Source organism: Promicromonospora sp. AC04 (genome assembly GCF_003058225.1).
Taxonomy (GTDB): domain Bacteria; phylum Actinomycetota; class Actinomycetes; order Actinomycetales; family Cellulomonadaceae; genus Promicromonospora.
Genome location: NZ_QBUG01000008.1, coordinates 227,744 through 337,600, shown reverse-complemented (window position 1 = coordinate 337,600; position 109,857 = coordinate 227,744). Strand labels below are relative to the sequence as shown.

Annotated in this window: 87 protein-coding genes and 1 pseudogene; 38 read left to right on the top strand and 50 right to left on the bottom strand. The window is 72.1% G+C overall.

Translation table 11 applies throughout. The annotated features are described in order from the left end of the window. Nucleotides 1-489 precede the first annotated feature (489 nt). Nucleotides 490-1,491 (top strand): helix-turn-helix transcriptional regulator, encoded by a 1,002-nt coding sequence (locus C8K30_RS21530; RefSeq protein WP_158281087.1) that lies wholly within the window; start codon nt 490-492, stop codon nt 1,489-1,491. A gap of 421 nt (nt 1,492-1,912) precedes the next feature. Continuing rightward, entirely contained in the window at nt 1,913-6,652 is a 4,740-nt protein-coding gene (locus C8K30_RS21525; protein WP_108494929.1) for a S8 family serine peptidase, read from the top strand. 186 nt (nt 6,653-6,838) lie between these two features. Here C8K30_RS21525 and C8K30_RS21520 read toward each other — a convergent pair whose 3' ends face one another. Further along, nucleotides 6,839-7,654: a TIGR03619 family F420-dependent LLM class oxidoreductase gene (locus C8K30_RS21520; RefSeq protein ID WP_108494928.1), complete on the bottom strand. Its 816-nt coding sequence runs from the start codon at nt 7,652-7,654 to the stop codon at nt 6,839-6,841. 92 nt (nt 7,655-7,746) lie between these two features. Here C8K30_RS21520 and C8K30_RS21515 point away from each other — a divergent pair, with 92 nt between their 5' ends. Beyond that, complete coding sequence (locus C8K30_RS21515; protein WP_108494927.1) at nt 7,747-8,679, top strand: tetratricopeptide repeat protein; 933 nt, start codon at nt 7,747-7,749, stop codon at nt 8,677-8,679. Nucleotides 8,680-8,730: 51 nt separating this feature from the next. Next, nucleotides 8,731-9,201, top strand: coding sequence for a hypothetical protein (locus tag C8K30_RS21510; protein WP_146197552.1), 471 nt, complete (start codon nt 8,731-8,733; stop codon nt 9,199-9,201). A gap of 219 nt (nt 9,202-9,420) precedes the next feature. Here C8K30_RS21510 and C8K30_RS30450 read toward each other — a convergent pair whose 3' ends face one another. The 3 genes from C8K30_RS30450 to C8K30_RS21495 form a co-directional block, all read right to left on the bottom strand. After that, on the bottom strand, nt 9,421-9,630 hold the full coding sequence (locus C8K30_RS30450; RefSeq protein ID WP_132235378.1) for a hypothetical protein: 210 nt from the start codon (nt 9,628-9,630) through the stop codon (nt 9,421-9,423). A 253-nt stretch (nt 9,631-9,883) separates the two neighbouring features. Further along, nucleotides 9,884-16,165 carry a polymorphic toxin-type HINT domain-containing protein gene (locus C8K30_RS21500; protein WP_233257339.1) on the bottom strand — a complete coding sequence of 2,094 codons (6,282 nt, stop codon included), beginning with the start codon at nt 16,163-16,165 and terminating at the stop codon, nt 9,884-9,886. Between the two features lie 219 nt (nt 16,166-16,384). Beyond that, the gene (locus C8K30_RS21495; RefSeq protein WP_158281086.1) at nt 16,385-17,011 is read right to left on the bottom strand and encodes a TetR family transcriptional regulator; all 627 of its coding nucleotides are present in this window, start codon (nt 17,009-17,011) and stop codon (nt 16,385-16,387) included. Between the two features lie 107 nt (nt 17,012-17,118). Between C8K30_RS21495 and C8K30_RS21490 the strand changes: the two genes are divergently transcribed. Next, nucleotides 17,119-17,964 carry an SDR family NAD(P)-dependent oxidoreductase gene (locus C8K30_RS21490; RefSeq protein WP_108494923.1) on the top strand — a complete coding sequence of 282 codons (846 nt, stop codon included), beginning with the start codon at nt 17,119-17,121 and terminating at the stop codon, nt 17,962-17,964. Here the strand turns inward: C8K30_RS21490 and C8K30_RS21485 are convergent. Both C8K30_RS21485 and C8K30_RS21480 read right to left on the bottom strand, forming a co-directional pair. Next, nucleotides 17,951-18,370, bottom strand: a complete 420-nt coding sequence (locus tag C8K30_RS21485) for an ACT domain-containing protein (RefSeq protein ID WP_108494922.1) — start codon at nt 18,368-18,370, stop codon at nt 17,951-17,953. The genes C8K30_RS21490 and C8K30_RS21485 overlap by 14 nt on opposite strands. Further along, nucleotides 18,367-18,825 (bottom strand): OsmC family protein, encoded by a 459-nt coding sequence (locus C8K30_RS21480; RefSeq protein ID WP_108494921.1) that lies wholly within the window; start codon nt 18,823-18,825, stop codon nt 18,367-18,369. Before C8K30_RS21480 ends, C8K30_RS21485 begins: the two co-directional genes overlap by 4 nt. Nucleotides 18,826-18,889: 64 nt before the next feature. On the opposite strand from C8K30_RS21480, the gene C8K30_RS21475 reads away from it, so the two are divergent. Next, on the top strand, nt 18,890-19,591 hold the full coding sequence (locus tag C8K30_RS21475) for a helix-turn-helix transcriptional regulator (RefSeq protein WP_233257338.1): 702 nt from the start codon (nt 18,890-18,892) through the stop codon (nt 19,589-19,591). Nucleotides 19,592-19,693: 102 nt separating this feature from the next. Here C8K30_RS21475 and C8K30_RS21470 read toward each other — a convergent pair whose 3' ends face one another. The 3 genes from C8K30_RS21470 to C8K30_RS21460 are packed head-to-tail and all read right to left on the bottom strand — an operon-like array spanning nt 19,694 to nt 21,529. After that, nucleotides 19,694-20,518, bottom strand: coding sequence for a hypothetical protein (locus C8K30_RS21470; RefSeq protein WP_146197551.1), 825 nt, complete (start codon nt 20,516-20,518; stop codon nt 19,694-19,696). A 45-nt stretch (nt 20,519-20,563) separates the two neighbouring features. After that, a complete protein-coding gene (locus C8K30_RS21465; RefSeq protein WP_108494918.1) occupies nt 20,564-21,013 on the bottom strand; it encodes a DUF6196 family protein in 450 nt (149 codons plus the stop codon). Between the two features lie 39 nt (nt 21,014-21,052). Beyond that, nucleotides 21,053-21,529, bottom strand: coding sequence for a helix-turn-helix domain-containing protein (locus C8K30_RS21460; protein ID WP_255415765.1), 477 nt, complete (start codon nt 21,527-21,529; stop codon nt 21,053-21,055). Nucleotides 21,530-21,620: 91 nt separating this feature from the next. Here C8K30_RS21460 and C8K30_RS21455 point away from each other — a divergent pair, with 91 nt between their 5' ends. Continuing rightward, the gene (locus tag C8K30_RS21455) at nt 21,621-22,478 is read left to right on the top strand and encodes an SDR family oxidoreductase (protein ID WP_108494917.1); all 858 of its coding nucleotides are present in this window, start codon (nt 21,621-21,623) and stop codon (nt 22,476-22,478) included. Nucleotides 22,479-22,641: 163 nt separating this feature from the next. Beyond that, nucleotides 22,642-23,655 carry a zinc-dependent alcohol dehydrogenase family protein gene (locus tag C8K30_RS21450; protein ID WP_108494916.1) on the top strand — a complete coding sequence of 338 codons (1,014 nt, stop codon included), beginning with the start codon at nt 22,642-22,644 and terminating at the stop codon, nt 23,653-23,655. 102 nt (nt 23,656-23,757) lie between these two features. Here C8K30_RS21450 and C8K30_RS21445 read toward each other — a convergent pair whose 3' ends face one another. The 7 genes from C8K30_RS21445 to C8K30_RS21415 form a co-directional block, all read right to left on the bottom strand. Further along, the gene (locus C8K30_RS21445) at nt 23,758-25,275 is read right to left on the bottom strand and encodes a HAMP domain-containing sensor histidine kinase (RefSeq protein WP_158281085.1); all 1,518 of its coding nucleotides are present in this window, start codon (nt 25,273-25,275) and stop codon (nt 23,758-23,760) included. Continuing rightward, complete coding sequence (locus C8K30_RS21440) at nt 25,272-25,973, bottom strand: response regulator transcription factor (protein ID WP_108494971.1); 702 nt, start codon at nt 25,971-25,973, stop codon at nt 25,272-25,274. The genes C8K30_RS21445 and C8K30_RS21440 overlap by 4 nt, the downstream gene beginning before the upstream one ends. 20 nt (nt 25,974-25,993) lie before the next feature. Continuing rightward, nucleotides 25,994-27,490, bottom strand: coding sequence for a HupE/UreJ family protein (locus tag C8K30_RS21435; protein ID WP_108494914.1), 1,497 nt, complete (start codon nt 27,488-27,490; stop codon nt 25,994-25,996). Nucleotides 27,491-27,513: 23 nt separating this feature from the next. After that, nucleotides 27,514-28,152 carry a hypothetical protein gene (locus C8K30_RS21430; protein WP_108494913.1) on the bottom strand — a complete coding sequence of 213 codons (639 nt, stop codon included), beginning with the start codon at nt 28,150-28,152 and terminating at the stop codon, nt 27,514-27,516. Between the two features lie 88 nt (nt 28,153-28,240). Further along, complete coding sequence (locus tag C8K30_RS21425) at nt 28,241-29,809, bottom strand: PepSY domain-containing protein (RefSeq protein WP_108494912.1); 1,569 nt, start codon at nt 29,807-29,809, stop codon at nt 28,241-28,243. A gap of 104 nt (nt 29,810-29,913) precedes the next feature. Beyond that, nucleotides 29,914-30,708 carry a hypothetical protein gene (locus C8K30_RS31360; RefSeq protein ID WP_233257337.1) on the bottom strand — a complete coding sequence of 265 codons (795 nt, stop codon included), beginning with the start codon at nt 30,706-30,708 and terminating at the stop codon, nt 29,914-29,916. Between the two features lie 18 nt (nt 30,709-30,726). Further along, nucleotides 30,727-31,428, bottom strand: coding sequence for a FadR/GntR family transcriptional regulator (locus C8K30_RS21415; protein ID WP_108494911.1), 702 nt, complete (start codon nt 31,426-31,428; stop codon nt 30,727-30,729). 100 nt (nt 31,429-31,528) lie between these two features. On the opposite strand from C8K30_RS21415, the gene C8K30_RS21410 reads away from it, so the two are divergent. After that, nucleotides 31,529-32,191 carry a gluconokinase gene (locus tag C8K30_RS21410; RefSeq protein ID WP_369940726.1) on the top strand — a complete coding sequence of 221 codons (663 nt, stop codon included), beginning with the start codon at nt 31,529-31,531 and terminating at the stop codon, nt 32,189-32,191. Further along, nucleotides 32,191-33,762, top strand: a complete 1,572-nt coding sequence (locus C8K30_RS21405; RefSeq protein WP_108494910.1) for an SLC13 family permease — start codon at nt 32,191-32,193, stop codon at nt 33,760-33,762. Before C8K30_RS21410 ends, C8K30_RS21405 begins: the two co-directional genes overlap by 1 nt. 273 nt (nt 33,763-34,035) lie before the next feature. On the opposite strand, the gene C8K30_RS21400 is transcribed toward C8K30_RS21405, so the two are convergent. The 9 genes from C8K30_RS21400 to C8K30_RS21360 all read right to left on the bottom strand — a co-directional run bounded on the left by C8K30_RS21400 (nt 34,036) and on the right by C8K30_RS21360 (nt 49,293). Further along, the gene (locus tag C8K30_RS21400) at nt 34,036-35,145 is read right to left on the bottom strand and encodes a hypothetical protein (RefSeq protein ID WP_146197550.1); all 1,110 of its coding nucleotides are present in this window, start codon (nt 35,143-35,145) and stop codon (nt 34,036-34,038) included. Nucleotides 35,146-35,239: 94 nt separating this feature from the next. Then, nucleotides 35,240-36,211, bottom strand: coding sequence for an alpha/beta hydrolase (locus tag C8K30_RS21395; protein ID WP_108494908.1), 972 nt, complete (start codon nt 36,209-36,211; stop codon nt 35,240-35,242). A gap of 353 nt (nt 36,212-36,564) precedes the next feature. Then, nucleotides 36,565-40,323, bottom strand: coding sequence for a LamG-like jellyroll fold domain-containing protein (locus C8K30_RS21390; protein WP_108494907.1), 3,759 nt, complete (start codon nt 40,321-40,323; stop codon nt 36,565-36,567). Nucleotides 40,324-40,557: 234 nt separating this feature from the next. Then, nucleotides 40,558-42,813 (bottom strand): TIM-barrel domain-containing protein, encoded by a 2,256-nt coding sequence (locus C8K30_RS21385; protein ID WP_108494906.1) that lies wholly within the window; start codon nt 42,811-42,813, stop codon nt 40,558-40,560. Then, nucleotides 42,810-44,948: a glycoside hydrolase family 127 protein gene (locus C8K30_RS21380; protein WP_108494905.1), complete on the bottom strand. Its 2,139-nt coding sequence runs from the start codon at nt 44,946-44,948 to the stop codon at nt 42,810-42,812. Before C8K30_RS21380 ends, C8K30_RS21385 begins: the two co-directional genes overlap by 4 nt. A gap of 12 nt (nt 44,949-44,960) precedes the next feature. Then, nucleotides 44,961-45,794, bottom strand: coding sequence for a carbohydrate ABC transporter permease (locus tag C8K30_RS21375; RefSeq protein ID WP_158281084.1), 834 nt, complete (start codon nt 45,792-45,794; stop codon nt 44,961-44,963). Beyond that, nucleotides 45,791-46,762 carry a carbohydrate ABC transporter permease gene (locus tag C8K30_RS21370; protein ID WP_233257336.1) on the bottom strand — a complete coding sequence of 324 codons (972 nt, stop codon included), beginning with the start codon at nt 46,760-46,762 and terminating at the stop codon, nt 45,791-45,793. Before C8K30_RS21370 ends, C8K30_RS21375 begins: the two co-directional genes overlap by 4 nt. A 127-nt stretch (nt 46,763-46,889) precedes the next feature. Further along, a complete protein-coding gene (locus C8K30_RS21365; RefSeq protein ID WP_108494904.1) occupies nt 46,890-48,182 on the bottom strand; it encodes an extracellular solute-binding protein in 1,293 nt (430 codons plus the stop codon). Nucleotides 48,183-48,270: 88 nt separating this feature from the next. Then, complete coding sequence (locus C8K30_RS21360) at nt 48,271-49,293, bottom strand: LacI family DNA-binding transcriptional regulator (RefSeq protein ID WP_108494903.1); 1,023 nt, start codon at nt 49,291-49,293, stop codon at nt 48,271-48,273. 241 nt (nt 49,294-49,534) lie between these two features. On the opposite strand from C8K30_RS21360, the gene C8K30_RS21355 reads away from it, so the two are divergent. Further along, nucleotides 49,535-51,283, top strand: a complete 1,749-nt coding sequence (locus tag C8K30_RS21355; RefSeq protein WP_108494902.1) for a CBM35 domain-containing protein — start codon at nt 49,535-49,537, stop codon at nt 51,281-51,283. 93 nt (nt 51,284-51,376) lie between these two features. Here the strand turns inward: C8K30_RS21355 and C8K30_RS21350 are convergent, their stop codons facing one another. Beyond that, a complete protein-coding gene (locus tag C8K30_RS21350) occupies nt 51,377-51,748 on the bottom strand; it encodes a hypothetical protein (protein WP_108494901.1) in 372 nt (123 codons plus the stop codon). A gap of 38 nt (nt 51,749-51,786) precedes the next feature. On the opposite strand from C8K30_RS21350, the gene C8K30_RS21345 reads away from it, so the two are divergent. Continuing rightward, nucleotides 51,787-52,377 carry a TetR/AcrR family transcriptional regulator gene (locus C8K30_RS21345; RefSeq protein ID WP_369940753.1) on the top strand — a complete coding sequence of 197 codons (591 nt, stop codon included), beginning with the start codon at nt 51,787-51,789 and terminating at the stop codon, nt 52,375-52,377. Between the two features lie 99 nt (nt 52,378-52,476). Here the strand turns inward: C8K30_RS21345 and C8K30_RS21340 are convergent, their stop codons facing one another. After that, on the bottom strand, nt 52,477-53,307 hold the full coding sequence (locus tag C8K30_RS21340) for an enoyl-CoA hydratase/isomerase family protein (protein ID WP_108494899.1): 831 nt from the start codon (nt 53,305-53,307) through the stop codon (nt 52,477-52,479). A gap of 200 nt (nt 53,308-53,507) precedes the next feature. On the opposite strand from C8K30_RS21340, the gene C8K30_RS21335 reads away from it, so the two are divergent. From C8K30_RS21335 to C8K30_RS21325, 3 genes are all read left to right on the top strand, one after another. Next, entirely contained in the window at nt 53,508-54,539 is a 1,032-nt protein-coding gene (locus tag C8K30_RS21335; RefSeq protein ID WP_108494898.1) for a LacI family DNA-binding transcriptional regulator, read from the top strand. A 60-nt stretch (nt 54,540-54,599) separates the two neighbouring features. After that, the gene (locus tag C8K30_RS21330; protein ID WP_108494897.1) at nt 54,600-57,131 is read left to right on the top strand and encodes a beta-galactosidase; all 2,532 of its coding nucleotides are present in this window, start codon (nt 54,600-54,602) and stop codon (nt 57,129-57,131) included. A gap of 253 nt (nt 57,132-57,384) precedes the next feature. Next, on the top strand, nt 57,385-58,368 hold the full coding sequence (locus C8K30_RS21325) for a helix-turn-helix domain-containing protein (protein ID WP_108494896.1): 984 nt from the start codon (nt 57,385-57,387) through the stop codon (nt 58,366-58,368). A 109-nt stretch (nt 58,369-58,477) separates the two neighbouring features. Here the strand turns inward: C8K30_RS21325 and C8K30_RS21320 are convergent, their stop codons facing one another. After that, entirely contained in the window at nt 58,478-58,696 is a 219-nt protein-coding gene (locus C8K30_RS21320) for a hypothetical protein (RefSeq protein WP_108494895.1), read from the bottom strand. Nucleotides 58,697-59,009: 313 nt separating this feature from the next. Here C8K30_RS21320 and C8K30_RS31355 point away from each other — a divergent pair, with 313 nt between their 5' ends. Further along, entirely contained in the window at nt 59,010-60,728 is a 1,719-nt protein-coding gene (locus C8K30_RS31355; protein ID WP_233257334.1) for an HNH endonuclease signature motif containing protein, read from the top strand. A 70-nt stretch (nt 60,729-60,798) separates the two neighbouring features. Here the strand turns inward: C8K30_RS31355 and C8K30_RS21305 are convergent, their stop codons facing one another. From C8K30_RS21305 to C8K30_RS21235, 14 genes are all read right to left on the bottom strand, one after another. Continuing rightward, nucleotides 60,799-61,581, bottom strand: coding sequence for an FAD-binding oxidoreductase (locus tag C8K30_RS21305; RefSeq protein WP_369940750.1), 783 nt, complete (start codon nt 61,579-61,581; stop codon nt 60,799-60,801). A 344-nt stretch (nt 61,582-61,925) separates the two neighbouring features. Further along, nucleotides 61,926-62,588, bottom strand: a complete 663-nt coding sequence (locus C8K30_RS21300) for a sulfite oxidase-like oxidoreductase (protein WP_233257333.1) — start codon at nt 62,586-62,588, stop codon at nt 61,926-61,928. Between the two features lie 129 nt (nt 62,589-62,717). Next, nucleotides 62,718-63,521, bottom strand: a complete 804-nt coding sequence (locus C8K30_RS21295) for a DUF1963 domain-containing protein (protein ID WP_108494892.1) — start codon at nt 63,519-63,521, stop codon at nt 62,718-62,720. A 237-nt stretch (nt 63,522-63,758) separates the two neighbouring features. Continuing rightward, nucleotides 63,759-64,154: a 4-carboxymuconolactone decarboxylase gene (gene pcaC / locus C8K30_RS21290; protein ID WP_199230624.1), complete on the bottom strand. Its 396-nt coding sequence runs from the start codon at nt 64,152-64,154 to the stop codon at nt 63,759-63,761. 179 nt (nt 64,155-64,333) lie between these two features. Beyond that, on the bottom strand, nt 64,334-65,251 hold the full coding sequence (locus tag C8K30_RS21285; RefSeq protein WP_108494891.1) for an alpha/beta fold hydrolase: 918 nt from the start codon (nt 65,249-65,251) through the stop codon (nt 64,334-64,336). Continuing rightward, nucleotides 65,248-66,561, bottom strand: a complete 1,314-nt coding sequence (locus C8K30_RS21280; RefSeq protein ID WP_108494890.1) for a lyase family protein — start codon at nt 66,559-66,561, stop codon at nt 65,248-65,250. Before C8K30_RS21280 ends, C8K30_RS21285 begins: the two co-directional genes overlap by 4 nt. Beyond that, on the bottom strand, nt 66,554-67,318 hold the full coding sequence (pcaG, locus tag C8K30_RS21275) for a protocatechuate 3,4-dioxygenase subunit alpha (protein ID WP_108494889.1): 765 nt from the start codon (nt 67,316-67,318) through the stop codon (nt 66,554-66,556). Before pcaG ends, C8K30_RS21280 begins: the two co-directional genes overlap by 8 nt. Further along, nucleotides 67,311-68,141: a protocatechuate 3,4-dioxygenase subunit beta gene (gene pcaH, locus C8K30_RS21270; protein WP_108494965.1), complete on the bottom strand. Its 831-nt coding sequence runs from the start codon at nt 68,139-68,141 to the stop codon at nt 67,311-67,313. Before pcaH ends, pcaG begins: the two co-directional genes overlap by 8 nt. Nucleotides 68,142-68,143: 2 nt before the next feature. Then, nucleotides 68,144-69,499 carry an FAD-dependent monooxygenase gene (locus C8K30_RS21265; protein ID WP_369940708.1) on the bottom strand — a complete coding sequence of 452 codons (1,356 nt, stop codon included), beginning with the start codon at nt 69,497-69,499 and terminating at the stop codon, nt 68,144-68,146. Between the two features lie 127 nt (nt 69,500-69,626). Then, nucleotides 69,627-70,493, bottom strand: coding sequence for an IclR family transcriptional regulator C-terminal domain-containing protein (locus C8K30_RS31350; protein WP_233257347.1), 867 nt, complete (start codon nt 70,491-70,493; stop codon nt 69,627-69,629). 109 nt (nt 70,494-70,602) lie between these two features. Then, on the bottom strand, nt 70,603-71,469 hold the full coding sequence (locus tag C8K30_RS21250) for an ABC transporter ATP-binding protein (protein ID WP_108494887.1): 867 nt from the start codon (nt 71,467-71,469) through the stop codon (nt 70,603-70,605). Nucleotide 71,470: 1 nt separating this feature from the next. Continuing rightward, nucleotides 71,471-72,457: an ABC transporter permease gene (locus C8K30_RS21245; RefSeq protein WP_108494886.1), complete on the bottom strand. Its 987-nt coding sequence runs from the start codon at nt 72,455-72,457 to the stop codon at nt 71,471-71,473. Beyond that, a complete protein-coding gene (locus C8K30_RS21240) occupies nt 72,454-73,473 on the bottom strand; it encodes an ABC transporter permease (RefSeq protein WP_233257332.1) in 1,020 nt (339 codons plus the stop codon). Before C8K30_RS21240 ends, C8K30_RS21245 begins: the two co-directional genes overlap by 4 nt. 20 nt (nt 73,474-73,493) lie before the next feature. After that, entirely contained in the window at nt 73,494-74,504 is a 1,011-nt protein-coding gene (locus tag C8K30_RS21235; protein WP_233257331.1) for an ABC transporter substrate-binding protein, read from the bottom strand. 227 nt (nt 74,505-74,731) lie between these two features. Between C8K30_RS21235 and C8K30_RS21230 the strand changes: the two genes are divergently transcribed. Beyond that, nucleotides 74,732-75,622 (top strand): NPP1 family protein, encoded by an 891-nt coding sequence (locus C8K30_RS21230; RefSeq protein WP_108494963.1) that lies wholly within the window; start codon nt 74,732-74,734, stop codon nt 75,620-75,622. A gap of 717 nt (nt 75,623-76,339) precedes the next feature. On the opposite strand, the gene C8K30_RS21225 is transcribed toward C8K30_RS21230, so the two are convergent. Then, complete coding sequence (locus C8K30_RS21225) at nt 76,340-77,167, bottom strand: helix-turn-helix transcriptional regulator (RefSeq protein WP_108494884.1); 828 nt, start codon at nt 77,165-77,167, stop codon at nt 76,340-76,342. A 219-nt stretch (nt 77,168-77,386) separates the two neighbouring features. Further along, entirely contained in the window at nt 77,387-78,556 is a 1,170-nt protein-coding gene (locus tag C8K30_RS21220; protein WP_369940701.1) for an SDR family oxidoreductase, read from the bottom strand. A gap of 256 nt (nt 78,557-78,812) precedes the next feature. Here C8K30_RS21220 and C8K30_RS21210 point away from each other — a divergent pair, with 256 nt between their 5' ends. Both C8K30_RS21210 and C8K30_RS21205 read left to right on the top strand, forming a co-directional pair. Beyond that, complete coding sequence (locus C8K30_RS21210; RefSeq protein WP_108494883.1) at nt 78,813-80,189, top strand: NAD(P)/FAD-dependent oxidoreductase; 1,377 nt, start codon at nt 78,813-78,815, stop codon at nt 80,187-80,189. Then, entirely contained in the window at nt 80,179-81,741 is a 1,563-nt protein-coding gene (locus C8K30_RS21205; RefSeq protein WP_233257330.1) for a cytochrome b N-terminal domain-containing protein, read from the top strand. Before C8K30_RS21210 ends, C8K30_RS21205 begins: the two co-directional genes overlap by 11 nt. Nucleotides 81,742-81,915: 174 nt before the next feature. Here C8K30_RS21205 and C8K30_RS21200 read toward each other — a convergent pair whose 3' ends face one another. Together C8K30_RS21200 and C8K30_RS21195 are read right to left on the bottom strand one after the other, a co-directional pair. Further along, nucleotides 81,916-82,101, bottom strand: coding sequence for a hypothetical protein (locus tag C8K30_RS21200; protein WP_108494881.1), 186 nt, complete (start codon nt 82,099-82,101; stop codon nt 81,916-81,918). Between the two features lie 166 nt (nt 82,102-82,267). Continuing rightward, nucleotides 82,268-83,104 (bottom strand): phosphotransferase, encoded by an 837-nt coding sequence (locus C8K30_RS21195; RefSeq protein WP_108494880.1) that lies wholly within the window; start codon nt 83,102-83,104, stop codon nt 82,268-82,270. 216 nt (nt 83,105-83,320) lie between these two features. On the opposite strand from C8K30_RS21195, the gene C8K30_RS21190 reads away from it, so the two are divergent. Then, nucleotides 83,321-84,415 carry a type I restriction endonuclease gene (locus C8K30_RS21190; protein WP_108494879.1) on the top strand — a complete coding sequence of 365 codons (1,095 nt, stop codon included), beginning with the start codon at nt 83,321-83,323 and terminating at the stop codon, nt 84,413-84,415. A 108-nt stretch (nt 84,416-84,523) separates the two neighbouring features. On the opposite strand, the pseudogene C8K30_RS31835 reads toward C8K30_RS21190, so the two are convergent. Further along, nucleotides 84,524-84,700: pseudogene (locus tag C8K30_RS31835) on the bottom strand (hypothetical protein); the annotation flags it as partial. On the opposite strand from C8K30_RS31835, the gene C8K30_RS30445 reads away from it, so the two are divergent. From C8K30_RS30445 to C8K30_RS21140, 11 genes are all read left to right on the top strand, one after another. Continuing rightward, nucleotides 84,699-84,947: a hypothetical protein gene (locus C8K30_RS30445; RefSeq protein WP_146197549.1), complete on the top strand. Its 249-nt coding sequence runs from the start codon at nt 84,699-84,701 to the stop codon at nt 84,945-84,947. The pseudogene C8K30_RS31835 and the gene C8K30_RS30445 sit on opposite strands and share 2 nt — an antisense overlap. A gap of 123 nt (nt 84,948-85,070) precedes the next feature. Continuing rightward, nucleotides 85,071-86,267: a hemin ABC transporter substrate-binding protein gene (locus C8K30_RS21185; RefSeq protein ID WP_108494878.1), complete on the top strand. Its 1,197-nt coding sequence runs from the start codon at nt 85,071-85,073 to the stop codon at nt 86,265-86,267. A gap of 224 nt (nt 86,268-86,491) precedes the next feature. Continuing rightward, nucleotides 86,492-87,511, top strand: coding sequence for an iron ABC transporter permease (locus tag C8K30_RS21180; protein ID WP_108494961.1), 1,020 nt, complete (start codon nt 86,492-86,494; stop codon nt 87,509-87,511). Nucleotides 87,512-87,618: 107 nt separating this feature from the next. Beyond that, entirely contained in the window at nt 87,619-88,683 is a 1,065-nt protein-coding gene (locus C8K30_RS30440) for an ATP-binding cassette domain-containing protein (protein ID WP_233257345.1), read from the top strand. Next, on the top strand, nt 88,680-89,930 hold the full coding sequence (locus tag C8K30_RS30765; RefSeq protein WP_158281082.1) for a hypothetical protein: 1,251 nt from the start codon (nt 88,680-88,682) through the stop codon (nt 89,928-89,930). Before C8K30_RS30440 ends, C8K30_RS30765 begins: the two co-directional genes overlap by 4 nt. Beyond that, a complete protein-coding gene (locus C8K30_RS21165; RefSeq protein WP_108494877.1) occupies nt 89,927-91,333 on the top strand; it encodes a hypothetical protein in 1,407 nt (468 codons plus the stop codon). Before C8K30_RS30765 ends, C8K30_RS21165 begins: the two co-directional genes overlap by 4 nt. 43 nt (nt 91,334-91,376) lie before the next feature. After that, entirely contained in the window at nt 91,377-92,615 is a 1,239-nt protein-coding gene (locus C8K30_RS21160; RefSeq protein ID WP_108494876.1) for an HtaA domain-containing protein, read from the top strand. A 163-nt stretch (nt 92,616-92,778) separates the two neighbouring features. Continuing rightward, nucleotides 92,779-93,756 carry a WxL protein peptidoglycan domain-containing protein gene (locus tag C8K30_RS21155; RefSeq protein ID WP_233257329.1) on the top strand — a complete coding sequence of 326 codons (978 nt, stop codon included), beginning with the start codon at nt 92,779-92,781 and terminating at the stop codon, nt 93,754-93,756. Nucleotides 93,757-94,118: 362 nt separating this feature from the next. Further along, on the top strand, nt 94,119-94,646 hold the full coding sequence (locus C8K30_RS21150; RefSeq protein WP_108494875.1) for a hypothetical protein: 528 nt from the start codon (nt 94,119-94,121) through the stop codon (nt 94,644-94,646). A 346-nt stretch (nt 94,647-94,992) separates the two neighbouring features. Then, nucleotides 94,993-95,364 (top strand): YidH family protein, encoded by a 372-nt coding sequence (locus C8K30_RS21145; protein ID WP_108494874.1) that lies wholly within the window; start codon nt 94,993-94,995, stop codon nt 95,362-95,364. Then, nucleotides 95,361-95,705 (top strand): DUF202 domain-containing protein, encoded by a 345-nt coding sequence (locus C8K30_RS21140; RefSeq protein ID WP_108494873.1) that lies wholly within the window; start codon nt 95,361-95,363, stop codon nt 95,703-95,705. Before C8K30_RS21145 ends, C8K30_RS21140 begins: the two co-directional genes overlap by 4 nt. 34 nt (nt 95,706-95,739) lie before the next feature. Here the strand turns inward: C8K30_RS21140 and C8K30_RS21135 are convergent, their stop codons facing one another. Beyond that, complete coding sequence (locus C8K30_RS21135; protein WP_108494872.1) at nt 95,740-96,171, bottom strand: nuclear transport factor 2 family protein; 432 nt, start codon at nt 96,169-96,171, stop codon at nt 95,740-95,742. 250 nt (nt 96,172-96,421) lie between these two features. On the opposite strand from C8K30_RS21135, the gene C8K30_RS21130 reads away from it, so the two are divergent. From C8K30_RS21130 to C8K30_RS21120, 3 genes are all read left to right on the top strand, one after another. Next, nucleotides 96,422-97,753 carry an ABC transporter substrate-binding protein gene (locus C8K30_RS21130; RefSeq protein ID WP_108494871.1) on the top strand — a complete coding sequence of 444 codons (1,332 nt, stop codon included), beginning with the start codon at nt 96,422-96,424 and terminating at the stop codon, nt 97,751-97,753. Nucleotides 97,754-97,843: 90 nt separating this feature from the next. Then, nucleotides 97,844-98,926, top strand: a complete 1,083-nt coding sequence (locus tag C8K30_RS21125; RefSeq protein ID WP_108494870.1) for a carbohydrate ABC transporter permease — start codon at nt 97,844-97,846, stop codon at nt 98,924-98,926. Continuing rightward, nucleotides 98,923-99,849: a carbohydrate ABC transporter permease gene (locus C8K30_RS21120; protein WP_108494869.1), complete on the top strand. Its 927-nt coding sequence runs from the start codon at nt 98,923-98,925 to the stop codon at nt 99,847-99,849. The genes C8K30_RS21125 and C8K30_RS21120 overlap by 4 nt, the downstream gene beginning before the upstream one ends. Here C8K30_RS21120 and C8K30_RS21115 read toward each other — a convergent pair. Next, nucleotides 99,839-102,043 carry a DUF2264 domain-containing protein gene (locus tag C8K30_RS21115; protein ID WP_108494868.1) on the bottom strand — a complete coding sequence of 735 codons (2,205 nt, stop codon included), beginning with the start codon at nt 102,041-102,043 and terminating at the stop codon, nt 99,839-99,841. The two genes, C8K30_RS21120 and C8K30_RS21115, sit on opposite strands and share 11 nt — an antisense overlap. A 169-nt stretch (nt 102,044-102,212) precedes the next feature. Between C8K30_RS21115 and C8K30_RS21110 the strand changes: the two genes are divergently transcribed. From C8K30_RS21110 to C8K30_RS21095, 4 genes are all read left to right on the top strand, one after another. Continuing rightward, nucleotides 102,213-103,313 (top strand): LacI family DNA-binding transcriptional regulator, encoded by a 1,101-nt coding sequence (locus C8K30_RS21110; RefSeq protein WP_108494867.1) that lies wholly within the window; start codon nt 102,213-102,215, stop codon nt 103,311-103,313. A gap of 80 nt (nt 103,314-103,393) precedes the next feature. Continuing rightward, the gene (locus tag C8K30_RS21105; protein WP_108494866.1) at nt 103,394-104,404 is read left to right on the top strand and encodes a hydroxyacid dehydrogenase; all 1,011 of its coding nucleotides are present in this window, start codon (nt 103,394-103,396) and stop codon (nt 104,402-104,404) included. A 70-nt stretch (nt 104,405-104,474) separates the two neighbouring features. Continuing rightward, nucleotides 104,475-106,805, top strand: coding sequence for a glycoside hydrolase family 9 protein (locus tag C8K30_RS21100; RefSeq protein WP_108494865.1), 2,331 nt, complete (start codon nt 104,475-104,477; stop codon nt 106,803-106,805). A 157-nt stretch (nt 106,806-106,962) separates the two neighbouring features. Continuing rightward, on the top strand, nt 106,963-107,781 hold the full coding sequence (locus C8K30_RS21095; RefSeq protein ID WP_108494864.1) for an FHA domain-containing protein: 819 nt from the start codon (nt 106,963-106,965) through the stop codon (nt 107,779-107,781). A 6-nt stretch (nt 107,782-107,787) separates the two neighbouring features. On the opposite strand, the gene C8K30_RS21090 is transcribed toward C8K30_RS21095, so the two are convergent. Further along, a complete protein-coding gene (locus C8K30_RS21090) occupies nt 107,788-109,728 on the bottom strand; it encodes a serine/threonine-protein kinase (protein WP_233257328.1) in 1,941 nt (646 codons plus the stop codon). Nucleotides 109,729-109,857 lie beyond the last annotated feature (129 nt).

Genomic DNA, 109,857 nt, shown 5'->3' with positions numbered 1-109,857 from the left:
CCCGCGGCCACCACATCCGACTACCCCAAGCCATCGACACCCCACCACCGACCGACGCCGAAGCCGCCTAACCCCGCCGGGCCCGCCTGACCGGCCGGGCCCGCCTGACCGGCAGGCCCGACAGGCCAAGCAGGCCAAGCAGGCCAAGCAGGCCAAGCAGGCCAAGCAGACTGACCTGACCGACAGCCGAACCTGACTGGCAAGCCAACGGACCGGGCAAGCCAGCAGACCCGGTCACCTGCCGGGCCGGCCACCTGCCGGGCCGGCCCCAGCGGAGGACTGCAAAGCATGCCCGGTCCGCCTTGGCGCGGGCTGAGTGGTAATCGTGGCGGCGCACGGGCGACGGGCAACGGGCAACAGACCGGACCCGAACACCGTCGCGACCCGACCGCCTGGGCGGTCAGCATGCCCCTCCGGACCGTCCTCGACGGCCCCACCGAGGTCAACAACCCGAGTTTGATCTTCTCCAATGCCCTTACGCTGGCGGCTATGGCACCGGATCCCGACCTCGATGCGGGCAGCGGCTTCGACGCCGTAGGCATCGACGACGACACCCGCCTGGTCTACCGGTACGTGCTCGCCCAGGGCACGGTCCGGGTGGAGGACGTCGTCCAGGACGTGCCGCTCGAGCGGACCGACACCGCCGCCATGCTGGCGCGACTGCGGGCCGCCGGGCTCATCAACCGCACGAGCGGCAGCGAGGGCGAGTACACGGCGGTGGACCCCCGGATCGCGCTGCGCGCGCTGGCCGAGCGGACCGAGGCGCACCTCGACCGCATCCGCGCGGCGATCCCGGACCTGGCCGACCTGTTCGAGCAGACCGCCGACACCAGCGAGTCCGGCGGGGGCGTCCACGTGCTCGACGACCCGGCGCTCATCGGCGCCTGGTACACGCGCCTCGAGCACGAGGTGACCGGAGAGTTCATGGCGTTCGACCGGCCGCCGTACGTCCTGGCCGGCGAGAACCCCGTCGAGCCGCTCGTGCTGGAGCGCGGCGTGCTGTGGCGGGCCGTCTACGCCGCCGAGGTCCTGGAGCGGCCGGGCGCCTGGGCAGAGATCCGCTACGCGGCGGCCGCCGGCGAGCAGGCTCGGATCGCGCGGTCGCTGCCCACCAAGCTCGCTATAGCCGACCGGCGGACGGCGCTGGTCAGCTCCACCCTGGACGCCCATCGGCCGACGGCGGTGGTCATCGAGGGCGGCCCGCTCGTCGACCTCCTGTGCGTCGCCTTCGAAGCGGTGTGGGCCGACTCGGTCGAGGTGCCCGCGGCCGACAGCCTGGAGGACGCCGCTCCCCTGGACCGCGGCCCGGGCACGGACGACCGGGCGCTGCTCGCCCTCCTCGGCTCCGGCGCGAAGGACGAGACCATCGCGCGTGAGCTCGGGCTGTCCGAGCGGACGCTGCGGCGGCGCAGCGCGGACCTGCTCCGCCGCCTGGGCGCGGCCAACCGGTTCCAGGCGGGCGTCCAAGCGGTCCGCCGCGGCTGGATCTGACGGACGGCCAGATCTGACGCGCAGCCGGATCTGAGGCGCAGCCGGATCTGACGGGCAGCCGACCGGCCCGATCCGATCCGAGTCCGAGTCCGAGTCCGAGTCCGAGTCCGAGTCCGAGTCCGAGTCCGAGTCGAGCCGGGCCGGGCCTAGCCGAGCCGGGCCGGGCCTAGCCGAGCCGGGCCGGGCGGAGCCGAGCCGGGCGGAGCCGAGCCGGGCGGAGCCGAGCCGGGCGGAGCCGAGCCGGGCGGAGCCGGGCCTAGCCCCCAGGGACGCTTTTCACCCGCCGCTCCGCCAATTTCACCCCGCGAGCAGCCTCCCACATGACAGCCGTGTAAACACTTGCGGCCGGTACCGGCCAGTGGCCGCAACCGGCCAATACCACCATTGCCCATCCGGTCCGACGGCGGATAGACAACCCCTCATGCAACCTCTGTCCTCCGGCCGCCGCTGGGGTGCCCTCGTCACGAGCACCCTCGTCTCAGCCTCCGTGATCCTGTCTCCGGGCGCCGCCGTCGCTGCCCCGGACCCCGTACCCGACCCTGACCCCGTACGGGTCATCATCGAGCTCGACTCCCCCACCGCCGCCGACGTCGTCGGCGAGGAGGAGGTCGCCGCCGCACGCACCGCAACCGGACCCGGCGCCGCGAGGGCGCGCAGCGCCTTCGCCGCCGACTACCGGGCGGCCGTCGACACGGTCGAGGAGGCGCAGGGCGGCGTCACCTCCTGGATCGTCCGCCAGGGCGTGCCCCTCGACGACGCCGAGTCCGTCACGGGCCTGCTCTCCGCAGTGGTCGCCACCGTCGACGCCGACGACCTGGCCACCGTGCGCTCCGCCCCCGGCGTCGCGCGGGTCACCGAGGACGCGCCCGCGCGGATCCTCGGCGAGGCGAACATCCCCGCGACCGGCGCCCCGCAGGTGTGGGAGCGCACCGACGACGCCGGCGTGCCCGTCAAGGGCGACGGTCGCACCGTGGCGATCATCGACACCGGCATCGACTACACGCTCGACGACCTCGGCGGCGGCTTCGGCCCGGGCCACCGCGTGGCCGACGGCTACGACTTCGTCAACGACGACGCCGACCCCATGGACGACCACATGCACGGCACCCACGTCGCGGGGATCGTCGGCGCGGGCGGTGCCAACCTCACCGGCATGGCGCCCGACGTCACGCTCACCGCGTGGAAGGCCATGGACGCGAACGGCGGCGGCACCACCGAGGACCTGCTGCTCGCGCTCGAGGCCGCGACGAACCCGCTGGGCGACTACCCGGCCGACGTCGTGAACATGAGCCTCGGTACGCCCGGCGACGGGACCGACCCGCTGGGCCGCGCCTCCACCGCCGCCACCCAGCAGGGCGTGGTGGTCGTGGCCGCCGCCGGCAACTCCGGGCCCTACGCCCAGAGCGTGAGCTCGCCCGCCGCCGCCGAGGGCGTCATCGCCGTCGGCGCCGACACGACCGGCGTCGCCGACCCGACGCTGACGCTCGACCCGGCCCGGCACGGTGACGAGCCCCGCCCGCTGGACGTCACGCGCTTCCCGCTGTCGGCCAACCCGCCCGCCGAGGGCATCACGGCGCGCCTGGTCGACGTCGGCGACGGCTTCGACGAGGAGGACTACGAGAAGGCGGGCGACGTGCGCGGCGCCATCGTCGTCCTGCAGAGCATGGTGGCCACCCAGCTCGGGCAGGTCCAGGGCCCGCACCTGGCCCAGGCCCTCATGGCGGAGGAGCACGGCGCCGTCGGCGCCCTGCTGTACACGCCGAGCCCCACCGACCCCGCGGGCGACGACGGCGCGGGCCCGCAGGGCGCCGCCAACATCCTCGCCGGCGGCGGCTTCGACCTGCGCCGCGAGAGCCTGGTCATGATGAACATCAGCTCGGCCCAGTACCAGACGTTCAAGTCGGAGGTCCTGGCCGGCACCGTGAGCGGCACCGTCGGCTCGATCGACAAGACGGACACCATCACGAGCTTCAGCTCGCGCGGCCCGAGCGACGCGATGACGCTCAAGCCGGAGATCGTGGCGCCCGGCTACGAGATCATGTCCGACATCCCGGCGGAGTTCGGCGTGGACGGCGACCAGTACCGGATGTCGGGCACCTCGATGGCAGCGCCGCACGTCGCGGGCGCGGCGGCCCTCCTGGCCCAGGCGCGCCCCGAGCTGACCGGCGCACAGCTCCGCGCGTCCCTGATCGGCAGCGCGCAGGAGCTGGAGTCCGATGACGACGGCCTGTCGCCGTCGGGCCAGGGCGCGGGCAAGCTCGACGTCGCCGCCGCCGTCGACCAGCGGGTGACCGCCTCCCCCGACGCCGTCTCCCTGGGGCTGGCCGACATGGGGCCGGAACCGGCCCGCACGCGCACCGTCGTGCTGCGCAACTCCGGTGACCGGGCGGTGACCGTCAGGCTCTCCGTCGAGGAGGCCGAGGGCAGCACCGGCGACGCCGAGCTGTCGACGCGGCGCCTGAGGATTCCCGCCGGCCGGGCCGCCTCGGTCGACCTCACGGTCACCCCCGAGCCCGGCGCCGTCGACGCCGAGACCTCGGGCGTGCTGGTCGGCACGGTGTCGGGCGGCGGCAGCTCGGACGGTGCTAGCTCGGACGGTGCTAGCTCAGCCGGCAGCAGCGTGCGCGTGCCGTACGCGGCCTACGTGCGACCGCTGCAGGTCCAGGCCTCGCCGTCGCTGGCCACCGGCGAGACCGAGGTCTTCGTCCACGCGCCCATGGCGCCCGAGGCGACCCCGACCGTGCGCGCGACGGCCCCCTCCGGGGCCAAGTACACCGCGGCGCTCACCGCCGTCGGCACGAGCCCCGGCTGGTACCGCGGCACGGTGCCGCTCGACGAGCCCGGCACCTACCGGCTCGACGCCAAGGCCACCGTCGCCGGACGCACCCTGACCGGCGCCGGCGGCGTGCAGTCCGAGGGCGCCGACCAGCCGGGTGAGTGGGAGCAGGTCGGCCTGTCGGGCGCGGCCCGGGTGCTGGCCACGTCGCCCACCACGCCGGGCACCGGCCTCGCGATGACCGCCACCGGCGTCCACCCGTTCGTCACCACCGACTACGGCGACACGTGGCAGCGAGTGCGCAGCATGCCCGTCGCCGACGGCTGGGGCATCCCCGTTGCCGACACGGCGACGCCCGGCGGGTTCTACGTCGCCCTCAACGGCGCGTCCGGCCGGGTGGTCCTCGATCCCAGCTACCAGGGCCGCATAGTGCACACCGCGGACGCCGGGGCCACCTGGACCGTCCTGCCGTTCCCGGACGTCGCGGTCCGCGACCTCGTCGCCCACGGCGACGCCCTGGCCGCGGTCACCGACGACGGCCTCTACCTCAGCCAGGACGCCGGGCAGCGGTGGCGCCGCGTCGCCCCCGCCTGGGACGGCCTCGTGTCCGGCACGGCCTTCGCCGGCGACGACCTCCTGATCGCCACCTACGACGGCATCTACCGGATCGCCGACGTCCTGACCGGCGGCAGCGAGGTCACCCAGCCCTACGTCACCGCCGACTACCGCGACCGGCCTCAGGGCGTCGTCGCCGACGGGTCGACGGCGGTCACCGTCCGCGGCGACGGCGTCTCGCTGACCTCGGCCGACGGCGGCGTCACCTGGACCGAGGGCGCCGACACCGGCCAGTCCTACGTCACCGTCACCACGCTGACCGACGGCACCGTGTACGCCTCGGGCCTGTCCTCCTACAGCACGAGCGCCGACGGCGGCGCGACGTGGGAGACCGACCCGCTGCCCGTTCACGGGCCGCTCGCCACCGACGTCGACCACTGGCCCGGCACCCCCGCGGGACAGGTGGTCATGGCGATGGAGGGCGCCGGGTACTACGCCACCGACGACGGCGAGGTGTGGACCAAGACCGGCGTGTCCGGCAGCGACGTCGCCGACGTGCAGGCCGGCACCGACGCCGACGGCGAGCCCGTGCTCCGGGCCGTCGACTTCGAGGGCCTGCACCAGCAGCCGCTCGCCGACCTGGACCCGGACGCACAGGACTGGGGCTCGATCGGTCATGAGGGCTGGATCGGCTTCCAGCTCACGGAGGTGACCCAGTCGCCGCTGGGCGACCGCGACGTCTGGGCGGTCGGCAGCAACGCGATCGGCAGCGGCCGGATCGTCACCGGGACCGCCGGGACCACCGACGCCGACCTCACCCGGGTGGGCCCGACCGGGGGCTTCAGCCCGACGGCGCTCGCCGTGTCCCCGCACGAGGGGCCGGTGCGCGGGAAGGACACCGTGGCCGTGGGCTTCACGTCGCTCGTCGACACGGGCCTGATGGTGTCGCGCGACGGGTTCGACACGTGGACCAGCTACGCCCACGGGATCCTGATCCAGCAGATAGTCGTGGACCCGGCCGACGACCGGCGGCTGTGGCTGGCCACGTCGTCCGGCCTGTACCGGTCGGACGACCTGGGGAAGACGATCACCCGCCTGACCGACGCCGAGGCGCGGTCCGTATGGGTCGACCCCGAGGACACCGACCACGTGGTGGTCGGCGAGCGGCCGGGCATCCGGGTGAGCACGGACGGCGGGGAGACCTTCACGGCCGCCGTCGTGCCGAACACGTCCGCGGCGGTGGACACCTTCGTGGCAGTCGAGGTGCCGGACGGCCCGGCCGCCGGGACACGGCTCCTCGTCGCGGGCGCGGCGCGGTGGAGGCCGTACGGCCTCGCGGCCAACGGCGCCGGGGTCTTCGTCTCGGCCGACGGCGGTGCCACGTGGGAGTCGGCGTCGGGCGGCCTGTCGGCCATGTCGGTCCGCTCCCTGACCGTGAGCCCCGACGGCGCCTGGGTCTACGCGGGTGCGGACGAAGGCGGCGTGCACCGCACCGCCGTCGGCGCGCTCGTGCCGGACGACCTGCTGCCCGCCGCCACCAGCACGCGGATCAAGGCCCCGGCCTCGGTGCGCCCCCTGGAGCCGTTCACGGTGAAGGTGACGGTGTCCGCGGAGGACGCCACGCCGTCGGGTCGGGTGACCATCACCGTCGGTCGCGAGGACGACCGGCACCCGTACGAGCGGACGGTGCGGCTGCGGAACGGCCGCGCCGAGGTACTGGTGCCTCCGCTCGTCCGGCCCGGTGACTACACGGTGACGGCGGCCTACGAGGGGACCGAGGACTTCGCCGGCTCGGAGGCGACCGCGGACCTGGAGGTGAAGCGCCGGTAGCACGCCTCTCGCCGGACCAGAACCGGGGCGAGATGGAACCAGGGCGGAAGCCGGGGTTCTATCTCGCCCCGGTTCTATCGCGGCCTGGGTCCAACTCGGCCCGGCTCCAGCCCGGCCCAGCTCCAGCCCAGCTCCAGCCCGGCCCAGTTCTATCTCGGCAGGCCTGGCTCCGGCACCCGCCAGTGCCTAGCGGTCGGCCATCGCGTTGACCAGCGCCGTCATGCGCTCGGCAGTGCCCTCGTGCTCGCCGAAGTGGACCGCGAGCTGGGCGGCCCCGGCCTCGCGGTAGGCGACGACGTCGTCGGCGACCTGCTCGACCGGCGTGCTCCCGCCCCAGCCGATCCGCAGGGCGGGTTGGACGTCGCGTTCACCGGCCAGCTCGGCAAGCGCCCGGACGCGCTCGGCGAAGGCGCCGGGGTCCGCGGGGATGCCCTGCCAGACGTCGCCGTAGCGGGCGGCCCGGCGGAGCGCGGCGTTGCTGTTCCCGCCGACCATGATCGGCACCCGCCCGTCGGGCACCGGCGCGAACACGCCCTCCTCGTAGGAGAACCGCCTGGCCCGGTACGGCGCCGCGCCGCCCGAGAACAGGTGCTCGAGCAGCGCGAGCGCATCGTCCGTGACGGCGCCGCGATGCGGGTGGTCCGCGCCCACGGCGTCGAACTCCGGCACGTTCCAGCCGACCCCGACGCCGAGGACCACCCGGCCGCCGGAGAGCTGGTGCAGGGTCGCGACCTGCTTGGCGAGCACGAACGGGTCGCGCAGCGGTACGACCAGCACCGACGTACCGAAACGCAGCCGCTCCGTGACCGCGGCCAGGTGCCCGATCGTCACCAGCGGCTCGTACACGCCACCGAACGCGGACCCGTACTCGCCGGGCGGCAGGACGTGGTCGGGCAGCCACGCCGTCGTGTAGCCGAGGTCCTCCGCCGTCCGCGCCAGGTCGACGAGCGTCCGCACCGGCATGGTCGGCGACTCGTCCGGCAGCACTACCTGCAGCTCCATGCCTGACCGAACCGGCGCCCCGCCGTACTCATTCCCGGCACCCGAGGGCGGCATCGTCGGGCACGAGCCGCACCCACTATGCTCCGGCGTTAATGAACAGCGCATTCGAGACGAACAGCGCATTGGACCTGGATGCGGCCCGCAGGGACGCGAGCTCGCACCTTCAGTACTACTGGGAGGCCGCCGAATACGACTCCGTCGAGGAGCTGGAGGACGACGAAGAGGAGATCCGGGCGGCCTATGCCGCCATCCAGGCGGTCGTTCCGGACGACGCCACCAGCGCCGTCGGCCTGACACTCTTGGAGCTCGGCACGCTGCGAGCACATCTGAACGACGAGGTCGGCACGGGCGAGGATCATTTCGAGCACCAGTACGCACCGCCCGCCGGGCTGGACGAGGACGACCAGCTGGGCCGCGACCTGGCGGCCAGGGTCGCACGGGCCGCGGAGCGCGCGCTCGCCCTGCAGAGCGTCTCCAACCTCGTGTGGTTCTCGCGCGCGTGCGCCCTGCACTGGCTGGGCGAGCCTGACGCCGCGGCGGAGGCCTATGGGGAAGCGCTCCGCCTCGATCCTTACGACGACATCGCGAGGGCCCGAGTCGAACAGCTGCGGGACGTCGAGCTCCCCGAGCCGCCGGGCGGGCTCGTCACCCACCATCCCCACGGCTTCTATGTCCTCGAGATGACCCACCTCGTCGGGCACAGCGGGAGCACCAAGGGCTGGGTCTGGCTGCTCACCGATCCGTCCTCCGTCCGCAGCGCCGCCGACGACTACCTCGACGAGTGGCTGGCCCATCGCGGCGCGAGCCTGGACGACGAGTGCGGCGTGTGGACGCACCTTCCCGGCATCGGGCGCGAGGAATCCGGGCTACGTGAGGCGGTTCGCCGGGCCGCTGACGAACGCGCGTCCATCGATTGGTCACTCGTGCCGTTGCCTGACCTCGGCCACGATGCGCTGCCAGTCGGTCAGCCGGTCCGATGGCTCGGCGAGCTGCACTTCTTCGGCGCAACCGAGCACGACGACTGACGGCTCGGCGCGGACTTCTCAACGACGACCCGGCATGGTTGGCTTCGGCCCGTGGAAATCATCGTGACCAGCGTCGTCGCCGTCGTCGGAACACTGCTCGGTTCGCTGGCGACGCACTACTTCCAGCGACGGAACCGGGCGGACGCCGAGCGCTTCGCGCGCAACGAGCGGCTGCGCCAGGAGCGGGTCAGCGCGTACACGACGTTCGGCGGGGCGCTCGTAAATCTGCGCCGCGCCCAGATCGACCGCTGGTTCGCGGAGCACGCGCAGCGCGGTGGAGACCCCGAGTCGCTCCGCTACGAGACCTACCGGTTGCGAACGAGCGCACTCGAGGCGCTCTTCCGGGTCCAGCTCGTGACGGAGTCCAAGGAGCTGATCGCGCTGGGCCAGCAGGCGATCGACGACGTCGACCTCCTGTCGTCGGACCTCCCGGAGGAGGAGCTCTCGCACGCGCGCGACGTGGCCAAGACGAGCATCTTCGGTTTCGTGGAAGCGGCGCGCAAGCACGTCGACGTCGCCTGACGGTCGGATCGCGCCGAGGCAGCCGGAGCAATGCCGTGGTGCCCGTGCGGTAGGGTCCCTGGCCGTGACTGGGGACAGCGGCGTCGATGCCCGATCAGCCAAGAGATCGGCCAAGACAGGACGGCTCCTGGCGGAGCTCGCCGGAGAGGCAGAGACCGTCTCGGCGGACTCCGAGGCCTGGACGGCACGGCGAGGTGGCCCAGCGCGCGAACCGCAGAGCTACTCGTCCTCCTGTTCGGACACAGCCTCGACTTCTATGGGCTCCTCGGTACCGAGGTAGACCGTGAACCCCGCCTCATCGTCACCCTCGTAGGCGACGTCGACCGCCCCGACCACCAGGTCCGGACGGGGCAGGATTCCGTACTCGAACACAGGGTCATAGCCGATGACGGCGCGCACCCGGGCGACGAGCGGCGGAATCCCGATCATGCAGCTGCTCCCGACCGCGAGCGTCGCCGGCTCTGGTTCGATCCGCCACGGAGTGTTCCGCCATGCGTACGCGGTCGGATCCACCGGAAACTCGGCTGTCCCGGGCCACGGATGTGGTGAGACCGGATCACTCCGGTTCCAGGGCCAGTCGATGACGATCCGGCCGGGGCGTGTCCCCACCACCCGGGCATCCGCCGGCTCCGCCGATATCCGGATCGTCATCCCGGGCGCAAGCGAACCTTCTCGCACCTGCTCACCATCCCTCGTGCCAGAAATAGGAGAACGGGGTCTTGTCCGCGAGCCCCCCGAGGGTTCCACCAAACTGCATCCCCGGACCGTTCAGCTGCGGGAAACAAGTATCCCTGCAGATGTTGCGGTTGACCCCGCCGAAACCCACCACTTCGTCCGGGCCCAGCGCGCCCAAGATGGTCTCCTCCGCGTGACCCGCCCCTCCCACAAACGTCTCACCTGGCCGAAGCGTCCCAGGAGGAAGCTGGCCTGTGCCGTTGATCGCCACGCGAGTCGACCACACCCTCGTACTCGTATTGAACACGCCCAGGACCGCCGTGGTCCCGGCCACGTCCGCGTTCGGATAGTCGTTCCGGCTCGCGTTGATCTCAAAAGCCCGGTTCTGGGCAAGTTGTGCGTCTGCCTCGGTCGGGCCGCAGTTGTGGACCAGTACGGCCGCATCACCGGCACCCACGTAGTACGTCGGGTCACGGTCCACCGCGAGGTTGTGCACCACCGCGCGCTTGTGCTCGACCTCGACGCCCGCCACTTGAACCCACGTGCCGGCGCTCGTCTTGAGCCAGTCACCGGACCGAAGGTCGATCGCATCGACCCAGATGCCCTTGTCGGGACTCCAGAACGGGTGCTCGTCCGTGGCAACGACCTTCTGCTTGTCGCCGTCGTTGTCCCGGATCGTCACCGTGACCAGGGTCTTCTCACCCGTGCCGGTGATGGACGCGGTGACCAGGCGGGCGCCCGATCGGTCGCCGGTCTTCTCGTCCCCTGCGAGCACTTCGTCACCAGGTTCAAGATCTTCGATCCGCTTTCGACTCCCGTCTGCCAGCAGAACGAGAGTGCCGGGCAAGAAGCTGTTACACGTGTCCCCCTTGCCCGTTGTGTCAGCCTTCTTCTTGGCGGCGTCAGCTCTCGCCTTTTCCTTCGCTTCTGCCGCCAGCCTCTTGATCTTGGCGGCCGCCGCGGCCTTCGCCTTGGCCGCCTTCTCGGCAGCTGCCCGCGCGGCTTTTGCGGCCGCGGCCTTCGCGGCCTCCGCCGCTTGTTTCGCCTTCTTGGCGCCGGAGAGGATCTGCTTGGCCCACTTCAGCTCGCCGGAGAAGGCCATCACGGCCTTGCCGGCCTTGTAGATGGCCTCGCCGATCTTCGCGGCCTTGAAGATCTTGCCCCAGGGCAGCGCACCGACCACCAACATCACGCACGCACCGAGGTCGCCACCGAGGCAGTTCATGAGGTCAGTGATCCCCAAGAACTCCATGAGGATCTGTCCGCCGGCCTCCAGGATCACGTCCAGCATCGACTTCGACTCGAGCTGCTGCGCCTTCGCGACATCCTCGGCGCTCGGGCCTTCCACCTCCGCGCCCGGATCGTTCGGGTTGGAGGTGGTGCCACCGCCGGTAGGCCCGGCCTCTTCCATCTCGCCCGTCGGGTCGGTGTAGACCATCGGGTTGCCACCGGCATACGTGTACGGCGACGAGCCCATCGGCTGGGCCCCGGCCGGGTCCACCGACGAGAACCGCCCTGTACCCGGGTCATAGTTCCGCGCCCGCATGGCGTAGTTGCCCTCACCCGTGGTCGGGTCGAGGTACGCGCCGGCGAACCGCATCGGGTTCTTCAGCTCGGTCGCCGGTTCGGCATCCTCGGATGCCACATCGTCCGACGCCTCAGCGCCACCCGCGCTCTCCGCTGCCGCACCCCCGGCTTCCTCGGCAACGGCCGCCGCCAGCGTCGTCCCCTGCCGCGGGTTCCCGAACGGGTCGTAGTCGTACCCCTCCTCGACCTGCCCGTCCGGCGACAGCATGTTCGCCACGCCGCCCAGCCAGTCGTGGGTGTACGCGTGCGCCCCGCCCTGCGCCTCCAGCAGTGCCAGCGGCTCGTCCGTCGGCCCGTAGGTGAACGCCTGCCGGCTGGTCACCATCCCGTTCACGTCGGTCACCGTGTCGACGGCGATGTTCTCCAGCGAACCGTTGACGTCCCACGACCAGTGCCGCGTCTTCGCGCCGTTCCCCACCCCCGTGATGGCGTCCAGGCGCATCCGCGTCGCGTCGTACGTGTACCGGGTCAGGACGCCGCCGACCGTCGCCTCGGCCAGCGTGTTGTCCAGGTTGTACTTGAGCCGGTCGTCGCCCGCGCGCGTCTGGTTGCCGCGCACGTCGTACTCGTACTCCTTGCGCTCGACGCCCTCCTTGCCGACCGTGAGCTCCCTGGTCAGCTGGCTCGCGTCGTCGTACGAGTACCGCGTCACGTCGTGGCCCGCCGAGCCCGACCGCTTCTGCTCGGTCCGGTTGCCGAGCAGGTCGTACTCGTAGGAGATCCGGCCCGCGGCCTTGCTCCCCCGGTCGCACTCGTGCGCCGCGTAGCAGGCGTCCGTCACCCGGTTCGCGCCGTCGTACGCGTAGGCGACCCCCTCCGTGACGCCGCCGCGCGTGGTCATCACCTGGGTCGGGTTGCCGACCTCGTCGAGCGTCAGGTCGAACGCGGACACCGGGTCCTGCACGCCGTCCACCGGTTCCCCGGTGCGCTCCGTGCCGATCGAGGTGAGCCGGCCCGCGTCGTCGTACTCCCGCTTCTCGCTCAGGCCCGTGGCGGCCGGCAGCGTGGTCGCCGTCCGGCGCCCGGCGACGTCGTACGCGTACTCCCAGCGCGCGCTGCTGGCGCCCATCGACCCGGCGGACGCCGTCGTGGAGGCGAGCCGCGAGTCGTCGTCGTACGTCGAGGTGATCTTCGTGCCGTCGGGGTAGGTCCGCGCGGTGATGTTGCCGCGCTGGTCGTACCCGTAGGTGAAGGTCTCGGCGTCCTGGTTCGCCTCCTCGCGGACCACCTTCGTGATCTGGTCCTCGTCGTCGTACGTCACCGTGCGCACGCCCAGCGGGTCGCCGTACGACGTCGTCCGGTCCTTGGCGTCGTAGCCGTAGGTGTACTCCGGACCGGCGGACCCGACCTGCTGGCTGGTCAGGCGGCTGCGCAGGTCGTACACCGAGGAGATGGTGCGCTCGGCCCGCTCCGCCTCCGTCAGGTCGTCCAGGTCCTCGTGCCGGTCGGTCGTGATGCTCGAGACCGCGTTCGACTCGGCGTCGAACCTCGTGTGCGTGGTCCGGCCGAGCTGGTCGGTGCTGATCACGGGGCGACCCGCGTCGTCGTAGGTGACGCTCGCGCGCCCGCCCTGCGGGTCGCGGACGCCAACCACACGCCCGTCCCGGTCGTACGAGAGCACCGTCGCGAAGGCCTGCGAGACAGGCGGCAGCTTCGGCGCGTCCGGTTGTCTGACATGGCTGACCTGACCGTCGTCGCGGTAGGCGTAGTAGGTGGTCCCGCCACGCGCGTCCGTGATCTCGGTGGGCCGGTTGGTCGCGTCGTACGCGGTCGACGTCGTATTGCCGAGCGGGTCGATCTCCCGGACCCGGTTCCCCGCCAGGTCGTACTCGTACCGCGTGGTGAACCGCGCCTTGTCGGCGCCCGCGACGTTGCCGCGCGGCTCCGTCACCGCGGCGAGCAGGCCGTCGTCCGTGTACGCGTACGTGGTGATGCCGCCGGTCGGCGAGATCTCCTTGATCTTGTTGCCCGCGGCGTCGAACTCCGTGCGGGTGGTCTTGTTGCCCGCGTCCGTCCGCTCCGTCTGCCGGCCGTTCTTGTCGTACGCCATCTTGGTGGTACGGCCCTTGGTGTCCGTTACCGAGTCGACCTGACCGGTGTTGCTCCGCTCGAAGCTGGAGGTCTTGTTCAGCTCGTTGATCGACGCCGTCGTGCGGTCCAGCGCGTCGACCTTGATGTCCCGGTCCGTGTGCCCGCCGCCCGGGTACGGCATGCGCATCCGGATCGGGTTGTCGTTCGCGTCGTAGAAGTACTCGGTGGTGAAGTCGGCTTTGTTCGCGCCCGGCACGTTGCCGCGCGGCGAGGTCACCGTCTTGACCAGGCCCTTCGCGTCGTACGTGTACGACGTCGTCAGGTCGTCGCCCTTCATCCGCACGCTCTCGGACTCGCGCCGTCCGGCGTCCGTGTACCCGAAGGTCACCACCCGGCCGCCGCCCTCGACCCGCGACTGCAGGCCGTTGTCGAGGTACGTCGTCCTGGTGACGACGCCCTCGGGCGTGATCTCCTCGGCGAGCCGGCCGACGTCGTCGTACACGGTGCGCCAGCCGCGGTGCTTGCCGGGCTCCTCGACCTCGACCACACGGTCCTGCTCGTCGTACTTCGTCTCGGTCGTGTAGTGCCGCCGCTGGCGCGGGTCGGCGGTCCCGCGCGGGTCTGTCTGCGCGACCTGCCGGCCGGTCTTGTCGTAGAAGCTCTCGGTGCGGCGCCCCTCCGGCGAGACGACGGCGAACAGCAGCCCGGCGTTCTCCTCGCCGTCCGGCAGGTACTCGTACCGCGTGACCTTGTCCCGCTGGTCGGTGGTGGAGGTGCGCAGGCCGCGGTCGTCGTAGACGTGCCTGACGTCGTTGCCCTCGGCGTCGACGCTGCGGACCAGCTCGTTGAACTCGTTGTACGTGTTCTTCCAGACGTTCCCGTTGGCGTCCGTGTACTCGATCGGGTTGTTCCGGTCGTCGTACTTCGCCTTCTCGTCGAAGCCCTGCGGCGCCACCGCCTGGGTCGGGTTGCCTTGCGCGTCGAACCGCACCACGTGCTGGAACTGGTTCCCGTTGACCACGAGGTTGCGGTCCAGGCGCCGGTTGTAGCGGTGGTTGTCGGCGTCGCCGGTGCTGCGCTGGCTGTAGAGCAGCACGTTGCCGCGGTAGCCGTCGTAGACCGAGATGTCGTCCGCGTCGGTGGTGCGCGCCTCCTGCTTCCCGGCGTCCCACGCGAAGGACATCTCGGCGCCGACGCCGTCGCGCTGCGTGACCACGCGGCCGCCGATGCCGTACTCGTTGTGCACGGCGACGACCTCGTGCGGGTCGATCACCTGGGCGAGTCGGCCCTCGGCGTCGTACCGGTACTGCCACAGGTTCCCGCGCGCGTCCTTGACCTTGGTGAGCAGGCCGTCGGTGTACTCGAAGCGCACCTGGCGGCGGTCCGGGAGGGCGAGCTTCTTGATCAGCCCGTCCTCGAGGTAGGCGACGGCCGTACGCCCCGAGGCGTCGGTGATCCTGATCTCGTCGCGGTCCTCGTCCCTGCCGCCCCCATCGCCTCGGTCATCGGCCTCGACGTAGGCCAGGCGGACGCCGTCGTCGCGCGGGCTGAGCACGGCGTCGAGCCGGCCGGCCGCCCCGAACCTGTAGGTCACCTGGCTCGGCGTGACCAGCTCCCAGCCGTCGCCGTCCCGCCTCAGGTTCGAGCGCACGCCCGGCGGGCGGGTGTATCCGTCGCCGTCCGGGGTGTAGACCGCCTCGGCGCCGTCCTCGGCGCGCACGATGACGCCGTCGTCCGTCTGCGTGACGCGCATGTCGTACGACCACGCCCAGCCGACGCCGAGCGGGCCCTGCCGGTTGTTCGCCGAGGAGTAGGTGCGCGCGCTCGCGAACGGGATCCCGAACGAGGCCATCTGCATGTCGCGCTCGACCCGCACGAACGCGCCGGTGCCCGTGTTGACGCCCACGCCCCGCTGCGCCTGCCCGACGGCGGTCGGCGCCAGCGCGTTCTCGCACCCGCAGCCCGCCGCCTGGTCGTCCGGGATCCTGGGCGGCAGGATCGTCGCGCGCGGCCGGGACGCGCCCGAGGGCTCCGAGACGACCTCGTCGCCACCCGGCAGCACGGCGGCCACCGTCACGAAGTAGCGCTTGTCCGGGTCGAGCTCCCAGCCGTCGTCGCGCCCGAAGGAACGGCAGAAGTCCGCGTCGCCGCAGAACCGCGGACCCTCCAGCTCCGCGCGGGTCAGCCGCACCGACTCCTGCTCGGTCTGGTCGTCCCCCTCGTACAGCCGCACGACGGCGGCGGTCCAGTCCGGATCGACGTCGCCCTCGTCGAAGTAGAGGACCAGGGAGGTGTCGCCGAGCAGGAAGCCCGGGCGCAGGTCGATGCCGGCGAAGCCGGCGGCCGCCTCCAACGCGCGGGTCTCGGACGTGAGGGTGCGCCACTCGCTCGCGGCGACCTCGGCGGGCTCGCCGCCGGCCGGCACGGCCTCCGGGACCACCGGCGGGCGCTCGTCCTCCGCGTAGGCGGTGGAGCGCCGCACCCCGTCCGGCATCGGCCGGTCGGCGGGCCCTTCGCCCGCCGTGGCCTGCGGGACCGAGGCCGCCTCGGCGGGCTCGTACGGCGCCACCGCGATCAGCAGCGATGCCGAGAACCCGACGGCTATCGCGACCGCCAGCCAGCGCCGTTCCAGCCAGGTGATCGCAAGGTGGTGCGCACGTGCTTCGGACATCGCCAACCCCCGTGTTGGTGTGTTTCCTGAGCAGTTACCCGACAACGAGTGTGATCAGACTGGACGGGGTCCGACAACTGGTTTATCCCGCATTACCGATACGTATGCATTTAGGGGGCGGTAATTGCGCAGGTCAGAGCCCCGCGAGCCCAGCGGAAAACTGGGCGAAATCAGCGCGGCCGGGGTCGCCCTGACATCGCGCGGTGCGCGTTGCGCGCCTCAGTCGCGGGGCACGACGGCGGCCATGGCCCGGTCGATCATGACGCCGAACTTCTCCTTGGCGCCGCCGGCGAACCACGCGTGCTGGGCGGCCACGAGGCACCCGAATGCCGCGCCGACGACGGCACGCGGAGTGGGGTCGTCGTCGGCCCACGGGGTGCCTGTGGTCTCAGCCCGCTCGCGCACGACCAGCTCGGCCGCGCCCTGCATCCGCTCGAGCTTCTCCAGGTAGCGCCCGAGGAGGTCGGGCGTGCCGAAGATGATGCGCTGCATGGGCTCCGCGAACTCGACCTTCCATACGTCGTCGAAGTGCGCGACGAGCAGGTCGAACGAGTGCCGCAGGGAGGTCCAGAGCGGCTCGTCGCCGGGCCGCGAGCGCAGCGCGGCGAGCAGGTCGTCGGCCACGAGGTCCAGCTTGCCGAGGACGATGTCCTCCCGGGTCGCGAAGTACCGGTAGAGGGTTCGGCGGGACATGCCGACGGCCTCGGCGATGTGCCCGATGGTCGTGGCCTCGTACCCGCGCTCGACGAAGAGCCGCTCTGCGGCTTCGGTGATCTCCTTCTGGATCGCTCGCCGCGTGCGTTCCCTGAGTCCGGTGCGTGCCTGGTTCGTGCGTTGGTGGTTCATGCGCTGGTGGTTCATGCGTGCCTGTCCGCGATCCGGTCCATGGTGCGACGAGGTTACACGACGCGCCGTTGTTGACACACTGTGCCACACGTTGCATTCTGTGTCACATGGACACCCCTTCGCCCAAGACCATCGTCATCACCGGCGCCAGCGACGGGATCGGCGCGGCCGCGGCCCGCGCCCTCGCCGCGGCCGGCCACCGCGTCGCCGTCGTCGGACGCTCACCGGAGAAGACCGAGAAGGTCGCCCGCGAGCTGTCCGCGGACCACTTCGTAGCCGACTTCACCAGCCTCGCCGACGTGCGCCGCCTGGCCGCCGAGCTCGACGAGGCCTACCCGCGGATCGACGTCCTGGCCAACAACGCCGGGGGCATCCTCGGTGACCGCACCAAGACCGTCGACGGTTTCGAGCGGACGGTGCAGGTCAACCACCTGGCACCCTTCCTGCTCACCAGCCTGCTGCTGGACAAGCTGCTGGCGAGCCGCGCCGCGGCCATCCAGACGTCGAGCGCGGGGGCGCGGCTCTTCGGCAGGCTCGACGTGGACGACCTCGACCACGACCGGGACTTCACGCCGCACCTCGCCTACGGCACGGCCAAGCTCGAGAACATCCTGTTCACCGTCGAGCTGCACCGCCGCTTCCACGACCAGGGCCTGTCGGCGGCGGCCTTCCACCCCGGCGGCGTCGCGACGAACTTCGGCGCCGAGAGCACCAGCTTCTTCCGGCCGCTCTACCAGAGCCGGATCGGCAAGCTGGTCCTGACAACGCCCGAGAGGGGCGCCGCGCAGCTGGTCCGGTTCGCGCAGACGGAACCGGGCGTCGACTGGCAGTCGGGCGCATACTACGAGGGCGGCCGCATCGCCCGCCGCGTCAACCCCCAGGCGCGCGACGCCGACCTCGCGCGCCGCCTCTGGGAGCGCTCGGCGGAGCTGGTCGGCGTCACTGCGCGCTGAGCCGGCGACTCCCCCAGCTCGCGACGATCTCCCGGCAGGCCGCGACGTCGTCGTCGGCGACGAGCAGCACCAGGTTGCCCACGTGGTCGCTGTACTGGACCAGCACGTTCACCCCGGCGTCGCCCAGCCGCCGCGCCAGCGCGCCGAGCTGGCCCGGTGTCTCCTGGTCCAGCCGGGTCAGGATCACATCGCGCACGGCGGCCGGACCGAGGCCGGCCGCGGTGACCGCCTGGAGCGCGCGGGCGCCGTCGTCGACGAGGTAGTGCGCCACGGCGCGGCCCTGATGGGTGAACACGCCGCCGCCCTCCAGGCTCACGCCGGCCTCGCCCAGGGCCTGCCCCAGGTCCGCCAGGGCGCCGGGGCGGTCGGGCAGAGTGATCTCGAGATCCTGCATGGTGGCGCTCATCCGAACGTCACCGCGGTGGTGACCTCGACGGGCACGGACAGCGAGTTCGCGACGTAGCAGCTGCGGTGGGCCTGTTCGGCCAGCTCCTGTACCAGGCCCTCGTCGGTCCCGGCGGCGACCTGGACGGTCACGGCCAGGCGGATCGCGGTGAGGCGAGCGGGCGACGCCGTCAGGTCCAGGTGGCTGGTGGCCTCGTCGTCGTAGGCCAGCACGTCCGTCCCGGCGCGGGCGGCGGCGCCGAGGAACGACAGCATCTGGCACGACGCCGCCGCCATGACCACAAGCTGCTCGGGGTTGAGCCGGTCGGGGTCGCCACGGAAGCCCGAGTCCGCGCTCAGCTCGACCACGGCGGTCGCGGGCGGCGCGACGGCGACGTGGTCGCGCGAGTAGGAGCGGACGCCGGCGCCGGTGGAACCGGCCCAGTGCAGCCGGGTGACATAGGGGTAGGAGGTCATGGCTGGACCGTAGGCCCGGGACGCTTCGGTGGACGCCGAAATGTCCCCGCCGTACGGTCGGTCGATGAGCCGGGACCGAGACTTCACCGCCGTGGGCAGGGCGCTGTCCACCCCGGCCCGCTCCACGTTCCTGAACCTGCTCATGGACGGCACCAGCCGCCCCGCGGGCGAGCTGGCGCTGGCCGCCGGGGTGAGCGCGTCGACGGCGTCGGAGCACCTGACCGTCCTGGTCGACGCCGGCCTCGTGACCTGCCGGGCCACCGGCCGGCACCGCTACTACTCCCTCGCGGGCCAGGAGGTCGCCACCGCGCTGGAGTCCCTCGGCATGCTCGCCGACGCCGCGCCCGTCTCGGGCTACCGGCGGAGCCGCCGGGCCGAGTACCTGGCCGCCGCGCGGTTCTGCTACGACCACCTCGCGGGACGCCTCGGCATCAGCCTCACGGACGCCTGGGTCCACGCAGGATGGCTCGCCGGCCGCGACGAGCTCGCCCTCACCGACGCCGGCGCCGTCGGCCTACGCGAGCTGGGCGTGGACGTCGACGGCGCCGTCACCGCCCGGCGCGCCACGACGCGCGCGTGCCTGGACTGGACCGAGCGCCGACCGCACCTGGCGGGTGCGCTCGGCTCCGCCGTCGGGACGCGGTTCCTCGACGCCGGATGGGTGACCCGGCACCGGTCCGGCCGAGGCCTGGACGTCACCGAGGCAGGGCGCGAGCTCGTCCGCGAGGCGTGGGGTATCAACCTGGCCGACGCCGGCGCCGCGTGAACTAGCGCTAGGTGAACCGGCGCACGGCGAACCGACGCACGGGAAGACGACGCTCGGGAAGCCGGAGCAGGTCGCCCGTCACTCCCGCCGTCACACCCGCCGTCACTCCGCCAGGCGCGCCCCGCGCCCGGCGCCGCCGCTCCACTGCCGGCGGAACCAGCCCTCCCACGTGTGCCCGCCGAACCGCTCGCCCGCTGCGACGAACTTCTCGAACGAGTGGTAACCCGCGGGCAGCCGCACGCGCCACAGCACGGGCGGCATACCCGGCGTCGGCGCGGGGTCCTTGGCGCGGTAGCGCAGCAGGCGCGGCAGCTCGCCCAGCTCCTCCTCGCGCATCGGCACGATCTCCAGGGCGATGCCCCGCTTGTCGGTCACCCGCAGGACGGCGTAGATCTTGTCCTTGAGCCAGCCGCTCACCTTGGCCTTCAGGTGGTCGACGGGCCCGCCGATGGTCGGCAGCTCCGGCGGCGTCTCGTACGACAGGCCGACCCGCGCCGCCTGGGTCCACCGGATCAGGTCCCACGACCTGCCGTGCCAGAACCAGATGCCCGCGACGTCGATCACGATGCCGCGCGGCCGCGTCACCCGCATGTAGCTGCCGAGGAACAGCAGGCACAGCCCGCCGAACAACAGCCCGAAGAAGCCTGCGATCCCCTTGGCCGCGGGGTCCGGGTCGGTCACGACCGCCTGGACGCACGCCCACGCCAGCGGCCCGGTCAGCACGATGCCGACCAGGAGCGTGATCGCGCCGACCCGCCCGAGGTCCAGCCGGTGCGCGTCCGGGGAGAAGACCGGCTCGGCGCCCGACGTCGGGCCGCCCTGCGCACCATTGCCCTGCGCACCACTGCCTTGCGCACCACTGCCCTGCGCGGCGCCACCATGCGTGGCGCCGCCTGGCGCCTCGCCCATCATGTCCTGGTTTGTCACCCGGGCGATCGTAGCGCCCGGACCGGTCGTGCGGGCGCCGAAGGCTCAGGTCGCGACAGCCCTCGACCGCAGCCGCTCGACCACGGCGACGGCCTCGTCCAGCAGGCTGTCCGGGCAGCCCCAGTAGTCGAAGATCCCGCCGCGCGACGTGTTGCTGCCGCAGACGACGAACACGCCGGTGCCGAGCTCGTGCTTCAGGTGCGAGGCGAGCCACCCGACGAACCCGCTGTTGTCGGCGGCGTGCGGAAAGTGGAACGAGAACAGCCCGAACCGTTCGGCCGCTGCGCTTCGCGCCGTATCCGTCGGCGCGGGAACGAGGCTGCTCCACACGTCCTCGTCCCGCACGACAGCCAGCACCTCGGCGGTCAGTATCGGCGGGACGGCTGATTCTTCGAACTGCCAGAATCCGTCATGGACCACGAACTCGGCCTCGGAGATGACCTCGACCAGCCGTGCCTCGATCTGCTCGGCGCTCTCGGTACTGATGCTCACCATGTGCGGAGGCTAGGCCCCAGAAAGCACGTCGTCGAGGCTTTAGGCGCGGTGCCCGTCCGACCCCGCCGGCGCTTCCCCGAGGGCGCCCTCGGCAGCCGTGGCCTCGAGGAGGTCGGCGAGAGCGCGCAGCTTCTCCGCGACGCGCTCGCCGAGCGGCGTCAGGCCGTACTCCACGCGCGGCGGGATCGTGGTGACGACGTCGCGCGTGACCATGCCGTCCCGTTCGAGCGCCTGCAGCGTCTGGGACAGCATCTTCTCGCTCACACCCTCGACGCGTCGGCGCAGCGCGTTGAACCGATAGCTGCCCTCCCCCAGCGCGAGCAGGGCGAGCGAGGCCCACTTGGACGTGACGACGTCGAAGGCGGCCCGTGACGTGCACCCGCGCGCGAAGACGTCCGCCACCAGCTCCTGCGAGGGCCCGTCGGCCGGGTCGTCGGCCGGCGCGTCGGATTCCGGATCGGCGGATCCCAGCGCGTCGGATTCCAGGTCGGCTGACTCCAGGTCGGTGATGCTCACGGAACCAGAGTACCGCGCACTCTCGGAATGTGGTGTACTTTCGATTCGTTAGTGCTACCCACTGGCAACTGCCCAAGCAATGGAGAGTGTTATGACCACCTACGCCGTCACCGGGGCCACCGGCCAGCTCGGCCGAATCGTCGTCGAGGAGCTCCTGTCCCGCGGTGTCCCCGCCTCGGATCTCGTAGCTATCGTCCGCACGCCCAGCAAGGCCGCCGACCTCGCCGAGCGCGGCGTGCAGGTCCGCGAGGGCGACTACGACCGCCCCGAGACGCTGCCCGCAGCCCTGGCCGGGGTGGACCGCCTGCTGCTGGTCTCCGGCAGCGAGCCGGGCGGGCGCGTCGCCCAGCACACCGCGGTGATCGACGCCGCCAAGGCCGCGGGCGTGGAGCGCATCGCCTACACGGGCATCCTCAAGGCGGGCAACACCTCCAACCCGCTCGCCGGTGAGCACGAGGCCACAGAGGAGGCGCTGCGCGCGTCCGGGATCCCGGTCACCATCCTGCGCAACGGCTGGTACATCGAGAACTACACCCAGCAGCTCGGCCAGTACCTCGAGCGGGGCGAGATCGTCGGCGCCACCGCAGGCGGCAAGGTTTCGGCTGCGGCACGCGCCGACTTCGCCGTCGCAGCCGCGGCGGCGCTTCTCACCGACGACGGCGCCGAGGTCGTCCACGAGCTCGGCGGGTCCGCGTTCGACTTCGACGAGCTCGCTGCGACGATCAGCGACGTCACCGGCACCAAGGTGGCGTACCGCGACCTCTCCGTCCCGGAGTTCGAGGTCGAGCTGCAGCAGGTCGGCCTCGACGCCGGCACGGCCGGTTTCGTCGCCGGGATCGACGCCGCTATCGCCGCCGGCGACCTGGAGACCGACAGCGACGACCTGGCCGGCCTCCTGGGCCGTCCCGCCACCCCGCTCGCCGACGTCGTCCGCTCCGCCCACGCCTGACCGGCTCGCCGGGCTGACTGTCGCTCAGCATGCGGTTACTGCGGGATGGACGCCAGTTTCTGGCAGTAACCGCATGCTGAACCACTCTCAGTACCTGGGGCCGCATCTAGACAGGTAACAGTGGGGCCTCCCTCATCGCGGCGGCGCGTGTTGAATGGGGACCATGCGAGGAGCAATCATTCATGGAACCGGGGACGTCCGCTTCGAGGAGCGGGCCGACCCCGTCATCGTGGAGCCCACGGACGCGGTCATCCGGACCGTCGCCGCCTGCGTGTGCGGCTCGGACCTGTGGCGCTACCGCGGCATCCAGGAGGTCAAGCGGCCGACGCCGATCGGCCACGAGTACGTCGGCGTCGTCGAGCAGGTCGGCGCCGCCGTCACCACCGTCAAGCCGGGCGACTTCGTCGTCGGCGGCTTCCTGCACAGCGACAACACCTGCCCGGTGTGCCGCAAGGGCATGCACGCCAACTGCCAGCACGGGGGCGGCTTCGACGGCTGCCAGGCCGAGAAGATCCGCATCCCGAACGCCGACGGCACGCTGCTCGCCACGCCCGGCGAGCCGGACGCCGACCTGATCCCGAGCATCCTGAGCCTCTCCGACGTGATGTGCACCGGCTGGCACGCGGCGGTCTCCGCCGGCGTCGGGCCGGGTTCGAGCGTCGTGGTGGTGGGCGACGGCGCCGTCGGGCTGAGCGGCGTCCTCGCCGCGGCCGAGCTCGGCGCCACGACGATCATCGCCATGAGCCGGCACCAGTCCCGCCAGAAGGTGGCCCAGGAGTTCGGCGCGACCCATATCGTCGCGGAGCGCGGCGAGGAGGGCCTCGCCAAGGTCCTGGCGCTGACCGAGGGCATCGGCGCCGACGCGGTGCTGGAGTGCGTAGGCACCGAGGAGGCCCGGGCCCAGTCGGTGCAGGTCGCGCGGCCCGGCGGCATGATCGGCCTCGTCGGCGTCCCGCACGGCGACCTGCCCACCGACGCGGTGTTCTGGGGCAACAAGGGCGTCCGCGGCGGCCCCGCGCCGGTCCGCGCCTACCTGCCGCACCTGCTGGACCTGGTGTGGAAGCGCGAGATCGACCCGGGCAAGGTCTTCGACCTCACGCTCCCGCTCGCGGAGGTGGCCGAGGCCTACCGCGCCATGGACGAGCGGCGCGCGATCAAGGTGCTGCTGCAGGCCTGAGCAGCAGAGCCGAGGGTCAGGGAGCCTCGGCCACGGAGCGCAGGTGTGACCCCCACGGCGACAGGGGACCTGGTCCCGCCGGGTGGCCCGCCGGGTGGTCGGTCATGACGCGGTCCCGAGGACCAGCCGCACGACCGACCACCCGCCCTCGGAGCGGACCGAGAGGCCCCCGCGGGTCGCCTCCGCGCACGCACGGGCGATGTCGAGGCCCAGGCCCGTGGACCCCCGGTCGCTCCGCCCGCGCTCGAGCGCCGCGGCCGGGACGCCGGGTCCCTGGTCCTTTACGTCCACGACCACGGCGTCCGCCAACCCGGCGTCGGCCAGCCCGGCGTCGGCCAGCCCGGCGTCGGCCCCGCGAGTGACCTCGACCGCGACCGGCGTGCCCTCGGGTGTATGCGCCACCGCGTTCTCCAGCAGGGCGTCGAGGGCCGCCGCCAGGTCCTCGGCGGCGCAGGCAACCAGGTGCTCGCCGGGCGGGGCCGAGAACGTCGTCGCACGGCCCTGGTCCTCGAGCAGCGCCGACCAGAAACCGAACCGCTCGCGGGCGACGCCGACGACGTCGCACCGCGGCGCCGCACCCTCGCGCTGCGGCCGGCGGGCCGCCCGGATCACCGAGGTCAGCGTGCGCTGCAGGTGGGCGACGTGATCCTCCAGCTCGGCCTTGGCCGGCGAGTCGGGCAGCGCCTCGACGTCGAGCCGGATCGCCGTGAGCGGGGTGCGCAGGCGGTGGGAGAGGTCCGCCGCCGTCTCGCGCTCGAGCTGCAGCAGCCCCTCGATGCGCGCCGCGAGCCCGTTGAGGGCTCCGCCGACCCGGCGGACCTCGGGTGGCCCGTCGTCGGGCACCCGCGCGTCGAGGTCCCCGCGCGCGAGCCGATCGGCCGTGGCGGCCACCGCGGCGAGCGGACGAACGACCCGGCGGGCAAGAAGCACGGCGGCCACCACGACGACGGCGAGCACCCCGAGCGCTGCTGCCCCGACGGCACCGAGCCGCGAGAGGGTCTGGGCGTTCTCGGCGCCGTCGGGCACGAACGCGCACACCGTGACGTCGCCCGACGTCGCCTGCGCCTCGACCGTCACGAGCCGGCCACCGGCCACGTCCTCCGGGGCGTTGCCGGGTGCTCCACCCGGCCCGGGGACGGTCGCGTCCTGCGTGTCGTCCGACACCGTGTCGTCCGACGCTGTGCTGTCCGATGCCGTGCTGTCCGACGCCGTGTCGTCCGACGCCGTGCTGTCCGACGCCGTGTCGTCCGACGCCGTGCTGTCCGACGCCGTGCTGTCCGACGCCGCGCAGTCCGCGTTGTCGGCGCCGACCTCGTCGCCGTCGGGCAGGACGACCGTCACCTGCACGTCGCCCTCGTTTATGCTCGCCACGACGGTCTCGAGCTCGTCCGTGCCATCGGCGCCATCCGTGCCATCCGTGCTGCCCGTGCCATCCGTGCTGCCCGAGCGGCCCGCCGCGGTGTCAGCGACGGACCGCGCGGTGAGCTCGGCGGCCCTGTCGACGTCCTCGCGTGCATCCTGCGCCACGATCAGGGTCACGGGCACCGCCAGCAGGACCAGTACCGCGACGGCGGCGCCCACGCCCAGCGCGAGGATCCGGGTGAGCAGGCTAGGGCTCACGGCCGGCGTCTCGCCGGGTCGACCAGCTTCACTCCGACACCCCTGACGCTGTGCAGGTACCGCGGATCGGCCGCGGTCTCGCCGAGCTTGCGGCGCAGCCAGGACAGGTGGACGTCGACCGTCCGGTCGGCGCCACCCCACGGCAGCTGCCACACCTCGGCGAGCAGCTGCCGCTTGCTCACGACGTCGCCCGCCCGCGTGGCGAGCGCGAGCAGCAGGTCGAACTCCTTGCGGTTCAGGTCCAGCTCGCGGCCGGCGAGCGACACCGAGCGGGCGGGCGGGTCGATCACGAGCTCACCCACCACCACCCGCCGGTCCGCCTCCGGCTCCCCCGCCGCCGCGCTGCGCCTCAGGACCGCGCGGACGCGCGCCAGCGCCTGCGCCGCCGAGAACGGTTTGACGAGGTAGTCGTCCGCGCCCGCGTCGAGGAGCCGGACGACGTCCGCGTCGTCGTCCCGGGCCGTCGCGATGACCACCGGGACGTCGCTCGTGGCCCGGATCATGGTCAGCACGTCGGCTCCGTCGAGGTCGGGCAGGCCGAGGTCGAGCATCACCGCGTCCGGCCGGTGGGCGGCGAGCGCCTTGATGGCTTCGACGGCGGTCCCGACGACGGTGACCGTGGCGCCCTGCTCGGTCAGCCCGCGAGTCAAGGTCGACCGGATGGCCGGATCGTCCTCGACCAGGAGGATCGTTGGCATGTCCGCAGGGTAACCGCTGCTCATGCCCGACTCCCTGTCGTACTCCCTGTCGTACTCCCTGTCGTACTCCCTGTCGTACTCCCGGCCGCACTCCCGGCCGCACTCCCGGCCGCACTCCCGGCGGCACGCCCTTCCGCACTCCCGGCCGCACGCCCGGCCGCACTCCCGGCCGCACGCCCTTCCGCACTCCCGGCCGCACGCCCTTCCGCACTCCCGGCCGCACTCCCTACCTGCCGGCGCGACCATTCGTGCAGGAGCGCGACGGTCGCGAGGGTGGCGAGCCCGACGACGACCACCCACGGGTGCGCCACGGCGGCATCCTCCAGGCCCGCGAACGGGTTGGCCAGCACCCCCAGGCGGTCGAGCGCCCATCCGGTCGCGGCCGCGAGCGCGACGCCCGCACCGACGAGCCGGACGGGTGTGAACCACCGGGTGCGGGACAGGGCGTAGAGCGCCGGGAAGGTCAGCGCGATCGTGACGAGCTGTGCCAGCTCGATCCCGACGTTGAAGGCCAGCAACGCCGTCAGCGACGTCGTGCCCTCGAGGCCCAGGTCGGTGAGGATTCCGGCGAAGGCCAGTCCGTGGATGAGCCCGAACACGGCCGCGATGATCGTCTCCCCGCGCCGCACGAGCGGACGGAACGCGTGCACGGCGGCCACGGCCACGGACACGGCGATGAGGACCTCGACGGGTGCGCTCGGGACCGAGACCCAGCCGAGCGCGGCGGCGATCAGCGTGAGCGAGTGGCCCACGGTGAATGCCGTGGCGATCCGCACCACCGAACCGAGCGCGGCGCCGGGGCGTTTGCCCGCGACCCACCGCCGCCCGGCGACCAGCAGCGGCGCGGGCAGCAGGAGCGCCAGCAGGAAGAGCAGGTGGTCGGCGCCCTCCAGCACGTGGTGGAAGCCGTAGCCGATCATGTCGAACGCGCCCGTGGACGTGCTCTCCGTCGCGGTCGTGACGGCGTCGCCCACGGTGACCGACCCGTCCGACGCGTCGATGGTTCCGGCGAGGTAGATGTCGCCGTCGGCCTCAGTGACGACGACGGTCGCTTCGTGCCCGTCGACGTCGGCCACCACACCGTCGAATCCGAACGTGAAGTCCGCTGTGTCGGCGCCGGCCGGGTCGAGCGTGGCCTCGGCGCTCAGGACGTCGACGCCCTCGATCGACTCGATGGTGAGATCGCCGAACGACTCGGCCCACTCCGCGCCGTCGGCGCCCGTCACGGTCAGGTGCTCGGCGAGGTAGGCGGTGATCTCGTCGGCGGAGCCCTCCAGCGAGCCGGGATCGGACGCGAGGTCCGTCCCCAGTGCCTCGTCGAGCGCGACGAGCGGGACGTCGATCGATGCCGTGACGGCGTCCTCGGCGACGACGACGCTCACCGCCGTGCTGTCGACCGAGTGGGCGCTGGCGGGCGTGGCGAACAGCGTGGCCAGCCCGAGGAGTGTGGCCGGCCCGAGAGCCGCCACCGTCAGCACGGCGGCGGCCCGTCGGGGGAGACTGGTGAGCCGGTTCATGATCGGTCCTCCGGTCGGCCCGGTCAGCCCTCGTAGTTGACGCGCTCGGTGAACGCCTCTTCGAGCTGCTCGGTGTAGTCGGCGGCCTGGTCCTCGGTGATGATGCCGTCGGCGAGCGCCTGGTCGATGACCGGCTGGAAGTCGGCCACGAGTGCATCGATGAGCGTCTGCGGGTCGATGCCGAGCTCGGTCGCTACCGTTGCCAGGTTCTGCCCGGCGTCCATGCGCACGTGCAGCTCGTCGTGGGTGATGCCGAGCACCTCGTCGAGGACGGTCTCGATCGGCTGGTGGCCGCGGTGGATGCCGAGGCCGGCGTCGCCCAGGGCCGTCTCGATCAGCGAGTCGAGGTCGTCGGTCGAGGTCGCGGTGGTCGTCGCGTCGGCGCCGCCGGGGCCGCCCTCGCCACCGGCGGGGGCCCCGGCCGGCGCCTCGCCGGCGGCCGCCTCGCCTGTGGCCTCCTCGGTCGCGTCGGTCGCGTCGGTCTCGGTCTCCGTGTCGGTCTCGGTCTCCGTGTCGGTGTCCGTCTCGGTAGCGGTGTCGGACGCCGTGCTCTCCGTCGTCGTCGAGGTCTCGCTGCTGCCCTCGGCCACGAGAGCCGAGCACGCGGTGAGGGGAAGGAGCAGGCTGAGGGAGGCGATGGCGATGGCCTTGCGGATCTTCATGAGGTCTCCTCGGAGGTGGTGTCTTGCTGGTGACACCACCTTCGAGGCGGACGGCTCAGCGGCACCGCAACGTTCCCTCAAATCGCGGCTAAATGATGCTGGGAAGCTCCCGGGCCCCGCCGGTACGCGGCCGGCGGGCGCGAGCGACGCCGATGAGCATGTCGACGACGACGAATGCGGCGAGCGTCCAGCCCACCAGCGGCAGCCACGAGCCGATCGCCATGGCCCCGGCGAGCACGGCGGCGATGCCCCACCACGGCGCTCCGCGCAGCACGCCGCGCCGGGGTGGGGTACCGGCCAGGGCGCGGGGCTCGCGGGTGGGGCGCCGCTTCCACCACATGAGGTAGCCGAGCACGACCATCCCCGCGATCCCGCCCGCGACCAGGAACAGGACGATCTGGTTGGGCAGCCCGAACAGGGAGCCCATGTGGGCGTCGATACCCCAGCGGGTGAGCTTCGCGGCGAGCGGGAACTCCGCGAAGTCGGTGCGGTCGACCACCCGCAGGGTATCGCCGTCGATGGCCACCGCGTCGACCTCGGTCGGGTAGCTGCGCTGGATCTCCTGCACCACCCATGCGGTGCCGGGCTCCGCCGGCGGCGTGATCTCGACGAGGCCGGTATTGACGTTGGCGCGCTGCGCCGTGGCGAGAACGGCGTCGAACCGTTCGGCCCAGGCAGCCGGGTCCGCCGCTCCCCCGGCCGGTGCACCAGATCCGTGGTGGGCATGCTCGCCGACGGCGGCGGCCGCGCCTGGAGCGTCGGCGTCCCCGCCGTCGGCCCCTGCGCTCGGCGATCCCGCACCGGCAGATCCAGCGAGGCTCGGGTCGACGGCGGGCGTCTCCCAGTCGAGCGCCGCGCGCAGGTCACCCACCCTGTCCCCGGCGTACTGCGACCAGCTGATACCCGTCGCCGAGAGGAACACCGCGCCGAGGAACACCCAGATGCCGACCGAGGTGTGCCAGGTGAACAGCCGCCGGTACCCGCTGCCGTTCCGGCCCGGCCGCACCAGGTCCCTCATCATGGAGCTCTTGGTACGGGCCCTCCGGATGCGGCGAACCCAGAGGCCTAGGCCGGCGAGGGCGACGATGGTGAGCCACGACGCGGCGAGCTCGCTGTAGACGCGGCCGACGTCCCCCAGATGCAGATCGCCGTGCAGGTTGGAGACCCAGTTGCGGAGCGGGAGCGCTCCGCTGGTGCCGTACACGGTCAGGTCGCCGCGGACCTCACCGGTGCCCGGGTCGACGAACACCGCGCGGGACTCGCCGTCGCCGAGGCCCTCCCCGGTGAACATGATCCGGGTCGTGTCGCCCGGTTCGGGCGCGGGGCGTACGGCCGACGGCGTCGCGCCGCCGTCGCCGATGTAGTTCTGGGCGATCGCCGTCTGCTCGGCGAGGGTCAGCTGCGTGCCCGTTGCGGGGACGTGCAGCTCGTGCCGGTAGAGGACCTGCTCGATCGCCGGGGTGAGGGCATAGAGGGCGCCGCTGATCGCGGCCGCGAGGATGAACGGGCCGACGAGGATGCCCGCGTAGAAGTGCAGCCGCAGGAGCAGCTGTCCGAACCAGCCGGAACGCCGGTCAGGTCCGGGGTGGTTCCGGTGCTGAAGCTGCTGGTGGTGCTCGCGCTCGCTTGCGGGCGCGGCAACAAGGGTGTTGGTCATGTATGGGTTGCTTTCGGGTCGTCAGGGCAGCACCGATGCCGCCGGCCCGGGCGCGTCCGGGCAGGACGGCGGGCACGGCGGAGCCGGTGGGTGGATGAGATAGGTCAGGCCGCGTACGCGCGGGGCGGCCCGCGACGCCGCAACGGCGACCTCTCGAGACGAGACGAGAAGGAACCCGTGAACCGGTCGAGCGCCGGAACGCGCACGAGGGGACAGGGCAGGACGACGCTCGCAGGGATCGCGAAGCGGCGGCGCAGCCACTCGGCCAGCTGCCCGGCGAGCTCGCGTAGACGGAGCAGCACACGCTCGCCGCTGTACAGGGCGGCGACCGTCGCCGCCACGGCGACACCGTGCCAGAGCCACATCGCCGGGCCCGCCTGGAGCATCTCCGCCAGGCTCGTCGAAGACCCTGCCGACAGCCCTGCCGACAGCCCTGCCAGCAGCCCTGCCGACAACCCGTCCGACAACCCGTCCGACAACCCGTCCGACATTCCTGCCGACGATCCCGCAGGTGACCCCGCCGAGAGCCGCGCGAACGGCGACACCGTCGCCGGGCCGCCCGGCACGCCGTGGCCCAGGTGCGCGCCCGCAGCCCCGGCCCCGGCCCCGGTCCCGGTCCCGGTCCCGGTCCCGCCCCCGGCCGCCGCCGGCGTGCCCAGCACGAACAGCGCGTGGAACAGGACCTGGCTCAGCGCGACGGACACCGCCGTCCGCCACAGCGACAGGCGGCGGCCGGCGAGCACCGTGCACACGGCCAGCGACAGCGCCAACGGGACGACGATGCCCAGCCACCCGGGGACCGCACCGCCTCCGGCGACGTGGGTCAGCAGCGCGGCCGACGTCGCCACCGATGCCGCGACGGGACCCCGCGCGTTGCGGGGGCGTCGGGACGGGTGCACGCCCCATTCATACCGGAGCTACCCCTGCTCGCGCCCGTCGAGCGCCCCGCGCACCTCGCGCACTATGCGCGCCATCGCCTCCTCGGCGGCGTCCGCGTCGCCCGTGGCGACCGCCCGCGCGACCGCCTCGTGCGCGTCGAGAGCCTCCGGCACGGGGTGGGCAGGCATGAGGCCGAGGTGGATGCGCCCGGAGATGACGACGGCGACGACGTCGGCGAGCGCGCTGAACAGCTCGTTCCCGCTGGACCGCAGGAGGAGCTCGTGCATCCGGATGTCGAGCGCCAGGAACTCCTCGCGGTCGCCCTCGCCCGCCTCGCCCAGCTTGCGCAGCCGGCGTGCGGTCGCGACCAGCTCGTCGCGGACGGCCGCCGTCGCGCCCCGCGCGGCGCCGGCCGCGGCGAGCGGCTCGACCGCCTGGCGCAGCTCGGTCAGCGAGCGCAGCTGCGAGGTGCGCCCGGGACCGTCCAGCCGCCACGCGATAACCCGGGGATCGAGCACGTTCCACGCCGCGTGGGGAAGCACGACGATCCCGACGCGCGGGCCGGAGCGGACCAACCCGAGCCCTTCGAGCAGGCGCATCGCCTCGCGCGCGACGGTGCGGGACACGCCGAACTCGGTTCCGATCCCGTCGAGCGTCAGCACCGCCCCGGCGGGCAGCTCGCCGCCGGTGATGCGTCGGCCCAGGGCCTCGAGAACGGGGCTGTGCAGCACTGGGGGCATCCTCCTAGCGTAGTTTGCGCCGTTGTCACCAGTTGATCGGCGCACTATTGGTGACATTAATCACGCCGTAATGGTGTCATCAATGGGTGAGGATGGGTACATGGACGCAGACGTCACCGAGACAGAGATGTTCTCGACCCAGACAAGCAGCAGCGGGACAGGCAGCAGCGGGACGGACCGCAGACCCCGGGCGATCGTCGTGATGGGCGTGGCCGGGTCGGGCAAGACGACGGTCGCCGCCCTCCTGGCCGGCCGGCTCGGCGCATCGTTCGCCGAGGGCGACGACTTCCACTCGCCGGCGAACGTCGCCAAGATGGCCGCCGGCCACCCGCTGGACGACGAGGACCGCTGGCCGTGGCTGCGCGGGATCCGGGACTGGTTCGCCAAGGAGCTCAACGAGGGGCGCAGCGCGGTGGTGCCGTGCAGCGCGCTCCGGCACAGCTACCGCGACCTGCTGGAGACGGCGGGCGACGTGCGGTTCGTGCATCTCACCGGCTCCTACGACCTGCTGCGCGAGCGCATCCAGGGCCGCGCCGGGCACTTCATGAAGCCGGAGATGCTCGACAGCCAGCTCGCCGCTCTGGAGCCGCTGGAGGACGACGAGCCCGGGTTCGCCGTCGACATCACGCCGCGGCCGGACCAGATAGTCGACGAGATCCTGCACCGGCTCGACGAGCCTGCCGGCACGAACCTGACCAGTGCCAACCCGACCGGCGCCGCCGTGACCAAGACCGAGCCCACCACAGAGCCTGAGGACCACTGATGCTCCACGCCACCAGCCTGCTCGCCCAGGGCGCCGCCGCCGCGGCCGCCCTCCCCCAGGCGGCCGCCGACCCCGGCCCGACCGCCTCCACCCCGCAGCTCGTCCTCGCGGCGATCATCGGTATCGCCGTCATCGTCGGGCTCATCGTGTGGCTCAAGATGCACCCGTTCCTGGCGCTCGTGCTCGGGTCCGGCGTGCTCGCGATCGTGGCCGGGACCGGCCTCACCGACGCGTTCACCAGCTTCTCCACGGGCCTCGGCACCACCGTCGCGGGCGTCGGCGTGCTCATCGCGCTCGGCGCGATCATCGGCAAGCTGCTCATCGACTCCGGCGGCGCCGACAGCATCGTCGACACCATCCTCGACAAGACTCCGGCGAAGCGACTGCCCTGGGCCATGGCGCTCATCGCGTTCGTGGTCGGCATCCCCCTGTTCTTCGAGGTCGGCGTCGTCCTGCTGATCCCGGTCGTGATGATCGTCGCGCGGCGCATGCGCGTGAACCCGATCCTGGTCGGCATCCCGGCGCTCGCGGGCCTCTCCGCGCTGCACGGCCTGGTCCCGCCGCACCCGGGGCCGCTGCTCGCCATCGACGCCCTCGGCGCCGACCTGGGCCTCACGCTCGGGCTCGGGCTCCTGGTCGCGATCCCGACGGTGATCGTCGCCGGCCCGCTGCTCGCTATCCCGCTCACCCGCTGGGTGCGGCTCGAGCCGCCCGTCACCGTCCTGGGCATGTCCGACGGCGGTGCGGGTACCCCGGCCGACGGCGGCACCGCACCGAACGGCACTGCACCCAACGGCACCACACCGAACGGCACTGCAGTGAACGGCACCGCACCGAACGGCACCACGCCGAACGCGACGGCCACGGCGACCGTCACCGCGCCGTCCGCCACAGCCGGGCTGCGCAAGCCCTCGTTCGGTGTCTCGGTCCTGGTCGTGCTGCTCCCGGTGATCCTGATGCTGGCGCGGTCCGTGATCGAGATCGCCGGCGCGACCGAGACCGGCTACGGAACCGTGCTGGAGTTCCTCGGCACGCCGCTGGTCGCGCTGCTCATCACGTCGCTGGTCGCGCTGGTCGCCTTCGGCTCCGCCGTCGGCCGCACGCGCCAGCAGATCGGCGACCTGGTCGGCTCCTCCTTCGCGCCGATCGCCGGGATCCTGCTCATCGTCGGCGCCGGCGGCGGCTTCAAGCAGACGCTCGTGGACTCCGGCGTCGGCGAGGTCATCGCGTCCGGCATCGCCGACGCCGGCATCACGCCGCTGCTCGCCGGCTGGATGGTGGCCGCGCTCATCCGGATCGCCACCGGGTCGGCCACCGTTGCGACGATCACTGCCGCGGGCATCATGGCGCCCCTGGCCGTGGGCCTCGAGCCCACCCACGCCGCGCTGCTCGTGCTCGCGATCGGCGCGGGGTCGGTGTTCCTCTCCCACGTGAACGACGCCGGGTTCTGGCTCGTCAAGGAGTACTTCGGCATGACCGTCGGCCAGACGTTCAAGACCTGGTCGCTGATGGAGTCGGTGCTCTCCGTGGTGGCCCTGGTCGTGGTCCTGGTCCTGGGAGCCTTCGTCTAGTAGGTCTTCGACCAGGAACGCCATACCCACCCGAGGGGGTAACGCTGAGCGAGCACTGCTCGCTCGGCGTTACCCCCTCAGCGCTACCCCCTCGGCGTCACCGGGTCGTCGTCACCAGGTGATGCGCGAGTCCGCCTTCGGCCCCCGGAAGACCCACTCCTGAGTCTGGTTCAGCAGGCTCGAGAGCGCCATGATGCAGCGGTTCATGGACTCCTGGAGCCTGCTGAACGAACCTCAGCAGCGGCCGCTCCGGCGGTCGGCTGCGCAGGCAGGTCAGTGGTTCTCGACCAGGCGCAGGAGGAGGCGGGCGAGCTGGAACCGCGCCCGGCCGTGCAGGGACCGCGGGTCGTAGCCGAGCTCGGTCGTCAGGGTGTCGTGGCGTGCCTGGAGCGTCGAGTGGTGCATGCCGAGCGACGTCGCGGCCGCGCGCACACTCTCCGAGCCGGCGAGCTCGTCGAGCACCGCGCGGGTCCGGGCGTCGAGCCGCGCGAGCGCGACGACGTCCGGCTGCTGCGCGGCGACGGGTTCGAGCGCGCTGACGGCGGCGAGGACTACGCCGAGGTCGGCAGCGTCTATGACGGCTTCGCTCCCGGAGCTTCTCCCGGTATGGCTCCGAGCATCGCTCCCGGCACTTCCGGGACTGCGCCCGGCGCCGCTCCCCGGACTGCACCCGACGCCGCTCCCCGGACTGCGCTTGGCGCCGCTCCCAGGACTGGGCTTGGGCAGCAGCCGGAGGGCGAGGACCGCCGTCCGGAAGGACTCCGGAAGCTGGTCCGCGCGGCGCGGGACGCCCACTCCGGCGGGGCCGGGGACCGTCGCCCCCTGGCCGAGCACCACCGCGCGCACCAGACCGTAGGGGGTCGCCACGACCGTCGACAGGGCGCCGTCCACGTCGTGCGACGGCGGGAGCGCCGCGATGCGAACCTCTCGCGCTGGATCGAGCCGGAGCCGCGACAGCGCGACCAGGCGCTCGTCCGCGTCCCGGGTGGCATCGATGGCCGTCTCGAGCGAGCTTCCCGGTTCGCCGGGACGACGCGACCCGACGAGGTCGGCGGCGAGCGCCAGTCTCTCGATGACCATGTCGTCGTTCGCGTGCGGGGAGCCCTCGCGCTCGAGCCAGACGCTTCGGTCGTCCTTCGAGCGGGACGGCCAGTGCGGCTGGACCTGCACGGTCTCGGTCCGGCGGTCGCCGTCGGGCCCCATGCGGTACGTCCGCCGGCCGTCGGTCGCGCCGGCGACCGTGCCGCTGAGCACCGCCGCCCCGCGCAGCAGCGCCTGAAGCCCGGCGCCGCCCGCGACGAGCACATCGAAGTACGCCACGACCTTGAGGGTCTCGCTGGCTTCGGGGTCCAGTGCGGTCAGGCGGCCCACGAGTTCTTGCATGTTCGCTCCATCGCGCGTGTGCCCCCAACACTAGCCGGACGGCGCCGCGGCCCGGGCGCCTGATGCCGGGCCGCGGAGGCACCACGCAGCTCGGTCAGACGCCGAGGGTGCGCGCCACCCAGGAGTCGCGCGCCGCGCGCATCGACTTGGCCAGGACGGTGTGCGGCGCCATCATGTCGAAGCCGTGGAACCCGCCGGGCCACACGTGCAGCTCGGCCTGCACGCCCGCATGCCACAACGCCGTGGCGTAGGCGACGTCCTCGTCGCGGAAGACCTCGGCGCTCCCGCAGTCGATGAAGGCCGGCGGCAGGCCGGACAGGTCGGTCGCACGCGCCGGGGCGGCGTAGACCGAGACGTCGTCGGTCCCCCGGCGGTCGCCGAGGAGTGCCGACCACCCGGTGACGTTCGAGCTGCGGTCCCACACCCCCACCCCGTCGATCTGGACCGTGGAGACCGTCTGGTCGCGGTCGTCGAGCATGGGGTAGATCAGGACCTGCCCCGCGAGGGCCGGGCCGCCCTCGTCGCGGGCGAGCAGCGCGGTCCCGGCGGCGAGGCCGCCCCCTGCGCTCGCGCCGGCGATGATGAGGCGATCGGGGTCGATGCCCAGCTCCTCGGCGTGCTCGGCCGTCCACACGAGGCCCGCGTAGCAGTCCCGCACGGGGTACGGGTCGGGGAACTCGGGCGCGAGGCGATACTCCACGGTGACGACCACCGCGTCGAAGTCCGTGATCCAGCCCAGGAGCTGGTCCAGCCCGGTGAACCGGTCCCCCATGATCATCCCGCCGCCATGGGTGTGGAAGACGCCCGGTCCGACGCCGGTCCGTCCCTGGCGGCTCAGCACGCTCACCTCGATCTCGTCGCCGGCGTGCCCGGGGACGGTGACGTCCCGGCGCTCGACCCCCGCCTCCGCCAGCACGTCGTCCACGTTCGTGTCGAACACGGACCTACCTTGGCGGAGCAGCGGGATCATCTCGGGCGTGATCGTGGGCGGCAGCTGGTCGGCGAACAGCGCGAGCGTGGCCTCGAGCTCGGGGTCGAAGGGCGGCCTCTTCACGGTCTCGGCCATGAGAACTCCTTTGTTCTGCGGTGAACTGTCCTGAACTGTCCTGAACTGTCCTGAGGTGAACGGTCCGGCGGTGATCTTGTCCTGCGGTGATCTCGTCCTGCGGTGATCTTGTCCTGCGGTGCGGTACAGGATCAGTCTCGGCCCCGGGTCCTTGAAGAACATCCGCCGAACGAGGCGCTCTTGGTGCCGCGCACCCGCCATCCGGCGGGGCGGCCCTCGGCGATGAGCGCGGGTGACCCTGGGCGGCCGCCCCAGCCCGTGACGCACGGTGAGGGCGGGGTTCTTGTCGGGTCGACGACCGTTGTAACGACCGCTGTCCCGACAAGAACCCCGCCCTCACCGTTCAGCCCTGGTCAGTCGCCGGCGACCGCCTTGGTCCGGAGCCGCGCCGCGAGCGGCGACACCGTGATCCGGTCGACGACCGGCGCCCAGCGCGACCGCAGCGGGAAGTCGGGCCAGACGTCCGAGGCGTAGGTGGTGCCGTCGAAGTTCGGCGCCTCCTGCGAGCTCAGGGTGATGGTGTTCGCCCCCTCGTCGAGGTCGAGCACGACGGTCTTCTCCCAGAAGTTGTTCTCGTGGAACGAGTGGGGGAAGAGCACCGGCAACGACGCGCCGCCGTTCACCGAGATGTCCGCCCGCCGGGCGATCGGGTCGGGGTTGTAGTGCGACGCGGGCGACTGCTCCGGGTTGGAGTACCGCAGGACGACGGCGTGCGGGCCGGCCCGGTCGGCGTCGACCCGGAACGTCAGGGTGCTGTGGTTGCCCGGCTCGCCGCCGACGTCGGTCACGGCCTGGCCGCCCTCGGCCAGCGACAGCTCGGACACCGTCGCGGAGCCGGCGAGCTCGGCGTCCTCGGCCTGGTACCGCGTGGCCGCGAGCGCCCCGGTCCCCGCTGTCGTCGTCAGCCGGTCGACGACGATGCCGCCTGCGCCGCCCGTCACGACCACCTTGTTCACGCCGCCGGACAGGTGTGCGGCCACCCTCTGGTCCTGCGTGGGCCGGCCCTGCTCAGACCGGCCGGGCCTGTACCGGCCCTGCGTGAGGTCGAGGACGGCGCGGCCGTTGACCGAAAGGGTCCCGCTGCCGTAGCGCCGGCCGGCGCCGAGGACGTCCGCGCTGAGTGTCGCCTCGCCGTCGTCCGCCCCGTAGACCCAGAACGTGGCGGTCTCGCCCTCGGCCAGCTCGACGCCGCCGGCGCCGGACACCTCGGCCGGGTCGACGCCGCGCGGCGCGTCGTACAGCGCGCTCCCGCCGTCGAGCGTCGCGAGCTCGGCCTCGTACACGGACGTCTCGGCGTCCGGGCCGGGCAGGGCCAGGGTGATGCGGTCGAGGATCGTGTCGCCCCGGGTCACGCCGCTGCCGTCGAGGCTCCGCGCCGCGAGCGAGATCGTGTGCGTGCCCGCCGTGAGGTCCACGGTGGTGTCGGCGTGGTCCCAGACCACCCACTTGTAGCCGAGCGGCAGGTGGAGCTCCTGCTCGGCGGCGCCGTCGACCCGCAGGAACACGTTGGTCGGGCCCTGCTCCGCCACCCTGTCGAAGGTGTTGAGGCTGTTGGCGAAGACGGACAGGTCGTAGGTGCCGTCCTCGGGCACCGTGACCTCGAAGTCGAGGACGCCGTCCGAGCCGGTGCGCAGGCCGCCGACGTCGTACCCGCCGGAGGTGTAGAACTTGCCGACGTCCGACGGCGAGCCCTCCGGGCCGTTCAGGCTGTAGCCCGAGCCGGTGTAGGTGGCGTCCTCCGCCTCGTAGCTGCCCTCCCAGGAGGTCGGTGCCGTGCTCGTGGTCTCGCCGACGCCCGCGGGCGTCACGACGATCTCGTACGCCGACGACTCGCGCAGCAGCGGCAGCGACGCACCGTCGAAGTCGACGACTACCTTTCCGTCGGTCACCGGCACGGTGGTCTCGGTGAGGTGGCGCGGCTGGGCGGAGTCCCCGAGCTGGCCGGTCCAGGGGATCTCGCGCACCGTGACGCGCACGTCGTCGCCGAACACCGCGCCGGGTACGTTCACCAGCTCGACCGGCGCGGCGCCGTCGGCCCCGCCGACGATGGTGCGCGAGATCGCGCGGTCGGCGTCCAGGGTGGAGACGCCCTGCAGCGTGTAGTTCTCGCCCGGGAACGGCGGCGTCACCTCGACGGTGTGCCCGCTCATCTGGGCGTACGCGTTGAACAGCCACCACTGCCCGTTGCCGCGGTCGGACTGCACGGCGGAGTCGGACAGGTTCCCGTCGATGTTCCAGTACGCGATGTCGGCGTCGACCTTGGAGTCCTCGATGGCCGAGATCCACTGGATCATCTGGCCGGGAACCGAGGTGTGGTAGTTGAACGCATACTCGTTGATGTTGATCGGCAGGTTGGTGCCCGCCAGCTCGGTGCCGGCGAAGACCTCGGCCTCCCAGCCGCGGTACGTCGCGACCGACTCGCGGATCTTCTCCGGGTGGGACAGCTCGTGCCAGGTGATGACGTCCGGGACGGTCCCGGCCTCGACAGTGTGCTCGAGGAAGCCCTTGACCTGGCCGAACAGGATGCTGGTGTTCGGGCCCGCGATGCGCGCCTGCGGCATCTTGTCCTTGATGACGGCGTGGACCCGGTCCCAGGCGGCGAAGTAGTCCGTCGGGTCGTCGAGCCACGACGTGCCGTCGTAGCTCCACCGGCCGGTCCCGAACATGTTGCCCTCTGGCTCGTTGAACGGGACGAAGACGACGTTGTCCTGGTACTCCGCCGGGAGCTCGAGCACCTGGTCGACCTGGGTCGCGATCTTGTCCACGAAGGTGTCGAGCTTCTCCTCGGGGGTGGCGCCCGGCCACTCGTACGGGAAGCCGCGGTGGATGTCGGTCATGTAGATGTAGACGTCGCCGTCGGTGGCGTCGGCGAGCGGCCGGACGACCTCCAGCGCGTCGGCACCGGGATGCTGGGGCCCGTCCTGCGCCTTGGTCGAGACGGTCCGGATCCCCATCCCCTCGATGAGGTTGTCGCTCGGCAGCCCGTCGCCGTACAGCCCGTACAGCGTGCCGGACGCCCCGCCGTGGAACGTCCCGGTCGCCGATCCGAGGTCGACCCGCAGCTCGCCCCGGTGCACGGTGACGGTTGCGGTCACCGGCAGCCCTGCCGCCTCACCCGCGACCGTGAACTCCCCCGGCTGCGCGTACTGCGCCGGGTCGATCTCGTCCCAGGTCACCGGCACGTCGCGGTCGTAGCCGTCCGTGAAGGAGGCACGCACCGCCCCGGGCAGGTCAGGAGCGGCCGCGACGATCGTGCGGACGTCGAAGCTGTCCGCCGTCAGCTCCACCAGGCCGGGGGCCTCGCCCGCGAGCTCGGCCACCTGCTCGGCGCTCAGCGTGGCCCGGTACAGGCGGAAGTCGTCGATCGCGCCGTCGAGGAGCGGGTCCGGGTAGAAGGACTTCCCGAGGTAGCCGGCGGACTGCGCGGTGGAGGTGAGCAGGTCGGCGGCCGCCACGGTGGACCGCGCCGAGCCGACGGCGACGCCGTCGAGGTAGGTGGTGACCTGGTCCGTCGCGGTGTCGAGCGTGACCGTGTACGTCACCCAGTCGTCGGCGCGCAGGGGGCCGTACCCGGCGACCTGGGCCTCGCCCCCGCCTCCGTTGGTCGTCAGGGCGGTGCGGAACCTGCCGTCGCCGTTCGACGGCGTCGCGAACAGGTAGCGCGTGGTGTCCGTGCCGAGGTCGAAGATCCGCTGCCACGCCCCGCCCGCGCCGTCCCAGCGCACGCGCGCCGAGACCGTGAGGTCGGTGGCGCCCGCGAGGGCCGGGCGCGGGATCGTCACGTAGCCGCCGCCCGACCCGCCGGGCAGGTCGAGCGCCGTGCCGCCGCCCTCGGCGTCGACCAGGCTCGTTGTGCCGGAGATCGCACCGTCCAGCCCGTTGCCCGACGAGTCGGGGACGACGTCGCCGGTGACGTCGTCCATCGTGTAGTGCAGGTCGGGGGCGGGGAGCTCCTGGGCCGTGGCCGGGGCGGCCACCGCCGCGCCAACCGTGCCACCGGCGAGCGCCAGGGTCGCGAGCGCCGCGACGGCGGCGCGCCGCGAGTGCGGCGACAACGGTCTGCGCCAGCTCTGTGCCCACGTCAGTGGGCGTGCTGAAGGGGTAGTGCTCATCGTTGAGTGCCTTCCTTCTCATCGTGGGGTGGAACATGGATCGTGGATCGAGCGAACCGGTTCGACGACGCGCAGCAGTACAGCCCTCGCGCCGAGGTCGGCAGTCCCCTGCGAGGTCGGCAGTCCCCTGCGAGGTCGGCAGTTCGCATCGAGATCGGTCCAGTGCTGAGCCGATCTCGATGCAAAGTGCCGACTCTGTGCGGCAAACTGCCGACCGGGGCTCGCCGGGCGCATCTAGGCCGGCCCTCCTGTGGCCGGCCCTGTGGTGGCCAGCCCTGCTGCGGCCAGCCCTGCTGTGGCCGGCCCTTTGGTAGCCGGCCCTGTGGTGGTTGGTCCTGCGGTGGGTTCACCCGGCGCGACCCGCCCCGTCGTGCGGCCGACCACGTGCGGCTGGGCGCCGTCGCGCAGGAACACGGGCACGACGTCGAGGGGGGCGGCCGCGCGAATGGTGGTGCCGCCGTCGTGCACCTCGCCCGTGGCGGCGTCGGTCCAGCGCGCGCCCGCGGGCAGGTAGACGTCGCGTTCGCGGACGCCGGCCGCCAGGACGGGCGCGACGAGGATGTCGGGGCCGAGCAGGAACTGGTCGTCGACTTCCCACGCGCGGGGGTCGCCGGGGAAGTCGTGGAACAGGCCGCGCATCACGGGCTGGCCGTCGGTGTGCGCGGCGCGCATGACGTCGCGCACGTAGTCACGCAGGGACTCGCGCAGGTGGACGTAGCGCTCCAGGACTCCGTACACCGCCTCGCCGAAGCTCCACAGCTCGTTGGGGCCGCCCGAGGCCAGGCGCGGCGAGCCGTCCGCCGCGACGACGTCCTCGCGCGGCAGCCGGTCGCCGTGCAGCCGCATGACCGGGCTGAACGCGCCGAGCTGGAACCACCGCACGAGCAGCTCGTGGAACGCCGGGTCGGTGCTGTCGCCCCGGTGGAAGCCGCCGATGTCGGTGGTGAACCACGGGATCCCCGCGACGCCCATGTGGATGCCAGCGGTGACCTGCCGCGCCATGTCCTCGAACGTCGAGGAGATGTCGCCCGACCAGACCAGCGCGCCGTAGCGCTGGCTCCCGGCCCAGGCGCAGCGGACCAGGTTGACGACGTCGTCCTCTCCGTCGGCGCGCTGGCCCTCGTAGAAGGCACGCGCGAACGCCTGCGGGTAGACGTTGCCCACCCGCAGCGCCGGGCCGAGGTGGTACCGGAACGCGTCGTAGTCGTAGACGCCGTACTCCGGCTCGGCCTCGTCCAGCCAGAACGTGCGGATCCCGTGCGCGCCGTAGTTACGCCGGCAGGTCTCCCACAGCCAGCGCCGCGTCTCGGGGTTGGTCACGTCGAGGAAGGTGCTCGGGCCCTGGAACGCCATCTGCACGTCGAGCCCGCGGTCGGCGCGCACCAGCAGGTTGTTCCGGCGCAGGTACGAGTCGTTCTCCGACTCGAGCGAGACCTGGGGCCAGACCGAGACCATGAGCTCGACGCCGAGCTCGCCCAGCTCGGCGACCATCGCCGCAGGGTCGGGCCAGAACTCGTCCTCGAACCGGTAGTCGCCCATCTTGGGCCAGTGGAAGAAGTCCGCGACGATGACGTCGAGCGGCAGCCCCCGACGGCGGTGCTCGCGCGCCACCTCCAGGAGCTGCTCCTGGTTCCAGTACCGCAGCTTGCACTGCCAGAACCCGAGCCCGCGCTCGGGCATCATCGGGGCGTGGCCGGTCGCGTCGGCGTAGGCGCGCGAGATCTGCGCGGGCGTGCGCCCGGCCGTCACCCAGTAGTCGAGCTGCCGCGTGGACTCCGCGTGCCACTCGGTGCGGTTGCGCGCGAACGTCGCGCGGCCGATCGCCGGGTCGTGCCACAGGAACCCGTACCCGCCGCTCGACATCACGAACGGGACGCTCGCCTGGGAGTTGCGGTGCGCCAGCTCGAACGTGGAACCCTTCAGGTCCAGCACGTGCTGCTGGTACTGCCCCATCCCGTACAGCTTCTCGTCCGGGTCGGACTCGAACGACGCCGTGAGCGTGTGCCCGTCGTCCCCGAGCCGCGGGCGGAAGTTCCGGGCGCGCAGCTGGAGGGAGCCGCCGCGGTCGAGCTCGCGCAGCAGCAGTCGACCGTCGGCGTCGTAGAAGGCCAGCTCGCAGTGCGACACCTCGTAGCCCACCGACTCGTACAACCCGGACGAGGTGGTGAGCTCCACCCGGATCCCGCCGTTGACGAGGGTCGCGCCGTCGGCACGGACCTCGACGCGCGCGCCCTCATGTGCCCCGGTGGCGGACGGCAGCAGCGCCCAGTCCGGGTCCTCGACGTCGCCCAGGATCGTCGCGCGCACCCGGACGCTGTCGCGGCCCCACGGCTCGACGACAACCGTCTCGCCGCCGCCCCGCCAGGTCAGGCGGGCGCCGTCGGCGCGGACTGGCAGGCCGACCTGGTTCGAGCCGGCCTGGTTCGAGCCGGCCTGGTTCGAACCGGCCTGGGCCAGGTCTGTCGGGTTCTGATCTGCGTGGCCAGTCATCGGGACTCCTCGCGGGAGGTCGTGGGGATGAACACGCGCATGGTCGACGGGCCGCGCTCCGCCCAGCGGTGATAGGGCACGAGCGGCAGGTCCAGCCCGGCCGGGCCGCCGACGTCGGCGGGTCCTGCGTCGCCCGGACCGCCCGGTCGCGCGACGGCGAACGGCGGCGTTCCCGCCCCGCCATCGGGCAACGGGACGGCGAGCGCACGAACGACGGCGCCGTCGCCGTGCGCCCGCGGCTCGACACCGGGGTCGAGCCGCACCTGGTCGAGCACGACCCCGTCGGGCAGGTCCACCGACTCCAGCGCCAGCACGAGCGGGCCGCGCTCGACCGCGACGGTGCCGCGCACGGCGTCGACCCGCGGGTCGGGCCAGGTCAGGCGCGGGCCGACGGGCAGGTCGAGCGTCACCACGTCACCCGCCGCCAGTGCCTGCTCCGGACCCGAACCCGAACCGAGGGGACCGCGTACCGGCCGACTGACTCGCCGTACCTGGCCCGGCGAGTCAGTCGGCTGGTCGGACTGCGGCACTGACTCGGCCCAGCCCGGCCCGACGGCGCGGGTGGAGCCGTCCGGGCCGGTGAGCGTGGCGCCGTCGGCCCAGTGCGGGACGCGTAGGCGCAGGGTCACGGGCCACGCCGGGACCTCGGTGACCTCGACCCGGACCCGGCCGTCGTGCGGATAGTCGGTGGTGATCCGCAACGCGAGCACTCTGCCGTCATCGAGGCCGTCGTCGAGGCCGTCGTCGAGCACGATCCGGAGGTCTCCCGCGGCGTACTGGGCAAGGGTCACGACGGTTCCGCCGTCGGGCGCCTCCTCGACCAGCGCCGCGTACGCCTGCCACGAGGCGAGCGTGCGCGCGACGTTGGTGGGGCAGCACGACACGTCGAACCACGGCGCCCGCACGCCGCCCTCGGCGCGGGGGTTGACGGCGTCGGGCCGCACGTCCGCGCCGGGCTCGCGCTGCTGCAGCGGGTTGGCGTAGAAGAACGCGCGCCCGTCCGCACGCGGCGAGGTGGCCACCACGTTGTACAGGGTGCGCTCGATGAGGTCGGCGTAGCGCACCTCGCCCGTGGCGAGCAGCAGGCGCCACGAGACCATGACGGAGGCCACGCCGGCGCACGTCTCGCAGTAGGCACGGTCGGGCGGCAGCTCCCAGTCGTCCCCGAAGCCCTCGTCCTGGTGCCGCGAGCCCATGCCGCCGGTGAGGTAGGTACGCCGCTCCACGGAGCGCGTCCACTGCCGCTCGACGGCGGCGCGGAGGCCGTCGTCGTGCGTGTCCACCGCGACGTCGACCGCCCCGGCCGCGAGGTACAGCGCGCGGACCGCGTGCCCGCGCCATACGTCGGCGTCGCGCACCGGCACGTCGTCCTGGAAGTACGCGGGGCTGAGCAGCGCCGGCGGCGCCAGGGTGCCGCGGCCGCGCCGCTCGATGAAGAGCCGCGCCTGCTCGGTGTACCGCGGCTCGTCGAGCGCGCGGCCGAGCTCGGCGAGGCCGACCTCGATCTCGGGGTGCCCGCAGATGCCCACCTGCCCGTCGCTGCCCCGGCCGTCGGCGCCGAACTCGCGGCACACGTGGTCGGCGGCGCGGCGGGCGACCTCGACCAGGGCGCCGTCCCCGACCGTCCGTACGCGCGCCACCGCGGCCTGCAGCAGGTGGCCGGTGACGTACAGCTCGTGGCCGGACGAGAGGTCGGTGTACCGGCCCGGCTGCCCGGCGTGCCCGAAGCACGTGTTCAGGTAGCCGTCGTCGTCCTGCGCGGCGGAGACCCGGTCGACCACCTTGCCGAGCAACGCGTCGGTCGCGGGGTCGCCGGTGCGGCCGTACTCCCAGGCCAGCGCCTCCAGCAGCTTGTAGACCTCGGAGTCGGAGAACTGCCAGCCCGGCCGGTCCCCGCCCGTGGTGCCCTCGGCGACCCGGTCGAAGTTGCCCAGCCAGCCGAGCTGCTCCATCCAGTCGAGGCAGTGCCGCAGCGTGGCGCGGGCGTTCGTCTCCTGGAGCGCGCCCCAGACGCCGCCGTCGAGCCGCAGCTCGCCGACGCCGAGCCCGCGGCGCGGGCCGGCCGGGGCGACGGGACGCGCCCGCGCCTCCCGGTGCGGGGACGCGGTGGTGGGCGTCGAGGGTTGGTGTGTCACAAAGCTCCTTCGTCAGTCCTTGACAGCGCCGGCCGTGACGCCCGCCGCCACGTAGCGCTGCGCCACGACCAGCAGGATCGCCGCCGGCACGGACGCCACGACGGCGGTGGCCATGATGGCGTTCCACTGCGTCGTGTTGTTGCCGATGTAGTTGTAGATGCCGAGCGTGATCGGGATGAGCTCGCCGTTGCGGTTGAGCGTGGAGGCGAAGATGAAGTCCGACCACGCCCACAGGAACGCGAACAGCGCGACCGTGAGCGTCGAGTTGCGGCTCACCGGCAGCACTATCGAGCGGAACGTGCGCCACGCCCCCGCGCCGTCGACCCGGGCCGCCTGCAGCAGCTCGCGCGGGATGCCTGCCATGAACGCGCTGTACAGCAGGACGCCGAACGGCACGGCGACCGTCGAGTCGGCCACGATCAGTCCGCCGACGGTGTTGAGCAGGCCGAGGCTGTTGTAGACCGCGTAGAAGCCCATCGCCATGACGACGGCGGGGATCATCTGCGCCACCAGCAGCAGGAAGTTCAGGGTGCGCCCGCCGCGGAGGTTCAGCAGCGCGAGCGCGTACCCGGCCGGCGCGGCGATCACGATCGTCAGCGCAACGCAGCCGAGCCCCACCAGCAGGCTCGTCCCGAGGGCCGGGAGCTGATCGCCGAACACCGCCGTGTATCCCTCGAACGTCGGGTTCCAGGGGAACCAGTGCGGCGGGTCGGCGCGCAGGTCGCTGGTCTGCGTGAGCGAGACGTTCACCATCCAGTAGACCGGGAACAGCATGAACGCGGTGAAGCCGACGCCGAGAGCGGTCTTCCACCAGGGCTTTCTCATCGGCCGGCGGCTGCTGGTCATGACTCCTCCTGACGGCGCTGGAGCTGAAGGTGCAGGAACCCGAAGACGAGCGCGATGACGATCAGCACGTTGCCGACCGCCGCGGCGGGCGAGAAGTCCGGCTGGCCGGTCCCGAAGGCCTCCCGGTAGGACCAGATCGCGAGCGTCGTCGACGCGTTTCCCGGCCCGCCCGTCGTCATGATCCAGATGACGTCCACGACCTTGAGCGTGTAGATCAGCCCGAGCAGGAGCGTGATCGCCGACACCGGGCGCAGCAGCGGGAACGTGATGCTCCAGAACTGCCGCCAGGCGCCCGCGCCGTCGAGCGACGCGGCCTCGTAGACCTCCCCGGGGATGTTCTGCAGCCCCGAGTAGAGGATCACCAGGTTGAACGGGATGCCGAGCCAGATGTTGGCGATGGTCACCGACAGCAGCGCGGTGTCGGGCGACGTCAGCCAGTTGATCTGCTCGACGCCGAACGCGCCCAGCACCGAGTTCACGATGCCGTTGTCGCTGTTCAGCATCCACGCCCACGTGGAGGCCGACACGATCAGCGGCAGCAGCCACGGCACGAGGAACATCGCGCGGAGGGCGCCGGACAGCCGGAACCCGGACCGGAAGAAGACCGCCAGCGCCAGGCCGATGGCGTACTGGAACACTATCGAGACGACGGTGAAGACCGCGGTGTTCCACAGCGCCGCCGGGAACGCGGCCGAGGTGAACACCTCGGCGTACTTCTCGAACCCGACGAACTCGGCGTTCCCCTGGACGAACGCCCGGATCGTGTAGTCGTGGACGCTGAGGTCGATGTTGCGCCACAGGGGGTAGGCGTAGAAGAGGATCAGGTACACGAGCAGCGGCGCGGCAAAGCCGGCGGCGGCCCACTGGGAGGCCGCCGGGCCGCGGCGCCGCCGCGGTGCCGCCGGCAGCCGGCCCGCCCCGGGCCCCACGCCCGGTGGCGCGCCCGCCGTGGCCTCGGTGGTGATCATCACGAAATTCCTTAGTCGGTCTAGCGGTCGATTGGTGCTGTCCACCCCGCCTGGGCTGAGTGCTGGATCTTCGCCCTTCGACGGGCAGTTTCAGGGCGAAGATCCAGCACTCAAGGCAGCTGGGTGGTCAGCTGAGCCCGGCCTCGGCGTCGGCCTGGGCCGTCTTGAGCGCCTCCTGCGGCGTGGCCGCGCCGGACAGCGCGTTCTGCACGGCGGTCCACAGCGCCTCGGAGATCACCGGGTAGTCGGCGCCGAGGTCGTCGCTCGTGCGGCCCTTCGCGTTGCGCACGGCCTCGACCCACGGCTCGAGGTCCGGCTTCTCCTCCAGCAGCGCGGCCTGCCCGTCCGCCGTCGGCGGGATGTAGTACGCGAACGTGTTCGCCGTCTCGACGAAGCCCTCCGGCGTCGTCATGCACTCGACGATCTGCCGGGTGACGTCGTAGCGCGCGGTGTCCTCCTGGACGGGCGCCAGGATGAACTCGCCGCCCGTCGGTGCCGGCGCGACGCCGCCGTCGCGCCCCGGGAGCTGGATGGTGCCGGCCTCGAAGTCGGCCCCGGCGGCGCTGTCGACCTGCCAGGTGCCGTTCACGGCGAAGCCGAAGTCCCCGGTGAGGAACTCCTCCCACGTCGTGTTCTGGGAGTTGTTGATCACCGAGTTGGGGGCGTAGCCGTCGTCGAGCCAGCCCTTCCACAGCTCGAGCGCCGCGACCGCCTCAGGCGAGTCCAGGTCGCGCAGGTCCGCGCCCGCGCCCCAGAACCACGGCAGGAACTGGAACGAGCCCTCCTCGGTGCCGATGCCGGCGAAGGTGATGCCCTTGTGCCCGCCGTCGGTGACCGCCTTGAGGGCCGCCGTCAGCGAGTCCCAGTCGGTGATCGACGCCGGGTCGACGTCCGCGTCCTTCAGGACGTCCGCGTTGTAGTAGAGCGACAGCGTGTTGGCGCCGATCGGGATCCCGTACGTCTCACCGCCGACGACGCCTGCCGCGAGCAGGTTCTCGTCGACGCCGGAGATGTCCAGGCCGAGCTCGTCGACGGTGGTGAGCATGCCGGTGTCCGCGAGCGTGGAGACCGCCGGGTTGTCGAGCAGGATGACGTCGGGGGACGTGCTCTCCTGCGCGGCGAGCAGCGCCTGGTTGGTGAGCGCCGTCGTGTCGTAGGCGGTGCGCTCGATGGTGACGCCGGCCTCCTCGCCGCAGGCCTGGACGCGGCCCGCCCAGTCCGACGCGTCGTCGTGCTGGGGGTACGGGTCCCACCAGGTGTACGTGGTGTCGTCGCCGCCCGCCTCGCCGCCTGCGGCGGCGGAGCCGCCGGACGAGCAGGCGCCGAGCACGCCGACCAGGGCGAGCGCGGCGACCGCGGCGAGGGTGGTGGCGGGCTTGCGCCGTGTGTGCGGTCGGGCGTGCTGCACGGTGTGGTGCATGGTTCCTCCTTGAACGGGTCCGGCCCGACGGCGTCGTCGGCCGGGTGATGGTGCTGGTGCTGGGGAGTGGTGCTGGGGAGTGGTGCGCTCAGGCCGTCCGCGGCGCGCCGGTGCTGCCGCGGTCGACCAGCTCTGGGGTCACGAAGCGCACGACGTGCGGCTCGTCGGCTGCCACGTCGCCCTCGATGCGGCGCACGAGCTGGCGCACGGCCATCCGGCCGAGCCGGTCCGGGGCGCTCTCGATCGAGGAGTAGGGCAGGGAGAAGGTGCGGGCGAACTCGTCCGAGTACCGCCCGACGACGGACAGGTCGCTCGGCGCCGTCAGCCCGCGCTCGTGCAGCACGGTCGGCAGGGCGGCCGCCGCGGCCTCGTTGTTGATCAGCAGCCCGGTGACGCCGGGGTGCGCGTCGAGCAGGGCGTTCAGGTCCTGGCCGACGTCGGGCTGGTGCGACGAGCCCGAGATGGTGTGCAGCGTGATCCCGCGGGCGCGCGCCGCCTCGACGGCGGCGTTCTGCAGGCGCCACACGTACGCGCCGCCGCGCTCGGTCACGTGCTCCGGCTGCGACACGAGGGCCACCTCGCGGTGCCCGAGGCGGTGGAGGTGGTCCACCATCAGGCGGCCCGCCTCCTCGAAGTCGAGGTCGAAGACGTCGACGCCCGTGCAGTCGGCGGGCAGCCCGACGAGCGCGCCCGGCTGGCCCGCGGCCCGCAGGATCGGCAGGCGCTCGTCCCGTTCGGCCACGTTGAGCAGCACGACGCCGTCGACCATCCGCGAGTCCGTGATACGGCGCAGGGCGCGCGTGCCGTCCGCCTCGGTGACCAGCAGGATGTCGTAGCCGAGCTCGCGCGCCGTGTTGGAGACGCCCAGCATGTACTGGAGCATCGCCGGCGCGAACTCGTCGTCGAGGAACTGGGCGAGCAGCCCGATCACCATCGTCTGCGACGTGGCAAGGGCGCGCGCCCCCGCGTTCGGCGTGTAGCCGAGCTCCCGGACGGCGTCCTCGACGCGACGGCGAACCTCGGCCGAGATCGCCCGCTTGCCCGACAGCGCGTACGACGCCGTGCTGCGCGACACCCCCGCCGCCTGGGCGACATCCCCGATGGTGGCCACTCCGCCTCCTGAAGTTTCTCAGCCGCGGTTGCTGCTCTGCCCCGCGGCCTGGGTTCGCTTCCGTTGCGAACCGGTTCGACTCTAGCCACAGCGATCGCGGGACCGCAAGAACGAATTTTTGGGACCCTTGCGGCGAACGGCGTTCGAAACTAGCGTCATGACTGGTGAAACGTCGAACCGGTTCGCCGGTACGGTCGCAAGCTGATCCCGATCTCATCCGCTATCTCAATGAGGAGATGCCATGAAACAAGCCCTTCCGAAGCACGCCCTGTCCCGACGCGCCCCGTCCCGACGCGCCCTGTCCCGCATCAGCGTCCTCGCCCTCGTCCTGGGTGCCACGCTGGTCTCCCCCGCCGGACCGGCCCAGGCTGCCGGCAACACCCTCACCGTCGACGTCGGCACCGTGGTGCGGCCCGTGACCCAGGTCGCGTCCGGCGGCCTCTACGGCGTCGGCTCGGACACCAAGCCCACCACCGCCCAGCTCCTGCCCCTGAACCCCAGCGGGTTCACGCAGCCCGCGCCGGGCACCACCCACCTGGGCAACGGCGCCACCGAACCCTGCTGCGACTCGCTCGACGTCGCGGACAACATCACGCGCGCCGGCGCGCAGCAGCTCATCCGGATGCCGGACATCTACCCGTCGTTCCCGTACCAGTGGCAGGGCTGGCCGGACTGGGAGCAGAAGGTCCGGACCATGGTCCAGGACCGCCTCGCGGCCACGTCGACGACGAACATCCGCGGCTGGGAGCTGTGGAACGAGCCCGACTGGACGTGGAACACCTCGGCGGCCGGGTCGTTCAACGCCGGCTGGACGCGCACGTTCAACCTCGTCCGGTCGCTCGACCCGGTGACGCCCATCGTCGGGCCCAGCGACTCGTACTACAGCCACGACCGGATGGTGTCGTTCCTGACGAACGCGCGGGACACCGGCACGCTGCCCGACGTCATCGTCTGGCACGAGCTGACCGACATGGACTGGAACCAGTTCGACGACCACGTGGCCGACTACCGGGCCATCGAGAGCTCCCTCGGCATCAGCCCCCGCCCCATCGCGATCAACGAGTACAACTCGCTGAACCAGATGGACATCCCGAGCGTGGCCGTGCACTGGATCTCGGTGCTGGAGCGGCACGGCGCGCGGGAGGCGCACCGCGCGTACTGGTTCGAGGCGGGCACGTTCGACGGCCTGTTCACCACCGGCGGCCAGCCGACCGCCTCGTACTGGGCCTACCGCTGGTACGGCGCCATGGCGGGCAACGTGGTGCGGACGACGCCGCAGAGCTGGCTCGACGGCGTCGCGGCGTACGACTCGAGCCGCAAGATCGTCAACGTCGTCCTCGGCGGCGACAGCGGGAACAACAGCGTGCGGGTCAACGGGCTGGGCTCGTTCGGCTCGTCGGTCCAGGTGACCGTGAACGCGGTCCCCGGCAGCGGGCGGAACACCCACGTGGCCGCCCCGACGGTGCTGTCGAGCTCGACCATGACCGTCTCGAACGGCACGGTCACCGTCCCGGTGAACGGGATGACGGCGGAGGGCGCCTACCAGGTGGTCGTCACTCCGGCCGGCGGCCCGACGTCGAGCTGGCAGCAGGTCTACGAGGCCGAGAACGCGAACGTCGTCAACGCCCAGACGCGCGCCTCCTCGGCGGCGTCGAACGGCTCGTACGTCGGCGGCATCGACGGGACGGCCGACATGCGCTCGCAGAGCTTCGTGGACTTCACGGTGAACGTGCCGACGGCCCGCACCTACACGATGGCCGTCCGGTACGCGAACGGCACCGGGGCGACGTCGACCCACGGGCTGGCCTACAACGGCGGCGCCTGGTCCACCGTGTCCTATCCGCCGACGTCGGGCTGGGGCCAGTTCGCGACGGCGAACGTGACGGTCTCGCTCCGGGCCGGCTACAACGTGATCCGGCTGGCGAAGGGCTCGCCGAACTTCTCGGGCGGTACGGGCTACGCGGAGCTGGACAGCATCACGCTGTCGTAGCCCGGCCTCGGGACGAGGACTGGGCCCCTGACTCGACGTACCTGGTACGCCGAGTCAGGGGCGCAGTCCTGCCGGCCGACCATCAGCCCGGCTTCACGATGTGCGACCGAACTGGTGGATGCGTCGCACCCGTCCGTCGTCGGCGACCTCACCGACCAGGATCCACTCGATCGCCGTGTGCCCGAGCTTGCGGTGCTCCGTGCTGAGGCAACAACGTGCAGCGAACCGGTGGCCGTCGACAAGCAGATCGTCGATCCGCATCTGGACGGCGGTGACGTTCTTACGGGCGGGGCCCGCGTGCGCGACCAGGTGGTCGCGGGTGAGCGCCGTGCCGTCGGTCACCCAGACGGCGTCGTCGGTCACGGTGCGATCCACTATCTGCTCTGGGTCGTCGTCGGAGAGGGCCATGTCGCGGGTGTAGTCGATCAGGAGGCGGCGCGCCGCCAGCTCAGTTATCTCTGACATGGCTGTCATGATTAGCGGGCCTGTTAAAGTTGTCAACCGTGTCAGAGATAAGACGGCGCCGTCAGCGGATAGAGGTCCCACGCAATCGCGCCGCCCTGGTGTCGGCAGCCGTCCGGGTGCTTGCCGAGCGTCCTGAGGCGAGCATGGCGGAGATCGCGTCCGCGGCCGGCGTGGCGCGACAAACCGCGTACGTCCACTTCGGCACCCGCGAGGCACTCCTGACGGCGGTGCGCGACGAGCTGGGCCGCCGGGCGTTCGACGTGCTGGACGCCGCTGACCTCGAGGCCGGCCCCGCCACGGAGGCCCTCGGCCGGTTCCTCGCAGCAGCCGGAGCGCTGCTGGCCGAGCAGGCGGCCCTCGGCCATCCGGACAGTGACACCGAGGCGGAAGCGTCACGTCACCTACCGATCGAGCGGCGCCTGGAGGCCCTGATCCGTCGCGGGCATGAGAGCGGCGAGTTCACGACCGAGCTGGAGACGGATTGGCTGGTCACCGCCACGATCGCCCTCGGCCATGCCACCGATCATCAGATCCGTGTCGGTCGTCTGGATGCTCGGGTCGCGGCGAGGCAGTTCCGGCTATCGGTGATGCGTCTGTACGGCGCCGACGATCCCGACCGTTCGCCGTGACGGGCGGGCGGTCCTGGCTCGGCGCACGTGGTACGCCGAGCCAGGACCGCGGTCCGGTCGATCTGCGTGCCGCTCGTGATGCACGGCACGCACGGCCGCTCAGGCCTGCCGGCTGCCCATGCCGAGGTACTCGCCGAGCTTGTACTCGAGATCGAGCCCGAGCTGGGCTGCGATGGCCTGAAACCCCTCGGCGCGGGAGAGGAACCCGGGCAGCGTGAGCGAACGCTCGAACTCGCCGTACGCGGTCACGAGGTCGGCGTCCGGCGGCAGCGACGCGCGGTTCACCATTGCCTTGGCCGATGCGAGGGAGGTCCGGTCGAACGAGGCGAGGCGAGCGGCCATCGTGTCGACGAAGCCGTCGAGCTCGGCGTCGGGCAGCGCCCGCGTCACCCAGCCCCAGCGTTCGGCGGTGTCGGCGTCGTAGTCGTCGCTGCTCAGGATCACCTCGAGGGCGCGATCCCGGCCGATGAACCGGGGCAGCCGCTCGGTGCCACCACCACCAGGCAAGAGGGCGCCGCCGACCTCCGGCTGGCCGAAGATCGCGTTCTCACGACTCGCGTAGCGCAGGTCGAGCGCGAGGGTCAGCTCGTTGCCGCCGCCACGGGTCCGGCCTCGGATCGACGCGATCGTGATGTACGCGGCCTTGGACAGCCGCAGCACGATGTCCGTCCAGATCGGCACCGCCCCCTCGCCCTCCGGCGTCGGGAACTCGGCCGCGGCCGCGAGGTCGAAGTGGTTGAAGAAGAAGTCCGGCGTGCTGCTGTCGAAGACGAGAACCTGGATGTCCGGGTCGGTCTCCAGCTCACGAGTGATCTCGTCGAGCCGCCGGACGGTGTCGCCGACGATCAGGTTCGCCGGCGGGTTGGCGAACGTGATCCTCGCGATCTGTGGTGTGGTGCGCTCGAACGTGATGGTGCTCTGCTCGGACATGGGTCGCTCCGTTCACTGGGATGTGTTCTTTCAGAGTAGCCTCATTTCTGAGTCTAGTCATCTTTCTGTTGATGCTCCCAACAAGGCGGTGCGCCGGCCCAGTCCCGGACCGATCCTTGACTACGTAGTCAAGGACGTGGTTCGCTCTCTGCGCTGACTACGTAGTCGGAGTTCAGCCGGGTTCAGCAAGGGAGCTGCACATGGGTGCCACACAACGGGTGGCGATGACCGACGTCGCCCGCCGCGCCGGTGTCTCGCAGAAGACCGTCTCGCGCGTGGTCAACGGCGAACCCCACGTCACCGAGGCGATCCGGGCCAGGGTCCAGGCCGTGATCGAGGAGATGGGGTTCCGCCCGAACGCGGCGGCCCGCGCCCTGGTCACCCGCCGGAACCAGCGCATCGGCATGGTGACGATGGGCACGGCGCTGTACGGCCCGACGTCGATCCTGGAGGGGGTCGACAGCGCGCTGCGGGGTTCCGGCTACTACCTGAGCGTCGCGCGCACGCAGGGCGACGCCGTCGCAGACCTGCAGGCCGCGATCGACGAGCTCGTCACCCAGGACATCGTGGGTCTCGTGCTGTCCGAGCCGATCGACCTCGGCCACCCCGACCTGCGCATCCCGAACGGGCTGCCCGTGCTGAGCTTCGGCTCCCCCACCACGGGCGCCCCCGCAACCGACGCGCGCCCCGACGAGCTCGTGATGGGCGCCGACGAGACCGCCGGGGCCACGTCGGCCACCGACCATCTGCTGGCCCTTGGGCATCACACGGTCCACCACATCGCGGGTACCAGGGGGTGGGCCGCCACGGCGCGGCGGGTCGCGGGCTGGCAGAGCGCCCTGGCCGACGCCGGAGCGGAGGCCCCGCCCGTCGTGCACGGCGACTGGACCCCGCGATCCGGGTACGAGGCGGCCACGGAGATGCTGCACCACGGGGGTGTCACCGCGATCTTCGCCGCCAACGACCACATGGCGATCGGCGCGATCCGGGCCGTGGAGCGGGCGGGGCTGAGAGTCCCGCAGGACGTCAGCGTCGTCGGGTTCGACGACGCCCCCGAGGCCGAGTACCTGTCCACTCCCCTGACGACGGTGCGCCAGGACTTCGCCGAGGTCACCCGCCTGGCCGTGCACCGCCTGGTGCGCACCATCGAGGGCAGGCCACCGGCGGAGCGGCACCGCCTGATCCCGGCCCAGCTGGTCATCCGGGAGAGCGCGGCGCCGCCGCCGGAGTGAACAACGCCCACCCGCACCCCGGAGAGCAGATCCCTGGGCGTCACCACCTGAGAGGACAGCATGAGCGCAATGCACCACCTGACCGACGGGGTCCTGTTCGGCGCCGCGTACTACTACGAGTACCACCGCCCGGAGGACCTGCGCTCGGACAACCTGCGCACGGACGACCACCGCGCCGGGGACCACCGCGCCGGGGACCGGCAGACAGAGGACCGGCAGACAGGGGATCGGCAGAAAGGGCGGCTGGAGCAGGACCTGGACCTGATGGTCGAGGCCGGCTTCACGGTGATCCGGGTCGGCGAGTCCGTCTGGTCCACCTGGGAGCCCGAGAACGGGCACTTCGACCTCGACTGGCTCCAGCCCGTGCTCGACGGCGCCCACGAGCGTGGCATCAAGGTGGTGCTCGGCACGCCGACGTACGCGGTGCCGATGTGGTTGGCGCGGCTGTACCCGGAGATCAACGTCGTGCGCGAGGACGGCACCGCGATGGGCTGGGGCGCGCGCCAGGAGATCGACTACACCCACCCCGCGTTCCTGTTCCACGCCGAGCGGATCATCCGCGCCGTCGTCGGCCGGTATGCGCACCACCCCGCCGTCATCGGCTACCAGGTGGACAACGAGCCGGGCAACGAGATCTTCCACAACCGGCAGGTCTTCGAGCGGTTCGTGGACCACCTGCGCACCCGCTACGGCTCGGTCGAGCGGCTGAACGACGAGTGGGGCCTGACGTACTGGTCGCACCGGCTGTCCACCTGGGCGGACCTCTGGACGCCGTCGGGCAACGCGCAGCCCCAGTACTCGCTCGCCTGGCGCAGGTTCCAGGCGCAGCTCACCACGGATTTCATCGGCTGGCAGGCCGACGTCGTACGCGAGTTCGCCCGGGCGGACCAGTTCGTCACCACCTGCATCTCCTACGAGCGCCCGGGCGTGCAGGACGACGCACTCACACGCGAGCTGGACGTGACCGCCGGCAACCCGTACTACCGGATGCGGGACCACCTGACCCTGCCGCCGAACGTCGACGACGACCAGGCCTGGATGACGACGGGCACGTGGTCGCTGTACGCGACGGCGGACCGCATGTACTCCTCGAAGCAGGCGCCGTTCCTCGTCACGGAGACCAACGCGCAGGCGATCGGCGGGCCGTGGCTGAACGAGCCCGCCTACGACGGCCAGTGGCGCCAGGCGGCCTGGGCGCTGGTCTCCCGCGGCGCGACGATGATCGAGTACTGGCACTGGCACACGCTCCCCTACGGCACCGAGACGTACTGGGGCGGCGTGCTGCCGCACTCTCTCGAGCCCGGGCGTACGTACCGGCAGCTCGCGGCCCTCGGCGCCGAGCTCCGCGCGGCGGGAGCCACGGTGGCCAACCTGACCCCGGACGCCGACGTCGCGCTGGTCTGGTCCAACCCCAGCAAGTGGTCCCTGGCGGAGTTCCCGCAGATCGGCGGCGGCGCCGGGCCGGACAAGCGGGGCTACCACCGGATCTTCGATGCCTTCTACCGCGGGGCGTTCGACGCCGGCCTGCAGTCGCGGCTGGTGCACGACGCCCAGCTCGTCGGCAGCAGCCCCGAGGAGACGGCACGCGACCAGCCCGTGCTGGTCGCCGCAGGCGTGACGATCGCCGACGACACCTGGCTCCGGTGGCTGGAGCGGTACGCGGCCGCCGGCGGCCATCTCGTGCTCGGTATCCGCACGGGTTACGAGGACGAGGAGGCCCGCGCCCGGCCGGAGCGCAAGCCCGCGCACCTGAGCGAGGCGGCCGGCGTCTTCTACGACGAGTTCGCCAGCATCGACGCGCCGCTGAAGGTGCTGGGCACGGACGGGCACGGCGCGGCCGGCTTCGACGTCCCCGCTGGTGTTCTCGACGACGCCCACGCCACGAGCTGGGTCGACGGCCTGCAGGTCCTGGACGCCGATCTGCCGGCCGATGTACTGGTCACCTACGACCACCCGCACTTCGGCCGCTGGCCCGCGGTGACCACCCGTGCGCACGGCTCCGGCCGGGTCACCACGGTCGGGACCATCCCCGATCCGGCGCTGGCCCGCGCGGTGCTGGGCTGGGCGGCGCGCCACAGCGGGCAGGCGGTCCTGGGGTGGCCGACGGCGGCCGGACAGCCCTCCGAGCAGCCGGCGTCGTCCGGGGAACCGGCGTCGTCCGGGGAACCGGCGTCGTCCGGGGAACCGGCGTCGTCCGGGGAACCGGCGTCGTCCGGGGAACCGGCGTCGTCCGGGGAACCGGCGTCGTCCGGGGAACCGGCGTCGTCCGGGGAACCGGCGTCGTCCGGGGAACCGGCGTCGTCCGGGGAACCGACGTCTGGGGAACCGGCGGCGGCTGGCCAGTCGACGTCGTCCGGGGAGCCCGGGGCGGCCGAAGGGCCGCAGTGGCGGCCGCAGGCGCCGTCGCAGACCGTCACCGGCGCGCGAAACCCCGCCGGTGAGCGGGTGCGGTTCGTGCACTCGTGGTCCTGGGCCCCGAGCACGTTCGTGCTGCCGGGCGCGGTGCGCGACGTGCTCAGCGGCGACGACCTCGCCGCCGGCACGGAGCTGGAGCTCGGCCCGTGGGACGTGCGGGTGCTGCTGGAGGTGTGACGGGCGCAATGCTGCATCTACAGTGCGGCATCTGCAGTGCGGCATCTGCAGTGCGGCATCTGTAGTGCGGCATCTGTAGTGCGGCGTGCCGCGTGCCACGCGTTCCGCAAGTGCTGCACGCACCGCAAGTACTTCGCTGTGCATGTACTTTATCGGGTGATATTGCCTCCCTACCCTCCGCGGTCGTCCGCGCCTCGCCCAGAACCGCGGCCGGCCGTGGCTTTGGGCGAGCGGGAACGTCCGAGGGGGACCTGTGCTTCGCATTCACTTCACTGCTGCCGACCTGGTGCGCACGCGGGTGGTCACGCGGGTGGACCCCATGTGGGAGCTCGTCCTGAGCATCCACCAGGTTGTCAGCCCTGAGCCGTACTTCGGGTCCTGGAGCAGGCTCGCCCGGAAGCGGCTCGCCCAGGCCGGGCTCGTACGCGATGCCAAGCTGCTGGTGGCGCTGGCACCGATCAGGGGCTACTTTCCGGACTTGCTGACGCCGGCCGACCAGCCCACGGACTTCGAGGCCGGCGTCGAGACCGTGCTGTCGACGGGCAAGCAGCGCCTTCGCGCCGAGGTCGGCCAGCTCTCCGGTGGCCGAGGGGCCGGCCGCTGGCTCGACGACGTCGCCGCGGGACGCCCCGCCGCCCTGAACCGGCTCGGTGTCGCGATGCGCCGCTACAACCAGGCGGTGGTGGCCCCGCACACCGACCAGACCTCGGCCGTCGCGGGCCGCTGGGTCAGCGGGCTGGCGCACCAGGCCCTGGCGCACGGCGTCGGCGCCGTGCTGAGCAGCCTCGGCCCGGCGACTCGCTGGCGAGCCCCGGTGCTGGAGGTCGACTACCCCGTGACCCGGGAGCTGCACCTCGACGGGCGCGGGCTGTCCCTCGTCCCCACGTTCTTCGGCGTCGTCCATCCGATCACGCTGGCGGACCCGCAGCTGCAGCCGGTGCTGGTCTACCCGGTCAGCCGCGAGCCGTTCTGGCATCCCGGGCCGGGTGCCGACGGCGAGATACAGGCAGACGCTCTGAGCGAGCTGCTGGGCGAGACCCGTGCCACCGTGCTCCGCCTGATCGACACCGAGCTGTCGACCACCGCGCTCGCCGTGCGGGCCAACACCTCCCCCTCCTCCGTCAGCCGGCACACAGCGGTCCTCCGCCGCGGAGGGCTGATCACTACCCGCCGGCGCGGCACCAGCGTGATCCATGCACGCACCACGCTGGGCACCGCCCTGGTTCAGGGGCATTGAGGGTCGGCATTGAGGGTCCAGGGGCATTGAGGGTCCAGGGGCATCGGGTCCAGGGGCATCGGGTCCAGGGGCATCGGGGGGCCGCTGAGCGGCGAGATCGGTGATCGAATCAGGGCCGGCCGCGTAGATCTTGACGAGTGAGGCCCGCGAGCACCCGGTCCAGGCCGTCCCGGAACCAGGTCTCGACGTCGGCGTCGAACGAGTCGGGCAGCTTGCCGTCGCTCACGGCGTCGAGCCACTCATGTCGCCGGCGCGCGCCGGTGCGGTCGAGGCGCCGCGCCTCCTCCGACCACCACGCCCGGTAGGCCGTCCCGGATCGCGCCGCCATCCACCTGCCCGAGTGCGGTCCGGACCTGCAACCCATGTGGCACGACGCCGAAGGCGCGACGCCGGGAGGCAGGGCTTCGGCATGAGGTGATGCACTTCCGCAGCCCGCCGGGGCCGCCCACTGGAACGTCCACCGGAACGTCCACCGGAACGTCCACTCGATCCAATCACGAAAGCCACCATGATCGCGCCGAACGGTTATCCACAGATTTCTCATCCACCCATCCGTCCGGACGTTTGTTCGATAGAATCGAGGACAGGCAGGGAGCCCAACCAGGGGTGCCCGACATTCGTGGTGGAAGGGGGTTGGAATCATGGCAGCAGGCCAGTACGCCGGAGGCCCGGCACGCCCCGCGGAAGATGTCCTGACCGACATCGAACACCTGCTGGACGAGCTGGCCGGTTCGGTCACCGCGGACAACGTCACCACGAAAGACATGGCTACGACACGCCTGATCGAGGCCTCCGCCCGGCTGCGGGTCGCCGGCGCCCGCATCGACGCGGTCCGCTGGTCCATCCTGCCCCGCATCGAAGCAGCCGGACTATGGGCCCAGACCGGAGAACGCACCTTCGCCATCTGGCTCGCCCGTACCGAAGACATCCAGACCCGCACCGCCAAGCGCGACGTCCGCACCGCCCGAGCCCTGCGTGACCACCTTCCCGCCACCCTGACCGCAGCCCTGGCCGGCAAGGTCGGCGTGGACAAGGTCCGCGCGCTGGTCGACGTCGCCACCACCAGCACTACCCGCACCCGGACCCTGGGGGCACCCGCGATCGACTTGACCACCATCGAACCCACTGCACCCGGACCGGTACCGGGCGACACGAGCGACGGAACCGGCGACGAGAGCGCCACGGCCCCGGTACCAGGCGACGCAGACGACGGCACCGGCGGCGAGAGCGTCACGGCGAGCGATTCCGCACCCGCAGACCCTGCCGAGGGCACACCGGGACCCACCTGCCCGACGTGGGAGGAACAGCTCCTGGACTGGTCGACCGAGAACGGCCCAGACCGGTTCCGCGGCCTGGTGCGCTACTTCGCCCGCCACGCCGACCCCGACGCGGACGAACGCGGCTACGCCAAGACCAAGGAACGCGAGTACCTCGACGTCTCCCCGACCGTGGGCGGATACCACCTGTCCGGATTCCTCACCGAAGAACACGGCCAGACCCTGACCACCGCGATCGGGTCCGTCATGGGAGCCCCAGCAGCCGACGACGACCGCACGCCGGGACAACGCCGCGCCCAGGCCCTGACCGACCTGGCCCGAGTCGTGCTCGACAACGGACACACGGGCACCGGAGCCGCCGTCCGCCCGCACCTGAACGTGACCGTCTCCTGGACCGAGCTCCAAACCCTGGCCACCAAAAACACCATCAAGAACCACACGAACAACCACTCCGGCACCACCAGTGGCGGCAGCACCAGTGGCACCAGCACCACCAGCGACACCAACAGCACCGGCAGCACGACTGGAGCCACACTGCTCACCGGCTTCGCCGGGACAGCGGGCACCCCCGGCGCCTCCGAGGCCGGGACCCCCACCGGCACCACCCGAAGCACCGGCACAGCCGGACTCGCGGGAACCGGAGTGACCGGCGCGGCCGGCATGCCCAGTGTGAAGCGGCCAGCGGTCTTCACCGAGACCAACACCCCGATACCCGCCTCACTCCTACGCCGCATCGCCTGCGACAGCCAGATCACCCGCATCGTCTTCGGCCCCGACTCCCAAGTCCTGAACGTCGGCCGCACCCAACGCACCATCACCGGACACCTCCGCCGAGCTGTCATCGCCCGCGACAAACACTGCGTCTACGACCACTGCGACCAGCCACCATCGCGGTGCGAAGTGCACCACGCGATACGCCACTGGGCCGACGGCGGAGAGACCTCCGTGAGCAACGCCGCCCTGCTCTGCTGGCACCACCACGACCTCGTCGACGGGTCCGGCATCACCATGCACTACGACAACGGCTGGCACTTCACCCACCCCAACGGACACACCATCAAGTCCGCGAGACCCACGACATGACCGGGGCGATGTGCCGCGCCCGCATTCGTCACGGTCACCAACCGGGCACGGGGCCTGCCGGCAGCTCGGCTCAGCCCGACGCCGGGCCGAACCGTTCGGTCCGGATCCGGGCCGGGTCGTGGCCCTGGGCCACGAGCATGCGCGAGACCGCCTCGACGAAACCCGTCGGACCGCACACGTAAACCCGCGGCTCCAGCTCGGGCGGCCAGCCCCACGAGGCCAGCTCGGACGAGGTGAGGCGTCGTGGACCGCGGAGGGCCGTGAGCGAGACCGCCCGCGTGAAGATCGTGCGGGCCTCGAACCCGTCGCTACGGGCGGTGAGCGCGTCCAGCTCGTCGGTGTACAGCCGGTCCTCCGGTGTGCGCACCGAGTAGATCAGGCGGAACGGCGTCCGGTCGCCGGCCTCCCGCCGGGCGCGCGCCATAGACATCACCGGGACCAGCCCTGAACCGCCGGCCAGGAGGAACACTGGGGTGCCCGCGTCAATCGCGGGGTCCCAGACGAACCACCCGCCGATGGGCCCGCGCACCTCGATCGCGGACCCAGGCGGGAAGTCGTCGACGAGGTACGGCGACACCTCGCCGTCCCTGACGCGCTGGACGGTGACCTCGACGCGACCGGAGCCGGACGGCGTGGCGCTGGACAGAGCGGTGTTCGGCAGCGCTGAACCCGGCAAAGAGGAAGCCGGCAACGAGGAGTCAGCCAGCAAGGTGCTCGACAGCGTGGAGTCGGACCGCGGCGGCGCGCTCGCGAGGGAGTACGACCGCTCGGCGGTGTAGCCATCCGGCGCGGTGAGGCGGAGGTCCAGGTGCTGGCCGGCCTGGTGGCCGGGCCAGCCGGGCACGTCGAGCACGAGGGTCTCCGCGGACGGACTCTCGGCGCGCCGCTCCACCAGGGTGGCGACCTGCCAGCCGGAGGGGACGGCGTAGCGCGCACCGAGCCGCGCACCCACTGCCTCAGTCACGCCACGCCTCCGTCATGCCACGCCTCCGTCACGCCACGCCTCCGTCACGCCACGCCTCCGTCACACCGGGTCTCCGTCCTACCGGGCGTCCGTCGTTGCGTAGATCCCGCGTCACGCCAGGTCTCCGTCGGGCCGGGCGGGCGTCATTCCGGAACTGCGGCACGCGGGGTCTCCAGTCTGGCCGGTGTCCGTCGGATCGAGGCTCACTCGCGCCGTCGGCCGTCACGCTCGGATCAGTCACCCTGGTACCTCTGCTCGCGCCACGGGTCCCCGAGGTCGTGGTAGCCGAGCTTCTCCCAGAAACCCGGCCGGTCCATCGGCATGAGCGTGAGCGAGCGCACCCACTTCGCCGACTTCCAAAAGTACAGGTGGGGCACCAGCAGCCGCGCGGGTCCGCCGTGCTCGGGGTGCAGCGGCGCCCCGTCGAACGTGTGCGCGATCCACGCCTTGCCACCCAGCAGGTCGGCTACCGGCAGGTTGGTGGTGTAACCGCCGTAGGAGCCCACCATCGCGAAGTCGGCGGTGGACTCGACGTCCGCGAGCAGCACGTCGAGGGAGACGCCGCGCCAGCGGGTGGCGAACTTCGACCAGCGTGTGACGCAGTGGATGTCAACGGTCGGCTCGTCCTGGGGCAGCGCCATCAGCTCTGCCCACGTCCAGGACTTCGTCGCGCCGGCTTCGTTGATGACTGCGAAGCTCCAGGTTGAGGTGTCGACGTTGGGTGTGGGTCCGGCCGAGAGCACTGGGAAGCCCTCCTCGGCGTACTGCCCGGGAGGCAGCGCCACGCCCTCCGGGCGCGCCCGGCCGCGGAAGCCTGGAGTAAGGGTGGCGCCGAGGCCATGATCTAGCCCGACAGGATCGGGGCCGCCCGGTGCGGGCGTGGTCGCGCTGGTCATGCCTCAAGGTAATGCTGCGGCGGGCCCGCCGTCATCCGCCATCCGCCATCCACCATCCACCATCCGCCGTCCGCCGTCCGTCAACTGACTAGGACTGGGACTGGGACTGGGACCTGCACGCCGCCCGGGTCATTCGCCCTGTTGGACGCGCACCTGGCTGAAGTCGCCCGCTCGTAGCGCCTCGGCCGGGATCATGTAGTAGAGCAGACCGCCGTCGCCCCATTCGAACTCCTCGTCGCCACCGAGCTGGAGGAGCATGACCTCACCCTCCCTGGTGAGCTCCCCCTGCTGGGGCCACGGCCAGCCGAAGGCGCGATGCCCATTGGCGTAGCCGTCCGTACCCGGAGGCCAGGTCGTGTAGATGTCATCCGCCTCCAACACCCCGAACTTGTGCTCGTTGCCAGGGCCGAGGTCGAGGGAATCGACGACGGACTCCTCGTGACCCGGCAGCATGATGACGGGATCCGCCCATGCCGGACGCTCGCCGAAGACGTACGCCGGCGCCGGGGCTGCCGTCTCGACCGCGCTCTCCGGTCTGGCGGCGACAACCCTCCAGGAGCGCGGGTCGTCGTACGGGTTGATGCCGTCGAACTGCTCGTGGTCCACGTAGGGCTGGATGTGGAAGAAGTTGAGCAGCCCGGGGCTGGCGCCGAGCTCCTCGCCGAGCCAGGGAGCCAGGGCGTCGACGTCCAGTACCGCGAGCAGGCTTAGCGGAATCCCGTCGATCTCCGGCCAGACGGTGCCGGGCTCCAGCAGAGCGGCCCCGCCCAGGCGACACCGGCCGGCGGGCGTGTCTCCGTCACTGGTCGGGGCAATCATGTGGCCGCGCCGGGCCAGCGCCGCCATGTTCCGTCCGCCGTGCTCCCCCAGCTCCTCGATGCAGTGCCGCTCGACCTTGGCCATCAATTCGTCGACTACTTCGTTGACGTTCATGGACGCATCGAACCATTCCCCACTGACACTCGGTCGTGCCCCGGAGGGCCGCTCGTGCTGCCGCTGATGAGCAGGGCCTCGCACCGGGCCATCTCACGCCGGGCCGTCCTCACACCAAGCCGTCCTTACGCCAAGCCGTCCTTACACCAGGCCGTCCCTACACCAAGCCGTCCCTACACCAAGCCGTCCCTACACCAAGCCGTCCCTACACCAAGCCGTCCCTACACCAGGCCGTCCCTACACCAGGCCGTCCTCGCCCAGCGCCTCCTGGGCGACCTTGAACGCGTGGTTGGCGCTCGGCACCGAGCAGTAGATCGCCGTCTGGAGCAGCACCTCCTTGATCTCCTCGACGCTCAGCCCGTTGCGCACGGCGGCGCGCACGTGCATCGCCAGCTCCTCCCAGTGGCCTCCGGCCACCAGCGCGGTCAAGGTGATCATCGAGCGGCTGCGCCGATCCAGGACGGGCCGGGTCCAGATCTCGCCCCACGCGTACCGCGTGATGAGGTCCTGGAAGTCGGCGGTGAACGGCGTCGTGCCCGCGACGGCGCGGTCCACGTGCGCGTCACCGAGCACCTCGCGCCGCACGGTCATGCCCTCGTGCATGCGGTTCGGCACGCCGTCTTGCATGTCCATTTGCACGTCTTCTTGCACGTCTTCTTGCACGTCGCCCTGCGCGCCGTCCTCGCGCCGCTCGCCGTCTCTGCGCTCGGTCTTGCGGCCGGTCGTACAACTGTCGTCGGTCGCACCGCCCGGGGCGGTCTCACGGCTGCTGTCCGCCTCACCAGTGCGGCCGGTCTCCGGGCCCTGGTCGGTCATGCGGCCACCCTTCCCGCGACGAGGTCGCGTACCAGCTCGGCCACGGCCCGCGGCCGTTCCGCCGGCGCGAGGTGGGCCACGCCGTCGAGCACTTCGAGCCGTGCGCCCGGTATGGCGTGGGCGATCTCCTTGAGCTTCGCGGGCGGTGCCGCCGGGTCCACCTCGCCCGCGATCGCGACGACGGGCACGCCGACCGAGCCGAGCTGCCCCCGCAGGTCGTAGTCGGCCAGCGCTCGGCACACCGCCGCGTAGCCGAACCGGTCAGCGGTCTGCAGGCTGCCGAGCAGACGCAGGGCCGTCTGCGGCTCGCGCTCGAGGAACCCTGGCCCGAACCAGCGCCGCGCCGCGCCCTCGACCTGGGTGGGGGTGCCCGCCCGCTGCACCAGGTCGGCCCGCTCGGTCCACATCGACGGTTCGCCGAACTTCGTCGCGGTGCAGATCAGCGCCGCGCCGAGCACCTGGTCGGGCGCGTCCAGCAGGAGCTGCTGGCCTACCGCGCCAGCGGCAGAAACCCCCGCGTACCAGAACGGCGCACCCACATCGCCCCGGCGAGCCTGCGCACGCTCCACGATGCCAAGGACGGCGTCCGCGAGGTCGCCGATCGTGAGCCCTGCCAACTCCTCGGCGGCGGGCGCTGGCGCGGTGCCGTGGCCCGGCAGGTCCCAGCCGATCACGTCCATGCCGTCGGCTGTGTCACTCGCTGTGTCACTCGCCGTGTCACTCGCCGCGTCACCGACTTTGTCGCTGCCGGTGTCACCAGCCGTGTCACCAGCCGTGTCACCAGCCAGGAGCGCGATCGTGTCCTGCCAGAGTGCCGACACCGACGTGCCCAGCGAGGGTCCGAGCACCAGCAGCGGGCGCGTCGCGTCGCGCAGCACGAACTCGACCGCACCCAGCCTGGGTAGCGCACTCATGTGTCCTCCGTACTCGTCCCGTCAGGTCTCGTCCCGTCAGGTCTCGTCCCGTCGGCGAAGCCGTCGAGCACCCGGTCGACGACGGCGGTCGCCGCGTCGACGTCGGGCGCCGGTCCGGCACCGGGCAGACCGTCGTGCAGGTTCCGGGCCACGGCGTCGGCGTCGACCTCAAGGCCCTCCAAGAGCTCGGCCGCGGCGTGTGCGGACGCGATCGCGTGCCGGGCGAGCTGCTGGAGGGCGGGCCACTCGGCGTGCCATGCGCCGTCGGACCGCTCGTCGACGGCGAGACCCGCGGCGGCGAGCACCTGCGCCGCCAGGTGCGGCGCGGCGATCGCCGAGCGTCGGACCAGCACGGACAACACGGGGTTTCGCTTGTGCGCCATTGCCGACGACGCCCCGCGTCCCGGCGCCGCCGGCTCCCGCAGCTCGCCGACACCGGGCCGGACGGCCTGCAGGACGTCGTTCGCGATCTTGCCGAGTGCCGCGCACGACTCGGCGAGCGCCGACGCGAGCCGGACGACGGGTGTGCGCGTGACGTGCCACGGAGCAGGTCCGACCGGCAGTCCGAGCTCCGCGCCCCAAGCCTCGACGAGCGCGAACTCGACGCGTGCGAAGGGGTCACCGTCGGCCGCCCCCTCAACCGACCCAGTCGCCTCGGCCAGCTCCGCGATCCCGGACAGCTCGCCGGCCGCGCCGCCGTAGGCCAGGGGCAACGCGTCGGCCGTCGCGGCCAGGAATGCCTGGGCCGCCGCGAGACCCTGCAACCACCCGGCGAACCGGGCGCCCAGCGTGGTCGGCACGGCCGCCTGGGCAAGGGTGCGCGCGAGCGCCGGCCGGTCGCGGTGCTCCGCCGCGAGCCGAGCGGCGGCGGCCGCAGCCCGACCCAGGTCGGCGACGACATCGTGCGCGGCCTCCCGAAGGACCAGGACGAGAGCCGTGTCGAGCACGTCCTGGGAGGTGAGCCCCGCGTGCACGGCGGGCGCCAGGCGCGGTCCGGCCGCCTCGCGCAGCGCGGCGACGAGCGGGATCACCGGATTGCCCCCGGCGGCGCTCTCGCGGGCGAGCTGCGTGGCGAGGGCGAGCGCGGCGTCGTCGGCCCCGGCAAGGCGTTCGACGACGGCGTCGATGCTGGTGCCGACCTCGATGGCGTCGAGGTCTCCGGCGCGAGTGCCCCGATGCTTGGCAACGACCCGCACCCACGCCGCCTCGGCGCGGAGCATCGCCCGCAGCACGGCCACGTCGTCGGTGACCGCGGCCGAAGACCCGGGGGCGAGGTCCGCGCCGGGCGTCAGCAGGCCGACGTCAGGCACCAACACCGTCCCGGCCGGCCCCTGGTGCCCCGTCGTAGGTGAGAAACACGGTCTCTCCCTCCCCCTGCAGGCGGATATCGAAGCGCAACGAACCGTCGGGCTCGCGCGACGTGACCAGCGTCGCGCGCCGCTCGGGTTCGAGCGAGGCGAGCAGCGGGTCAGCGTCGAGCGAGTCAGCGTGAAGCGGGTCAGAGTGAAGCGGACCACCGTCGCGCAGGTCGGCGTCGAGCAGGTCAGCACTGGGCGCGCCCGCGCCGTCCGGCAGGTAGGCGCGGGTGAACAGCCGGTCCTGCAGGCCGCGGGCGAAGACCGTCACCGCGAAGAACGCGGCCCGGCCCGGTTCGGTGGCGCCCGGGTTCAGCGTGCGGAACCAGTAGCCGCCCTCGCGGTCCGTCTCGGTGCGGCCCCAGCCGGTGAAGGTCCCGTCGCGCAGGATCGAGCCGGACCGGCGGACGACGGCGCCCGCCGAGTCGGCCTGCCAGATCTCGATCAGCGCGTCCGGGACCGGGCTGCCCGCGCCGTCGTACACGGTGCCGTGGAGGCGGACGGCGCCCGTGGTGCCGGGCTCGACCAGCTCGTTGCCGCGCTCGTAGGGCAGCGCGTAGCCGAAGAAGGGGCCGACGGTCTGGCCCGGCGTGGGCGGCAGCAGACCAGTCGACGGCAGCAGGCCGGTCGACGGCAACAGACCGTTCGTGGCAGGCTCACCCGTCGCCTTGCCGATCAGCTCACTGGCCGGGTCCTTCGTCGGCTCACTCATCGCCGTCCTCCGGCTCGGTCCAGGTGCGGTGCGATCCGGTCAGCACGATGTCCCAGCGGTACCCGGTGGCCCACTCGTGCTGCGACACGTCGTGGTCGTAGGTCGCGACGAGCCGGTCGCGGGCCCGGGCGTCCTGGATCGACTGGAAGATCGGGTCCAGGGGGAACAGCGGGTCCCCGGGGAAGTACATCTGCGTGACGATGCGCTGGGTGAGCTCCCGGCCGAAGAGCGAGAAGTGGATGTGCGCCGGGCGCCACGCGTTGAAGTGGTTCTTCCACGGGTACGGGCCGGGCTTGATCGTCTGGAACTGGTACCAGCCGTCGTCGTCGGTCAGCATCCGCCCGACGCCGGTGAAGTTGGGGTCGATCGGCGCCGGGTGCTGGTCGCGCTTGTGGATGTACCGCCCGGCGGCATTGGCCTGCCAGACCTCCACGAGCTGACGCCGCACCGGCCGGCCCTGCCCGTCGACCACGCGACCGCGCACCACTATGCGCTCGCCGATCGGCTCGCCGTTGTGCTGGACCGTCAGGTCGGCCTCCAACGCCCCGATGTCCCGCTCGCCGAACACCGGGGCGAACAGCTCGATCGTCTCCGGGTCGGCGTGGTGCAGGTCCTTGGTCGGGTGCCGCAGGAGCGAGCTGCGGTACGGGGCCCAGTCGCGCCGCGGGCCGAACTCCTCCGGAGCGCCCTGCTCCAGGCCCTTCTGATACGCGTCGTGCCCGGCCTCGATCTCGGCGCTGAGCTGCGCCTGCGACTCGACAGCCGCGTCCGGCCCCGCGCTCGGCGCCGTTTCTGCCGCCGCGTCCCGTCCTGGGTCAGTCATCGTCATCTCCCTCTCGACGCCGTCGTCGTCGACGTCGTTGCCGCTGTAGTTGCCGGCCCGCCGAGCACCGGACCCCAGCCGGTGTATCCCTCGGCGAGGAAGCGCCGGCCCGCCTCCGAGGAGGTGAGGGTCCGCAGCTCGGCCACCCGGCGTCGGGCCGCGAAGCCGGTCTCGCCCGGGTGGGAGTGCAGCATGCTGCTCATCCACGCGGAGAAGTGCTGCGCGCGCCACACCCGCTCGGACACCCGGCGCCCGTACTCGTCGAGCACGTCGTCGTCGGGGCGCAGCGTGCCGCCGCGCCTGGCGAGCCACGTCTCCAGCACGTCGTGCAGCACGACGACGTCGGCGAGCGCCAGGTTCAGCCCCTTGGCTCCGGTGGGCGGGACGGTGTGCGCGGCGTCGCCGGCGAGCAGCATCCGGCCGTGCCGCACGGGCTCGACGACGGACGACCGGAAGCGCAGGACCGACCGTTCCTCGATCGGGCCCTCCTCGAGCCGGAACCCGTCGGGTCCCGCGACCCTGCGCTGCAGCTCGGCCCAGATCTGGTCGTCGCTCCAGCCGTCCGGGTCCTCGTCGGGTTCGCACTGGAAGTACAGGCGCTGATGCGTCTCGGTGCGCTGGCTGATCAGCGCGAACCCGTGCTCGGAAGCGGTGTAGACGAGCTCGGGCGCGCTGCGCGGCGCCTCGACGATCACGCCGAACCAGGCGTAGGGGTACTCGTGGGAGAAGGTGCGGCGCTGCGCCTCGGGCAGGGTGTGCCGGAGGGTCGAGCGCGAGCCGTCGGCCCCGACCAGCAGATCACAGCGCAGCTCGTGCTCGACGCCCTGCGCGTCGGTCCAGAGCACGCCCGGCAGGTCGCGCGTGCCGCGGAGGGCACTGTCTTGGAGGGCACTGTCTTGGAGGGCACCGCCGTGGGGAGCACCGCCGGAGGGAGCACCGCCGTCGAGCACCCGCGTGACCGTGGCGCCCCAGCGGACCTCTCCACCGTCGACGCCGCCGTCGCCGATGGCGCCGTCGGCCTCGCGCCTGTTCGCGAGGTCGACGAAGACGTCGGTCTGCGGGTAGAGCCACACGCTGCGCCCGGTGAGGCCTGCGAGGTCGATGCGGTGGTCCTCGCCGTCGAACCGGAGCGCTATGCCGTCGTGCCGCTCGCCGTCGCGCAGCACGCGGTCCAGGCCGGCCTCGACGAGGGTCTGCACGGAGCTCGCCTCGAGGATCCCGGCCCGGTGCGTGTGCTCGATCTCCTCGCGCGAGCGCGCCTCCAGCACCACGTGCTCGATGCCGGAGCCGTGCAGCAGGTGCGAGAGCAGCAGCCCGGCGGGGCCGCCGCCCACGATCGCGACGACGGTGCGTTCCACGGTCAACCAATCCTCCAGGGGGTTCAACGCAACGGGGTCCAGCACATCGGGTCCAGAACATCGGGGTCCAGCGCAACAAGGTCCAGCGCAACAAGGTCCAGCGCAATGGAGTCCAGCCCAACAGGGTCTAGCGCATGCGGGCGAGGTCGGCCTCGATGGCCGCGGCCGCCTTGAGCAGCGGGGGCAGCAGGTGCTGGACGAGGGTCGCGATCTCGCCGCGCCGGACCGGCGCCGAGACGTTCACGGCGGCGACGACGCGGCCCGTGCCGTCGCGCAGCGGTGCCGCCACCGACCGCAGGCCCTCTTCCAGCTCCTGGTCCACCAGCGCCCAGCCCTGCTCGCGGACCAGGTCCAGCGCTGCCCGCAGGTCACGCGGGTCGGTGATCGTCCGTGAGGTCAGAGGCACGAGCATGCCCGACGGCGTCTTCGACGCCGCGCTCGGCCCCACCTTCGATCCCGCCGTCGACCCCACCTTCGACGGCGGGCTCAACGGCAGGCTCGACGGCGGGCTCGACGGCGGGCTGGACTGCACCGCCGACGCGAGATAGGCGTCGAGCACCCCCGGCTCGGCGTGGGCGAGGATGGCCCGCCCCATCGACGTCGCGTACGCCGGGAAGCGCGTGCCCACCCGGATCGACGCGCTCATGATGCGGTGCGTGGCGACGCGAGCGACGTAGACGATGTCCGTGCCGTCGAGCACCGCGACCGAGGACGACTCGCTCACCTTCTGCGACAGCTCCTCGAGATGGGGCGCCGCGATGTCGGGCAGGGTCAGGCTCGACAGGTAGGCGTACCCGAGCTCGAGGAGCTGCGGCCGCAGCGTGAACTCGCGCCCGTCGGTCGCGACGTACCCGAGCTCGACAAGTGTGTGCAGAAATCTTCGCGCAGAGGCCCGGCTGAGCCCCGTCTCGCGGGCGACGTCGCTCAGGGTGAGCGACCGCCGCTCGCTGTCGAACGCCCGGATGACCGCCAGCCCGCGTTCGAGCGACTGCACGAACTCGGACGAACGCGCCGCGCCGCCGCCCTCGTCGACGCCGCCGGCCTCGTCAACACCGCCGCCCTCGTCAACACCGCCGGCCTCGTCGTCGGCGGGTGCGGGCCCGTCACGCATCCCGGGCCCCCACCGGGTGCGTCAGGTGCGCCTCGGCGAGAGTGCGCGCCCCCTTCTTGGCCTGCTGCACCAGCTCGTACACGTGCGTGCGCAGGCGGGCGAACTCCGCGTCGCCGCGGGTCTCGAGCTGGTCGCGGTCCTGACCGAGGCCCACCTCGACGTCCTCGAGCACCACGGTCGGCCGGGCGGACAGGACGAGCACCCGCTCGCCGAGGTAGATCGCCTCGTCGATGTCGTGCGTCACGAACACGACGGTGATGCCCAGCCGCTTCCACAGCGTGCGCACCAGGTCCTCCAGGTCGAAGCGGGTCTGCGCGTCGACGGCGGCGAACGGCTCGTCCATGAGCAGCACCTGCGGCTCGTAGGCCGCTGCCCGCGCGATCGCCACTCGCTGCTGCATGCCGCCGGAGAGCTGCCAGGGGTACGACCCGGCCACGTCGCCCAGCCCCACCGCCGCGAGGGTCTCGCGCACGAGCTCGGCCCGGCGCGCCTTCGCGACGCCCTTCTCGCGCAGCGGCAGCTCCACGTTCTGGGCGACCGTCATCCAGGGGAACAGTGAGCGGCCGTACTCCTGGAGCACCACCGCCATCCCCTCCGGCGGGCCCGTGATCGCGGACTCCCCCAGCACCACCTCGCCCGCCGTCGCCGGCAGCAGGCCCGCCATGCAGCGCAGCAGCGTCGTCTTGCCCGCTCCGGACGGCCCGACGACGCACACCAGCTCGCCGGGCCGGACCTCGAACGTGAGATCGGCGATGGCCTCGACGGGCGCACCTCGACCGGCACCTCCACCGGAATAGACCTTGCGCAGGCCGCGAACGGACAGGCGCGCGCCGCCCACCTGGTCGACTGGGCTGGTCATGTCAAGCACCTCCGTGCTGGGTCTGCCGGTACCCGTGGTACCAGCGGAGGATCACGTTCGTCACGGCCCGGAAGACGAGGGACAGCAGCACGCCTATGACGCCGAGCAGGATGACCCCGCTCCACATCTCCGGGATAGCGAAGCTGCGCTGGAACTGCACGATCGCGAAGCCCAGGCCGTCCTTCGCCGTGAACATCTCGCTGATCACCATCAGGATGATGCCGATCGACAACGCCTGCCGTGCGCCGGTCACGATCTGCGGGCTCGCGCCGCGCAGCACCAGGTGCCGCACCGTCGCGACCCGGCCCAGCCGGTAGGCACGGGCCGTGTCCCGCAGCACGGGGTCCAGGCCGCGTACGCCCTCGACCGTGTTGAGCAGGATCGGCCACAGGCAGCCGAAAGCGATCACGACTATCTTCATCGTCGTCCCGATGCCGAAGAACAGCATCAGGACGGGTACCAGCACCGGCGGCGGGATCGCCCGGAAGAACTCGAGCACCGGCTCCGCGTAGGCGCGCAGGGCCCGCGAGGACCCGATCGCCACGCCGAGCACCACGCCCAGCACGAGCGCGACGGCGTACCCCGCCAGCAGGCGCAGCACGCTCGGCACGACGTCCTGGACGAAGCGGCTCTCGCCGAACCCCGCGCCGGCCCCGGCTTCGGCCGGAGCCGCGAACCACGTCTCGCCGAACATCCCGACGATCACGCTGAGCGGCGGGTTGAAGAACGACGTGCTCCCGGCGCTCAGGAACCACCACGCCGCGACGATGACCGCGGGCAGGCCGACAGCCAGGAGCACGGCAAGGAGTGCGGACAGGAGCACCGAGCCGAGCGTCCGTGTCGCCCCGGTCCTGCCGGGTGCGCCGGGTGTGCCGGGCGTGCCGGGTGCGCCGGGTGCGCCGGACGAGCCCGACGTGCCTGACGCGCCCGACGTGCCCGACGTGCCCGACGTACCTGACGCGCCGGGCGCGATCACCGGGCCGGTCATGACGCACTCTCCCCACGGATGGACGGGTGCCAGAACAGCACGCGGCTCTCCAGCGCGCGGGCCACGAGGTTCACCGCGACGCCGAGCAGCCCCGTGACCACCACATAGGCGTACATGGATTCGACGGCGCCCGAGGACTGCGCGACCCCGAGCAGCTTGCCGATGCCGGGCGTGCCGATCAGCAGCTCGCCGGTCACGGTCAGGATCAGCGCGACGCTCGCGGCCAGCCGCAGCCCGGTCATCGCGTACGGCACCGTCGTCGGCCACACCACCGTGCGGATCCGGGTCAGCGCCGAGAACCGGTACGAGCGCGCCGTGTCGGAGGCGACCGGGTCGACGTCCTGCACACCCGACAGCACCTGCACCAGCACCTGCCAGAAGCTCGCGTACACGACCAGCAGGAGGGTCGACGCCATCCCGGTGCCGTACAGGAGGATCGCCACCGGGATCAGCGCGACCGACGGTACCGGCCGGAGGAACTCGATGGTCGACGCCGTCACGGCGCGCAGCACCGGGACCGACCCGATGATCACGCCCAGCACGACGCCGGCGACCAGGGAGATCGCCAGCCCCGTGAACCAGGTGGTCAGCGTCTGGCCCAGCGCGATCCAGAACTCGGGGGTGCCCAGCCGCTCGGCCAGGGCCGTGAGGATCTGCGACGTCGGCGGCAGGAACCGCGCGTCCACGAACCCCAGCCGCGGCGCGAGCTCGACGACCAGGAGCAGGGTCGCGACCCCGCCCGCGCCCAGCGCCCAGGCGGGCGCTGCCGCGCCCGCCTGACGACCGGGCCCGCCACGATCGAGCCCGCCACGTCCGAGCCCGCGCCGGCCGGCCCCGCGGCCGAGCCGACGACCGCCGAGCCAACGACCGCCGGGCGTGCCGTCGGCGGGCGTGCCGTCGGCGGGCGTGCCGTCGGCGGGCGTGCCGTCGGCGGGCGCGCCGTCGGCGGGCGCGCCACCGCCAGGCGTGCCGTCGCCGGGTGCTCGGCTCGCCTCAGGACTCGTGACGGGGCTCATGGCGCGACTCGCAGCCGGGCTCACGGCAGGAGCTGGCTCACGTCGACGGGTTCGTCGAACATGCCGTACTCCAGACCGAGGTCGGCCAGCACCTGGAACGACGACGCCTCCAGGCCCGGCGCGAAGCGCGGCATGACCATCGCCTCCTTCACCGCCGGGTCGATCTCGGTGTAGGTGTCCAGGACCGCGCGGGTCTCGTCCGGGTGCTCCTCGGCGAAGGTCAGGGACTCCTCCATCGCCGCCGTGAAAGCCTCGACGGTCTCCGGGTCCTCGGCGATCTGCTGCTCGGACGTGAAGTACGCCGCGACCAGCAGCTCCGGGTCGGTCTCGGCGAAGTTGGACGTCACGACGCGCGCGCCGTCCTGCAGCGCCCTGGTCAGGTGCGGCTCCACGATCCACGCGGCGTCGACCTGGTCCCCGGCGACGGCGGCCGGCATGTCGGGGAACGCCATCTCGACGAACTCCACAGCGGTCGGGTCACCGTCCGCGTCGGCGACGACCTTGCGGATCGTCGTGTCGCCGATGTTGTTGAGGGTGTTGACGGCGACGGTCTTGCCGGCCAGGTCGGCCGCGTCCTCGATGTCCGAGTCCTCGGGGACGACGACGGCGCCGAAGTCCTCACCGGGCGTGCCGGTGGTGAAGTTCCCCGGCGCGACGGCCTTGAGCGGCAGGCCCTGCGACGACGCGACCAGCAGGGAGGTCACGTTGCTGAAGCCGAACTGGTACTCGCCGCTGACCACGGCCGGCACGATCGCCGCCCCACCCTGGGCGAGCTCCAGCTTGACTTCCAGCCCCTGGTCCTCGAAGAAGCCCTCCTGGACACCCAGGTAGATCGGGGCGACGTCGACGATCGGGATCACGCCGACCGTCACGGTGGTCAGCCCGCCGTCGGCCGAGTCTCCTTCTTCGCCCCCGGGCGCGGCCTGGGCGCCGCAGGCGGCCAGCAGCAGGGTCGCCGCTGCGGCCGCGACCACGGCGCGAGCCGTTCTGGGCGCCGCGCTGGAGGCCGCGAAAGGATAGGTACGTCGCACTGGGAATCTCCTTTGAACGTACTGCTGGCGTGTTCGACATCCGAACGAGTGTGCCCACAAAGAACATAGCGATAGCGACGGGGCGCGGTCAACGTCCGACGCTCGCGTAAGCGTTCACCCTCATTGCCCCGCGCACGGCCCGGCAAATAGCATCCATTTTGCCCGGCTTTTCACCCGCCGCTCCTCGCTCGCCCAGGACACATGAGAGGTCAGTCATGGACCGTCCGATGTCCCCCGTTTCCGCAGGTAGTGCCCCGTCCAGGGCCCATCCCAGCACCCTTCCCGGCGCTCTTGCCAATTCCCGGGCCAGATCCCGGGCCGGCACCCCGCCGGGATCCCGGCCCAGGCCCTCGGCCCGCCGGCCGGCCCGCCTCGTCGCGGCCCTCGCCGCGGCCCTGCTCGCACTGGCCGCACCGGCGGCCGCCGCGCACGCCGACCCGCCGCCCAACCTCCCGCAGAACGCCAGCGGTTACGAACAGTCCTTCTCCCCCGCCTACGACTACGACACCGACGGCTGCTACGCGACGTCCGCCATCGGGCCGGACGGGACCCTCGCACCGGGCCTGGCGCTCGGCGGCGCCGTCAACGGGCAGTGCCGCGACCAGTGGGACCTGGACGCCTCCCAGACCTACTCCCGCGAGAAGTGCAACAACGGCTGGTGCGCCATCATGTACGCCAGCTACTTCGAGAAGGACCAGGCACTGGACGGGGGCCTCGGCGGCCACCGGCACGACTTCGAGCATGTGGTCGTCTGGGTCAACCAGTCCAGCAACCAGGTCGACTACGTCTCGATCACCGAGCACAGCGGATACGCCACCTACCCGCGGTCGCAGGTCCTGTTCGACGGCTCGCACCCCAAGATCGTCTACCACAAGGACGGCATCAGCACGCACCTGTTCCGGCTCGCCAACGGCAACGACGAGCCGCCGGAGAACCACTACCACAACTGGCGCTACCCGCCGATCGTCGGCTGGAACGGCTGGCCCAGCACGTCGCTGCGCGATCGCCTGATGACTGCCGACTTCGGCTCGGCGACGATCAAGATCGACGACGGCGACTTCACCGGCTGGCTGACCCAGATGAAGCCGTCCGGCATCCCGTTCGACCCGGCGGCATAGCCCTCCCCGCCACCCCTCCCGCCGCCCACAGGTCGGTCGTCCTCGAGCCCGCCGAACCGCAGCAACACGCCGATGCCTCGCGCAGCATCGGCGTGTCACCTCGGTTCGGCGCCCGAGCACGGCGTCGGGTAGCGGTTCGATGAGGTGGGTCGGCCGTCCGCCCATAACCCGCCGGCCACAGCCGGCCAGCCACTCAGAGCCGACGGGCCATCGGGCGCGGTGTGCTGGTTTGGTGGGTGCCGGGTGGGCTGGACTGGGTTCGGCTGTGCCCCGGCTATGCGGGCTGTGCTGAATAGTTCAGCCTGGCCGAATTCTGCGGGGCCAGGCTGAACGCGGTTCAGCAGACCCGGCACCGACGCCCCGAAGTCACCCCACCGAGCCGCCACGGCCAACCGGGCACGGCGAAGCGGGGCACGGCCAAGCAGGCACGGCCAAGCAGGCACGGCCAAGCAGGCACGGCCAAGCAGGCACGGCCAAGCAGGCACGGCCAAGCAGGCACGGCCAAGCAGGCACGGCCAGGAAGTCCTCTTCCAGCATGGACTTGCGCATGGTTCCGAGTGGCAAACCATGCGCAATCGCTTGGTCGCAGCGGACTTCTCCGACGTCGGCAGCTTGCGTCACCAGAGGACTGGCTCAGCGTCCGCCATCCGTCATCCGCCGGACACCGGACACCGGACACCGGACACCGGACACCGGACACCGGACACCGGACACAAGCTAGAGCGCGCCGACCACCGAGAGCAGTTGGAGCCGCTCGTGGCTCTCGGTCCCCGGGACGGCGGTGAAGACCGTCAGGGCCTGGAACTGGTCCGGGTCCAGCAGAGTCTGCCCGTGCAGCTCCACGAGGCCCACCTCTGGGTGGTTCAGTCGCTTGGGCTCGCAGTACGGGCCGACGACGGGATGCTCGTCCCACAGCCGCGCGAACTCCGCGCTGCGGCCACGCAGGCCGGACGCGAGCTCGCCCGCCGGGGACCTCGCGCCGGTCTGCGCCTGGACCGCCGCGAGCCGGGCCGCGAGCGTGCGGCCGTGGTGCTCGTGGTCCTCCTCGGGGACCCGGTCGCGGGCACGCGGATCGGTGAACCACCGATAGACGCGGGCGCGCTCCGGACCCGTGTACGACGTCTCGTCGCCGAGGAGTGCCGCCGCCAGGCGCGTCTGCCGCAGGGTCACGCCGAGGACGTTCTCGACCTGGGCGGGCGCATCTTCCAGCCCGTCCAGGATCCGCATCAGGCCTACGTTGATGTGGTCACCGCGCTGGACGCGCCGGGGCAGTGCGTGCCCGGCCAGCTCGACGAGCCGGTCGCGCTCCTCGAGGCTCAGGTGCAAACCGTGCGCGATCGCCGCGAGGACCTGCTCCGAGGGAACCGGCCCGCGCTGCTGCTCGATGCGGCTGTAGTAGTCCGCCGAGACCCCGCTCAGCGCCGCTACCTCCTCGCGCCGCAGCCCGCTCGTGCGCCGTCGGGGTCCGCGGGGCAGCCCCACGTCCTCCGGCTGGAGCGCCTCACGGCGCGTCCGCAGGAAGTCGGCCAGCAGCTGGCGGTCCATCGTCCTCACCTCGTCCTCGTTTTGCGGCACCGCCCTGCGGCACCGCCCTGCGGCACCGCCCTGCGGCACCGTTCTGCGGCACCGCCCTGCGGCACCGTCGTGCGGCACCGCTCTGCGGCACCGCTCTGCAGCACCGCTCTGCAGCACCGCTCTGCAGCACCGTCGTGCAGCACTATCCCGCGATACCGGTCGTGCGGGCGCCTCTCGGCCCGGCGTCGGTCAGGCGAGCGCCGAGCCGGGGAACCGCACTCCCGTCATGTCCTCCGAGACGTCCCACAGCCGGGCTGCGGCCGCCTCGTCCGTCGCGGCGCGGTAGACGCGCTGCGGCGCGGAGCTGCCCGTGAAATGACCAACGCCGTCCGGCCCGTAGAACGTCCCGCCGCCCGCCGCGGGATCGGTGGCCGCCTGCAGCGCGGGCAGGAGTCCCTGCTCGACGGGCTGCACGAAGATCCCCAGGGCGAGGAACCGGCGCATCACGGCGTCCATCCGCGGGGTCTCCGTGCTGCCCAGACCGGGACCGGCCGAGTACAGGCTCGTGTACGTGGTTCCGGGATGGGCCACGTTGCTCACGATGCCCCAGCCGTGCGCCCTGCTCCGCCGGTCGAGCTCGAGCGCGAACATCAGCTGGGCGAGCTTCGAGAGGTTGTACGCCCGCACCGGCGAGTAGTCGCGCTCGCTGTTGAGGTCGGTCCAGTCGAGCCGGCCGAACCGCGCCGCAGCGCTCGACATCGTCGTCACGCGCGCGCCAGACCTGCGTGAATCAGACGTGCGCGAATCAGACGCGCGCGAGTCAGGCGTGCGGGCATCCGAGCGCAGCAGCGGCAGCAGCCGCCCGACGAGCGCCATGTGCCCCAGGTGGTTGGTGCCGAGCTGGAGCTCGAACCCGTCGGCGGTCGTGTTCCGGGCCGGCGGGGCCATCACCCCGGCGTTCGCGACCAGGAGGTCGATCCGGCGGCCCTCGTCCAGGAGGCCGTCGGCAAGGGTCGCCACCGACTCCAGCGACGCGAGATCGAGCGGACGGGTGGAGACGACGGCGTCCGGCACCGCCGCGCGCAGGCGCCCGACCGCCGCCTCTCCCTTGGCCGGGTTGCGCACGGGCAGCACGAGCTCCGCGCCCGCTCGCGCGAGCCGCTCGGCGAGCCCGAGGCCGAGGCCGTCGCTCGCTCCGGTCACGACGGCGCGCTTGCCACTCAGGTCGGGCACGACGACGTCGGTGTACTTGCGAGCGCGGCGCTTCACCGGGCTGCTGTGCACCGGGCTATCGGTCACCGGGCTACCTGCCGCCGGGCTACCTGCCGCCGGGCTGCCGGTCGCCGGGCTGCCGGTCACCGGCCTGCCGGTCACCGGCCTGCCGGTCGCCGGGCTGCTGGTCACGGGGTTGTTGCTCACGACGGTCTTCCTCACGGGTGGTTCGTCCGCCGGTCGGCCGACCGGTCCCGATCAGCGTGCGCGCGCTCCCGGACCGGATCCAGGTTCGAGATGTCCGTGGCTACGCGCCCTCGTCAACAGGCCCGCGAGCAGCCTCACCAGCAGCCCTGTGGCCAGGCACGTCACCGACGTCCGCCAGCACACGGACTGTGACCACCGACACGTCACATTTCGCCGCGCTGTGTTGTCGAACAGGTAAGACCACCAGGAGGGTGTCATGGAGAAGATTCTGATCGTCGGCGGCGGCTACGCAGGCTTCTACGCCGCGTGGGGCCTGGAGAAGAAGCTCCGCAGGGGCGAGGCCGACGTCACGCTCGTCGACCCGCACGGCTACATGACCTACCAGCCGTTCCTGCCCGAGGTCACGGCCGGCTCGATCGAGGCGCGGCACGTCATGGTGTCGCTGCGCCGGCACCTGCGGCGCACGACCATCATCGCGGGCCACACCACGTCGATCGACCACGCGCACCGCACCGCGACCGTCCGCACCAACGACGGCGCCATCCGCGAGATCGTGTACGACACGATCGTCGTGACCGCCGGCGCCGTGACCCGCACGTTCCCCGTCCCGGGCATCTCGGAGGAGGCGATCGGCCTCAAGCACGTCGAGGAGGCAGTCGCGATCCGCGACCAGCTCCTGACGGCGTTCGACCGCGCCGCGCTGCTGCCCCCGGGCGTCGAGCGCCGCCGGCTGCTGACGGTCACCGTCGTCGGCGGCGGGTTCACCGGCGTCGAGGTCTTCGGCGAGCTGCTGTCGCTGGCCACGAGCCTGCTGCGCTCCTACCCCGAGCTCAGCCGGGACGACGTCGACTTCCACCTCATCGACGCGAACAACCGGATCCTGCCCGAGGTCACCGACGAGCCCGGACACTGGGTCGTGCGCCACCTGGAGGGGCGGGGTGGGCACGTGCACCTCGGCACCCAGGTCGTCTCGGCCGCGGACGGCCGGATCATGCTGTCCACCGGCGAGTCGTACGGCAACGGGCTCCTGATCTGGGCCGCCGGCAACGGCAGCAACCCCGTCGTCGCGCGGAACACCGACCTCCCGGTCGACGAGCGCGGCCTGGTCCGGGTTCGCGCCGACCTCCGGGTCGGCAGCGACGACGCGATGGTCCCCCACGCGTGGGCCGCCGGCGACAACGCCGCCGTCCCCGACCTCGCCTCGCCCGTCCCCGGCGCGCGAACCGTGCCCAACGCGCAGCACGCCGTCCGCCAGGGCAAGCTGCTGGCGAAGAACCTGGTCGCGGACCTCCGCGGCAAGAAGGTGCAGCCGTACCTCCACCACAGCCTCGGCGTTGTCGCCACCCTCGGCATCGGGCGCGGCATCTTCCAGTACAAGCGCCTGGTCATCAAGGGCTTCCTGGCCTGGCTCATGCACCGCGGCTACCACGTCCTGGCTGTCCCGACCTGGGAGCGCAAGGTGCGTGTGCTGCTCGTCTGGGTGTCCGCGGTGTTCTTCGGCAGGGACATCATCCCGCTCGCCACGGTGCAGCGGCCGCGCGCCGCGTTCCTCGCCGGCGGCGACCCGTTCGCGGGGGCCGACGACGACGCGGTCTCGCGGCCCGAGCTGAGCGTGGTGCGCGATGCCAGCTGACCGCCACCGTCGGGCAAGCGCCTGGACGACCTGGGTACGGAAGCAAGCACTCGCGCTCGGTGACCGGCGGGTGCGGCTCGGCTGGTCGAACCTGTTCGGCGTCGTGACCTTCGCCTGCCTGGTCGTCCTGGCGGTGACCGGGATCCTGCTGGCGTTCACGTACACGCCGTCGAACGACCTCGTCACCTACGCCGGGCCCTACGAGCCGCTCCAGGGTGCGACGGTCACCAAGGCCTTCGCCTCGACGATGCGCATCTCGTTCGAGCAGACCGGCGGCCTCCTGCTGCGCCAGACGCACCACTGGGCGGCGCTCGTCATGCCCGCCTCGATCATCGTGCAGCTGCTCGTCACATTCTTCACGGGCGGGTTCCGCCGGCCGCGGCGGCTGAGCTGGGTCCTGCTGGTGGCGGCCTTCGTGCTGGTGCTCGCCGCAGGCTGGAGCGGGTACGCCCTGCCGGACGACATGCTCTCCGGCACCGGCCTGCGCATCGTCGAGGGCGTGGTCCTCAGCATCCCGTTCATCGGCACCTGGGCCGCGGGCCTGATGTTCGGCGGGCCGTTCCCGGGCCAGATCATCGAGAACCTGTACCCCGTGCACCTGATCACGCCGGCGCTGCTCGTCGTCGTCCTCGCCGTCCGCGCGGCGCTCGCCCTCCGGGACGGCCAGGCGGCGCCGGCCCGGCCCGAACCCGTCCCGTCGCTCGGGCTCCGCCTGTGGCCCGACGCCGCCTTCCGCGCCCTCGGCATGATGGGGATCACCGGCTCGGTCCTCGTGCTGCTCGGGGCGACGTCGACGATCAGCCCCGTCTGGTCGTACGGACCGGCGTCCGGGGGCGAGGTCGGCGCGGGGAGCCAGCCCGACTGGTACATGGGGTTCCTCGACGGCGCGCTGCGCCTGGTCCCGGCCGGCTGGGAGACCGTGTGGGGTGGATGGACGGTGACCTTCGCAACGCTCGTCCCGCTGGTGGTGGTCGCCGGTTACTTCGGGCTGCTGGTCGTCTACCCGTTCATCGAGGCGTGGATCAACCAGGACCGCGAGCCGCACCACGTGCTCGACCGGCCGAGGAACGTCCCGGTCCGCACCGGGATCGGCGTCGCCGGGGCGCTCTTCTACGGCGTGCTGTGGGGCGCCGCGAGCGCCGACATCGTCTCGACCGAGTTCAGCGTGAGCTTCGAGTCGGTGATCACGGCGCTGCAGGTCACACTGATCGTCGGTCCCCCGCTGGCGTTCGAGGTCACCCGGCGCATCTGCATCGGGCTGCAGCGCAAGGACCGTGAAATCGCGCTGCACGGGCACGAGACGGGGCGGATCGTCCGGATGACGAACGGCGGGTACGTAGAGATCCACCAGCCGGCCGACGAGGCGGAGCGGGCGCGGCTCGCCGTCGCCCCTGTCCCGCCCGCTCCTGGTCGCCCGGACGACAACGGTCACCTCAGCGGCCGCGAGCGCTTGCGCGGCGCGCTCTCCCGGCAGTTCGGCACGGGACACGTGGTCCCGACGGCTGACCGCGGCCGGGAGCCGTCGAAGGACAGGAACCTGACGCACACGTGACTCGACGCGGTAGATGGGCTAGCAAGCCCCGGCCTCATTACCGCCCAACCGCAAGTTGATGACGCGCCCGGGCGCCGAACCGAAGCGACACGCCGATATCCCGCGGTACACCGGCGTGTCGCTTCGGTTCGGCGAACGGGTACACGACCAAGTTGCGGTTCGGCAGAACAGGCCCTAGCCGCCGAGTGCCGCGAACGCCTCGTAGACCATGAACGCGGGCCAGAAGAGCCCCTGGATGACGGCCCAGACGAACTCCCAGAACCCGTCGGCCTGCTGCCAGAAGTAGACCCATGCGCCGATGATGCCGAGTCCGTAGATCGCGCCACCACCCGCCGCCGCGCGTGTGTTCCCGTCGCTCATGCCGCACCTCCGCACCCAACGCTACGCGCCTTTGTGTCCGCCGTCGTCAAGTCGGCACTTTCCCGTGATGTCGGCACTTTGCACTGAGGTCGGTCCAGGCCTGGACCGACCTCAGTGCCATGTACCGAGTTCGTGAGGCAAACTGCCGACGCTGTGGGCATCGTCGCTAGCGGTTCAGAACTCGAGCTCCTTGCCAGGCCCGGTTGAGCAGGGCTAGGAGCCTGGGCTGCTCGACCATCAGGCCCTCCGACAGGCGCGCCGCGGCGTGCACCACCAGCCACGAGTCGAGATCCCGCAGCGGGCGCCGCGAGACGTCGGCGTAGGCCCGCGCGTACCCGCGCGTGAGCAGCGAACGCCCGACCGCCATCAGCCCGCGGGTGACCAGTGGTGTGCCGGGCACCGGGTCGGCCCAGCGCAGCAGCAGGATCGCCCGCGCGTGGTCGGCCTCGGGTACGCCGCGTGCGGCGTTCGACCAGTCGATGACGCTGACCCGGTCACCGGACACCATCACGTTGCCGGGGTGGTAGTCGCCGTGGCACAGGCGGTCGCCGGACGGAAGCCCGTCGAGCACCCGCAGCGCGAAGCCCTGCAGCTCGCGCGGCAGGGTCGCGGCCTCGATGCGGGCGGCCAGCACCTGGCGGACGTCGGGCAGGTCCGCCGGCGCCTCGACGCAGTGGACCGCGAGGTGAGCCCCCGCCAGTGCCCGCGCGAAGGCCAGCACCTGCCACGGCCGGCGCCGCAGCAGGTCCAGCATGTCCGCCCCGACGATGCGCTCCAGAACCAGGCCCGGGCGGCCGTCGCGTTTCACGACGTCGACCAGGCTCGGAGCGACGTCGTGACCAGCCAGGCTGGCGAGTGCCGCCGCCTCGGCTCCGTGCCCTCGGTAGCCGGGGCGGTAGAGCTTGACGACGGCGTCGTCGCCCCACGCATAGACCTCGGCCTCGCGGCCCACGCCGAGCCTGGGCCCGATCCCGGCACCGGCAGCGGCTGTCGAGTCAGTCATCCGGTCAGTGTGGTCCGGTAGCCAAAGCCTGCGCCACCCAGTTTTCGGGTGCCGGATCTCATTCTTCGATCACAACGTCGATGCATTTGCAAGAATTGCCATTTGATCACCCGGGTGAACTTAGGCCCTGTGAGCGAGATTCCGGCGCACGCGCCGAGTTCGCCAACTAGCCTCCGATCACAAGGAGCAACCGGTCATCAGAGCAGACGCCCGCATATGGATATCGCAGAGCGAATTGCTTCGCTAGCAACAAAGATCGAACAACAGAAGGCCAACATCGTCACGGAAGAGGCGACCAAGAACGCATTCATCATGCCGTTCATCGCGCTCGTTCTCGGCTACGACGTCTTCAATCCTGACGAGGTGGTTCCTGAGTTCACCGCCGACGTCGGGACCAAAAAGGGTGAGAAGATAGACTACGCCATCGTCAAGAATGGCGAGGTTCAGATATTGATCGAGGCCAAGGCAATTGGCGCGCCTCTCACGCTGAACCATGCCTCCCAGCTCTTCCGCTACTTCGCCGTAGCCAATGCGCGGATCGCCATTCTGACAAACGGTCAGCGATATCATTTCTTCACGGACCTCGACAAGCCCAACCGCATGGATGAGACGCCATTCCTGCAACTGGACCTGCTGGAGCTTGACGAGTCGCTCATCCCAGAGGTCCAGAAGCTGACGAAAGAGACCTTCGACGTGGACTCCGTCGTCAGCGCGGCCGAGGAGCTCAAGTACATCGGCGCGCTCAAGCGAGCTCTCGCATCGCAGTTCCGCGACGCGGACGACGAATGGGTCAAGAACCTGACCGGCCGCGTCTACGAGGGTTCGTTCACACAGAAGGTGCGTGAGCAGTTCCGCGGCCTCGTTTCGAAGGCGATGCAGCAGTTCGTCGCCGACCAGGTCAACGACCGGATCAAGGCAGCGCTCGGCGGAAAAGTCTATGCCACCGCAGGTTCGACGGATCTCACGTCGGAAGCATCCGTCGAAGCAGACCTTGATGGGTCCGACTCCGGGTCGGAGCGAGGGCTGGAGACGACGTTCGAAGAGATCGAGGCGTTCCAGATCGTGCGCGCGATCGCCTGTAGCGAGGTTTCGCCCACACGTATCGTTCAGCGCGATACGAAGAGCTACATGGGGGTCTTGCTGGACGACAACAATCGCAAGCCCCTCGCAAGACTCCACTTCAACACAGGACAGAAGTACCTCGGCCTCTTCGACGAGGAAAAGACCGAGACTCGGCACCGTGTCGAATCGCTGGACGAGATCTACGCTCACGCGGAGCAAATCCGAAAGACCGTGCACTATTACGAATGACCACCACCGCGCTCCATCAGGGCCCAGCAGCGGCGCCTGGTGCGGGTGCGCGCGGAGCCCATCGAGAATGATCACCAGGTAACGTCGCCACGCCCCGCTCGTAGGCTCTGCGGGCGGCGCCATGACGGCGTCGATCATGGCGACGATCGGTGTGATGTCGGCGCCAGTGACACCGGCGCGCAGTGCGCCCTGGGAGCTGGCTCGCGCCACGAGATGCTCGCAATGCACCGCGATCTCCTGGCGGACCGCGGCCAGGCCCGTACCATCGGCGGCGCCGTGCCGCATGAGCTCGCGCAGGCCGCGGTTGCCTCCGCTCCGCGCTCTCACCAGGGAGTCCTTCGCCCTCCTCGCCGCCTCTGTCACGAAGCCCCTGGTCCCGATGGCCCGCCTCCTGGACGAACCACCGGGCGAAGGCTTTGCCGCCTACCGCACCACGCACCGGCTGCCCTTGAACGGCCCAGCGTTCGACCCCGACGCAGCCCTGCGCCTGCATGACCTCACGCAGGACCTGGTCCACAACGTACGCGGATAAGTCGATCGGGTGATTTATCCCACCAAGGGACGGTCCGGGCTTGACTTTCTGAGGCTCGGCTCGCCTAAGTTAGGCACACCTAATTTCACACGGGCACCGTCCCGGCGTACAAGGGAGTGTCCGATGTTGCGCCTGCCCGGAGCCGGCCCCGATCGCGCCGCAATCCCGATGTGGTCCCGGCGGCCGGCCCGTACCGCACGTCCGACGCCGTCGGCCCGGGCGCACAAGTCGCTGGTCGCAAGTGTGCTGGTCACGGCGGTCGCGCTCGTGGCTGGCTGTGGGCTGCAGCTCCCCCAGACCGGTCACACGAGCGACGACGGCGCCGTCGTCGGCACCCAGCCGCTCAGCGAGCTCGAGCCCATCGCCGACCCGCGCTCCTGGACCGGCGAGATCACGGTGGGCACCGCCGAGCGCCCGGTCGACCCGGTCGCCGAGAACCCGGAGCCTGCCCTGCCCGCCACGGTCACGGACGCGCAGGGCACCGAAGTGACCGTCACCGACACCAGCCGGATCCTCGCGCTGGACCTGTACGGCTCGCTCTCGCGGATCGTTTTCGAGCTCGGCCTGGGCGAGAACGTCGTGGGCCGGGACGTCTCGTCGGGCTTCCCGGAGATCGCCGCCCGCCCGATCGTCACGAGCAACGGCCACGAGCTCACGGGCGAGGCGATCCTCGACCTGGCGCCCACCGTCATCCTCACGGACACCACGCTGGGCCCGTGGGACGTCGTGCTGCAGATGCGCGACGCGGGGATCCCCGTCGTCGTGCTCGACAGCCACCGCAGCCTCGAGACCTCCGCAGACCTGGCGCGGGCCACGGGTGAGGCGCTGGGTCTGCCGGCGGAGGGCGCGGCCCTGGCCGAGCGCACCACCGACGCCGTCGACGCCACGCTGGAGCAGATCGCGGGCCTGGCGCCGACGGACCCCAGGGTCCGGCCGCGGGTGATCTTCCTCTACGTGCGCGGGCAGTCCGGCGTCTACTACCTGTTCGGGGACGAGTCCGGGGCCGACTCCCTCATCGAGGGTCTCGGCGCCGTGGACGCCGCCGGCGAGGTGGGCTGGAAGGGCATGCGCCCCCTGAACGACGAGGGGCTGATCTCCATGCAGCCCGACCTGGTCCTGCTGATGACCGGCGGCCTGGAGTCCGTGGGCGGCGTCGACGGGCTGCTCGAACAGGTGCCGGCCCTGGCGCAGACACCGGCCGGCGAGAACCGCCGCTTCGTCGCCATGGACGACACCGAGATCCTGTCCTTCGGCCCGGCGTCCGCCGACGTGCTCGACGCCCTCGCCCGCGCGTTCTACGCGCCGGACAGCCTCTCGTGAGCCCCACCACGCGGGCGTCCGTGAGCCCCGCCGTGAGCCCCAGCGCGCGCCCACCCGTGAGCGCTTCGGCAGACCCGGTCGTAGACGCCGCAGCGGGCCTGGTCGTGAGCGCCTCGGCGAGCCCGTCGACCGACCCGTCGACCGACCCGTCGGGCAGCGCTCGCCGCGGCCCGCACGGACGTGGCGGAGCGCACCCCCTCCCGCCCGCCCGGCCGGCCCGCGCCATAGCGGTGACCGCCGGCCTGGTCGTCGCGCTCGGCGTGCTGGCGGTGGTGGCCGCTGGGTCGGGGCAGCTCCAGGTGCCGCCGGCCGAGGTCGTCGGCTCGCTGCTGCACCACGCGGGCCTCGACCTCGGCCCCGTGCCCGCGCACCCGAACGGCGACGCCGCGCTGTGGACCATCCGGTTCCCGCGCGTCGCCATGGCCGCCCTGGTGGGCGCCGCGCTGGCCACCGCAGGGGCCGTGATGCAGGGCGTGTTCGGCAACCCGCTGGCCGAGCCCGGCGTCGTCGGCGTCTCCTCGGGTGCCGCCGTCGCGGCGTCCGTGACCATCGTTCTGGGGCTCACTGCGCTCGGGCCGTGGACGACGGCCGCCGCCGCGTTCGCGGGCGGCCTCGCTGCGACCTTCCTCGTCTACGGCCTGGCGCGGTCCGCCGGCCGGACCGAGGTGGTCACGCTGGTGCTCACCGGCGTGGCGGTGAACGCAGTCTGCGGCGCGGGCCTGGCCCTCACCACGTTCCTGGGCGACACGCAGGCCCGCGAGCAGATCGTGTTCTGGCAGCTCGGCTCCTTCAACGGCACCCGCTGGGCTTACGTCGGCGTCGTCGCGCCGCTCGTCGTCCTGGGCGTGACCGGTGCGCTGCTCCTCTCGCGCCGGCTGGACCTGCTGGCGTTGGGCGAGCGGTCCGCCCGCCACCTCGGGGTCGACGTCGAGCGCCTGCGCGTGCTCAGCATCGTGGTGGTCGCGGTGCTCACCGCCGCGGGCGTCGCGTTCTGCGGGATCATCGCGTTCGTCGGCCTCGTGGTGCCGCACCTGATCCGGATGGCCGTCGGCCCCGCGCACCGCGTGCTGGTACCGCTCAGCGCGCTCGGCGGCGCAGTGCTCCTGCTGGCGGCGGACCTGGTCGCGCGCACCGCCGTCGGCTACGCCGACCTGCCCATCGGGATGCTCACCGCGCTGGTCGGCGGGCCGTTCTTCTTCTGGCTCATTCGTCGCACCCGGCGCACCGCGGGAGGCTGGGCATGAGCCCCGCCGCGCAGCCCGCCCAGCCCGCCCAGCCCACGCAGCCCACGCAGTCCGCCCAGTCCGCGCAGTCCGCGCATCCGGACCGAGCAGCCCAGCCGGGTCGCGAGATCCGGCCGGACCGGCCCGCCCTCCTCACCCTGTCCGGCGTCCGGGTCCGGGCCGGGGACGCCGTCCTGCTGGACGACGTCGACCTCGACGTACGCCAGGGCGAGGTGCTGGTCGTCGTCGGCCCCAACGGCGCCGGGAAGTCCACACTGGTCTCCGTCCTGGCCGGCGACCGCGCCCCCGACGCCGGCCAGGCCGCCTGGACCGGCACGCCGCTCGGCGCCGTCCGGCCCGCGGAGCTGGCCCGTCTGCGGGCCGTCCTGCTCCAGGAGAACCAGGTCAGCTTCCCGTTCCGGGTGGTCGACGTGGTGCGCATGGGGCGAGCGCCGTGGCAGGGTGCCACGGCCCGGGCCCGCGCGACGGGCGACGGTCCCGGCGGCGACGGTCCCGGCAGCGACGGAACCGGCAGCGACGGAACCGGCAGTCATGGCCCCGGTAGCCATAGCCCCGGTCACCATGGCTCGGGCAGCCATAGCCCCGGCCGCGACCTGGACGACGACGCCGTGGTCGCCCGCGCTCTGGAGGCCGCCGACGTCGCGGGCCTGGCCGAGCGCCGCTACCCGACCCTGTCGGGCGGCGAGAAGGCCCGCACCTCGTTCGCGCGGCTGCTCGCCCAGGACACCACTGTGCTGCTGCTCGACGAGCCGACCGCCGCGCTCGACGTCCGCCACACCGAGCACGTGCTGCACCACGCCCGGCGGCACGCGACGGACGGCGGCGCCGTCGTCGTGGTGCTGCACGACCTGGCGCTCGCCGCCGCCTGGGCCGACCGCGTACTGGTGCTCGACGGCGGGCGGGTCGCCGCGCTCGGCGCGCCCGCCGAGGTGCTCACCGCCGAGCTGCTCTCCCGGGTCTACGAGTACCCGGTCGACGTGCTGCCGCACCCCGTCACCGGCGGGTTGCTCGTCCTCCCCCGGTACGCCGGGGGTCTGCACGCACAGCCCGGCGCTCAGCCCGGCGCACAGCCCGGCGCACAGCCCGCCCCTGAGTCCGGCAACAAGTCGTTCGCACCGCCGGCGCTTGCGGCGGTCCGCCCCGCCCAGACACCTACCGAGGACCACGCATGACGCCCCGCAACCTGCCCCGCCCGGCGATCCCGCTGATCGCCCTCGTCATCGTGGTCGCACTCGCGCTGCTCGGCCCGGTCCTCGCCGCGCACGCCGCCGCGAAGGTCACCGTCTCGGGGCAGCCCGACCCGGACGGCGCCACGACCGTGCGCGTGTCGGGCAGCGGCTTCCAGTCGATCCCCAAGGCGTTCGGCGGCATCTATGTGTTCTTCGGTTGGGTGTCGGACCCGTCAGGCGGGTCGTGGGCGCCGAGCCGCGGCGGGGTGTCCGGGGACACCTACCGCTACGTGCCCGACGCCGAGACCGCGCAGAACGCCGGGTACCAGAGGTTCGTCGCGTTCCCGGGATCGAGCACGGAGGCCGAGGCGAACGGCGGCACCATCGCCTCGAACGGCACCTGGTCGACAGACCTGGTGGTCCCCGGCGCCCGCTTCGAGGCCGCCGACGGCACCGCCGTGGACTGCACGGCGGTGCAGTGCGGGATCATCACGATCGGCGCGCACGGGGTACGCAACGCGAACAACGAGTCCTTCACGCCCGTGACCTTCGCCGGGAGCGACGCCGGGACGGGCACCGATGGCGCGCCGGGCGGCGACGCGGGTGGGGCTGAGAACGGTGTGTCGAACGACGCCGCGGGGTCATCCGGCGCCGGGAACGAGGGCGGAACGGCCGCCGACGCCGACGCCGACGCCGGGAACGAGGCTGACGACAAGTCGAAAGAGCCCGGCAAGGCCAGCCTGGGCGTGGACCAGGCGACGGCAGTGGTGGGGCGGGTCATGAGCTTCGGGGCGCAGGGGCTCGAGCCCGGCGAGCAGGTGAGCGTCACGCTGGACGACGGCGTGGTCGCCGTCGGACCCCTTGTCGCTGGGAATCACGGCGAGGTCGCGGGTCTCGTCGAGCTCCCCTCCGACCTGCGGACCGGCACGCACGTGCTGCGGCTGACCGGCGCATCGTCCGGGACCGAGATCGAGACCGAGGTGACGGTGACCCGCGACCCCGCCGAGGTCTCCGCCGCCGAGGAGGCCGAGGACGCAGCAGGCGCCGCGGGTGGTGCCACATCGGGCACCACGGGCACGTGGCGGCCCGAGGAGACAGCGGTGGGCGTGGCGGCGTTGCTGCTCCTCGTCGTGATCCTGTCATCGCTGGTCACCGCGCTGAAGCGGCGGGCGGACCGGCGTCGGGAGGAGCGGGAAGCAGGCGACCCGCCCCCGGGCGACGTACCCGCCGAGCAGGAGGTGCGCGCATGAGCCGCGGGACGCACCGCCGGGGTTGGGCCGCCGGCGTCGTCCTCGCGGTGGTGCTGGCGGCGACAACGACGGCAACGGCGTCCGCGGACGACGACCAGGGACCGCTCCTGCTGACGGTGACCGTGCCCGAGGACCAGGAGGAGCCGCCCGGCGAGGTGGACGACGGCAAGCTCACCGACGCCGAGCTGCGGTGGGCGGTGAGCGCCCAGGCCGGGTCGGAGAGCCACCTCGCGGGACAGTGCAACTTCCTCGTGGCGGGCCGCCCCGGCACCGACGGGAACACGGGCGGCGGACGGGTCTGGACCGAGGCGGACCGGAACCTGTACCACGGGCGGTCCGGCGACGTGCGCGTGGTGCGCACCGTCGTCGGCCGGGGCGGGGACAGCACGGACAGCACGGACAGCACGGAGCGGACCGCCACGTTCGGGACGCGCTGCACGTCGCCCGACGGCCGCCCGGTGTCGTACGACGCCGGCCGGACCACTGGCGCCGAGGTAGTGCTGACCGGCGGGACCGGTACGCGCGAGGCGGACGGGTCGGTGCGCATCCGGTGGGACGGCACGTTCACCGTCGTGTTCTACGGCGGCCTGGTCTATTGGTGGGTCGCCGACCCGGAGCTGCGCCTGGACGCGAACGGGAACGGCGCGCTCACAGGCACGCTCGGCGGCTACGGCACGGACCAGCAGGACATGACCCGCTGGGAGCCCCTGCCCGACACCCGGGCGCAGCTCCTGACCTTCACGGGACGCCGCCTCGACCCGGACTCGCGCGGCGGGCACCTCGTGCCCGACTACTGCGGCGAACGGGTGGACGCGCGCGGCCGCGTGCCCCAGCTCCGCGAGAACCCGCCGGGCAGCTGCTGGGGCGCGTTCCCGCAGTCGTTGGTGAATTTCCACCAGCTCGTGGGCGAGCCCGAGTTCTGGTACTCCACCGGGACCCGGGACGAGATCAAGACGCCCGCGAACGTGAGCGTCAGCTTCGACGCCGCCGAGTCCGTCGGCAGCGCGGGTCCCGGTGGTGGGAGTGGCGGCGGGAGCGGCGGCGGGAGCGGCACCGGTACGAGCGGCGGCGGGGCCGACGGCGGGACACCGCCCGCGGCGGACCCGCCCGCGCCGGACCAGCCCCCAGCCCCCGCGAACCCCGGAACGGCGGGCGGCGGAAGCTCCGGTACCGGCCCGACCTCTGCCCCGAGCCCGGACCCCGCCGACTCCTTCCTGCCCGTCGCCGCCGCCACGCTCGACGCCGCAGGCGCCGACCTGATCCCCGAGGGCCTGCTTCCCGGCGGCGCCACCGGCCGGCGGCTCGCCGTCCTGACCACCGTCCTGCTGGTCGCCGCCTCCGTGGCGATCCTCGGCTTCCGGCAGGGCTGGCTCGTGCTGCCGTTCCGGCGGCGCGACACCTGAACCCCCAGTCCGTTCATCCATCCCCAGAGAGAGGCAACATCCCATGACACGCAGCAGAACGGCGGGCCGCTCCCGGCACCGCGCCGGGCACGCGCTACTCGCCATCGGGCTGGGCACGGCGCTGACCGCCGCACCGTTCGTCGCACTGACCACCACGGCCAGCGCCGCCGAGGCGGACGAGGTCACCGCGGACAGCGGTGACCTGGCCTGGGGGTTCCGCGAGAGCTTCCGCAACTACGTGGGGCGCCAGACGGCGGCCCTGCCGCCGATCGGGGCAGTCCCGATCGGCGAGCGGATCACGCTCGTGGCGCCCGGCCAGTTCGACGAGGCCGGCACGCCCGCCGCCAACCTGGACACCACCCCGCCGAACGAGACCCTCCCGTACCTGCTGCCCGTCTCGGGCGGGACGGTCACGGACGCCGACAACCTGACGGTCGACAGCACGGGCGGCGCCGTCTACCACTTCCCGTCGCACGCCTTCACGGTGACGGTCAAGGACGTCGGCGTGGTGGTCGACGACGGCGTGGGTTCCCTCGTGGGCGACCTCGCCGTCGTCATCCCGGAGAACAACCTGGGCTACGAGCCCGGCACCTACGGCGGCGACGACGTGGTGCTCGGCGAGGTCGCGACGACGACGGTTGACGTCTCCGCCGACGCCGTGACGGTCACCGGGACCGGCGTGACCCTCACGGCCGAGGGCGCCGCTGCGCTCCAGGGCTTCCTCGCCGAGGGGGCGGCGCTCGACAACTTCACCGTGAGCGCGCAGACGACCACGCCCGCGGGCGGCTCCGCGGACGAGATCGACCTCGAGGTCACCGTCCCCGAGGACGACGGCGACCCCGAGCCGGGCGCGTTCACGTGGACCGTCGTCGGCGGCGCCGGGGCCGTGAGCCTCGGCACCGCCGAGGCGGGCGCGGACGCACTGACCGCCGCGGGCGACCTCAAGCAGGTGACCGTCAGCGACACCCGCGCCGGCGGCCCCGCCTGGAGCATCAACGGCACGGCCACGGACTTCTTCGCGTCCGGCGGCTCGGCCTCCTTCCCGGGCAGCAGCCTGGGCTGGTCGCCGTCGGTCACGGAGAACACCGGCGGTGCGGTCGCAGGGCCTCTGGTGCGGCCGAGCACGGGATCCGGCCTGACCGCGGGCGCCACCCTGGTGTCCGCCCCGGCGGGGCACGCCGCGGGCTCGGTGACGGCGGACGCCGCCCTCGACCTGCGCATCCCGCTGGACACCCCGGCCGGCGACTACACGAGCGTGCTCACGCTCACCGCGGTGGGCTGACGCTTCCGTGGCCCACCGCTCTCGTCCGCTGCCGCGACGCGCCTCCGGGCGCGCCGCGGCAGCGGTGCTCGCTCACCGTTGTGCGGCCGTCCTCTGCACGGCCCTGTTCAGCACGCTGCCGCTCGCTGGACCCGCCGCCGCGTCCGCCCTGTCCGCTGATGCCGTGTCTACGACGCCCGCCGATACCGTGTCTGCGACAAGCGCGTCCGCGACAAGCGCGACAGCCGCGCCCGACGGGATCTCGTGGTCGGTGACACCGGCCGACAATCCGCGGGACAACCAGCAGGACAACCAGCAGGTCGACGGCCGGGCCAACTACGCCTACACCGTCGAACCCGGTGACCGCATCGCCGACGCCGTGGTGGTGACGAACCGGTCCGCCGCTCCCCTGCAGCTCACCGTGTACGGCACCGACGCGTTCACCACGCCGGGCGGCCACATCGACCTGCTGACCGCCGACGAACCGGCGACCGGGCTCGGCACCTGGCTCTCCTTCAAGCAGCGCGCGCTCGACCTCGAACCCGGCGAGTCCGCTGAGGTCCCGTTCACGCTGCGCGTGCCCGCCGACGCCGCCCCCGGCGACCACTCGGGCGGCGTCGTCACCGCCCTCACCCAGCGGGTCGGCGACTCCGCGCTGACCGTGGACCGCCGCCTCGCCCTGCGGATGCACGTCCGCGTCGCGGGGGCGCTCGCGCCCGGGCTGAGCATCACCGGCCTCGTCGTGACCACCGATGCGTCCTCGAACCCGTTCGGGACGGTCACCTCGACGGTCCGCTACCGCCTGACCAACACGGGCACCGCGCGGGTAGTCCCCACGGAGACCGTGACGGTGACCGGGCCAGGTGGCGCGGCCGGGCCGGGCGGCACGACGACAGTGTCGGCCGAGCTGGCGGAGATCCTGCCCGGTTCCGCGGTGGACCGCGTGGTCCAGGTGTCCGGCGTCCGCCCGCTCGTGCGAGCCGAGGCGACGGTCCGGGTGGACGGCCTCGTGGTCGGCATCGGTGGGGGCGGCGTGACCTCGGCGCACGACGCCGCGAGCGGCTGGGCGGTGCCGTGGGCCCTGCTCGGCCTGGTGATGCTGGCCGTGGCGGCAGCGGTGGTGATCCCGCTGGTCCGGACAAGGCAAGGCAAGCGCGAGTGATCGGCAAATGTCAGATCATCGGCAACTCGGAATGCCTGTTAAGTCTCGGGACATCGTGCACAGTTCTGTCTCAAGACATCGTGCACAGTTCCCGAGCTGAGCAGGCATGTTGCGGCCACAGTTTGCCGGCAGGAGCCCGATAGCCGCATACGGAGCCCAAACCTCATTGCACCTGGATGCAAAGGCTGAATTGCACCAGGATGCAAACGCCCAGTTCAGGCCCGCTTTCTCGGCTTCTACCAGGCAAACTTTGCGTGCGGTGCTGAATATCTGCCCCATAGCGTTCCACCTAGTTGGTCGAAGAGCACCATCTTGCCTGGCCGACTCGCATCATACGTTCAATACTCGGGAGCTGATTTCAAATGCACATTTACAAGAAGAAGGCCGGATTGGTCGCCGTCGCGATCGGCCTCGCCCTGACCCTGGGTGCCGCCGCTGCACCCGCCGTGGCATCCCCGGACGCCGCTGCCGCACCGGCGGCGGTGACGCCGCTCGTGAACGCCTTCGAGAACGACACAGCGGCCGACAGCGCCACGCCGTCGGGCAGCTACTTCTGGACCTCGACGACCGGCGCGCAGGGGGCCTTCAAGGAGTACGGCGACATCCTCTACGTCAAGGACACCAGCGCTGACGGCTACTCCCCCTACGTCCTCTGGGAGAACCGGCTGAGCGACACCAACGGCACCTGGCACCTCTACCGCCACGGCCGGTGCGAGTACTACGGCGGGTCGGGCCACTGGGGCGCGTGCAACAAGAACATGTACGAGACCGGCAACGAGAACGCCCTGGGCGGCGTCCAGAGCCAGGTCCGCATCAAGACGTGCCGCAACGTTCCGTCCCTCCCGGACAACTGCTCCGACTGGAGCGGCTGGAAGAACAACGACGGCTGACGCCACAAGCCGTTGGTCGAGGCGCTGGAGCCGGCGCCTCGGATGAGATGAGCGTGCCGATGGGTGCGCCGGGGTCCGAGACCCCGGCGCACCCATCGGCACGTGGGTCGTCCACGCCCGCGGACACTGCCGGACCCTGCCAGACGCGGACCGCAGCAGATCCAGGGCATGATCGGACCACGGAACTTACGGCGAGAGTGACGGCAGAAGGACGACAGATGGAACGGCTCAAGGAGCGACTGACGGAGCAGGAGCCCTCCACGGATGACGGCAGCCCGCGCTCCAGGGCGGAATCCAAGGCGGAATCCAGGGCGCGATCCGGGGAACAGCCCCCTGTGGCCACTCGATGAGCCGGCCCGACGACCGTCGGTTCCCCGGGTCGGTCTTCGGCGTCGGCGGGGAGCCCGACGCGCGGTTCACACTCGCCAACGAGCGGACCTTTCTCGCCTGGATCCGGACCGCCCTCGCGCTCGTCGCGGGCGGGGTGGCGCTCGAGGCGCTCGGGCTGGACCTGCATCCTGGCCTGCGGCTCGCGGCGTCGATTGTGCTCATCGTGGCCGGGACGGTCGTGCCCCTGCTCGCCTGGTCCGGGTGGATGCGGGTAGAGCGCGCGCTGCGCAGCGGGTCGCCGCTGCCGTCGACGATCGTGGGGGTGGCGCTGACGATCGTCGTCGCGGTGGTCGGCGTGCTGGTGCTGCTGGGCATCCTGCTCCGATGACCGACACCGCCCCGAAGGCCGGCCTCCAGGTCGAGCGCACCGAGCTCGCGTGGCGCCGCACGGCACTGTCCCTCGCGGCCGCCTCCCTGGTGGGCGCCCGGCTGCTGCCCGCGCTCTTCGGCAGCGCGGTCTGGATCCTGCCGGGCGGGGTCGGGCTGGTGCTGGCCGGGTTCCTGTGGCTGGCGTCCCGGCGCCGGCACGCCAGGCGCGTGCCTGTCCCGGCCCGAGGCCCCGGGTCGGCGAACCCTGGCGCCGGGCTGCTCGCGCTCGCGGGCGGCGCGGTGGTGGTGCTCGGCCTCGGCGGCCTCGCCGTCGTCGTCGGCATGCACGTGTGGTCCTGACTGCGCGTAGCGCACGCGCTGCAGAGGTCCCCGGTCAGCGCCAGGAGCCGCGCCAGTCGTAGAGCGGTGCAGTGGTCTGGTACTCGCGCAGCGTCAGGACGAGACCGTCTCGGGTGCTGGCGATGGTGGCGCCGTCGAAGGTGCTCCGGGTGCCTTCCCACGTGCACTCGAACGTCCACTCGGCGACCTCGCGGTCGGCGGTGACGATGTGGTCCGTGACGTCCCAGCGGTGCACGACGCCGCCCGCGCCGAACCAGTCCTCCGCCCAGCGGCGAACCCAGTCCCGCCCGCGGTAGACCGGTCCGTAGCACTCCGTGATGACGCAGTCCTCGGCCACCGTTGCGGCGATGCGCTCGACGTCCCCTGCCACCCAGGCATCGATGTAGTCCACCAGCACTGTCATCTGGCCGACTCTATGGGTCGCGGGCCGCGCGGGCGACGACGCCGCGACGGCGATCTCGATCAATACCGATCACCTCGCGCCCCAAGTCTCGACGGCGTGGGAACCGCAGGAACTGGCGGCTCCGAGCCGTCGCGAACCCACGACGCCCCGTTCGCTGGTTGACGCCCCCGGCCGCCGGAATGAGCATCTGCGGAAGGCAAGGGAGCCCGCTCCGTCCATTCGTCCGGAGCGCCCCACCGACAGGTTGCCGTTCCACACGGCTCTTCGGGCTAGACCTTCGAACAAGACCTTCGAACAAGACAAGGGAGTCACTGTGCGAAGCAGCACTCGACCCACCAGGCGCGCCGCCGCGCGCACCCTCCAGACGACCGCCGGCGCGGCCGCCGTCGTCCTCGCGCTGACCGCCTGCGGCGGGTCCGACGGCGGCGGGTCCGACGGCGGCGGGGCCGCCGAGGACGGTCCCATCACCCTGACCGTCGCGACCTTCAACGACTTCGGGTACTCCGACGAGCTCCTGGCGCAGTACACCGAGGAGCACCCGGACGTCACCGTGGAGCTGATCGACGCCGCGTCCGCCGCGGACGCGCGGACCAACCTGACCACGAAGCTCGCCGCCGGCGGCGAGGGCCTGGCCGACGTCGAGGCGATCGAGGTGGACTGGATCAGCGAGCTGGCCCAGTACCCGGACCTGTTCACCGACATGACCGACCCCGAGCTCGACGGGCGCTGGATGGACTGGAAGGTGGAGCAGGCCACGACGCCCGACGGCAAGCTCATCGGCTACGGCACCGACATCGGGCCCGAGGCGATCTGCTACCGCCAGGACCTGTTCGAGGAGGCGGGCCTCCCGTCCGAGCCGGACGAGGTCGCGGAGCTGCTCGGCGGTGAGGACGCGACGTGGGAGGACTACTTCGCCGCGGGCGCGGACTTCGTGAAGGGCTCCGACACCGCCTGGTACGACTCGGGCGTCGCCACCTACCAGGGTCTGGTGAACCAGGTCGAGAACGCGTACGAGGAGAGCGACGGCACGCCCAAGCCGCTGGCCGAGAACGCGGAGATCAAGGACCTGTACGACACGATAGTGGAGCAGCACGACGCCGGGCTGTCGGCGGGCCTGGTGCAGTGGGGCGAGGACTGGGCCTCCGGTTTCCAGAACGATGCCTTCGCCACGATGCTGTGCCCCGCGTGGATGACCGGCTCGATCGAGTCCAACTCGGGCGGGGTCACGGGCTGGAACATCGCCGACGTGTTTCCCGGCGGGGGCGGCAACTGGGGCGGCTCCTTCCTGACCGTGCCCGCCTCGGGCGCGCACATCGAGGCCGCCAAGGAGCTGGCGGCGTGGCTGACCGCGCCCGAGCAGCAGACCGCGGCGTTCGAGACCTCCGGGAACTTCCCGTCGCAGATCGAGGCGCAGGAGTCGGAGCAGGTGCAGTCGTTCGTCAACGAGTTCATGAACGACGCCCCGGTGGGTCAGATCTTCTCGAACCGCGCGCAGGCGATCGAGGGGAACCCGTTCAAGGGGCCGAACTACTTCGCGATCCACCAGACGGTGCAGCAGGGCATCGAGCGCGTCGAGACGACGGACGAGGACCCCGGCACCTCGTGGGAGAAGACGCTCACGGCCTTCGACGACCTCGGCCTCTAGAAGCTTGGCCTCTAGAAACCCAGCCTCCAGGAGCTCGGCCTCCAGGAGGTAACCCGCCCCCGTCTCGCGCAGTTGATCAGGAAGCTTGAAATGGCCGCACTCACCACCACGCAGTCGGCGCCGACGCCGGATGCTCCGCAGCGCGCACCGCGCCGGCTGGGATTCTCCCAGGCGTTGGGCCGTTGGGACGTCAAGGTCTCGCCCTACCTCTACGTCTCGCCGTTCTTCGTGCTGTTCGCGCTGACCGGTCTGTTTCCGCTGGCCTATACGGCGGTGGTGTCGGTCTACGACTGGAACCTGCTGGGCGGGCAGGGGACGTACGTCGGCATGCAGAACTACGCCGACGTGCTCGGCCAGGAGACATTCTGGAAGTCCCTGGTCAACACGCTGTCGATCTTCCTGCTCTCCGCGGTGCCGCAGATCGTCATCGCGATCACCCTGGCGGCGCTGCTGGACCAGAACATCCGCAACGCCACGTTCTGGCGGATGGGTGTCCTGGTGCCGTACGTCGTGGCGCCGATCGCGGTGTCGCTGATCTTCGGCCGGTTGTTCGCCGACCAGTACGGCCTGATCAACGACATCCTGGGGACGTTCGGCCTCGACCAGATCGGCTGGCACCGGGACCGGTTCGCCAGTCACGTAGCGGTCGCGGCGATGGTGAACTACCGGTGGACGGGCTACAACGCCCTGATCTTCCTGGCCGCCATGCAGGCGGTGCCGCGTGACCTGTACGAGGCCGCGACGATCGACGGGGCGGGCCCGTGGCGGCAGTTCTTCTCGGTGACGGTCCCGCAGATCCGGTCCACGGTGATCTTCGTGGTGCTCACCGCGAGCATCGGCGGCCTGCAGATCTTCGACGAGGCGCGCCTGTTCGACGCCGGTGGCCTGGGCGGCGCGGACCGGCAGTGGATGACCACCGTGCTGTACCTGTACGACGTCGCGTGGGGGAACCAGCGCGACCTCGGCCGGGCGGCCGCGGTGGCGTGGGTGCTGTTCGTGCTGATCCTGCTGATCGGGTTCGGCAACTTCCTGCTCAGCCGGCGGATCGCGTCGTCCGCCACCCGCACGCCGCGGGTGCGACGCTCCGTGACCCGTCGGCTGCTGGCCGAGGCACGCGCCGCGGGCAACGCGGACACGACAGCCAGCACGACAACGGTCCGGAGGGACTCATGACATCCGTCGCCGCCGCCGCGCAGACCGTCGGCAGAGGGGCCGCGCGGGCCGCCGCCCGCAAGCGGGCACGTCTGGGCCGGAACGGCACCGTCTCGGCGGTGCGCCGGCCCGGGTGGGTGACCTACACGATCCTGGCGGTCGCGCTCGTGGTCTCGGCGTTCCCGCTGTACTACACGCTGCTGCTCGGCTCGTCGGACCAGGTGTCGATCTCGCAGCGGGCGCTGCCACAGCTCTGGCCGGACGCGAGCGTCTTCGCGGGGTTCGCCGACGTCATGTCCTCCAGCCAGGTCAACTTCTGGCTCGCGCTGGCCAACTCCCTGATCATCGCCGTGGTGGTGTCCCTCGCCACGGTGCTGAGCTCCACGCTGGCCGGGTTCTCGTTCGCCAAGCTGCGGTTCCCCGGGCGGAACGCGCTGCTGGTCTTTGTCGTCGCGACCATGGCGGTACCCACCCAGCTGGGCGTCATCCCGCTGTACATCCTGATGTCCGAGCTGTCCTGGGTCGGGAAGATCGAGGCAGTGATCGTGCCCCACCTGGTCTCGGCGTTCGGCGTGTTCTGGATGACGCAGTACCTCGACTCGGCGCTGCCGTACGAGCTCATCGAGGCCGCCCGTGTGGACGGCGCGTCCATGATCCGCACCTTCTGGAGCATCGCGCTGCCCGCGGCGCTGCCCGCCGCGTCCATGCTGGGCCTGTTCGTCTTCGTCGGGCAGTGGACGAGCTTCTTCTGGCCCTCGATCGTCCTGGGATCACAGAACCCGACACTGCCCATCGCGGTCCAGAACCTCACCGCCGGCTACCACGACGACTACTCCCTGATCATGGCCGGGGTCTTCCTCGTCACCCTCCCGCTCCTGCTCGTCTTCGCCTTCGCCGGGCGCCAGCTCGTCGCCGGCATCATGCAGGGCGCCGTCAAGGGCTGACCGGCGGTACGTGACCATGCCGTCCGGAATCCAGCACGAGCAGCCGCTGCGACCCGGACGGCATCGTCACGCGGACCAGGTGCGCGCCCCCGGCCTCCTCCACCACGACCTCCGGGTCCCGGTCGAGCACCAGGCCGGACGGCGACCCCGCCAGGCCGACGAGGACGGCATGCACGCTCACCGCACCGGGCCGCCGCGGAGTCGTGACGGACGGGACCCGCACGAACGGGCCCAGCGGGCTCCCGCCAGCCGCGTCCTCGACGACGGGCTCGGCGGAGGGCTCGACGACAGGCTCGGCGGAGGGCTCGGCGGAGGGCTCGTCAGCCTGGCCGAGGACCGGCATGAGCACGCTCACCAGGCCCCCTCGGCCTATGACACGAATCTGACGTCCCACTCGCTCGACCCGGGGCGGGACGTCGTCGGCCACCGCCCAGCCGCTGTCCAGCACGGCAGAACCCTCGTCGGCCTCGACCCGGTGGATGCGCAGCTCCCACGGTCCCTCCAGCACACTGACCGTCTCGATGCGCGCGCCGGTGGCCTCGACCACCACACCGTCGTCGACCCAGGTCGGCACGTGCCACGAACCGGCGAAGCCGTCCCCGACCCTGCCGTCGCCGGGCACGGTGCGGTGGATGCGCCCGCGGCGCGATATCCGGCCCCCGGAGACGAGTCCGACGTGGTTGTCCGGCACGACGGGGGCCACCGGCCCCAGGACCGGGGCCGTCGCGGTGGAGTACGCCAGCCGGGAGTACAGCGGATCGTCCGGCACCCCGGGACGGTGGTTGTCCGTGCCGTGGTTCGCCACCCGCACGATGCCGTCGTCGGCCGTCGACGACACGACCAGGCCCGGCCGAGGCATCGTCCGGACCCGGTTCTCCATGGCCGCGGGCAGCGGTTCTTCGACGGCCGTCCAGAACGGGTCCTCGGCGTCGATCAGGAGGCAGACGAACGCCTTCGACAGCCAGAACGGGGACGAGGGCGCGGAGTATCCCTGGATCATCGGCGGGTAGGGGCCGAACCAGCCGAGGCTCGGCAGGCCCTCCGACCCGATCGCGCCGCGGTCGAGGAAGTAGCGCAGCATCGCGCTCGCGAGGTGCCGGGTGAGTCCCGGCGACCACGACGACGCCCCGTCGACGACGGCCGCGAGCGGCGCCGTGGCGGCGGCCCACCGGTAGGTGAGCGACCGGCCGAGGAAGAGCGGGGCGCCGTCCGCCCCGACCAGGTGCTGATAGTCCGCCAGGAAGTCCACGAGCCGCGCCCGGTGCGTCTCGCGCATCGCGACCGAGCGCCGGGCGATCGGCGACGTCGCGTCGAGGGACTCGCACATCCGGTGCCACAGGACGGGGTAGAAGTGCATGGCCCAGCCCGCGTAGTGGTCGAACCGGTCGCCCTCCCCCGCCCCGTCGCGGTACCACCCGTCGCCGACGTAGAACTCCTCGATCCGGGCGAGGTCGGCGTCGACCACCTCGTGCTGGTCGGCGCTCAGCGGGTAACCCGTCGTCGCGACGAACGTGGCCACGACCACCCGGAACCAGTGCCAGTTGTTGTCCGGCACCTCCATGGTGAAGGCACCGAGCAGCCAGCCGACGACGACGTCGCGCTGCTCGGGCAGGAGCCGGTCCCAGATCCAGGGCCGGGTCTGGTGCAGCGCCAGCGCCACGGACGCGGCCTCGACGAGGGCCTGGATGCAGTCCGGCGAGATCCGGGGCCAGGCGTCGGGGTGCCGCGCGTCCGTGCCGGCGACGAGGCCGGAGGTGTAGGCGGCGACGAGCTCGGGATCGACCTCGGGATCGGACTCGGGATCGGACTCCGGGTCGACGCCGCCCGTCCCCGACAGCCGCCACCCCAGCAGCAGGAACGTGCGCGCGTACCCTTCGAGCGCGTCGGAGTCCGGTCCGTTCCACGACGGGCGGCCGTCCGGGGTGATCCGGGCACCGCTCGCGCTCGCCTGCCGCGCGGCCGAGCGGAGCAGGCCGTCCGCCGCCGCGATCCAGTGGTCCCTCGTCAACCCCGTGAGCGGGCTCGTGTCGAGGTCGCTCACCGGGGCGGCACCCCAGCGGGGCGGCCAGGCGGTCGGCCCGGCATTCGGCCGGGTCGTCCGGGAAGGGTCGGACTCCCCGGTGGGCCCGGCATTCGGCCGGGTCGTCCGGGGCGGGTCGGACTCGTCCCATGCGGGCGGGAGCTTCGTGGTCATGTACGGATCGTCGTGCCGCGGGCCTCGAACCGTCCACCTGCGCGATCGATTATGATCGCTGCTCCCGGCGCAGCCGGCGTCCGGCACCGTGGCCGGAACCAGAGCAGCCGGAACCAGAGCAGCCGGGACCCGCTCGGCCGGGACCTGGCCGTCACCAGAGGGGCCTCCCATGAGCGCACGTGAGCGAGAGCTCGTCGCACGCCGGCGCGCGGCGATCCTCACCGAGCTCGGCCTGCGCGGCTCGGTGCGCGTCCAGGAGATCGCCGACCGGTTCGGCGTCTCGCTGGTCACCGCGCGCCGCGACGTCGCCGCCCTCGCGGGTCAGGGCAGGCTCCGGCGGGTCCACGGGGGTGGGGTCCTCATCCCCACCGAGGCGGACGACGGCAACCGCCTCGGCGTCGTCGGGCTGGTAGTCCCCTCCGGTTACGGCTACTTCCAGGAGATCCTCGCCGGTGCCCGGCAGGGCGCCCGTGAATCCGGTGTCCGGCTGGTCCTGGCGACGTCGTACTACGACGAGTCCGAGGAGACCCGGATCGTCGAACGGCTGCGGCGCGCACGCGTGGACGCGCTCCTCATCGTCACGGCGCGGCCGACGGACACGCGGCTGCCCGCCTGGTTCGACTCCATGGACAAGCCGGTGGTGCTCGTCGAGCGGCAGTGCGACACCCAGGCGATCGACTACGTACGGTCCGATCACGAGGCCGGTGTGGGAGTCGCGCTCGATCACCTCGCGCAACAGGGCCACGAGCGGGTGGCGCTGGCGGTGCGGGCCACGACGCCGACGTCGGCCCGGCTGCTCGACGGGTTCGAGAGTGCGCTGGGTGCGCGGCCCGGGCTCCGCGCCGCCATCCCGCCGGTGCGCTTCGTGGCGGAGGAGAACGACCTGTCGCAGCGGAACTCCGCGCTCGAGTCGCTCCTCGACGAGTGCTCGGCCACCGGCACCACCGCGGTCCTCGTCCACTCCGACGACGACGCCGTCGCGCTGCTCGGCCTCGCTCTCGAGCGCGGGCTGCGAGTGCCGGAGGACCTCTCGATCGTCGCGTACGACGACGTCCTGGCGGCTCTCGGCTCCGTCCCGCTCACCGCCGTCGCGCCGCCCAAGTACGACGTGGGCCGCCTCGCGGTGTCCGTCGCCGCGCACCGGATGATGACCGGGAAGCGCACCGCCACGCAGCGGGTCCGGCTCGTGCCACGCCTCGTCCCGCGGCGTTCGACCGTCCCGCCCGCCACGGCGAGGTCCGCAACCGGCCCGCCGGACGATCGCTCTTGATCGTTTGTCCCCGGCGAGGACGACCCGCTCGCACCATCGGGCCATGATCGTCCGGACAAACCCGGACGACGAGGAAGCCCATGTCGCGACCAATCCCGTGGACGATCTCCTTCGCCATGCAACCCCACCTCAGGCCGCGCCTCTTCGACGACGCGGCGCTGCGGAGGCTGGCGGCGCTCGGCAGCGTGCACACCGAGGTCATCCATGACCTCACGGTTCCCGCCGCACGCGAGCAGCTGCGGGCCACCGACGTCCTGATCACGGGGTGGGGCTGCCCGGTGCTCGAACCGGGCGTGCTGAGCGCCGGCCGGCTCCAGGCCGTCGTCCACGCCGCCGGCACGGTGAAGAACCACCTGCCCGACACGTTCTGGGACGCGGGGATCGCGGTCAGCTCGGCCGCGGATGCCAATGCCGTCCCGGTGGCCGAGTACACCGTCGCGCAGATCCTGCTGGCGAACAAGCAGGCGGGGGCGATGCGCGCGGCCTATCGCCGCGAGCGCGCCGGCGCGGACTGGAGCACCCGGTTCCCCCAGGCCGGCAACTACCGGCGCACGGTCGGCGTCGTCGGCGCGTCCCGGATCGGTCGTCGCGTCCTGAGCCACCTGGCCGCCTTCGACCTCGACCTCCTGGTCTCCGACCCGCACGTCGACGACGCCGCGGCGCGGGCTCTCGGCGCGCGCCTGGTCGGCCTGGACGAGCTCTTCCGGGCCAGCGACGTCGTGACCCTCCATGCTCCCGACCTGCCGGAGACCCGGCACCTGGCCGACGCGCGCCGGCTGGCGCTCATGCGGCCGAAGGCCGTGCTGGTGAACACGGCACGGGGCGGGCTCGTCGACACGGCGGCGCTCACCGACGCGGTCGTGTCCGGCCGGGTACGCGCCGTCCTGGACGTGACCGAGCCGGAGATCCTGCCCCCGGACTCCCCGCTGTACTACCACCCGGAGGTCGTCCTGACGCCGCACATCGCGGGGTCGGTGGGCGGAGAGCTGCGGCGCCTCGGGGACGCGGCAGCGGACGAGGTCGAGTCCTGGGTCCGCACCGGAACGTTCCGCACGCCGGTGCACCCGGAGAACCTGGCCATCACGGCCTGAGCTCGAAGCCGCCGGCGCTCGTCCCGGGCGCCGGCGGATCCATCGGAGAGACGACAGGAAGAAGGACAACGTGGTCCGAACAGCACGGCGCATCGTCGCGCCGCTCCTCGCCGCCGCACTGACGGTGGCGACCCTGCCCGCCGCCGGTGCCGCCCTTCAGGATCCCGAAGAAGAGATCCTGGTCAACGGCACGTTCGACGCGGAGAGCAAGCCGTGGTGGACGAACGCCGGGATGACGCCGGACGTGTCGACCGACGAGCTCTGCGTGACCGTGCCCGACGTCGCCGACCCGTGGGGTGCGATCGTCGGGCAGAACGACCTCGCGCTGCGGTCGGGGTCGCAGTACACGCTCACGTTCACCGCCCGGGCGGACCGTGCGGTCACGATCAAGCCCATCGTGCAGCCGACGGACTCGACGGCCGGCACGCCGTACCTGTCCAGGAGCCTCGCCGTCGGCACGACGGAGGTCACCACCACCTACACCTTCACCACCCCGGAGGGGGACCTGCCCGTCTCCAACCAGGTCGCGTTCCAGCTCGGCGGACAGGGCGCGTACGGCCTGTGCCTGGACGACATCAGCCTCGTCGGCCCGCCCTTCGACTACGTCCCCGACACGGGACCGGCGATCAAGGTCAACCAGACCGGCTACCTGCCCCGCGGCCCGAAGGAGGCGACAGTGGTCACGGACGCGACCACGGCCCAGCCGTGGAGCCTGGTGTCCGGCACCGGGTCGGTCCTGACCAGCGGCACGACGACGCCGCGTGGTACCGATCCCTCGTCGGGTGCGGCGGTGCACACCATCGACTTCACGTCGTACACCCGGTCGGCGCGGGACGCGCACCTTACGGTGGGTACCGAGTCGAGCCACCCGTTCGACATCGCCGCCGACGTCTACCAGGGCCTGCGGGCGGACGCGATGACCTTCTTCTATACGAACCGGTCGGGCATCGCGATCGACGGCGCGATCGCCGGGGCCGAGTACGCGCGCCCCGCGGGTCACGTCGGCGTGCTGCCCAACCAGGGCGACACGGCGGTCCCGTGCCAGGAGCCCAAGGAGTGGATGGACAACTGGACCTGCGACTACACGCTCGACGTCACGGGCGGCTGGTACGACGCGGGTGACCACGGCAAGTACGTGGTCAACGGCGGGATCGCCACCCACCAGCTCCTGTCCGCCTACGAGCGCACGCTGTACGCCGACGTCGTCGACGACGGTGCCCTGGGCGACTCCACCCTGCGCGTCCCCGAGCGCGGCAACGACGTGCCCGACATCCTCGACGAGGCCCGCTGGAACCTGGAGCTCATGCTCAAGATGCAGGTGCCCGACGGCGAGCCCCTCGCGGGCATGGCGCACCACAAGGTGCACGACGTCGCGTGGACCGGGCTGCCCCTGCTCCCCTCCGCCGACCCGAAGGCGCGCGCCCTCCACCGCCCGTCGACGGCCGCGACGCTCAACCTCGCGGCGGTCGCGGCGACCGGCGCGCGGCTGTGGCGGACCCTCGACCCGTCGTTCTCGGACGAGCTGCTCCGGGCGGCGACTACCGCGTACGACGCCGCGCAGGCCCACCCCGACCTGTTCGCACCGCGCGAGGACGGGGCGGCCGGCGGTGGCCCGTACAACGACGCCGACGTCCAGGACGAGTTCTACTGGGCCGCCGCTGAGCTCTACCTCACCACGGGCGACTCCGGCTACGAGAACGATGTGACCGCCAGCCCCCTGCACGAGGCTCAGGTCTTCTCCCCGGACGGCTTCTACTGGGGCTCGGTCGCGGCGCTGGGCCGGATGGACCTGGCCACCGTGCCGTCGGACCTGCCCGACCGCGAGGCCGTGCGCGACTCCGTGGTCGCGGGTGCGGACCGGCTCGTCGCGCTCCAGGACGGCGAGGCGTTCGGGCAGACCTACACACCGGCCGGCGGCCGGTACGCGTGGGGGTCGAACAGCTCGATGCTCAACAACCAGGTGGTCATCGCCACCGCGTTCGACATCACCGGTGACGCCGGCTACGCGCGCTCGGTGCTCGAAGGGCTCGACTATCTCCTGGGCCGCAACGTGCTGGGCATGTCCTACGTCACGGGATACGGCACGGTGAACGCGCACGACCAGCACAGCCGGTGGTACGCCCACAGCCTCGACCCGGCGCTGCCCAACCCGCCCCGCGGCACGGTCTCCGGGGGACCGAACTCGAGCATCCAGGACCCGGTGTCCGGGTCGTGGCTCGAGGGGTGCCTGCCCCAGTGGTGCTACGTCGACGACATCCGCGCGTGGGCCGTCAACGAGATCACCATCAACTGGAACTCGTCGCTGGCCTGGGTCGCCTCCTTCGCCGCGGACCTCGGTGACGGGTCCGTGGCCCGGACCACGAGGGGGACGAAGGGCAAGGCGCACCTCGCCGCGGTCTGAGACCCGCCCGCCACGGGGACCAACCGCACCATCTCCCGCGCCCCCTCCCCGTGGCGGGCGACTGCGACATCATGGGACCGGTTGCTCGGGACCCCTCCCGACGAGCCGTGCGAGCCTTCGGGTGGTCCGACGTCGTAGGAGTCGTAGGAGGTTTGACATGACCGACATCTCACAGCTGGACGGTTCACAGCTGGACGGTTCAGGGCTGGACGGTGTGGAGCCGTTGCTGGTGACCCAGGGCAGCCTCGCCCACGGGGTCCCCGACCACGTCCCGGGAACCCTGTACGCGCGGAGCCTCTCCGGGGGTGTCCGGCTCCGGCCGCGCCCCGACCGGAAGGTCACCTTCGGCCGCAACAAGCCCGAGGTGCAGGTGTGCGTGGGCGGCGACGACCAGAACGTCAGCCGCAAGCACGGGACGGTGACGTTCCACGACGGCGCCTGGTGGCTGCGGAACATCGGGCGCCGCAACCTCCAGCTCCCCGGGACGCAGCAGCTCTTCACGGAGAGCGACCCGTACCCGCTCGCTCCCGGGTACACGCCCGTGTTCATCCGGACCGCCGGGAACCGCAGCCACCTGGTGGAGATCTACGTGTCCGACGGCACGGGACAGGGGCCGGTGTCCGCGCACGGCGCCCCCACGTTCGAAGGGCACCAGTGGCTGCTGGACCGCCGGGAGAAGCTCGCCCTGATCGCGACGGCCCAGCCGTACCTCCTGCACGAGGACCACCCCGAGCCCTGGTCCAGGGAGGCGGTCGCGAACCTCCTGGACGAGATCGACCCCACGGGCGGCTGGACCGTACCCGTCGTCGGGCACACCGTGGACAGGGTGCGCAAACGCCTCGCGAAGAACGGTGTCCCCGGGCTGCTCCAGGACGAGGTCGGCCAGCGCGGCGGGAGCCGCCTGAAGCACAACCTCATCATGGAGCTGCTCGCCTCGCGGACCCTCGTCCCGCCGGACCTGGCGATCCTCGACTGAGCCGGACTACAGCGCCGCCGCCGCGGACCGCGCCACGGCCACCGCGGCGTCGCACAGCGTGTCCTGGTCGCTCTCGCCCGTGAGGTGCACGCGCAGCAGCTCGGTCACCGTGCCGTCGCCCTCGGGGCTGGCCCCCTCCTGGGCGACGACGTCGACCAGGCACCCCTCTTCCCAGGCGTCGCCTCGCTCGTAGGCGGTGTACCCGGACAGGGAGTGCTCGGTGCTCTCCCCCGGCGCGTACCCCTCGTCCCGCTGGAACATGATCCGCAGGTAGCGGCCCTCGTCGCCGTCCCAGTTGCAGTCCCACTCGGCGAACTCCCGCCCCGGGCCCACCAGGTCGTCGACGCCGAGGGCCGCGCGCAGGGCGTCGTCCGACGGCAGGGGGCACGTGCTGCGCGTGATGACGGAGCCGGGCAGCGGGAGCGCCGTGCGGACCGGGATCTCGTCGGCCTTGACCAGGGAGACTGCCCGGTCCGCGACGGACCCGGCCATCCCGCACAGGTCCGCGCCGGAGCCCTCCACCTGCTTCGCCTCGAAGGACAGGGTGTACCGGCCGCCCGCGCCGAAGACGACGTCGCGGGAACACTCGGCGCCGCCGTCGGACGAGTAGAGCGTCACGCCGCCGCCCTGGTCCGACCCGCTCCCGTCCGGGTCCTCGCCGGTGAACATCGTCAGCTCGACCTCGCTGAGCGAAGAGCCGTTCGAGACCGTCACGGTGCACATCTGGAAGACGTCGCGGTCGCTGTCCGTCCGTGAGGTGCCGAACCGGTCGAGCGCCCCGCCGCCCAGCAGCTTGCACGGGTCCCAGGACGCCTCGCGAGCGGCGTCGGCGGACTTGTCCGGGAACTGGATCGGCGCCGCGACGACCGGCGGTTCCCCGCCGTCGTTGCCGCCGCCGTCCGACCCGCCGGCCTTCTCGTCCGGCGTCGGCGTAGGTGTGGGCTCGGGCTCGGTCGCCTCCGGAGTCGCGGTGGCCTTGGCCTGCGGCGTGGACTTCGGCTGCGCGTCGAGACCGGTCCGGCTCGGGTCGGCCGCCGGGGCCTCGGTGCCCTCGGCCTGGTCCGGTCCGTCGGAGGGCGGCCCGAACGCGTTCCACGAGTACAGCGCACCGGCGACCACGAGCACTGCCGCGCAGGCCGCCGCGACGAGCACCCGCGTGCGCCGTCCGCCCTTGGGCCCCGGAGGGGGCGGGAGCGGCCCGTTCCCGCCGGCGATGCTCCTCAGCTCGTCACGAACTGCCTCGAGCGCCGGCCGTCCGCGCGGGTTCTTGTCGAGCATGCGCATCAGCACACCCGACATCGCGCCCGCACGACGCGGCTGGCGCACGTCGTCGCGCTCGGTCCGGGCGAAGAGCTGCGCGTCGCTCCCCTCGCCGAACGGCGAGGTCCCCTCCAGCGCCCGGTACAGCGTGGCGCCCAGCCCGAACACGTCCGCCGGACGGCGGTACTGCGTGTCCGGGACGAGCATCTCGGGCGCCAGATACCCCGGCGTCCCGGTCACGCGCGCCCCGCTGGTCGCCGTGTCCGCGTCCGCGACGCTGTGCGCTATGCCGAAGTCGATCAGCGTGGCCACGCCGTCCGCCACTATCACGTTCGCCGGCGTCACATCACGATGCAGCAGGTCCTGGGCGTGCACGGCGATCAGCCCGTCCGCGAGCTGCGCGCCATAGGCCGCGGCGTCCTCGACGGTGATCTTCCCGAGCTGTCCCAGCGGCTCACCGGCCACGTAGCCCATCACGATCCAGTGGTCGTCGCCGTCGGCGACGACGTCGTGCACCGACACCACGTTCGCGTGCCGCACCCGGGCGAGCTTCTCCGCCTCCTCCAGGGCACGCCGCGCGCCGTCGTCCTCCTGGTGCACGCGCTTCAGCGCGACCCGCAGCGTGCTCACGGTCAGGCTCGTGGCCTCCCAGACCTCGCCCTGACCGCCGGACCCGAGCGGCTGCACCAGCCGATACCGACCAGCGATCTCGTCCCCTGCGCTGACCCTGCCCACCTGTTGCCCCGCCCCTCGAAGACCGTCCGGTGCCGGCTCGTTTGGGCGCGATGCTATTGCACCTTTTGTACTGATGCAGCC

What these genes read in the sequence shown, in the direction of transcription:
- C8K30_RS21490 (WP_108494923.1), top strand. Translation starts at nt 17,119, where the DNA reads ATGGACACCCCTTCGCCCAAGACCATCGTCATCACCGGCGCCAGCGAC.
- C8K30_RS21375 (WP_158281084.1), bottom strand. Translation starts at nt 45,794, where the DNA reads ATGACCAGCAGCCGCCGGCCGATGAGAAAGCCCTGGTGGAAGACCGCT.
- C8K30_RS30765 (WP_158281082.1), top strand. Translation starts at nt 88,680, where the DNA reads ATGACGCCCCGCAACCTGCCCCGCCCGGCGATCCCGCTGATCGCCCTC.
- C8K30_RS21300 (WP_233257333.1), bottom strand. Translation starts at nt 62,588, where the DNA reads ATGACCAGCGCGACCACGCCCGCACCGGGCGGCCCCGATCCTGTCGGG.
- C8K30_RS21125 (WP_108494870.1), top strand. Translation starts at nt 97,844, where the DNA reads ATGGCCGCACTCACCACCACGCAGTCGGCGCCGACGCCGGATGCTCCG.
- C8K30_RS21530 (WP_158281087.1), top strand. Translation starts at nt 490, where the DNA reads ATGGCACCGGATCCCGACCTCGATGCGGGCAGCGGCTTCGACGCCGTA.
- C8K30_RS21285 (WP_108494891.1), bottom strand. Translation starts at nt 65,251, where the DNA reads ATGAGTGCGCTACCCAGGCTGGGTGCGGTCGAGTTCGTGCTGCGCGAC.
- C8K30_RS21395 (WP_108494908.1), bottom strand. Translation starts at nt 36,211, where the DNA reads ATGGCCGAGACCGTGAAGAGGCCGCCCTTCGACCCCGAGCTCGAGGCC.
- C8K30_RS21225 (WP_108494884.1), bottom strand. Translation starts at nt 77,167, where the DNA reads ATGGACCGCCAGCTGCTGGCCGACTTCCTGCGGACGCGCCGTGAGGCG.
- C8K30_RS21440 (WP_108494971.1), bottom strand. Translation starts at nt 25,973, where the DNA reads ATGCCAACGATCCTCCTGGTCGAGGACGATCCGGCCATCCGGTCGACC.
- C8K30_RS21435 (WP_108494914.1), bottom strand. Translation starts at nt 27,490, where the DNA reads ATGAACCGGCTCACCAGTCTCCCCCGACGGGCCGCCGCCGTGCTGACG.
- C8K30_RS21320 (WP_108494895.1), bottom strand. Translation starts at nt 58,696, where the DNA reads ATGGCGGCGCGATCCGGGACGGCCTACCGGGCGTGGTGGTCGGAGGAG.
- C8K30_RS31355 (WP_233257334.1), top strand. Translation starts at nt 59,010, where the DNA reads ATGGCAGCAGGCCAGTACGCCGGAGGCCCGGCACGCCCCGCGGAAGAT.
- C8K30_RS21500 (WP_233257339.1), bottom strand. Translation starts at nt 16,165, where the DNA reads ATGTCCGAAGCACGTGCGCACCACCTTGCGATCACCTGGCTGGAACGG.
- C8K30_RS21195 (WP_108494880.1), bottom strand. Translation starts at nt 83,104, where the DNA reads ATGACTGACTCGACAGCCGCTGCCGGTGCCGGGATCGGGCCCAGGCTC.
- C8K30_RS21340 (WP_108494899.1), bottom strand. Translation starts at nt 53,307, where the DNA reads ATGTCCGAGCAGAGCACCATCACGTTCGAGCGCACCACACCACAGATC.
- C8K30_RS21160 (WP_108494876.1), top strand. Translation starts at nt 91,377, where the DNA reads ATGACACGCAGCAGAACGGCGGGCCGCTCCCGGCACCGCGCCGGGCAC.
- C8K30_RS21105 (WP_108494866.1), top strand. Translation starts at nt 103,394, where the DNA reads ATGTCGCGACCAATCCCGTGGACGATCTCCTTCGCCATGCAACCCCAC.
- C8K30_RS21110 (WP_108494867.1), top strand. Translation starts at nt 102,213, where the DNA reads ATGAGCGCACGTGAGCGAGAGCTCGTCGCACGCCGGCGCGCGGCGATC.
- C8K30_RS21525 (WP_108494929.1), top strand. Translation starts at nt 1,913, where the DNA reads ATGCAACCTCTGTCCTCCGGCCGCCGCTGGGGTGCCCTCGTCACGAGC.
- C8K30_RS21480 (WP_108494921.1), bottom strand. Translation starts at nt 18,825, where the DNA reads ATGACCTCCTACCCCTATGTCACCCGGCTGCACTGGGCCGGTTCCACC.
- C8K30_RS21115 (WP_108494868.1), bottom strand. Translation starts at nt 102,043, where the DNA reads ATGACCACGAAGCTCCCGCCCGCATGGGACGAGTCCGACCCGCCCCGG.
- C8K30_RS21425 (WP_108494912.1), bottom strand. Translation starts at nt 29,809, where the DNA reads ATGACCAACACCCTTGTTGCCGCGCCCGCAAGCGAGCGCGAGCACCAC.
- C8K30_RS21335 (WP_108494898.1), top strand. Translation starts at nt 53,508, where the DNA reads ATGGGTGCCACACAACGGGTGGCGATGACCGACGTCGCCCGCCGCGCC.
- C8K30_RS21520 (WP_108494928.1), bottom strand. Translation starts at nt 7,654, where the DNA reads ATGGAGCTGCAGGTAGTGCTGCCGGACGAGTCGCCGACCATGCCGGTG.
- C8K30_RS21140 (WP_108494873.1), top strand. Translation starts at nt 95,361, where the DNA reads ATGACCGACACCGCCCCGAAGGCCGGCCTCCAGGTCGAGCGCACCGAG.
- C8K30_RS21365 (WP_108494904.1), bottom strand. Translation starts at nt 48,182, where the DNA reads ATGCACCACACCGTGCAGCACGCCCGACCGCACACACGGCGCAAGCCC.
- C8K30_RS21410 (WP_369940726.1), top strand. Translation starts at nt 31,529, where the DNA reads ATGGACGCAGACGTCACCGAGACAGAGATGTTCTCGACCCAGACAAGC.
- C8K30_RS21295 (WP_108494892.1), bottom strand. Translation starts at nt 63,521, where the DNA reads ATGAACGTCAACGAAGTAGTCGACGAATTGATGGCCAAGGTCGAGCGG.
- C8K30_RS21145 (WP_108494874.1), top strand. Translation starts at nt 94,993, where the DNA reads ATGAGCCGGCCCGACGACCGTCGGTTCCCCGGGTCGGTCTTCGGCGTC.
- C8K30_RS21450 (WP_108494916.1), top strand. Translation starts at nt 22,642, where the DNA reads ATGCGAGGAGCAATCATTCATGGAACCGGGGACGTCCGCTTCGAGGAG.
- C8K30_RS21485 (WP_108494922.1), bottom strand. Translation starts at nt 18,370, where the DNA reads ATGAGCGCCACCATGCAGGATCTCGAGATCACTCTGCCCGACCGCCCC.
- C8K30_RS21120 (WP_108494869.1), top strand. Translation starts at nt 98,923, where the DNA reads ATGACATCCGTCGCCGCCGCCGCGCAGACCGTCGGCAGAGGGGCCGCG.
- C8K30_RS21415 (WP_108494911.1), bottom strand. Translation starts at nt 31,428, where the DNA reads ATGCCCCCAGTGCTGCACAGCCCCGTTCTCGAGGCCCTGGGCCGACGC.
- C8K30_RS30450 (WP_132235378.1), bottom strand. Translation starts at nt 9,630, where the DNA reads ATGATCGGGATTCCGCCGCTCGTCGCCCGGGTGCGCGCCGTCATCGGC.
- C8K30_RS21190 (WP_108494879.1), top strand. Translation starts at nt 83,321, where the DNA reads ATGGATATCGCAGAGCGAATTGCTTCGCTAGCAACAAAGATCGAACAA.
- C8K30_RS21355 (WP_108494902.1), top strand. Translation starts at nt 49,535, where the DNA reads ATGAAACAAGCCCTTCCGAAGCACGCCCTGTCCCGACGCGCCCCGTCC.
- C8K30_RS21495 (WP_158281086.1), bottom strand. Translation starts at nt 17,011, where the DNA reads ATGAACCACCAACGCACGAACCAGGCACGCACCGGACTCAGGGAACGC.
- C8K30_RS21430 (WP_108494913.1), bottom strand. Translation starts at nt 28,152, where the DNA reads ATGAAGATCCGCAAGGCCATCGCCATCGCCTCCCTCAGCCTGCTCCTT.
- C8K30_RS21165 (WP_108494877.1), top strand. Translation starts at nt 89,927, where the DNA reads ATGAGCCGCGGGACGCACCGCCGGGGTTGGGCCGCCGGCGTCGTCCTC.
- C8K30_RS21210 (WP_108494883.1), top strand. Translation starts at nt 78,813, where the DNA reads ATGGAGAAGATTCTGATCGTCGGCGGCGGCTACGCAGGCTTCTACGCC.
- C8K30_RS21455 (WP_108494917.1), top strand. Translation starts at nt 21,621, where the DNA reads ATGACCACCTACGCCGTCACCGGGGCCACCGGCCAGCTCGGCCGAATC.
- pcaH (WP_108494965.1), bottom strand. Translation starts at nt 68,141, where the DNA reads ATGACTGACCCAGGACGGGACGCGGCGGCAGAAACGGCGCCGAGCGCG.
- pcaC (WP_199230624.1), bottom strand. Translation starts at nt 64,154, where the DNA reads ATGGACATGCAAGACGGCGTGCCGAACCGCATGCACGAGGGCATGACC.
- C8K30_RS21475 (WP_233257338.1), top strand. Translation starts at nt 18,890, where the DNA reads ATGAGCCGGGACCGAGACTTCACCGCCGTGGGCAGGGCGCTGTCCACC.
- C8K30_RS21185 (WP_108494878.1), top strand. Translation starts at nt 85,071, where the DNA reads ATGTTGCGCCTGCCCGGAGCCGGCCCCGATCGCGCCGCAATCCCGATG.
- C8K30_RS21200 (WP_108494881.1), bottom strand. Translation starts at nt 82,101, where the DNA reads ATGAGCGACGGGAACACACGCGCGGCGGCGGGTGGTGGCGCGATCTAC.
- C8K30_RS21245 (WP_108494886.1), bottom strand. Translation starts at nt 72,457, where the DNA reads ATGACCGGCCCGGTGATCGCGCCCGGCGCGTCAGGTACGTCGGGCACG.
- C8K30_RS21095 (WP_108494864.1), top strand. Translation starts at nt 106,963, where the DNA reads ATGACCGACATCTCACAGCTGGACGGTTCACAGCTGGACGGTTCAGGG.
- C8K30_RS21515 (WP_108494927.1), top strand. Translation starts at nt 7,747, where the DNA reads ATGAACAGCGCATTCGAGACGAACAGCGCATTGGACCTGGATGCGGCC.
- C8K30_RS21240 (WP_233257332.1), bottom strand. Translation starts at nt 73,473, where the DNA reads ATGAGCCCCGTCACGAGTCCTGAGGCGAGCCGAGCACCCGGCGACGGC.
- C8K30_RS21370 (WP_233257336.1), bottom strand. Translation starts at nt 46,762, where the DNA reads ATGATCACCACCGAGGCCACGGCGGGCGCGCCACCGGGCGTGGGGCCC.
- C8K30_RS21330 (WP_108494897.1), top strand. Translation starts at nt 54,600, where the DNA reads ATGAGCGCAATGCACCACCTGACCGACGGGGTCCTGTTCGGCGCCGCG.
- C8K30_RS21350 (WP_108494901.1), bottom strand. Translation starts at nt 51,748, where the DNA reads ATGTCAGAGATAACTGAGCTGGCGGCGCGCCGCCTCCTGATCGACTAC.
- pcaG (WP_108494889.1), bottom strand. Translation starts at nt 67,318, where the DNA reads ATGAGTGAGCCGACGAAGGACCCGGCCAGTGAGCTGATCGGCAAGGCG.
- C8K30_RS21400 (WP_146197550.1), bottom strand. Translation starts at nt 35,145, where the DNA reads ATGCAAGAACTCGTGGGCCGCCTGACCGCACTGGACCCCGAAGCCAGC.
- C8K30_RS30445 (WP_146197549.1), top strand. Translation starts at nt 84,699, where the DNA reads ATGAGCTCGCGCAGGCCGCGGTTGCCTCCGCTCCGCGCTCTCACCAGG.
- C8K30_RS21230 (WP_108494963.1), top strand. Translation starts at nt 74,732, where the DNA reads ATGTCCCCCGTTTCCGCAGGTAGTGCCCCGTCCAGGGCCCATCCCAGC.
- C8K30_RS21465 (WP_108494918.1), bottom strand. Translation starts at nt 21,013, where the DNA reads ATGGTGAGCATCAGTACCGAGAGCGCCGAGCAGATCGAGGCACGGCTG.
- C8K30_RS21390 (WP_108494907.1), bottom strand. Translation starts at nt 40,323, where the DNA reads ATGAGCACTACCCCTTCAGCACGCCCACTGACGTGGGCACAGAGCTGG.
- C8K30_RS21250 (WP_108494887.1), bottom strand. Translation starts at nt 71,469, where the DNA reads ATGACCAGCCCAGTCGACCAGGTGGGCGGCGCGCGCCTGTCCGTTCGC.
- C8K30_RS21385 (WP_108494906.1), bottom strand. Translation starts at nt 42,813, where the DNA reads ATGACTGGCCACGCAGATCAGAACCCGACAGACCTGGCCCAGGCCGGT.
- C8K30_RS21205 (WP_233257330.1), top strand. Translation starts at nt 80,179, where the DNA reads ATGCCAGCTGACCGCCACCGTCGGGCAAGCGCCTGGACGACCTGGGTA.
- C8K30_RS21150 (WP_108494875.1), top strand. Translation starts at nt 94,119, where the DNA reads ATGCACATTTACAAGAAGAAGGCCGGATTGGTCGCCGTCGCGATCGGC.
- C8K30_RS21405 (WP_108494910.1), top strand. Translation starts at nt 32,191, where the DNA reads ATGCTCCACGCCACCAGCCTGCTCGCCCAGGGCGCCGCCGCCGCGGCC.